We start from the raw sequence: 115,343 nt of genomic DNA on the forward strand, positions 1-115,343 counted from the left end.
GTAAGATAGAGAAGTTGCCTTCGAGTTGATCGCCTTTTTGGGGTGTGAAGCGGGGAGCATCCGATCCTTGAGAACTCAACAGCGTGCACAATGTCAAATGCCAAAAACCTCGTGCAGTTTGATCCGTTTCTAGCGGTGATGATTGTGGGAGATTCCTTTGGAAAACATTTATAACAACAAAGCAAGTCAGTAATGATTTGTTCTGTCAGTTTCAAACTTGTCGTGATGTTCGCCTATTCCGGTGGCGTTGCGGCTAATTGAATGTGCCGGCTGTCTTTGGATGGTCGTGCAATCAAGCATTTATGGAGAGTTTGATCCTGGCTCAGGACGAACGCTGGCGGCGTGCTTAACACATGCAAGTCGAACGGTGAACTTGGGAGCTTGCTCCTGGGGGATCAGTGGCGAACGGGTGAGTAACACGTGAGCAATCTGCCCTTGACTCTGGGATAAGCGTTGGAAACGACGTCTAATACCGGATACGACCATCCCCGGCATCGGGAGGTGGTGGAAAGAATTTTGGTCAAGGATGAGCTCGCGGCCTATCAGCTTGTTGGTGAGGTAATGGCTCACCAAGGCGACGACGGGTAGCCGGCCTGAGAGGGTGACCGGCCACACTGGGACTGAGACACGGCCCAGACTCCTACGGGAGGCAGCAGTGGGGAATATTGCACAATGGGCGCAAGCCTGATGCAGCAACGCCGCGTGAGGGACGACGGCCTTCGGGTTGTAAACCTCTTTTAGCAGGGAAGAAGCGAAAGTGACGGTACCTGCAGAAAAAGCACCGGCTAACTACGTGCCAGCAGCCGCGGTAATACGTAGGGTGCAAGCGTTGTCCGGAATTATTGGGCGTAAAGAGCTCGTAGGCGGTTTGTCGCGTCTGCTGTGAAATCCCGAGGCTCAACCTCGGGCCTGCAGTGGGTACGGGCAGACTAGAGTGCGGTAGGGGAGATTGGAATTCCTGGTGTAGCGGTGGAATGCGCAGATATCAGGAGGAACACCGATGGCGAAGGCAGATCTCTGGGCCGTAACTGACGCTGAGGAGCGAAAGCGTGGGGAGCGAACAGGATTAGATACCCTGGTAGTCCACGCCGTAAACGTTGGGAACTAGATGTGGGGACCATTCCACGGTCTCCGTGTCGCAGCTAACGCATTAAGTTCCCCGCCTGGGGAGTACGGCCGCAAGGCTAAAACTCAAAGGAATTGACGGGGGCCCGCACAAGCGGCGGAGCATGCGGATTAATTCGATGCAACGCGAAGAACCTTACCAAGGCTTGACATATACGAGAACGGGCCAGAAATGGTCAACTCTTTGGACACTCGTAAACAGGTGGTGCATGGTTGTCGTCAGCTCGTGTCGTGAGATGTTGGGTTAAGTCCCGCAACGAGCGCAACCCTCGTCCTATGTTGCCAGCACGTAATGGTGGGAACTCATGGGATACTGCCGGGGTCAACTCGGAGGAAGGTGGGGATGACGTCAAATCATCATGCCCCTTATGTCTTGGGCTTCACGCATGCTACAATGGCCGGTACAAAGGGCTGCAATACCGTAAGGTGGAGCGAATCCCAAAAAGCCGGTCTCAGTTCGGATTGAGGTCTGCAACTCGACCTCATGAAGTCGGAGTCGCTAGTAATCGCAGATCAGCAACGCTGCGGTGAATACGTTCCCGGGCCTTGTACACACCGCCCGTCAAGTCATGAAAGTCGGTAACACCCGAAGCCGGTGGCCCAACCATTTATGGAGGGAGCTGTCGAAGGTGGGATCGGTGATTAGGACTAAGTCGTAACAAGGTAGCCGTACCGGAAGGTGCGGCTGGATCACCTCCTTTCTAAGGAGCATCTGGCCACTTCGGTGGTCCAGGCACGCCAGATCAGGACCGTACGTGTTCTGCTGGCAGCTCATGGGTGGAACATTGACATTGATGCCGATCGGATCGATCGGGACTCAGTACGCCACTTCGGTGGTTGGAAAGGTTCTGGTGGTGAGGGCCGGCATGTTGCACGCTGTTGGGTCCTGAGGGACCGGATGCCACACTTTGCGGTGTGGTGGACGAAACTCAGGGCCTTTTCTGTTCGGCATACATCGCCGGCGGGGAGGGTACCGCCCGTACTTTGAGAACTACACAGTGGACGCGAGCATCTTAGATTGATCCTTCGGGATCAATCACAAAAGATTTTAGGACGAGCTCTTTCGAGGGTTCGTCCGACTAATCATTGGTCAATTTCTAACGAAATCGATTCAAACTCATGTGATTTCAAGATTCTAAGAGCAAACGGTGGATGCCTTGGCATCTGGAGCCGAAGAAGGACGTCGTAATCTGCGATAAGCCTCGGGGAGCTGATAAACGAGCTGTGATCCGAGGATTTCCGAATGGGGAAACCCCGCCAGGCCCTTTGGGTGACCTGGTGACTCCCGCCTGAATATATAGGGCGGGTAGAGGGAACGTGGGGAAGTGAAACATCTCAGTACCCACAGGAAGAGAAAACAACAGTGATTCCGTCAGTAGTGGCGAGCGAACGCGGATCAGGCTAAACCGATCATGTGTGATAGCCGGCAGGCGTTGCATGGTCGGGGTTGTGGGACTTTTCGTGCTGATTCTGCCGAACAGTGAACGTTACAGCGCGATATAGACGAATGGGATTGAAAGCCCAGCCGTAGACGGTGCGAGCCCGGTAGTCGAAATGTCGTTATGGCGTGAGAAGTATCCCAAGTAGCACGGGGCCCGAGAAATCCCGTGTGAATCTGTCAGGACCACCTGATAAGCCTAAATACTCCCAGATGACCGATAGCGGACAAGTACCGTGAGGGAAAGGTGAAAAGTACCCCGGGAGGGGAGTGAAATAGTACCTGAAACCGTTTGCTTACAAACCGTTGGAGCACCCTTGTAGGTGTGACAGCGTGCCTTTTGAAGAATGAGCCTGCGAGTTAGCGATATGTGGCGAGGTTAACCCGTGTGGGGTAGCCGTAGCGAAAGCGAGTCTGAATAGGGCGATTCAGTCGCATGTCCTAGACCCGAAGCGAAGTGATCTATCCATGGCCAGGTTGAAGCGACGGTAAGACGTCGTGGAGGACCGAACCCACTTCAGTTGAAAATGGAGGGGATGAGCTGTGGATAGGGGTGAAAGGCCAATCAAACTTCGTGATAGCTGGTTCTCTCCGAAATGCATTTAGGTGCAGCGTTGCGTGTTTCTTGCCGGAGGTAGAGCTACTGGATGGCCGATGGGCCCCAAAAGGTTACTGACGTCAGCCAAACTCCGAATGCCGGTAAGTGAGAGCGCAGCAGTGAGACGGTGGGGGATAAGCTTCATCGTCGAGAGGGAAACAACCCAGACCACCAACTAAGGTCCCAAAGCGCGTGCTAAGTGGGAAAGGATGTGGAGTTGCACAGACAACCAGGAGGTTGGCTTAGAAGCAGCCACCCTTGAAAGAGTGCGTAATAGCTCACTGGTCAAGTGATTCCGCGCCGACAATGTAACGGGGCTCAAGCACGCCACCGAAGTTGTGGCATTGACATTTATAGGTAGGCCTTCGTGGTCCAGCCGTGTTGATGGGTAGGAGAGCGTCGTGTGGCCAGTGAAGCGGCGGTGTAAACCAGCCGTGGAGGCCACACGAGTGAGAATGCAGGCATGAGTAGCGAAAGACGGGTGAGAAACCCGTCCTCCGGAAGACCAAGGGTTCCAGGGCCAGGCTAATCCGCCCTGGGTAAGTCGGGACCTAAGGCGAGGCCGACAGGCGTAGTCGATGGACAACGGGTTGATATTCCCGTACCGGCGAAGAACCGCCCAAACTAATCCAGTAATGCTAAGTGTCTGAATCCCCTAGACGGATCCCTTCGGGGTGACGCGTGTGGGCCTAGCACACGACCCTATGCTGGTGCGGTTAGCGTATTAACAGGTGTGACGCAGGAAGGTAGCCGAGCCGGGCGATGGTAGTCCCGGTCTAAGGGTGTAGGCCGAGAGATAGGCAAATCCGTCTCTCATATAAGGCTGAGACCCGATGGGTAGACGCAAGTCGAAATCGGTGATCCTATGCTGCCAAGAAAAGCATCGACGCGAGGTTCCAGCCGCCCGTACCCCAAACCGACTCAGGTGGTCAGGTAGAGAATACTAAGGAGATCGAGAGAATCGTGGTTAAGGAACTCGGCAAAATGCCCCCGTAACTTCGGGAGAAGGGGGGCCTGAAGCGTGAATGGACTTGCTCCAGGAAGCGTGGATGGCCGCAGAGACCAGTGGGAAGCGACTGTTTACTAAAAACACAGGTCCGTGCTAAGTCGCAAGACGATGTATACGGACTGACGCCTGCCCGGTGCTGGAAGGTTAAGAGGAACGGTTAGCCGCAAGGCGAAGCTGAGAATTTAAGCCCCAGTAAACGGCGGTGGTAACTATAACCATCCTAAGGTAGCGAAATTCCTTGTCGGGTAAGTTCCGACCTGCACGAATGGCGTAACGACTTCCCAGCTGTCTCAACCGCGAACTCGGCGAAATTGCATTACGAGTAAAGATGCTCGTTACGCGCAGCAGGACGGAAAGACCCCGTGACCTTTACTACAGCTTGGTATTGGTGTTCGGTGTGGCTTGTGTAGGATAGGTGGGAGACGGTGAAGCTTGGACGCTAGTTCAGGTGGAGTCAATGTTGAAATACCACTCTGGTCACTCTGGATATCTAACTTCGAACCGTGATCCGGTTCAGGGACAGTGCCTGGTGGGTAGTTTAACTGGGGCGGTTGCCTCCCAAAAAGTAACGGAGGCGCCCAAAGGTTCCCTCAACCTGGTTGGCAATCAGGTGTCGAGTGTAAGTGCACAAGGGAGCTTGACTGTGAGACTGACAAGTCGAGCAGGGACGAAAGTCGGGACTAGTGATCCGGCAGTGGCTTGTGGAAGCGCTGTCGCTCAACGGATAAAAGGTACCTCGGGGATAACAGGCTGATCTTGCCCAAGAGTCCATATCGACGGCATGGTTTGGCACCTCGATGTCGGCTCGTCGCATCCTGGGGCTGGAGTAGGTCCCAAGGGTTGGGCTGTTCGCCCATTAAAGCGGTACGCGAGCTGGGTTTAGAACGTCGTGAGACAGTTCGGTCCCTATCCGCTGCGCGCGTAGGAAATTTGAGAGGATCTGACCCTAGTACGAGAGGACCGGGTTGGACGAACCTCTGGTGTGTCAGTTGTTCCGCCAGGAGCACCGCTGATTAGCTACGTTCGGGATGGATAACCGCTGAAAGCATCTAAGCGGGAAGCCGGCCTCGAGATGAGATTTCCATACCTTCGGGTGAGAGGCTCCCAGCCAGACGACTGGGTTGATAGGCCGGATGTGGAAGACAGGACGAAAGACTGTCGGAGCTGACCGGTACTAATAAGCCGATATCTTGATAATCACCACTCCCATACATGTTGTAAGGCTGGTATGGGGGGAAACATGAATGCTTGCGTCCACTATGTGGTTCTCGATGTACGGTCGAGAACCCGAACAACACACGCTAACGCGTGGACTGTTCGGAACAACTAGATACATCTCTAGTGTTTCGGCGGCCATAGCGAGAGGGAAACGCCCGGTCACATTCCGAACCCGGAAGCTAAGACTCTCAGCGCCGATGGTACTGCAGGGGAGACCCTGTGGGAGAGTAGGACACCGCCGGACTTAACTTGAAGAGGCCACCCATACCCATGGGTGGCCTTTTCCCATTTAACACAGCAATTCAACAGTGACCCCGCGATAATGGCGAGGCCTGCGGGCCGTGCTGGCACTGCACAGGCTCNTACTGCAGGGGAGACCCTGTGGGAGAGTAGGACACCGCCGGACTTAACTTGAAGAGGCCACCCATACCCATGGGTGGCCTTTTCCCATTTAACACAGCAGAAGGACCATCCCGACGGGGTGGTCCTTCTGTGTTTAACGTCCTGGCACGAGCCGGCCGCATCCGTTCGACACTGTACCTTTGAGGGGTGGATGCCGACGAGACACCGAACGACGACGGGCTGCTGCCGCGCCTGCGCGTGATCGAGGACCAGCCGCTCGAGGAGCGCGCGACGGCCTATGCGCAGCTCCACGACCAGCTGCGCGACCGTCTCGAGGGCGGCGACGTCGCCCGCCCTCGCGGTTGACGATGGCCGACTCCAGGCTCGACGCCGCTCTCGCTGCACGCGGCCTCGCCCGCTCGCGCACCCACGCCGTCTCGCTCATCACGGCGGGGCTGGTGACCGTCGACGGACGGCCCGTCGTCAAGGCGTCGGCCAAGGTGCGGGATGACCAGCTGATCGAGGTCGCTGGAACCGACGACTACGTCAGCCGCGGTGCCCACAAGCTGAACGCCGCTCTCGACGCCTTCGGGATCGCCGTCGACGGACGGATCGTCCTCGACGCCGGGATCTCCACCGGCGGCTTCACCCAGGTGCTGCTCGAACGCGGAGCCTCCCGCGTCATCGGGGTGGACGTGGGGCACGGGCAGTTGTCGCCCCTGCTCGCCACCGAGGACCGCCTCACCCTGGTGGAGGGGTTCAACGTGCGTGACATGTCGCCGTCATCGTTGGCAGGGGCATCCGGCATCTCCGATCGTCCCGACCTCGTGGTCGCGGACCTGTCGTTCATCTCGCTCCCACTCGTGCTTCCGGCGCTCGTCGACACCGCCGTCGACGAGGCCGACTTCGTCCTGCTCATCAAGCCGCAGTTCGAGGTGGGCAAGAGCGGCATCCGCGAGGGCATCGTGAAAGACGCCGGTCGCCGGGCGGATGCGGTCTCCAACGTGCTGTGGGCCGGGTTCGACCTCGGCGTCGGCACAGCGGGGCTGACTCCTTCACCGATCGCCGGCGGCGCCGGGAACCACGAGTATCTGGTCTGGATGAGCCGAAGCCACGGCAGCAATCCGACAGAATGGTTGAGTCTGGTTTCTTCGATGACGGGAGTGTGAGAGTCGTGGCGAATGCCCGCCCCATCCTCGTCGTCGCCCACACCGGCCGCGCGGAATCGCTGTCGGCGGCGCTCGACGCCTGCCGCCAGCTGACAGCGGCGGGAGCGCTCCCCGTCCTTCCCGGCGACCAGTGGGACGACCTGCACGAGTACGCGCCCGAGCTCGACGGGCAGACGGCGCGCCTGGGGGCCGGCATCCGTGCCGACGATCTCGAGCTCGTCGTCGTCCTCGGCGGCGACGGGACCATCCTGCGCGCCGCGGAACTGGTGCGCGATGCCGCGACGCCCATCCTCGGAGTCAACCTCGGCCACGTCGGCTTCCTCGCCGAGAGCGAACGCGACGACCTGGGTGAGGCGATCGGGCGTGGTCTCGCCCGCGACTACGTCGTCGAGGAACGCATGACCCTCGCTGTGCGCGTGAAGCAGGGCGACGTGATCGTCCACGAGGACTGGGCCCTCAACGAGGCCACAGTCGAGAAGGCCAGTCGTGAGCGCATGCTCGAGGTCGCCATCGAGGTCGACCGGCGCCCGCTCTCGACCTTCGGCTGCGACGGCGTCGTGCTGTCGACCCCGACGGGTTCGACGGCGTACGCGTTCTCCGGTGGCGGCCCCGTCGTCTGGCCGACACTGGACGCCATGCTCATGGTGCCGCTCAGCGCCCACGCGCTCTTCGCGCGCCCGATCGTCGTCGGCCCAGACTCAGCTATGGCCGTCGAGCTGCTGCGGCGTACACAGGGCTCCGGCGTGCTCTGGTGCGATGGCCGGCGCTCGTTCGAGCTGGAGCCCGGCGCGCGCGTCGTCGTGCGGCGGTCACCGGTTCCCGTGCGCCTCGCCCGGCTGCATCCCGGACCCTTCACCGACCGGCTGGTGAACAAGTTCCAGCTGCCCGTCACAGGATGGCGAGGGCCCGAGACCAGTGATTGAGGAACTCGGCATCCGTGATCTCGGTGTGATCGCCGATGCGACGCTGCCGCTCGGCCCCGGCTTCACCGCCGTGACCGGTGAGACCGGTGCGGGCAAGACCATGGTCGTGACGGCTCTCGGGCTGTTGCTCGGCGCGCGCTCCGATGCGGGCGCGGTCCGTGCCGGGCAACGCGAGGCTCGAGTCGACGGACGGTGGATCGTCGACGAGCACGGAGCCGTCGCCGACCGGGTACGTGATGCCGGGGGAGACCTCGACGGTCCCGAGCTCCTTCTCGGGCGGTCGGTGTCGAGCGAAGGTCGATCACGCGCCGTCGTGGGCGGCCGCGCCGCTCCGGTCGGGGTGCTCGGCGACCTCGCCGATGAACTCGTCGTCGTGCACGGCCAGTCCGATCAGATCCGGCTGAGGTCGGCCTCCGCCCAACGCGCGGCGCTCGACAGGTACGCCGGGTCCGAGCTGGCTGCAGTGCTCGACGAGTACCGTGCAGTCTTCACGCGCTGGCGGGCCAACGTCGAGGCTCTGGAGACTCTGCAGGGCGATCGCGATCGCCGGGCGCGCGAGGCCGAGCAGCTCCGCGTCGACCTGGCCGAGATCGAGGAGGTCGACCCGCAGCCCGGGGAGGACGTCGAACTCGGCGAACGCGCCGAGAGGCTCGGCAACCTCGAGGAGCTCCGGGTCGCCGCCGCGCAGGCCCGGGAACGCGTCTCGGCCGAGGAGTCTGATGACGCCGGCGACGCCGTCGCCGCCGTCGACTCGGCCCGCCGACAGCTCGAGCGCGTGGTGGAGCACGACGCGAGCCTCGCGCCGATCCTCGAGTCGCTCACCAACGTCAGCTTCCTCGTCGCCGACATCGCCGCCGAGCTCTCCAGCTACCTGGCCGGACTCGACGCCGACGGCGCCCGGGAGCTCGAGGTCGTGCAGGAGCGACGCGCCACCCTCGCCGGCCTGGTGCGCAAGCACGGCACCGACCTCGACGCCGTGCTGCGCTTCGCGGCCGAGGGCGGCATCCGTCTGCTCGACATCGACGAGGACGACGAGCGCATCGCAGCATTGACCGAGGCCATCGCGGCCGACTCCGCCGCCGTCGACGAGCTGGCGGCCCGGATGAGCGGCATCCGCACCGATGCCGCCGGCCGTCTGGCCGCCGCGGTCACCGAGGAACTCGCGGCCCTCGCCATGCCCGATGCGCGGCTGGTCGTCTACGTCGAGCAGCGCGACGAGCTCTCGGCATCCGGACGTGACGTCGTCGCCATCCTGCTCACGCCGCACAACGGTGCCGAACCGCGGCCGCTGGCACGAGGCGCATCCGGTGGCGAGCTCTCCCGCGTCATGCTGGCGATCGAGGTCGTCATCGCCGCGACCGACCCCGTGCCCACCTTCGTGTTCGACGAGGTCGATGCCGGTGTCGGCGGTGCCGCCGCCATCGAGATCGGGCGCCGGCTCGCGCGCCTGGCCGAGTCGTCGCAGGTCATCGTGGTGACGCACCTCGCCCAGGTGGCTGCCTTCGCCACCAACCACCTGCGCGTGGCCAAGGACAGCTCGGGTGCCGTGACAGCTTCCAGCGTCGAGAAGCTCGCCGGGGAGACCCGCATCGCCGAGATGGCGCGACTCCTCTCGGGCCTCGCCGACTCCGAGAGCGGCCTCGCCCATGCGCGGGAGCTTGTCGAGCTCGCCGGCACCGGTGATCACCCGGATCGACATGGTAGGGTGGAAGCCCGTGGCGGACATTAGCGCGGGAATCTCAGACGGCATCACCAAACACATCTTCGTGACCGGTGGTGTCGTTTCTTCATTGGGCAAGGGCCTCACGGCCGCGAGCCTGGGCAACCTTCTGACGGCGCGGGGTTTGCGCGTCGTGATGCAGAAGCTCGACCCCTATCTCAACGTCGATCCGGGAACGATGAACCCGTTCCAGCACGGCGAGGTCTTCGTGACCGACGACGGCGCGGAGACCGACCTCGACATCGGCCACTACGAGCGATTCCTCGACATCAACCTGAGCCAGGCGGCGAACGTCACCACGGGCCAGATCTACTCGAGCGTCATCGCCAAGGAGCGTCGAGGCGAGTACCTCGGCGACACCGTGCAGGTCATCCCGCACATCACCGACGAGATCAAGCGACGGATGCGCCTGCAGGCGTCGGAGTCGCCCCAGCCCGACGTGATCATCACCGAGATCGGCGGCACCGTCGGCGACATCGAGTCGCAGCCGTTCATCGAGTCGGCGCGTCAGGTGCGCCACGAGCTCGGTCGGAAGAACGTGTTCTTCGTGCACGTCTCCCTGGTGCCGTTCATGGGCGCATCCGGTGAGCAGAAGACCAAGCCGACGCAGCACTCCGTCGCCACCCTGCGTTCCATCGGAATCCAGCCCGATGCCCTCGTGCTCCGCAGCGACAGGCCCGTGACCGAGTCGAACAAGCGCAAGATTGCGCTGATGTGCGACGTCGACGAGCAGGCCGTCGTGAACGCGGTCGACGTGCCGTCGATCTACGACATCCCCACGATGCTGCACGACCAGGGGCTCGACTCGTACATCATCGAGACCCTCGGCCTCACGGCTCACGACGTGGACTGGAGCGGCTGGGCGCCGCTGCTCGAGGCCGTGCACGAGCCCAAGCACGAGGTGAACATCGGCCTGGTCGGCAAGTACATCGACCTTCCGGATGCCTACCTCTCGGTGACCGAGGCGCTGCGCGCCGGCGGCTTCGCGCACCAGACGAAGGTGAAGATCCACTGGATCCCGTCCGACGAGTGCCAGACCGAGGAGGGAGCTGCACGCCAGCTCTCCCACCTCGACGCCATCTGCGTTCCCGGCGGCTTCGGCGTGCGCGGCATCGAGGGCAAGCTCGGAGCCCTCAAGTTCGCCCGCGAGAACGGCCTGCCCGCCCTCGGCCTGTGCCTCGGGCTGCAGTGCATGGTCATCGAGTACGCCCGCGACGTCGTCGGCCTCGAGAACGCCTCGTCGAGCGAGTTCGACCCCGAGACCGCCTTCCCCGTCATCGCGACGATGGAGGAGCAGGTCGAGATCATCGCCGGCGGCGACATGGGCGGAACCATGCGCCTCGGCCTCTACCCGGCCGCTCTCGCCGACGGCTCGCTCGTCGCCGAGCTGTACGGCGCTCCCGTCATCTCGGAGCGGCACCGTCACCGCTACGAGGTGAACAACTCCTACCGCGAGCAGATCGCCGAGGCCGGGCTGTGGTTCTCCGGCACCTCGCCCGACCGCCAGCTCGTCGAGTTCGTCGAGCTTCCCCGCGATCAGCACCCGTTCTACGTCGGCACGCAGGCGCACCCCGAGCTGCGCTCGCGTCCGAACGACGCGCACCCGCTGTTCCGCGGCCTCGTCGGCGCGGCCCTCGACCGCCAGCAGGCCAGCCGTCTGTTCGAGGATGCCTGAGTCCGCGTCCCCGGTGGAGAACGGGTCGTCCGCGCTGATCGCGGACGACCCGTTCCATCCCGAGGTCACCGCCACCGACCGCGTGTTCGGCGGCATGGTGTGGGATGTCCGTCGCGACACCTTCGACTTCAACGGGCACGCGATCACCCGTGAGTACGTCGACCACACGGGCGCCGTGGGCGTTCTCGCGATCGACGACGACGATCGCGTGCTCCTCATCCGTCAATACAGGCACCCCGTGCGCCAGCGCGAATGGGAGATCCCGGCCGGCCTGCTTGATATCGCCGACGAGCATCCGTTGGTCGGAGCGAAGCGCGAGTTGGCCGAGGAGGCCGACCTCGGAGCGACGAAGTGGGCTGTGCTGAGCGACTACCAGACCACACCGGGGGGAAGCACCGAGGCCATCCGCGTGTACCTGGCCCGCGGTCTCAGCGCGGTGTCGCACGACTTCGAGCGCGAGGCTGAGGAGGCCGACATGGAGGTGCGCTGGGTGCCGCTCGACGACCTCGTCGATGCCGTGCTCGCTCGGCGGGTGCAGAACTCCCTCACGGTCATCGCCGCCCTCACGGCGCACGCCGCCCGATCCCGGGGCTGGGAGACGCTCGCCCCGGCCGATTCACCGTGGCCACGCCGGCCGCGGAAGGGCGCATCCGCCTAGATGAAGCTGCAGCCGGCGATCGACTCCTACCTGCGTCACGTCTCGGTGGAGCGCGGGCTCGCGAGCAATACCATCGCCGCCTACCGCCGCGACCTCGCGGTGTACGCGGCATGGTGCGAGGCCCAGGGCATCGACGATCCGGCTTCTGTCGACCAGGCCGCCCTGTCGGCCTTCGTGCAGCACCTCGGCACCCGCGAGGAGTCGCCGCTGACGTCGTCGTCGATCGCGCGGGTGCTCTCATCCGTGCGCGGTTTCCATCGCTTCCTCGTCGAGGAGGGCGTGACGACGACGGATGTCGCCCGGGAGACGAAGCCGCCGAAGCTCGGCACCAGGCTGCCCAAGGCCATCTCGATCGAGGACGTCGAAGCCCTGCTCGCCGCCACCGACGGCGAGGGCCTGCAGCAGCTGCGCGACAAGGCGCTGCTCGAGCTGCTCTACGCGACCGGAGCGCGGGTGAGCGAGGCCGTCGCGCTGAACGTCGACGACGTGCTCGAGGAGGGCGTCATCCGGCTGTTCGGCAAGGGCGGCAAGCAGCGCGTCGTTCCCGTCGGCAGCTTCGCCCGTGCGGCCGTGGACGCCTACCTCGTGCGGGCCAGGCCGACGCTGTCGGCACGGGGCGCTGCCACTCCTGCGCTGTTCCTCGGGCTGCGCGGTCAGAGGGTCTCGCGGCAGAACGCCTGGCTCATCATCCGCGCCGCCGCAGAACGTGCCGGCATCACGGCCGAGGTGTCCCCGCACACCCTGCGGCACTCCTTCGCGACGCATCTGCTGGCGGGAGGAGCCGATGTTCGCGTGGTGCAGGAACTGCTCGGACACTCCTCGGTGGCGACCACCCAGATCTACACGATGGTCACCGCCGACACACTCCGGGATATGTACACCAGCGCCCACCCCCGCGCTCGGTAGAATCGTGACGGGCGCACGGGATGTGCGGCCTAGTCGAGGAGAGATGCAGTGACCGGTAAGCAGGACGACTCGGCGACACTGACCTTCCCCGACGACGTGATCCTCGGCCCGACCGGCCGTCCCCTTCGACAGTTCGCCCAGCCGAAACCGCTGAAGTCGCACGGCCCGGCACGCGTGATCGCCCTGTGCAACCAGAAGGGCGGCGTGGGCAAGACCACGACGACCATCAGCCTCGGGGCCGCGCTCGCCGAAGACGGACGCCGGGTGCTCGCCGTCGACTTCGACCCGCAGGGTGCCCTCTCGGCCGGCCTCGGGGTTCCGACCCACGACGTCACCACGATCTACGACCTCCTGCTGTCGCGGTCGAAGGACCCGCTGGAGGCGATCCAGAAGACCGGCGTGCCCGGCCTCGACGTCATCCCCGCGAACATCGACCTCTCGGCGGCCGAGGTGCACCTCGTCAACGAGGTGGCCCGCGAGCAGATCCTCGCCGGGGTGCTGCGCCGACTGTCGGCCGACTACGACGTCATCCTCATCGACTGCCAGCCCTCGCTCGGACTGCTCACCGTGAACGCCCTGACGGCTGCTCACGGCGTGCTGATCCCGCTCGAGTGCGAGTTCTTCGCACTGCGCGGCGTGGCCCTGCTCATCGAGACCATCGACAAGGTGCGCGACAGGCTCAACCCCGCCATCCAACTCGACGGCATCCTGGCCACGATGTACGACTCCCGCACCCTGCACTCCCGCGAGGTCCTCGAGCGCGTCGTCGACGCCTTCGGCGACAAGGTGCTGGAGACCGTGATCGGTCGCACCGTCAAGTTCCCCGATGCCTCGGTGGCCGGCAGCCCGATCACGCAGTTCGCGCCGGAGCACGCCGCGGCGCACGCCTACCGTCAGCTGGCCAGGGAGCTGGTCTTCCGTGGCGCAGTCGCCTGAGGCCGTCGGGCATCCGGAGTCGTCCGGCGCGCTGAGCGTCGCCGAGCCGCCTGCAGCGCTCGAGCCCGAGACCGACGCCACCGGCACGGACGCCGAGGTGGAGCCCGGCTTCAGGGTGAAGCTGGCGAACTTCGCCGGACCGTTCGACCTGCTGCTCTCCCTCATCAGCAAGCATGAGCTGGACATCACCGACATCGCGCTGAGCGCTGTGACCGACGAGTTCCTGTCGTACCTGCGCGGACTCGACACGGCCGAGGAGCTCGACCAGGCGACGGAGTTCCTCGTGGTGGCGGCGACCCTGCTCGACCTGAAGATCGCCGGCCTGCTGCCGCAGGGCGAGCTCGTCGACGCTGAAGACGTCGCCCTGCTCGAGGCCCGCGACCTGCTGTTCGCACGGCTGCTGCAGTACCGGGCGTTCAAGCAGGCGTCGGCCTGGTTCCAGCAGAACCTCGATGCCGAGGCCTCCCGCCACGCCCGCTCGGTGCGGCTCGAGGAGAAGTACCGCCAGCGCACGCCCGAGCTGGTCTGGACCCTGACGGTCGACGACTTCGCGGCGATCGCCCTGCTCGCGCTGGCTCCGCGCGAGGTGCCCGTCGTCGGCCTCGACCACCTGCACGCGCCGCTGGTCAGCATCCGGGAGCAGGCCGCCCTCGTGGTGACCATGCTGCGTCGCGGCGAGGTGCTCTCCTTCCGCGAGCTGGTGGCCGATGCCCCGGTGAAGGGCGTCGTGATCGCGCGGTTCCTCGCCGTGCTCGAGCTGTACCGCCACGGGGCGCTCTCCTTCGAGCAGCTCGAACCTCTCGGCGAGCTCACTGTCAGATGGACCAGTGAGCACTGGTCGGATGAGAACCTCGCGAACCTGGGAGCCGATTACGATGCGTGACGTTGACATTTCCGCCGAAGATTCCCATGCGTCGCTTCGCTCCGGATCGGAATCCGACGATGTCGGCTTCGCCGACCTTCGCTCCGCGGGACTTCTCGAGTCGGCTCGCGAGGCGCCTGCTGACGAGCCGAGCGCTGGGCTGGAGCGACGCCTCGAGGCGATCCTCATGGTGACCGACGAGCCGCAGGGCGTCATCCACCTGGCCACGGCCGTCGGGCGTCCGGTCGCCGAGGTGAAGGCGGCGATCGACACGCTCGTGGCCGACTACGACGGCATCGACGCGAACGGCGAGCCGACAGGCATCCGTCGCGGATTCGAACTGAGAGAGGTCGGCGGCGGCTGGCGCATCTACGTCCGCCCCGAGCACGACGAGCTGGTGACGGACTTCGTGCTCACCCAGAACCCGACGCGGCTGTCGCAGGCCGCCCTCGAGACCCTCGCCGTGATCGCCTACAAGCAGCCGATCACGCGCGGGGCCATCGCCTCGATCCGCGCCGTCAACGTGGACTCCGTCGTGCGCACCCTGCTCAGCCGGGGCCTCGTGACCGAACTGTTCGCCGACGCCGAGACCGGCGCCATCAACTACGGAACGACCGAGCTCCTGCTCACCCAACTCGGTGTGAACGGCCTCGACGAGCTTCCGCACATCTCCCCGCTTCTCGAAGGCGGAAACGAAGGGTTCGACGGTGACATCCGATAACGCAGCAGACGACGGCATCCGATTGCAGAAGGTGCTGGCCAGTGCCGGCGTAGCCTCGCGCCGGGTGTCGGAAGACCTCATCGTGGCGGGTCGGGTGCGGGTCAACGGCACCGTCGTCACCGAACTCGGCCGCCGCATCCACCCCGAGACCGACCTCGTGGCCGTCGACAACATCGCCGTGCAGCTCGACAACACCAAGCTGTACCTCATGCTCAACAAGCCGGCCGGGGTGTACTCCTCCATGCGCGACGAGCGCGGCCGTACCGACCTGAGCTACTGGGCAGAGCAGTACGAGGAGCGCATCTTCAACGTGGGGCGGCTGGATGCCGAGACCACGGGCCTGCTCATCATGACGAACGACGGCGACCTGGCCCACACGCTGGCGCATCCGTCGTTCGGCGTCGCGAAGACCTACATCGCCAAGGTCGAGGGCCGCGTGAGCCCGCAGACCATCGCCCAGCTCACCCGCGGCATCGACCTCGAGGACGGCCCGATCGCCGCCGACAAGGCGCGCCTGATGACGAGCGCCTCGGACTCGACGTCGAGCCTGGTCGAGATCACCCTGCATTCAGGTCGCAACCGCATCGTGCGACGGATGCTGGATGCCGTCGGGCATCCCGTCATCGACCTCGTTCGTCGCCAGTTCGGGCCGCTGCACCTCGGAACGCTTCAGATCGGACAGATCCGTCCGCTCACCTCGGCCGAGCTCGGCCAAGTGCTCACACTGTCGAGAGACGGCGGCGCGGAGCAGGCCGATCCGAAGAAGGCGGCGCCGAGCGCCGAGTCGGGCACCGAGACGAACGACGGAGGTCGCTGAGTGGTCGTGGAGTCCCGCCTCATCGGACCCGTGCGCGTCGTCGGTGCCGGCCTGCTCGGCACCAGCATCGGCCTCGGACTGACCTCCCGGGGCATCGACGTGATCCTTGCCGACGCGTCGCCGACGCACGTCAGCATCGCGGTCGACCTCGGGGCCGGCCGTCGCGCAGCCGCGGGTGACGCGCCCCAGCTCATCGTGGTCGCGACGCCACCCGATGTGACGGCATCCGTCGTCGCTCAGGAGCTCGCGGCGTTCCCCGACGCCATCGTGACGGATGTCGCCAGCGTGAAGCTGGCCGTGCTCGCCGAACTCACCGAGCTCGGCGCCGACCTCAGCCGCTACATCGGCTCGCACCCGATGGCCGGGCGGGAACGGGGCGGCCCCCTCGGCGGCCGTGCCGACCTCTTCGTCGGCCGCCCGTGGGTGGTGGCGGCGCACGACTCCATCAGCTACCAGCGCGCCGGTGCGATCGACGACCTCATCCTCGACCTCGGTGCGACACTCGTCGAGATGACGCCGGAGCAGCACGATGCCGGCGTCGCCCTGATCTCGCACGTGCCGCAGGTGATCTCGAGCCTGATGGCCCGGCGCTTCATCGACGCGCCGAGCGCCGCCGTCAACCTCGCCGGACAGGGCGTGCGCGATGTGACCCGGGTGGCCGCGAGCGACCCCGACCTCTGGGTGCAGATTCTCGGGGCCAACGCATCGCCAGTTCGGGACATCCTCCTGGCCTACCGCGACGACCTCGACCGCTTCATCACGGCCCTCGACGACCCCGAGGCGCCCGGCGCCCGCCGTCGGGTGGCCGAGGAGCTCGCCGGTGGCAACATCGGGGTCGCCAGGCTGCCCGGCAAGCACGGAACCGACAAGCGCTTCACCACCCTGACCGTCATGGTCGACGACAGGCCGGGCCAGCTCGCGCGCCTGCTCGCCGAGATCGGCGAGATCGGCGTGAACCTCGAAGACCTGCGGCTCGAGCACGCGCCCGGCATCCTCGTCGGCCTCGCCGAGATCGCCGTGCTGCCCGAGACCGTCGAACACCTCACCACCGAGCTGGCCGCACGCGGCTGGCGGATTGCCGGATGACCCGAATGAACACCACCCCCTCGTCAGCCCCCGTCGTCGTCGCCATCGACGGCCCAGCCGGCAGCGGCAAGTCCAGCGTGAGCAAGGCCGTCGCCCGGCGCCTCGGCTACGGCTTCCTCGACACCGGCGCGGCGTACCGCGCGTTGGCCTGGCTGGCGCTCGAGAACGGCGCCGACACCGAGAGCGCGGCATCCGTCGTCGAACTGCTCGACGACTTCGACTACGCGATCGGAACCGACCCCGACGGCTACAGCGTTCGGGTGGGGGAGAACGACGTCACCGAGGCCATCCGCGAGCCCCGTGTCGCGGCCGTCGTGAGCGCCGTCGCGCGGGTACCGGAGGTGCGCGCACACCTCGTGGCGATGTTCCGGAGCATCGCCGCAGCTGTGGATCGGCCCGGAATCGTGATCGAAGGCCGCGACATCACCACGATCGTGGCCCCTGACGCCCCCGTTCGCATTCTTCTCACAGCCGATGAGGCCGTTAGAATGGCGAGAAGGTCGGCTGAGCTGACCGATCTCGCCGCGGATTCCGTCGGTCGAGCACTGGCGGAGCGTGACAGGGCGGATGCCCGGGTCGTCGACTTCCTGAACGCCGCTGACGGTGTGACCACCGTCGATTCCACCCATCTGGACTTCAATCGAACTGTCGATGCCGTGATCACGGTCATCGAGGAGGCATCAACATGAGCACCGACGAAAACGACGACTACGAAGACGTCGACGGCGCGCTCGCCTCGCGCCTGGCCGACGTCGACGAGGAGGCCGCGGCACAGCGCGCGGCAGCGCTCCGTCGCGGGCTGGACGCCTACGACCTCGAGGACGACGACTTCGACGTCCTCGACACCGTCACCGAGGACCCCGACGCCATCCGCTACCTGCCGGCCCTGCCGGTCATCGCGATCGTCGGTCGACCGAACGTCGGCAAGTCCGCGCTCGTGAACCGCATCCTCGGCCGCCGCGAGGCCGTCGTCGAGGACACCCCCGGCGTCACCCGCGACCGTGTGAACTACAAGGGCGAGTGGAACGACCGTCGCTTCACCCTCGTCGACACCGGCGGCTGGGAGCCCGACGCCAAGGGCATTGACGCCTCCGTCGCAGCCCAGGCCGAGGTCGCCATCGACCTCTCCGACATCGTCATGTTCGTCGTCGACGCCACAGTCGGCGCCACCTCGACCGACGAGCAGGTCGTGCGCATGCTGCGCAAGGCCAAGAAGCCCGTCTTCCTCGTCGCCAACAAGGTCGACGACGTTCGTCGCGAGCCGGATGCCGCAGCGCTGTGGAACCTCGGGCTCGGCGAGCCCTACCCGGTCTCCGCCCTGCACGGCCGTGGCGTCGCCGATCTGCTCGACACCATGCTGAAGGTCCTTCCGGCCGTGTCGGCCGTCGCGAAGGACGAGGTGGGCGGACCCCGCCGCGTCGCGATCCTCGGTCGCCCGAACGTGGGCAAGTCCAGCCTGCTGAACAAGTCGGCCGGTGAGGAGCGCGTCGTCGTCAACGACCTCGCCGGAACCACCCGCGACCCCGTCGACGAGCAGGTCGAGCTGGGCGGCAAGGTCTGGCGCTTCGTCGACACCGCCGGCATCCGTCGCCGTGTGCACCTCGCCCAGGGCGCCGACTTCTACGCATCGCTCCGCACCAGCGCAGCGCTCGAGAAGGCCGAGGTCGCCGTCGTCATGCTCGACGTCTCGCAGCCCATCAGCGAGCAGGACGTGCGCATCATCGACCTGGTGCTCGAGTCGGGCCGCGCGCTCGTGCTCGCGTTCAACAAGTGGGACCTCCTCGACGACGACCGCCGGCGCTACCTCGAGCGCGAGATCGAACAGGACCTGGCGCACGTCGCCTGGGCTCCGCGCGTGAACATCTCCGCCCGCACCGGCCGTCACATCGAGAAGCTCGTGCCCGCCCTCGAGCTCGCGCTCGAGTCGTGGGACACCCGCATCCCCACGGGCAAGTTCAACGCCTTCCTCGCCGAGCTCACGGCGGCGCATCCGCACCCCGTGCGCGGTGGAAAGCAGCCGCGCATCCTGTTCGGAACGCAGGCCGCGAGCCGTCCGCCGACATTCGTCGTGTTCACGACCGGCTTCCTCGACCCCGGCTACCGTCGCTACATCCAGCGTCGTCTGCGCGAGATCTACGGCTTCGAGGGAACTCCGATCGTGCTCAACATGCGCGTGCGCGAGAAGCGGACGCGCTAGAGCCGGCCCTCCGGCTTCCGCTGCCGCCCTCCGCTTCCGCCTCCGTGTGAAGGCATCAACGGCCCGTCGCCCCCGGATCTCCGGGTAGCGGCGGGCCGTTGCCTTCACACGGCAGCAGGAATGCCTTCACACGGTGGCAGCTGCTGCGATCGGCGCACCGGCTCCGCACACCGCTCAGGGCCCGGCGGTCTCCTCGGCCGGGGCGACGTATTCGAGGTCCCGGGCACTCGCACGCGGCATCGCCAGGGCAGCGATGACAGTCAGCGCCGCGGCGACAGTGACGGCCAGGAAGACGGCGGTGGCGGCATCCGCCACCGCGGTCTTATCCGTCTCGCCACCCGGAGAGGCGGCGATGATGGAGTTGGCGATGGCCCCGAAGACGGCGACGCCGACGGCGCTGCCCGCCGAGCGGGCGAACATGTTCGTTCCCGTGACGACACCGCGCTCGCCCCACGCCACCGATGACTGCGCCGCGATCAGGCTGGGAGCCGCGACCCAGCCGAGGCCGAAGCCGATGACGAAGCACGACAGTGCTATCAGCAGGGTGTTCGGATGGGGTGCCACGAGGGTGACTCCGATGGCGCCGAGCACGGTGATCGTGATGCCGATGAGCACTGTGGAACGGAACCCGATGCGCAGGTAGAGCCGCCCGGCGAGGGCGGCCGAGATCGGCCAGCCGAGGGTCAGCGCTGCCACGGCGAGGCCGGACACTATCGGGACGACGCCCAGAGTGGTCTCGAGGTAGGTGGGGACGTAGGACGTGAGGCCGATGAGGATGGCGCCGACACCCAGCGAGATGAACGTGGTCGTGACGATGAGGCGCCGGGTGAAGATGCCCAGCGGGATGATCGGTTCAGCAGCCCGCTGTTCGATGAGAACGAAGGCGATGAGGGCGACGGCGCCGATGCCGAAGGCGGCGAAGCTGGGGACCGAGTTCCAGGCCCACGCCTGCCCGCCCTCGAGGAGGGCCAGGATGATGGCCGTCAGGGCGATGGTGAGCGTGACGGCGCCGGCGTAGTCGATGCGATGACGGCGCGGCTCGATCTTCTCGTGGAACGAGCGGATGAGCCGCCAGCCGGCGATGACGCACAGCGGGATGTTCACGAAGAAGATCCAGCGCCAGGAGACGAACTGGCTGAAGACGCCGCCCAGCGCCGGTCCGACGACGGAGGAGATGGCCCAGACGCTCGCGATGTAGCCCTGCACCTTGGCGCGCTCGGCGAGCGAGTACAGGTCGCCGACGATGGTGATGGACGTGGGCAGGACCGCGCCGGCACCCAGTCCCTGAACGGCGCGGAAGGCGATGAGGGCCGGCATGCTCCACGCGAAGCCGCAGAGGATCGACCCGAGCAGGAACAGGCCGATGCCCACGAGGATGATCGGCTTGCGGCCGACGGTGTCGGAGAGCTTCGAGTAGATGGGGACGGATACCGCCTGGGCGAGCAGGTAGATCGAGAACAGCCACGGGAACTGGGTGAAGTCGCCGAGGTCGGCCACCACCGAGGGAACGGCCGTGGCGAGGATGGTCGAATCGATCGCGATCAGCCCGGTCGCGAGCATGAGGGCGATGAGGATCGGCCCGCGCTCGGAGCGGAACCCCACCGACAGTGGTGCACTCGTCATTCTGAAGCCAACGCTGAGCGGGCCGGTTCATTCCCGGAAGGACCGTTCCGCAAGCGCGGCACCTCTCAGCGGACCGGGACGACCGGCTCCACCAGGGCGACGTGACTCGACGCGACCCGCTGCGGTACGCCGTCGAAAGCGGCATCCCGCTCGGGCGAGGTCATGTAGGCGGCCTCGGTCTCGGCGAAGCCGGCGGCATCCGTCGGCAGGCTGAGAGCCCAGCTGAACTTGGCCGCGTCACGATCGAGGTAGGCGAACTCGACGACGAAGCCGTGAGCCGTGCGCGCTGGAACGAGGCGGGAGTTCCACCACTCGACGAAGGCGTCGATCTCGGTGGGAACAAGGTCGTACAGGCGCAGTTGCATGGTCGTCGTCATGGCGTCGATCCTATTGTTCGCGCGTCTCCGAACTCACGCTGAGTGGCGTGGCGATGTCCTCCAGCGACTTGTTCTCGGCGTCGACGCCGAGGAAGGCCTCGACGAGGCCGGCGCCGATCATGAGCACGGCGCCGATGAAGTAACCGAACACCACCGCACCGATGCCGTCCTCGATGAACTGCCCGAACAGGATCGGACCGATGATGCCGCCGATCCCGGTGCCCACGGCGTAGAAGAAGGCGATGGCCATGGCGCGGGTCTCCATCGGGAAGATCTCGCTGACGGTGAGGTAGGCGGCGCTCGCACCCGCCGAGGCGAAGAAGAACACCACCATCCAGCAGGCCGTGAGGGTGACGGCATCCAGCACTCCCGATTGGAACAGGATGCCGGTGCCGATGAGGAGCACCCCGGATCCGATGTAACAGCTCGAGATCATCACGCGGCGCCCGATGGTGTCGAAGAAGCGCCCGAGCACTAGTGGGCCCAGGAAGTTTCCGATGGCGATCGGCACGAGGGACCACGGGGCGACGTCATCGGGCACGTCGAGGAGCTTCGTGAGCACGAGGGCGTAGGTGAAGAAGACGGCGTTGTAGAGGAAGGCCTGGCCGATGAAGAGCGAGAGGCCGAGCACGAAGCGCTTCGGATAGCGCGTCAGCCCGACCTTCACGATCTCGCCGAAGCCCGTGCGCTTGCGCTGAGTGACCTCGATGTAATCGTCGACCTCCTCGAGCTTCGAACCCTCGGACTCGACGATCTGCTTCTCGACGTCATCGACGATCTTCTCCGCGCTCTCGAGATCACGATGGATGAACAACCAGCGCGGCGACTCCGGCACGCTCCGCCGCACGAACAGGATGCAGAGGCCGAGCACGGCGCCGAGACCGAAGGCGAGGCGCCAGCCCAGCTCGGGAGGGAAGATCGCCGTGTTGAGCAGGAACACCGACAGGACGGCGCCGAACGCCGTGCCGAGCCAGTACGAGCCGTTGATGGCGAGGTCGACCTTGCCGCGATGGCGGGCCGGGATCAACTCGTCGATGGCCGAGTTGATGGCCGCGTACTCGCCGCCGATGCCGGCTCCGGTGAAGAATCGGCAGACGAAGAAGAACAGCGGCGAGAACGAGAACGCCGTCGCGACAGTCGCCAGCAGGTAGACGCCGAGCGTGATGATGAACAGCTTCTTCCGACCGAAGCGATCGGTGAGGTATCCGAAGAACAGCGCTCCGCTGCAGGCGCCGGCCACGTAGATGGCGGCAGCGAGGCCGATCTGCGCCGTCGTCAGGCCGAGGCCGCTCTCTGGCTCGGTGAGCCGACCGGCGATCGAGCCCACGATCGTCACCTCGAGCCCGTCGAGGATCCACACGGTGCCGAGGCCTATCACCACGACCCAGTGCCAATGCGCCCAGGGCAGCCTGTCCATCCGGGCCGGAATGTTCGTCCGGATGGTCTTCGCGGTCTCCGCCGTCGTCATCTCTGCTCTCCTTCGAACCGTTCCACGGTAAGGAGATGCCGCTGCCGCTTCGACCCCTTGCGCTGGGCCGCGATGAGGAGGACCATCCGCTCCCGGAAGGACTGGTCGCCGTCCGTCGCAAGTTCTCGACGTCGGCCTCGACGTCGTTCTCGATGCTGGTCTCGACGTCGGGAAGCGCGTCGGGAATAGGCTGGACCCCATGATGAGAGACGCCGTCATCGTCGACGTCGTGCGGACCCCGAGCGGGCGTGGCAAGCCCGGCGGGATGCTGTCGCATGTGCACCCCGTCGACCTGCTCGCCGGAGTGCTGCGCGAGCTCGTCGACCGTTCGGGTATCGATCCGGTGCAGATCGACGACGTGATCGGCGGATGCGTCAGCCAGGTGGGGGAGCAGAGCTACAACGTCGTGCGCACGGCCGTCCTGTCGGCGGGATTCCCCGTCAGCGTTCCCGGCACGACGATCGACCGCCAGTGCGGGTCGAGCCAGCAGGCCGCCTCCTTCGCCGCCCAGGGAGTGATCGCCGGGGCCTACGACATCGTGATCGCCTGCGGCGTCGAGTCGATGAGCCGCGTCCCTCTCGGCTCATCGACGCTCGGCCTGTCGCCGTACGGGGTCGGCATCGCCGAGCGCTTTCCCGACGGGCTGGTGAGCCAGGGGATCTCGGCCGAACTGATCGCAGCACGCCACGACTTCGGGCGCGACGAGCTCGACGCCTTCTCGGCCGAGTCGCACCGACGAGCCGCCGCCGCGGCCGAACGCGGAGACTTCGCGCGCGAGATCATCGGAGTGGCCGGGGTGGAATCGCTCGTCGACGAGACCGTCCGCGCCGGAACGACGACGTCAGCGCTCTCGGGACTGGCGCCCGCGTTCCGCACCGACGAGCTCTCGGCGCGATTCCCCGAGATCGACTGGCGGATCACGCCGGGCAATTCCTCGCCGTTGACCGATGGCGCATCGGCCGCCCTCATCATGAGCAGCGCACGGGCGGCCGAACTGGGACTCACACCGCGCGCCCGATTCCATGCCTTCGCCGTGACCGGCAGCGATCCGCTCCTCATGCTCACCGGGGTGGTTCCCGCGACCCGGATGGTGCTCGACCGGGCTGGCCTCGCCGTCGAGGACCTGGACAGCTCCGAGGTGAACGAGGCCTTCGCGCCGGTCCCGCTGCTCTGGCTCAAGGAACTGCACGCCGATCCGGCCACTCTCAATCCGCAGGGCGGTGCGATCGCCCTGGGTCATGCGCTCGGGTCGTCGGGCACACGACTGCTCGCCACGCTCCTGACCTCCCTCGAACGAACCGGCGGCCGCTACGGGCTGCAGACGATGTGCGAGGGCGGCGGCATGGCCAACGCCACCATCATCGAGCGACTGGGCTGAGGGCTCCAGCACGAGAACACCGGCTGGGACGAGCAGCATCAGCCCGAACGACACGAACAACAGAAGGAGAATCCATGCGCATCGACGGACTGTCGGCACTGGTGACAGGCGGGGCCTCGGGGCTCGGTCGGGCGACGGCGACAGCCCTGCACGCGGCCGGGGCGAGCGTGGTGCTCGTCGACCTGCCGTCGTCGCCGGGTGCCGCTGTCGCGGCCGAGTTGGGGGAGCGGGCACGGTTCGCCGCCGCCGACGTGACGAACGAGTCCGAGGTGCAGGCGGCGATCGCACTGGCGCAGCAGCTGGCGCCCCTGCGGGTGGTGGTGAACTGCGCCGGCATCGCGACGGCCGGGCGCACCGTCGGCCGTGAGGGACCGCTCGATCTCGGCGCGTTCGAGCGCACCATCCGGGTGAACCTCATCGGCACCTTCAACGTCGCCAGGCTCGCCGCCGCCGCCATGGCCGCGAGCGAACCGGTCACGGCATCCGCTCTCCCGGGGGTTCCGGAGACGGCCGAGCGCGGTGTGATCATCAACACGGCGTCGGTCGCCGCCTTCGACGGCCAGATCGGGCAGGCGGCGTACTCGGCATCGAAGGGCGGCGTCGCGGCGATGACCCTGCCATTGGCCCGCGACCTGTCGAAGCTGCTCATCCGCGTCGTGACCATAGCGCCGGGCATCTTCGAGACGCCGATGATGGCCGGCATGCCCGACGAGGTGCGGGCATCGCTCGAGGCTCAGATCCCGCATCCGTCGCGCATGGGCACCCCGGCCGAATATGCGGCCCTGGCCCGGCACATCGTGGAGAACCCGATGCTGAACGGCGAGACCATCAGGCTCGATGGCGCCATCAGGATGCAGCCGAAGTAGGGCGCCTCGCCGCCTCGGGCGCTCGGCGCCTCGCCGCTGAGTTCTCAGCGGGCGGAGGCCAGGCGGGGGTGGCGCACTCTGTACGCGTTGTAGAACCCGTCGATGACGTCCCAGACGGCGATGGCGACGAGACTGACGACCACGATGATGCTGGTGATGCGCCACGCCTCGTCGAAGTCGTCGTCGGTCTGCAGTGCGACAGCGTCGACGAAGGCCGGGTTGAGGATGCTCCCCATGAACCAGAGCCACACCGCGGGCACCGCGAAGGCCACGTTCAGGAGCACGTTCACGCCGGCCAGCGCGTAGCTCCAGCCCCGGAAGTAGAGCACCAAGGCGAAGGCGATCTCGGCCACGGTGAGGATCATGAAGAACGGGATCCAGAACGACCAGAGCTCGGGGTTCAGCACGGGAAGCACATCGTCGCTTCCAGCGAGGTAGGGGTTGAACTGCTGCCAGACCAGGGCGACCAGGAGCAGCGTGAGGAACACCACGCTCGCGATGAGCTGGCCGAGGGCGGAATGCTGCGTCGGTGACGGCACCTCCGGGAGCTGCTCGGGGGTCCACTCGATCATGGGAGCGCCCTTCGCGCTCCGATCGAGGATCACGAAGGCGACGGTGGTCCAGAATCCGAGGTTGACCGTGACCTGGATCGCTCCACCGATCATCGATCCGATGATCGCGCCGACGGTGGCGCCGGCGATGAACTGTCCGACGCCGATGCCGAGCGTCGCGATCGGCACGACGATGAGCAGGAGCAGCTTCAGCAGCCGCCACCAGAGCAGGTAGTACGCCGGGCCGATGAGGGTGAGCGGGCGATCGGCGTAGCGGGCGGCGAGTACCAACGGGTCGCCGAGTTCGACGATGGCGTCGCGCTCGGCGGTGGGCGATGCGGCCTCGAGATGGGCGTCCATGGCGTCGGCCACGAGGGCGCGCACCTCCTGCTCGAGCTCGGGTCGCTGGCTCTCGGGTGCTGTGCGCACCACGGCCCAGACGTAACGGTCGGTGAGGGTGGTCATGATCCTTCTCCTCGGATGAGTCGGCGGAGGGAGTCGTCGATGCGACCCCAGTCATCGGTGAGGGCTGACGCCATCTGCTCGCCCTCGGTGCTCGTGCGATAGAACTTGCGCGGGCGGGACTCCTCGGTGTTCCACTCGCTCGTGAGCAGGCCCTGCTTCTCGAGCCGACGGAGCAACGGATACAGCGTGTTGGCGTCGACGCTGAAACCCAACGTGTCGAGGGTCTCGAGCAGCGCATAGCCGTAGTCGGGGGTGCGCAGCCGCAGCAGGCAGGCGAGGACGACGGTTCCGCGGCGCAGTTCCTGCAGGTGTCCCGTGATCAGATCGTCATCGCCCATGCGTCACACCATACTGTGTGACACACACTATTGCAATGGGTCACCTGATGCGGCGTGAGCCTCCAGGAAGGAGTAGACGGCACCGTCGTCGACGCCCGGGAAGGTGCCGGACGGCAGCGGAGACAGGATCTGCGCGTGCAGTCTCGCGCTCGGCCACGCCTGACCGGCCCAGCGGCCGGCGAGCTCGGCCGGAGCGCGACGACAGCACGACTCGTCGGGGCAGGTCGACACGGCCCGCACCGTGGTCTCGCGGCCACGGAACCACTTCGCCTCGCTGAACGGCACTCCGAGGGTGATCGAGTACTCGCCGTCATCCGATCGTCCGGTCTGGGTCGCGCACCAGTAGGTTCCGGCAGGGGTGTCGGTGTACTGGTAGAACTCCGTGGTGCGGTTCGTGTGGGTGAAGGCGTTGCGGGCGCTCCACTTCTTGCACACCCACTGCCCCTCGATGGAGCCTGTCACGTCTGTCGGCAGCGGGATGTCGTCGTTCTCGTAGCCCTTCAGCAGTGCTCCGTCGCCGTTGACGCGCAGGAAGTGCATGGTCATGTCGAGGTGCACCGTGCCGAGGTTGGTGAAGCGCAGGGCCGCTGCCTCGTGCGTGACTCCGAAGGCATCCCTGAAGTCCTCGATGGCCAGGCGCTTCTCCTTCTTCGCCGCCGACAGGAAGGCGACCGACGCCTCCTGCGGCATGAGGCAGCAGGCGGCGAAGTAGTTGATCTCGAGTCGCTGCTGCAGGAACTCCGCGTAACTCGCAGGCCTCTCGTGACCCAGGATGCGGTGGGCCATCGCCTGGAGGGCCATCGAGCGCAGGCCGTGTCCGCCGGGGATGGAGGCCGGAGGCAGGTAGATGCGGCCGTTCGCGATGTCGGTGATGGAACGGGTGGAGTCCGGCAGGTCGTTGACGTAGATGAGCTGGAAGCCGAGCTGCTCGGCCATCACGCTGACCTCGCGGTGGGTGAGGGCGCCGACCCTGTGCCCGGCGGCGCGCACGCGCTCCTCGGCGAGCCTTTCGATCTCGGGCAGGTGATTCTGCTTCTCGCGCATCCGCTCGCGCAGTTCGGTGTTGGCCCGACGGGCCTCCTCCGGGGTTGCGATGGCCTCCGACGCGCGTCGGGCGAGTTCGCGGTGCAACCCGAGCATGGCCTCGAGGGTCTCGTCGGGTGTGCCTCGGGTGGGCTTGACCGCCGGGAGCCCGAGCGAGACGTAGAGCGGATTGCGCTGCGCCTTCGCGAGCTCGATCTCGAGGGCGGCACGGGTGTTCGGCGCCTCAGTGGCCAGAAGCGTCGTGAGATCGACCTCGAGGGCGCCGGCTATGGCCTGCAGGGTGCCGACACGGGCTTCGCGCTTGCCGTTCTCGATGAGGGAGAGCTGGCTGCCCGCGATGCCGACGCGCTCGCCGAGCTGGTCGAGGGTGAGCCCGCGCTCGCCGCGGAAGTGCCTGATGCGATGGCCGAGGGTGGTCAGATCGGAGCCGCGTTGCTTCATGACTTGAGAATAGCGAAAGTTTCCTGTTTCTTAACGGCGGATCTGCGGCATCCGGAGCTCAATACTGCGTGAGTCTTAAATCACCAGCGACCCCCTCCCGCAGGATCAACCGAAAGGCGAGCGCCATGACCATCTCCGACATCGCAACGGGCACGGCATCCGACGGACGTGAGCGGGATGCATCCGGTCCCGTGACGGGTACCACGGATCGGGGCCTGCGCTCCTGGGTCGGCGAGATCGCGACGATCACGAAGCCCGACGCGATCGTCTGGTGCGACGGCTCGATGGCCGAGGCCGATCGGCTCACCAAAGAACTCGTCGCCAGTGGGAGCCTCATCCGCCTGAACCCCGAGTGGCGGCCGAACAGCTACCTGGCGCGTACCGACCCGGGGGACGTCGCCAGGGTCGAGGACCGCACCTTCATCTGCTCGACCTACGAGGAGGACGCAGGGCCGACGAACAACTGGCGCGATCCCCGCGAGATGCGCGAGGAACTCGCCGACGTCTTCGACGGCTCGATGCGCGGCCGCACGATGTACGTCGTGCCGTTCTCGATGGGACCGCTGGGCGGCCCGATCTCGCAGCTCGGCGTCGAGATCACCGACTCGCCCTACGTCGTGCTCAGCATGGGCGTCATGACGCGCATGGGCGACAGGGTCTACAGGATGATCGAGGACGGCGAGCCGTGGGTGCGCACTGTGCACAGCGTCGGCTACCCGCTGCGCGACGAGCGAGGCTTCAAGCGAGCGGATGCCGAGTGGCCGTGCAACCCCGAGAAGTACATCGTGCAGTTCCCCGACACCAGGGAGGTGTGGTCCTTCGGGTCGGGCTACGGCGGCAACGCGCTGCTGGCGAAGAAGTGCTTCGCCCTGAGGATCGCGTCGGTCATGGGCCGGGACGAGGGCTGGATGGCCGAGCACATGCTGCTCATCAAGATCACCTCGCCGGAGGGGCGCGCCTACCACGTGGCGGCAGCGTTCCCCTCGGCGTGCGGGAAGACGAACCTCGCCATGCTGCGCCCGTCGATCCCCGGTTGGACCGTCGAGACCCTCGGAGACGACATCGCGTGGATGCGCCCCGGCGAGGACGGCCGCCTCTGGGCGATCAACCCCGAGGCTGGATTCTTCGGCGTGGCACCCGGCACCGGCGAGACCACCAACCCCACGGCCGTGCAGACGCTCTGGGGGAACACCATCTTCACGAACGTCGCCCTCCGCCCCGACGGCGACGTCTGGTGGGAGGGCCTGACCGAGGCGACGCCGGCTGAGCTCACGGATTGGACCGGCCAGCCGTGGACGCCGGACTCCGGCCGACCGGCGGCGCATCCGAACTCGCGCTTCACCGTCGCAGCGGCCCAGTGCCCGACCATGGCGGACGACTGGGAGTCGTTCGCCGGCGTGCCCATCGACGCGATCCTGTTCGGCGGGCGCCGGGCGACGAACGTGCCGCTGGTGGCGCAGGCGCGCACCTGGAAGCACGGCGTGTTCATGGGCGCGACGATCTCCTCGGAGACGACCGCCGCTGCCGAGGGCACTGTCGGCGAGCTCCGACGTGATCCGTTCGCGATGCTGCCGTTCTGCGGCTACAACATGGCCGACTACTGGGGACACTGGGTGAAGATGGGCCGTACGCTCGGCACCCAGGCGCCGGCGATCTTCCAGGTGAACTGGTTCCGCAAGGGGGAGGACGGCTCGTTCCTCTGGCCCGGCTTCGGCGAGAACGCGCGCGTGCTCGAGTGGATCATCCGTCGACTCGAGGGCACGGCGGATGCCGTCTCCACGCCGATCGGCCTGGTTCCGGCGGAGGGTTCCCTCGACGTCGACGGGCTCGACCTCGAGCCCGGGGTCGTCGACGCCCTATTCGACGTGGATGCGGAGTCCTGGCTCGCCGAGTGCGACCTCACCGAGGAGTACTTCGACCTGTTCGGCAGCCGGGTGCCTGCGGCGCTGCGGGCCGAGCTCGCCAGCATCCGGTACCACCTGGCCCGCTCGGCCTGAGCGACGCGAACACACTCTTCGGCGTCGAGTTGCCCACTTCCGCTAGTCGCGTACTGCTGACACTGGCGGAAGTGGGCAACTCGACGGTCAGGGGCGCCAGCCGCGACGGAGCAGCGCGGCACGGATGCGGGCGACCACCTCGGGCAACGGATGCTCGCTGCCGATGCGCATGCTGTACCAGTCCACATCCTGGATGTCATTGAATCGCGTCAAATCGCGATTCCACTGCGACCGGTCCAGTCTGTGCTGCTCCCCTTCGTAGTCGAGCAGCATCCGATATTCGGGGTAGGCGAGGTCGCCTCGGGCGATGAGTCGTCCCGACGCGTCGCGAAGGTCGAAGTTGAGGTGAGGGCGCGGCAGGCCGTCCGCGATGATGGCCAGGCGTATGAGCGTCTTGCGCGGCGACTCCGAGCGATCGACGAGCTCGGGAAAGGCGGCTGAGAGCAGCCGAGCTCCGCGGCGATGCCCATGGCCGACGATGGCTGCAGACAACCCCGCTCGATCGGCCAGTGGCTCCTTCCAGTAGAGAAGCCGATCACCAGCCATGATGAGCTCGTCAGTGCTCGTGGTGAGCGTAGCGAGATCGCACCACGTGCGACTGGCCGTCGTCATCGGTACGTCATTGATCGAGATGACGTCGTCCGTGCCCATGACCATGCTGTGGCCACGGATTCCGCGGGCATGCTGAGCGCGAGCTGGAGAGGCGACGCTCACGTGGAGATAGGGCTCCTTCTCGAGTCGGGACGGGACTGGGATCCCGTGGAGCAACGCTGAGGTGCTGTGGCTGATCACGGACCCCGCCGGGAGCCTCTGCAGCAGGGTGCGACAGAGATCGTGAAGCGCGAGAGGCCCGTCCGTGTGAGCGCGCGTTCCCCAGAACGGGCGGCTCAGATCGGCAGCACGCAGGCGGTGTTCAGATACGCCGGCCGCACGCCCTGTCGCGAAGGCGAATGCGGAGTGCTGGAGCGGGATGGGCAATGTCGAGCGTCGGGTCACGCCTCAGATTCCCGCCAGCCGACGCTGTGGCCAGGCGCGTGAGCCTTCTCGTCAGTCCGTCCCGTGACGATCGAGGTTGTGGGGGAGCCCGGCCTACGTCCAACTGCCCACTTCCGCTAGTGGTCGGCGCTGAGCACTAGCGGAAGTGGGCAATTGGGCGAACCCGACCCGCCGCGTCGAGTCCGGGGAGGGGAGCGACTACACCAGCAGCTGGTGCTTCGCCAGGTCGCGGTAGAGCGGGGTGCTCTCGACGAGTTCGGAGTGCGTTCCCGTGCCGATCACCCGGCCGTGGTCGAGCACCACGATCTGGTCGGAGTCGACCACCGTCGACAGCCTGTGCGCGATGACGATGAGGGTGCGGTCCTCGGCCACGGCATCGATCGCCGCGCGCATCTTCTGCTCGTTGACGCCGTCGAGGCTCGAGGTCGACTCGTCGAGCAGCAGGATGGGCGACTCCGAGAGCAGCGCCCGTCCGATGGCGAGCCTCTGGCGCTCGCCGCCTGAGAGCATCACGCCGTTCTCGCCGACCTCGGCCGACAGCCCCGCCGGATCCCGGTCGAGGACGTCGAGCAGGTTCACCGCGCCGAGCACGGCGACGCACTGCTCGTCGGTGGCATCGGGCGCCGACAGCACGAGGTTGTCGCGGATCGAGCCGGCGAGCACCGGGGCGTCCTGCTCGACGTAGCCGATCTGCGCGCGCAGGTCGTGTCGGTCGAGGGAACGGATGTCGAGGCCCCCGAGACGCACCTCTCCGCCGGTCGGATCGTAGAAGCGCTCGATGAGGGCGAGGATGGTGCTCTTGCCTGCGCCCGACGGCCCGACGAGGGCCGTGCGCTTGCCGCGCGGGGCGCTGAACGAGACGCCGCCGAGAACGGCCGGGCGCTGGATCGCCGGAGCGTCGGCTCCGGCGTCGGCAACGACATCCGTCACGGCCTCCAGCGAGCCGGTCTGGGAGAGCTCATCGAGTTCCACGAGGGGATTGAGGGTGACTGCAGGCGCCTCGGACGGCTCGACGATGACAGACGTCGCGGGGTAGGAGAACCTCACGTCGCGGAACTCGATCGCCGGCGCATCGGGCAGCACGGCGTCGTTCGCGGCACCGATGATGACGGCGAGCGGAGCCAGGTCGCGGTCGTTCTGCGACTCGGTGGGCAGGTCGATGATCTCCTGGATGCGGCCCAGGGCACCGAGCGCCGAGTTCACCGAGGTGAGGGCGCCGAAGGCCGAACCCAGCGGAGCGATGAGCATGAAGAGGAGCATGATGAAGGCGACGAGGTTGCCGATCTCGATCTCGCCGGAGGCGACCCTGTAGCCGCCAAGCCCGAGGACGACGAGCAGGGAGACCTGCAGGGCGATGCCGGCGACGGGCACGACGAGAGCCGAGATCCTCGCGACCTTGACACCGGCCTCGTAGGCTCCAACGGCGTGCTGCTCTACCGTGGCGATCTCGCGATCGGTGGCGTTGGACGCGCGTACGGTGCGCACGGCGCTGATCGAGCGCTCGACGCCCGACGCCAGCTCGCCCACCTTCGACTGGGTGACATGACTGGCCTCCCGGATGCGGCCGGAGAGCAGTACGACGACGACGATCGAGATGGCGATGACGAGCACCGTCGCGCCGAGGAGCACGGGGTCGATCACCAGCATCGCGATGAGGGCGCCGACGAACAGCAGCACTCCGCCGACGCTGTCGACGAGGCCCTGGGTGAGCACGGCGCGCAACAGCGTGGTGTCGCTGCCCACGCGGGACACGAGGTCGCCCGTGCGGCGGCTGTCGAACTGCGCGATCGGCAGGTGCAGCATCCGCGCGATCAGGCGCTTGCGACTCGCGAGCACCACGGATTCGCCGGTCCGCTGGAGCAGGTAGTGCTGGTAGCCGCTGATGAGGGCGGCTATGACGACGAGGGCGACGAGGACCGTGACGAGATTGCCGAGGTCGTCGCCGGCCTGGACCTGCGTGATCAGGCTGCTCACGAGAAGCGGCTGCGCGAGGCTCGCCGCGGCCCCGAGCACGCTCAGCACGACGACGGCGACGATCACGCCCTTCTGCTCGAAGATGTAGGGCAGCAGCTGGCTGAAGGTCGCCCGGGGTCCGTCCTTGGGGGTGGACCGGCGGCCGAGGCCGCGCGAGCGCGTGGATGTTTCGCTCATGACTTCTCTCTGATTGCTCGGATGCCGTCCGGCGCGTTCCCGCGCCCGCTCGGCTCCCGGTGGAACTGATGACTCAGCTTCGCCCGTACTTCTTGTGAACGGCCTGCTTGCTCACCTCGAGGGCGAGCGCGATGAGCTGCCAGCTCGCGCCGCGCGCCCTGGCGCGACGCACGGCGACGGACTCCACCCTGTCGAGTTCCCGCCGCAGGCGATGGATCGCCCGGAGCGAGTCGATGGGGTCGTCGCCTCCCGCGCTGGCGGCGAGGGTGTGAATCGTGGTGACGTCCATGTCGTCAACTGTAGTTGACGTTTCGGTATTCGTCAATTTCGGTTGACGAATCGGGTCTGTGGAGGTCATCCCTCTATTCTCCCCCCGTTCGCGGGCGGCCCGGTCCGGAGGCCGCAGACGGCCGACGCTTCGCCGGGGTGTCCGGGGGCTTCGCTAGGTTGGACTGGTGCCAGAGCCCGTCATCGTCGCCCGTGATCTCGTCAAGAAGTACCAGGACTTCGTCGCCGTCGGCGGAATCTCGTTCGAGGTCGCCCCGGGTGAGTCCTTCGGGCTCCTGGGTCCGAACGGGGCCGGCAAGTCGACGACCATGCGCATGGTGGGCGCCGTCTCCACCCGCACGAGCGGTGAGCTGAGCATCCTGGGGCTCGATCCCGATGAGCACGGCCCCGAGATCCGGTCTCAGCTGGGGGTTGTCCCGCAGTCCGACAACCTCGACACCGAACTGCGCGTGCGCGAGAACCTGCTGGTCTACGGGCGCTACTTCGGGCTCCCTCGCAAGCTGGTGGCCTCCAGGGCCGACGAGCTCCTCGCGTTCGCCCAGCTCGAGGGCAAGGAGAAGGCGCGCGTCGATGCGCTCTCGGGCGGCATGAAGCGCCGGCTCACCATCGCCCGCGCCCTCATCAACGATCCCCGCATCCTGCTGCTCGACGAACCGACGACGGGCCTCGACCCGCAGGCGCGCCACATCCTCTGGGACCGCCTGTTCCGGCTGAAAGAGGACGGCACGACCCTGCTGCTCACCACCCACTACATGGACGAGGCCGAGCAGCTCTGCGATCGTCTCGTCGTCGTCGACAAGGGCACGATCATGGCCGAGGGTTCGCCGGCCGAGCTCATCCGCGCCTACTCGACCAAGGAGGTGCTCGAGGTGCGCTTCGGCAGCGACCTGAACGCCGACATCGGCGAGCAGCTCGCCCGGGCCCAGGGAACCGACGGCGGACGGGTCGAAGTGCTCCCCGACAGGGTGCTCGTCTACAGCGACAACGGCGAGGCCGAACTCGTGAAGATGACGGATGCCGGGCTTCGGCCGATCACGAGCCTCGTTCGGCGCTCCAGCCTCGAAGACGTCTTCCTGCGGCTCACCGGACGGAGCCTCATCGAATGAGCGTGCTGAGCAACCAGGGCACCGACGCCGCGCGCGCCATCGCGGCGGGGCGCCGGTCGCGCCGCTGGGGAGCCTGGTACGTCACCGAGCACAGGTTGCGCGCCATGCGCACCTACACCGGCACAGTGGTGATCGCCGGCATCGGCAGCCCGCTGCTCTACCTCTACGCCCTCGGTGTCGGTCTCGCGACGATCGTCGACGCCAACATGGGGTCCGATGCCGTCGACGGCGTCAGTTACCTCGTCTTCGTCGCGCCGGCCCTGCTCGCCAGCGCGGCCATCACTGTCGCCAGCGAGGAGTTCACGTACCCGATCATGCTCGGCTACAAGTGGAACCCCACGTTCACCGGCGCCGCAGCATCCCCGATCCGCCCCGCGCAGATCGTCGACGGAGTGGTGTACTCGGTGATCATCCGGATGACGGTGAACCTCGTGCTGTTCTACGCATTGATGCTGGTGTTCGGGGCCTCCCCGTCGCCCATCGGCTTCCTCGGAATCGTCGCGGGACTCCTCGGCGGCCTCGCCTTCGGAACCGTGATCATGGGCTACGCCTCGACGCTCGAGGAGGACACCGGCCAGCTCGCCATGGTGCAGCGCTTCATCGTGCTGCCCATGACGCTGTTCTCCGGCACCTTCTTCCCGCTCTCGGCCTTCCCGGACTACCTGCAGTGGATCGGCTGGATCTCGCCCCTGTGGCACGCCACCGAGCTCGCGCGGGTGTTCTCCTACGGATACGCCGAGCCCATCTGGCTCACCGTCGTGCACGTGGCCTACCTCGTGGCGCTCACCGTCATCGGCTGGGCCTGGTCGCGGCGCATCGCGGTGCGGAGGCTGAACTCGTGACGGGCGCGACGGACTTCGCCCCGAGCAGCATCCGCCCCCGTCCGGTGCGTTCGCTCTACGCGGGCAACGCGCGTGCCGTCATGCTGCGCGGCTGGCGGGCGACGGCGAGCACCAACTGGCTGGTGGTCGTCAGCGGACTGTTCGAGCCGATCTTCTACCTGCTCGCCATGGGGGTCGGGCTCGGCACGCTCATCGGCGACGTGACGTTGCCCAACGGGCAGGAGGTCAGCTATCCGGCGTTCATCGCTCCGGCGCTGCTCGCCGTCGCCGCCATGAACGGCGCCATCTACGACTCGACCTGGAACGTCTTCTTCAAGATGCAGTTCGCGAAGCTCTACGAGGGGATGCTGTCGACCTCGCTCGGGCCTCTCGACGTCGCCCTCGGCGAGATCCTGCTCGCACTCCTGCGCGGCGCGCTGTACGCCGTCGGGTTCCAGTTCGTCATGCAGGTGCTCGGGCTCAACCTGTCGTGGTGGGCGTTGCTCGCGCTGCCGGCCGTGCTGCTCATAGCCTTCGGCTTCGCGAGCGTGGGCATGGCCGTCACGAGCTACATGAAGACGTTCCAGCAGATGGACTGGATCAACTTCATCCTGCTGCCGATGTTCCTGTTCTCGGCCACGTTCTACCCGCTGAGCGTGTACCCGCAGTGGTTGCAGTACGTGATCCAGGCCATGCCGCTGTGGCACGGCGTCGAACTCGTACGCGGCCTGACGACAGGGGACGTGAGCTGGGGGCTGCTGTGGCACGTGCTCTACTACGTCGTGATGATCGCGCTGGGACTGGTGTTCACGACGAAGCGGTTGCGCACTCTGTTCCTGGACTGACGGCCCGGCCTACGCCACGTTGTCGGTGTACGCGACGTCGCCGGTGTCCTTGCTGATGATGAGCGCCACGAGGGTGATGGCTCCGGCGAGGCTCAGGTAGACGCCGACGAACACCGGGCTGCCGCCGGCGTTCTGCCAGAGCGCCACGGCGATGAACGGGGCGAGAGCCGCGCCGAGGATCGACGCCACGTTGTAGCTGATGGCCGAGCCGGTGTAGCGCACGTTCGTCGGGAACAGCTCCGGCAGCACGGCGCCCATCGGGCCGAAGGTGAGGCCCATGAGAGTGAAGCCGATGATGAGGAGCGCCATCACGCCGATGGTGCCGCCGGCGAACAGGGGAACGAAGAGCAACCCGAAGACGATGATGCCGATGGTCGTGATGATGAGAGTGCGTCGGCGGCCGAAGCGCTCGGCGAGCGGACCGGACACGAGCGTGAAGATGCCGAAGAAGACCACGCCGATGATCAGCATGATGAGGAACGACTCCCGGCTGTAGCCCAGGCCCGAGACGGCGGCATCCGTCGGCGTCGTTCCATAGGTGAGCGTGAAGGTCGTCATCAGGTAGAACAGCACGTACGTCGCCAGCATGATGAAGGTGCCGAGGATCAGCGGGCGCCAGCTGGTCTTCACGACCCGTGCCAGCGGGAGCTTGGCGACCTCGCCCTGCTCGACGACCTTGGTGAAAGCCGGGGTCTCGATGAGCTTCAGCCGCACGTACAGGCCGATGGCCACGAGGATGGCGCTGGCGATGAACGGCACGCGCCAGCCCCACGCGAGGAAGGCGTCTGCGTCGATGGTCGCGGACAGCACGAGGAACACACCGTTGGCGAGGATGAAGCCGATGGGGGCTCCGAGCTGCGGGAAGGTGCCCCAGATGGCACGCTTGCCGGCCGGCGCGTTCTCGGTCGCGAGGAGGGCGGCGCCGCTCCACTCGCCGCCGAGGCCGAGGCCCTGCCCGAACCGCATCACCACGAGCAGCGCGGGGGCCAGGATCTCCCAGCCCGGAGTGAGGGCCGTGGGCAGGATGCCGATGATGAACGTCGCGATGCCCATGGTGAGCAGCGAGGCGACGAGAGTCCCCTTGCGCCCGACGCGATCCCCGAAGTGCCCGAAGACGATGGAGCCGATCGGCCGCGCGACGAAGGCGACTCCGAAGACGGCGAAGGACTGCAGCAGTGCCACCGTCGGGTCGGCGTTGACGAAGAACAGCGTCGGGAAGACGAGCACGGCGGCCGTCGCGTAGACGTAGAAGTCGTAGAACTCGATCGAGGTTCCGATGAGGCTCGCGAGGATGACGCGGCCTCGGGTGTTGGCCGGAGCGGCCGGAGTCTCGGCGACGGATGCAGACATGGGAGGAGCGCTTTCGGTGCAGGGGCTGGCGTCAGCGGCACGCGCGCGTCGTCGGTCCGGCGGGAGAGGCGTGCTGCTGGGGATTCGAAAGTCGCTTGTGGCAACCCGTCCACGGTACGCCCCCGTCCCCCATCATGCCGAATCGGGGTACGGATGCTGGCCCTCGGTGCGACGGGACTCCTAGGCTGGCGGCATGAACGAACTCTTCAACGTGCTGCACGTCGTCACGGCCGTGTTCATCGTGGGGCCGCTGGCGATCCTGCCGATGACGGCGCTGCGGGCACTGCGCTCTGGCAACGGCGCCCAGGTGAAGACCCTCGCCACCTCGACGTCGGTGTTCGGCCGGTTGTCGATCCTGGTGGTGCTCCTCGGCTTCGCCGTGATGGGGACAAGCGACCCGAAGTACGGTCTGACGTTCCTCACCCCGTGGATCCTGTGGTCGCTGATCCTCTGGGTCGCGGCAGCCGTCGTCAGCGAGGCCGTCGTGGTGCCGTCGATGCGCAAGGCCGCTGCTGCCCTGGGTGCGACAGCCGGCGGTGGAACGACGGATGCGTCAGGCGCATCGCAGTACTACGGCCGTATCGCAGGCGGCAGCGGCGTGGTCTCGCTTCTGCTCGTGGCCGTCGTGGTGCTCATGGTCTGGAAGCCGTAGACCCGCTTCGACGCGGACTCCGAGCGGAGCGACCGCCCGAAGCGCCGTCAGCGGTCCGCGCGCAGCGCCTGCAGGACCCGCACCGTCGACAGAGCGGCCTCGGCGGCCTCGGTGCCCTTGTCCTCCTTCGAGCCGGGCAGGCCGGCGCGATCGATGCCCTGCTTCTCATCGTCGAGCGTGAGCAGCCCGAAGCCGACGGGCTTGCCGGTGTCGAGGGCAACCCGCGTCAGGCCATCCGTCGCTGCAGCCGAGACGTACTCGAAGTGCGGGGTTCCGCCGCGGATGATCACACCCAGCGCGACCACGGCGTCGGCTCCGGCATCCAGAGCCGCCTTCGCGACCACGGGCAGCTCGAAGCTGCCCGGAACGCGCACGAGGGTGTGCGAGGCTCCGGCGGCGTCGAGGGTGCGCACAGCCCCAGCGATCAGTCCGTCGGTGATCTCGGTGTGCCAATGACCGGCGACGATGACGACGTTCAGTCCGGTTCCGTCGATGTCGAGGGTGGGGGAGCCTGCTCCGCTCATGATGCGTGTCCTTCCAGGAGGGGTTCTGTGCCGGCGGCGGTGAGGCGTACGCTCTCGGCGAGTTGCTGATCGGCGATGGCGTGACCCATGCGGTCGCGCTTGGTCTCGAGGTACGACTCGTTGAACGCGCCAACGCCCACGACGAGCGGAACCCGCTCCGTCACGGTGACGCCGCGCTCCTCGAGCTGCCGTACCTTCTCGGGGTTGTTGGTGAGCAGGCGCACCGAGGTGATGCCCATCTCGTCGAGGATGGCCGTGGCCGCCCCGTAGTCGCGGGCATCCGCAGGCAGGCCCAGGGCGAGGTTGGCGTCGAGGGTGTCGAGCCCGTCCTCCTGCAGCCTGTAGGCGCGCAGCTTGTTGATGAGTCCGATGCCGCGACCCTCGTGGCCGCGGAGGTAGATGACGATGCCGCCGTCGCGCTGGATGGTGTCGAGCGCAGCGTCCAGTTGCGGTCCGCACTCGCACTTGAGGGAGCCGAACGCCTCGCCGGTGAGGCACTCGGAGTGCACACGCACGAGGGCACCGGATGCCGCGGGAGTGCCGGCGACGATGGCCACGTGGTCTGCGCCGGTCTGGCGGTCGCGGTAGGCGCGCACCTTGAACGGGCCGTGCGTCGTCGGCACCGTGGTCTCGACCTCGAAGTCGACGCGCGAGCTCTCGGGGATCGGCGTCGCGACGGGAACATCGGTGTCGCAGTGCCACTCCTGCAGGTAGTCGATGATGGCCGCAACCGTGGTGACGGGCAGGTCCTCGCGCGCGCCGAGCTCGATGAGGCCGGGGAGGCGCATCATCTCTCCGTCGTCGGCCACGATCTCTCCGATGACGCCGACCGGGCTGAGGCCGGCCAGCTTCATGAGGTCGACGGCGGCCTCGGTGTGGCCGCCGCGTTCGCGGACGCCGCCCTCCTTGGCCCGCAACGGCAGCACGTGGCCGGGCCGGATGAGGCTCTCGGGCTGCGACGTCGGGTCGGCGAGCACGCGCAGGGTGTGGGCGCGATCGGCGGCACTGATGCCCGTGCTGACGCGGTCGGAGGCGTCGACGGTGATCGTGTACGCCGTGCCACGCGCATCCTGGCTCTGCGTGGTCATCAGCGGGAGCTCGAGCCTGTCGGCGTACTCGTCGGGCATGGGCGCGCAGAGGAAGCCGGAGGTGTTCCGTACCATCCACGCGATCCACTCCTGGCTGGCGAGTTCCGCAGCCATGATGGCGTCGCCCTCGTTCTCGCGGGCCTCGTCGTCGGCGACGATGACGGGCTTGCCGGCGCGCAGGGCGTCGAGCACTTCGGGGATGGTGGCGAGGCTCATCGTGAGCTCCCAACTGTCGTGGTGGATGTCGTGACGGCTGAGCCGTCGTGAAGCGATGAGGGCAGGCTGTGGTGCACGCCGAGCGACAGCATTCGCTCGACGTGGCGGGCGAGGATGTCGGTCTCGATGTTCACGCTGTCGCCGACGGCTCGCTCGCCCAGGGTGGTCGCCGTGAGGGTCTCGGGGATGAGGGAGACCTCGAACCAGCCGTCGTCGAGGCCGCCGCCCACGGCGCTGACCGTGAGCGAGGTGCCGTCGACGGCGATGGAGCCCTTGTCGACGACGAGGGGAGCGTGCTGCGGGTCGAGGCTGAACCTCACGACCCGCCAGGCGCTTCCGTCGGCGATGGAGAGCACTGTGGCAGTGCCGTCGATGTGCCCCTGCACGATGTGCCCGCCGAGCCTGTCGCCGACGGATGCAGCGCGTTCGAGGTTGACGGTGCGGCCCTCGGTCACTCCGGCCAGGGTGGACATCGCGAGGGTCTGCGCCATGACGTCTGCGGTGAAGGTCTCGGGGGTCGATGCCACGACGGTCAGGCACACGCCGCTCACGGAGATGGAGTCCCCGTGACGCGCGTCAGACACGACCAGTGGCCCGCGCACCGTGATGCGGGCGGCGTCGCCGGTGGTCTCGACGCGCTCGATGCGGCCGATCTCCTCGATGATTCCGGTGAACACTGCTGCCTCCTACGGCTTCTTCTTCAGGGTCGCGACGATCAGGAGATCGTCGCCGAGGGTGCTGGTGCTCTCGATGGAGAGCCTCAACGCGTCGTCGATGGTGCTGATTCCGACGTCGCCGATGGCGGTTCGCGGACCGCCGATGATCGCCGGGGCGAGGTAGACGAGCACCTCGTCGACGAGGCCCGCCCGGATGAAGGCGCTGGCGAGCGTGGGGCCGCCCTCGATGAACAGCGACCGGATGCCCGCGGCGTGGAGCTCGCGCAGCTCGGCGGCGAGGTCGGTGCCCGGGACGAAGATCGGCTCGTGGGGGCCGCGCCGGATGGCGGCATCCGTCGGCGTCGCGCGTGCTCCGAAGACGACCGGGATCGGCTGGTTCTCGTAGGGGCTCCCGTCGGCGTGGCGCGCCGAGAGAGCCGGGTCGTCGGCGAGCACGGTGCCTGTGCCCACGCCGATGGCGTCGGATGCCGCCCGGCGGGCGTGCACGTCGGCTCGCGCCTCGGGTCCGGTGATCCACTGGCTGGTGCCATCGGCGGCCGCCGCTCGGCCGTCGAGGCTGGACGCCCACTTCACGGTCACGACCGGGCGCTTGAGGCGGGCCGCCGGCAACCAGTCGCCGAGGCGAGCCGTGGTCTCGGCGAGCAGCGTGCCGCCCGTCACGTCGATGCCGGCCTCACGCAGCCGGTCGGCCCCGCCGGAGGAGTGGTCGCCGGGGTCGCTCACGCCGTACACGACGCGGCTGACGCCGGCGGAGATCAGCGCCTCGGAGCACGGCCCCGTTCGACCCGTGTGGTTGCACGGCTCCAGCGTGACGACGGCGGTGGCGCCGAGCGCCTCACCGGTCGAGAGCTTCGACAGGGCGTCCACCTCGGCATGGGGCGTGCCCGCGCCGCGGTGCCAGCCCTCGGCGATGGTGATGCCGTCGGCTGCGAGGATGACGCAGCCGACCTGCGGGTTCACGCCGCGGGCGGGGCCGTTCGCGGCGATCTCGACGGCGCGCGTCATCGCACGCTCGATCACGTCGTCGCTCAGCCGCTGGGCCGTCGTGCTGGTCATCCGGTCTCAATCCTGTTGAGCTCCGGGGCTTTTCGGGATCACCCGAAACCGTCGCTCGGCGCGAACGCCGAACGACGCGTGCATCCTCCCATCCGGACTTTAACCGTCGGTCCCGGAATTCCACCAGGTCAACCGCCTGTGATGGCGGGTCGCGGACTATCACCGCCGGTTCGGATTCTCACCGACCCCGGAGCACGTTTCTTGTCTTCGATGATAGATCAACGCGCTGACGCGCGTCCTATTCCCGTGTCGCGATGAGACGCGCACGATCCGAGTGCGACGCGACCAGGAGGCGGGCGGTGCCCTCGTCGACGAACAGATCGGTGATGAGTCGGGCGGCGATGGCACCGCGGATGCTCGCCAGCCGTGCGGCGCCCGAGACGACGCAGATGCGCCGGGGCGTTCGCCGGAGGACGTCGAAGGCGGGTCCGCTGCCGCGCTCGTTCAGCCTGATGCCGTCGGTCGATCCGTCGGCACGGTAGAAGACCGTCGCGACGTCGCCGACGACGCGCTCCTCCTGCAGGCTCGCCAGGTCATCGGAATCGAGGAAGTTGCTCGAGTAGACGTGGCTCGGAACCTCCGCGAACGGCGATCCGACACCGAACAGGGCCACGTCGAGGTGCTCCTGCAGGGCGAGGACGCGCTGCATACTGCGCTCGCGCCAGAGCGCCTGCTTGGTGAGCGGGTCGTCGAAGAACGCCGGCACCGGGAACTGCTGCACCTGTGCGTTGAAGGCCTCGCCGAAGCGCCGGAGGATCTCGCTCGCGTAGACGATCCCCGTGCTGGTGAGGTTCCCGGCGCCGTTCAGCTGCACGATCTGGGTGTCGTGCACGGACCGTGGCACCAGGTGCCGGGAGACGGCGCTCACCGTCGCGCCCCACGCGACTCCGAGGGTGGTGTTCGAGTCGATGTACTCCCCGAGCATCCGTGCAGCCGACAGCGCGACGCGTTCGAGCCTGTCGACGTCGCTGGTGTGATCCGGCACGGGTACGACATGTGCGCTCACCCCGAAGGACTCGAGGATCTGGCGTTCGAGGATGTTCGGCATCTCGCGCGGGGAGCGCACCCGGATGTCGACGAGCCCAGTCTCGCGGGCGTGGCTGAGCAGCCTCGAGACCGAGGAGCGGGACGTGCCGAGTTCGTGGGCTATGGCCTCCATGGTGAGGTCCTGCAGGTAGTAGAGCTGAGATGCGCGCAGGGCGTCACTCGTGCGCGTCGAGACATCGGGGTGATCTGTCGCCATCTGTTCATTCTGCACATATGTGCAGTTCACTTGCAAGAAGGTGCGGGCGTGCTCAGGATGGAGGTGTCGGTTCGACAGCGTGCCGACCAGCGAACAAAGGGATGCACCATGGCGACGTCGTCGACGACTTCCACCTCCTCCTCCGGAGCCGCCGCGCTCCGCCCGGCCGTCGAGGCGCTGCGCGCCCGACCTCACGCCGACGTGCTGGTCATCGGGGCCGGCATCAACGGCATCGCCACCTTCCGTGACCTCGCCCTGCAGGGCGTGGACGTCGTGATCATCGATCGCGACGACTTCGTCTCCGGGGCCTCCGCGGCGTCGTCGCACATGATCCATGGCGGCATCCGCTACCTGGAGAACGGCGAGTTCCGCCTCGTGCGCGAGTCCGTCGAGGAGCGCAACGCCCTCGTCAGAATCGCTCCGCACTATGTGCGTCCGCTGAAGACGACCGTGCCGATCTTCTCCACGTTCAGCGGCATCCTGTCGGCCCCTCTGCGCTTCCTCACGCACAAGGCGGGCAAGCCGACCGAGCGCGGTGCCGCCCTCATCAAGGTGGGACTCACCGCCTACGACTCCTTCTCCCGCGACGGCGGCAGCGTTCCCCGGCACGAGTTCCACGGGCGCAAGCGCTCGCTCGCCGAGCTCCCCGAGCTGAACCCCGGCATCAAGTACACGGCGACCTACTACGACGCCTCGATGCACGATCCGGAGCGCCTGGCGCTCGATGTCCTGCACGACGGCCTCGCCGCCGGACCGAACGCGCGCGCCGTGAACTACGTCGAGGCCGCCGGCGCCGATGGTGACGGCGTCAGGCTGCGCGACACCGTCACGGGCGAGGAGTTCGCGTTCACCGCATCCGTCGTCGTGAACGCATCGGGACCCTGGACCGACCTCACCAACGAGGCTCTCGGCGGGGCGACCCGGTTCATGGGCGGCACCAAGGGCTCGCACATCGTGCTCGACCACCCCGAGCTGCTCGCGGCGACCGACGGCCGGGAGATCTTCTTCGAGCACGAGGACGGTCGCATCGTGCTGATCTACCCGCTGAAGGGTCGCGTGCTGGTCGGCACGACGGATCTCGAGCACGACATGCGCAAGCCCATCCGCACCACGGAGGATGAGATCGACTACTTCTTCGACCTGATCTCCCACGTGTTCCCCGGCATCGCCGTGAACCGCTCGCACATCGTCTACCGCTTCGCCGGCGTTCGCCCGTTGCCTCGGCACGACGAGACCCAGCCCGGCTTCGTCTCCAGGGACTACCGCATCGAGGAGTCCACTGTTCCGGGCAGCGGCGGTGCCGTGCCCCTCCTCAGCCTGGTCGGCGGCAAGTGGACGACCTTCCGTGCTCTCGCCGAGCACTTGAGCGACGAGGTGCTCGCCAAGCTCGGACGCAGCAGGACGGCGAGCACCGAGGGCCTCGCCATCGGTGGTGGCCGAGGCTATCCGACGACGGATGCCGCCCGCACGGTCTGGCTCGCAACTCACGGCGAGCTCGTCGGGCGGGCCAGGGCGGCAGAACTGCTCGAGCGCTACGGAACTCACGCCGAGTCGCTCATCACCGAACTCGCCGAGAGCGGGACCGACGTGGCGCTGCGATCGGCGCCGACGTACAGCGCGGGGGAGATCACGGCCCTGGCGCGCGACGAGCAGGTCGTGCATCTCAGCGACGTGCTGAAGCGGCGCACCAGCCTCGCCTTCACCGGTGCCGTGGACGCCGACGTCCTGGAGGAGCTCGCCGAGATCGTGGGCGACGCCCTGGACTGGAGTGCGCCCCGTCGCGCGGGCGAGATCGAGCACGCGCGCACCGAGTTGCACGACGTGCACGGTGTGGCGATCGAACAGCGCCGGGTCGCGCACGCCTGAGGCGCATCCGCTCATTCTTCGCCGCTCGACCGGCGGGGATCAGGCTCCGAGCGCCCCCACCAGCTGTCCGAGCCCGGTGATCTCGAGCACGCCGAGCTCGCGTGCCTCGGCCGCATCCGTCGGGTCGGGACTGACTCCCGTGCGATTCAGCCACACGCCGGTCATGCCGGCTGCTGCGGCACCGATCGCGTCGGTGCGCAGCCTGTCGCCGACGTACGCTGCGTCGGCGGTGGGCACGCCGAGCCGGGTGCAGGCGTACTCGAAGATCCGCGGATCGGGCTTGGTGACCCCGAGGGAACCCGAGGCCACGATGCCGTCGACCAGTCCCGTCAGCCCGACGGTGTCGAGCTTCGACTGCTGGAACACCGGGTCGCCGTTGGTGATCACGCCGATCCTGATGCCGGGCCGTGCCGCTCGCAACGCCGCAAGGGTCTCGAGGGCGTCGTCATGCAGCATCCAGGCGGCACGATAGTGCTCGAAGTAGTCGTCGAACCAGGCGCCGGCCGCGGCCTCGGCGAGCACGACCCCGTGCGCCGCGGCGAAGTCGCGCGCACGTGCCCGCCGCTGGCCCTGGAAGTCGAGGGTTCCGGCGAGATAGGAGTGATAGTGCCGCTCCTCGAGCGCATGCCAGAAGGCGACGTCACCCGCCCGGTCGGGCGAGGAGTAGCCGACGGCGTCCATCTGCACCTCGATCGCCCGCGCAACCGCACTGCGATGGGCGAACAGGGTGTCATCGAGGTCGAACAGGACGGCGGCCGGGATGCCGCTCACAACAGGGTCTCCTCGGGCCAGCTGGCCTCGGCCTGACTGGCGTCGTGCGATCGCAGCAGCACGCCGTGCCAGGCGGGCACGGGGGAGCCGTCGCGTCCCGGGTGCGACGACGGCGCTGTGCCCGTGAAGGCGAATCCGACGGCACGGGCGACCGCGGCCGATGAGCGGTTGCCGGCGACGGCCTCCCAGGTGACGGCATCCGTCGGCGGGACATCGCCGCTGAAGAGGGCCCACTGCACGACGGCGCCCAGGGCTTCGCGCATGTAGCCCTGGCCGCGTGCGTCGGCGCCGAGCCAGAAGCCGACGTCGCTGCGCGCGGTGCGGTAGCTGATCACGCCGACCAGCGGGCCGCCCTCATAGGTGCGCACGGCCCAGGTCGCCTCGGTGTCGCTCGACCAGCCGAGGGGCACAAGGGTGCCGACGAAGGTCTCGGCATGCTGGAGTCCGTACGGCCAGGGGGTCGTGAGGAACCGTTCGAACAGGGGATCGCCGCAGTAGTCGGCGATGCGCGCGGCGTCGGCCTCCGTCGGCTGGTCGAGAACCAGCCGTTCGGTGCGGAGCACGACGGGTTGCATCAGCGGCGCCTGATGAAGCCGATGCGGTCGTAGACGGTCGCGAGGGTCTTCTCGGCCGTCGCTGAGGCCTTGTCGGCGCCGACGGCGAGCAGTCGATCGAGTTCGGCCGGGTCCTCGAGCAGCTCGAGGGTGCGGGTGCGCACCGGCGCGAGGGTGTCGACGACGACCTCGGCGAGGTCCTTCTTCAGGTCGCCGTAGCCGCGACCGTCGTACTCCTGCTCGAGCGTCGCGATGGAGCGGCCGGTGAGGGAGGAGTAGATGGAGAGCAGGTTGGAGATGCCCGCCTTGTTGGCCTGGTCGAAGCGGACCTCCCGCTCGGCATCCGTCACGGCGCTCTTGATCTTCTTGGCCGTGACCTTCGGGTCGTCCATGATGTTGACGAGGCCGGCCGGGCTGGCGGCCGACTTGCTCATCTTGGCCTCCGGGTTCTGGAGGTCGTAGATCTTGGCCGACTCCTTCGGGATATGCGCCTCCGGCACCACGAAGGTGTCGCCGAAGCGGCTGTTGAAGCGCTGTGCGAGGGTGCGGGTCAGCTCGAGGTGCTGGCGCTGGTCCTCGCCCACGGGCACCTGCTCGGTGCCGTACAACAGGATGTCGGCCGCCATCAGCACGGGGTAGGTGAACAGGCCGACGCTGGTGGCGTCGGAACCCTGCTTGGCCGACTTGTCCTTGAACTGGGTCATGCGGCCGGCCTCGCCGAAGCCGGTGATGCTGCCGAGCACCCAGGCGAGCTCGGCGTGTGCCGGCACCTGCGACTGGATGAAGAGGGTGCACAGCGACGGGTCGATGCCCGCTGCGATGTACTGGGCTGCGGTCTGGCGCGTGTTCGCGCGCAGCTCCTTGGGATCTTGGGCCACGGTGATCGAGTGCAGGTCGACGACGCAGTAGTAGGCGTCGAAGTCGCGCTGCATCGAGACCCAGTTGAGCAGGGCGCCGATGTAGTTGCCCAGGTGCAGCGAGTCGCTCGACGGCTGCATGCCGGAGAAGAGGAGGGGGCGGGTGTCATTCATGTGAGGAGAGGCCTTCGGCTGTGAAGAGGGGAGTAAGAGGGGGCGATCAGATCGCGTAGTCGACGACGACCGGTGCGTGGTCGGACCATCGCTCGGAGTAGCTGGCCGCCCTGTCGACCGTGTAGTCGACGACGGATGCCGCCAGAGCGGGTGTCGCCAGCTGGTAGTCGATGCGCCAGCCGGTGTCGTTGTCGAAGGCCTGGCCGCGGGCGGACCACCAGGTGTACGGACCGTCGACCTCGCCGGCAGCACGGCGCCCGATGTCGACCCAGCCGAGACCCGCTCCGGCGTTGTAGGCGGGATCGCCCTCGGCGCCGATGAAGCGGTCGAAGTAGGCGCGCTCCTCGGGCAGGAAGCCGGCGCGCTTGACGTTGCCCTTCCAGTTCTTGATGTCGAGCGTGCGATGACCGACGTTGAGGTCGCCCATCACGACGCTCAGCTCGTTGTGCGCGGCGAGTTCGGGCAGGCGGGCTTGCATGGCATCGAGGAACTTGTACTTCTCGACCTGCTTGGGGGTGTCGGCCTCGCCGGAGTGCACATAGGCGCTCACGACCGTGACGATGCGACCGCCGACCTCGAAGTCGGCCTCGAGCCAGCGCCCGGCGCTGTCGAAGTCGGGCGCCCCGAGCTCGACCCGGTGGATGGTGGCGGCACCGCGGCTGGCGAGCGCCACTCCGGCGCGCCCCTTGGCCGTCGCCGCGTCGTGCAGCACGCTCCACTCGTCGCCGAGCAGCTCGGTCACGTGTTCGGTCTCGGCCCTGACCTCCTGGATCGCGAGGATGTCGACGCCTCGGGCATCCAGCCATGCACCCATGCCGTTGCGGTAGGCGGCACGGATGCCGTTGACGTTGACGGATGCGATGCGGAGGGGCGTTGCCATGCCTTCGATCCTATGGGAGGCCTCGGACGTCGACGGGTCAGAGCGGGCCGGGACGAGCGGCATCCGTCACCCGTGAACCGGGGCCGGGAGTCGATGACGCGAGCTGCAGGTCGTCGAGCTCCGACTGCAGTCTGGCGATGCGCCGCTTGACCCCGGCGCGACGGATCCAGCCGACCCGGGCGGCCTCATCGCGGGCGCGCCGCAACTCCACCTGGGTCGTCAGGATGCGGGCCTGCCGCTCGCTCTCGCGTCGCTCGGCCTCGAGCTGGGCCGGGGTGACCCGCCGCAACGACTCGTTGCGATCGCTCGCGCTGACGTAGATCCAGGATGCCGCGACCAGCGTCACGATCGAGGTCAGCCTGAACCACAGCAACAGTCCGATGAAGACGGCGAACGTCGCGAGCAGCGGGTTGCTCGTCGCACTGCCGACCAGGAAGCCGGCGCCGATCTGCAGCACGTACATCGCCACTCCACCGAGCACCGACCCGCCCCAGAGCCTTCGCCACCTCACGCTGGCCCCGGAGAGGAAACGGAACATGGAGATGAGCACGCCGGTGTTGATCACGAGCACCACGATGAAGCCGGCACCGCCGATGGCCGCCTGCACCAGCCACGAGTTCTCGCCGAAACCGAACAACGACAGGAGCCAGGTCGTGGCGCTCGTGCTGGCGACGGAGAGGACGGCCCCGAGAAGCAGGACCGCCCCGAACGCCAGAGCCGCGATCAGGTCGCGAGCCTTCAGCAACACGTACGAACGCATGTCCTTCGGCAGGCCGAACAGGCTGCGCACGGCCGTGCGCGAGTACGTGATCCACCCGATGGCCGTCCAGACGAAGCCGGCGAGGGCGACGGCGCCGGTCCAGCCGAACAGGCTCGTCGACGAGTCGGCGGCTTCGGACAGCTGGGCCGGCGTGATGGCGCCGTCGGGGCCGATGAGGCCGGGCACGTAGGTGTTGATGAGGTTGACGATGGCGAGCAGGGTGTCGTCGTTGCCGCTCAGGAAGAGCCCGGCGCCGGCGAAGAGGACGTACACGGCGGCGAACACGGCGAAGATCGCCTGATAGCTCATACCCGATGAGAGCAGGAAGCCGTTGCGGAACAGGAACCAGCGCCAGACGCGCACCGGGAACAGCGCCATGGTCTTCTGCGTGATGGAGGTGACGGTCTGGATGGGCTCCTCGAAGCGCTCGCTGAGGATCCCCACGCGTTCGCGCACCTCGGCCGACATGCGCTCGCCGCGAGTCGGAGGGTCGAGGGGGTCATCCGCCGGCGCCTCCGCCGGTCTCGTCACGCGCGTGCTCACGGTGCCAGCGTAGGGGAGGCCGACTCCGTCAGACGGATGCCGCAGCCGAGCACGCCTCAAGTCGGTCCGTGATCGAATCGTGACCGTCCGCACGCTGGATCTCCCGCGATGCACATCCACATGGCCCTCGAATGCGGGACAAGATGAGCATTACTCGTGTAGCTTGACGAGTGGAAGTTCGATCACCGCCATCCGTACCCGACGGGATGTGGCGGAAGCCAGGTGCACCCCGTGCACCCGTACCCGAAGGCTTGGACATGTTCACCCGAATCACCGGCGTCCCGACAACCCAGAATGACGGTGGGCAGAGACCCGGTTCCCGGCGTCGCAGTCCGTTCGCCGTCCCGGTCGCGATGCTCCTCTCCGCCGCGATCATGCTGATCGGCGTCCCCGCCGTCGCCATCGCAGACGAGGGGGTTCCTGCCGGCGAGACGCCGACGGCATCTCCGACCGACATCGCGACGCCGGCCCCGGAGCCGACCGACGCGGCTGCATCGGACCCTGCGGAACCGGCGCCGACGCCGGAACCCGCTCCCGATGTCGCAGACCCCGCCACCCCGACGCAGAGCGCTCCGCCGTCGGACACGCCAGCGGTCGTTGAGCCCACGCCGACCCCCGAGCCCACGGCCGCGTCCGACGAGTCCGTCGCGCCCGAGCCGACGCAGCCAGCCAAGGTCGCCAAGAAGGCCGTCGCCGCGCTCGTGCCTCCGGCCGTCGGCCCGAGTGCCGTGATCAATGTCAAGGTGCGCTCCCTCAGAACTGGCGGCGCCGGCGACGACGGGGTGCCGCAGCCTCTGGCCGGTGTCACGCTGGAGCTGTGGAGCGCCAGCAGCGCCGCCACGGACTCGCCGGGAGTGAAGGTCTCACCGGCCATCGGTGATCCGCCCGACTGGACCGAGTGCGTCTCGGATGCCGCTGGTGACTGTTCGTTCACGGTCCCGTCGACGCAGGACGGCGGCATCAACCGCGACAGGCGCTTCTGGATCGTGCAGAGGTCGGCGCCCGACGGCTACTACCTCAATCCGACCCTGGTCACCGGCGCCAACATCACAACCGGCCCCAACCGTTTCGCCGCGACGCCCTACGTGTGGAGGACCGGCGCCGAACTGCGCGCCGGGCAGACCTACGACATCCTGCCCGCCCTGAGCACCATGCCCACGACCTCCGTCATCGGTGCTCCGATCAGCGGGACAGGCGCCACGGCCGGCCGGTGGAAGACCGGAGGAGGCATACCCGTCTCGCAGGACAACAACCAGTACCAGCCGACGTGCCAGCCCGGACTCAAGGTGGCCATGCTGCTCGACCTGTCGACGTCGATGACCTCGAACAACAACCAGGGGCTCAACGGTGTGCGCACGGCGGCGAAGAACTTCGTCCGCGCCCTCGCTCAGAGCGATGACCAGGCCGAGGTCGGGCTCTTCACCTTCGCCACGACGGCACCGGCGAGCAACCTCGCGACTGGGCGCAACTGGGCCCCCGAACTCATCACAGCCGGCAACCGCGGTACGGACGCCCAGTTCTCCAACGCCTCGTTGACCGACCAGACGTCGTTCTACGGCCGGATCAACAGCTACGCCGTCGCCGGAGCCTCGACCCAGTACACCAACTGGGACCGCGGATTCTGGCAGTTGGCGAAGGCGACAGACGACTTCGACGTCGCGATCGTCATCACCGACGGCAACCCGACGGTCTGGAGCACGAACCCGGCCGTGCAGGGCGACACCACCTTCCAGCATGTCGAGAACGCGATCTTCTCGGCGAACGCTCTGAAGGATCGAGGCACCCAGGTGCTCGCCTTCGGAGTCGGCCAGGGCATCTCCGGCGTCGAGGGACACAACCTGCGTGCAGTGTCCGGGACGCACAAGTGGGAGGGCGGCTCGGTGGCCGGTGCGGACTACTTCCAGACCGATGACTGGGGTCAGGTCTCCGATCAGCTGGCAGAGCTCGCCGGGAGCATCAGTTGCACGGTGCCGATCACGGTGCACAAGGTCGAGAAGACGGGAGCAGTCGAGGAACCCGGCGACGGCTGGACCTTCACGTCGACGCTCAGCGGTGATGGCGCCCTGAATCAGCCCGGCGCTCAGGTGACGCCGTTGAGTGGAGCCGACCACTGGGACGTCGCCTTCGCGGAGCCCGACGACACCGCCGACGTCGCCGTCGCCGAGACGGCCCAGGACGGCTGGGTGTTCGACAGTGTCGCCTGTACCGACAACGGATCACCGATCGACGTCGAGCAGTCCCCGAACTTCACCCTCGCCGGGCTGGCTGTCGGCGACAGCATCGACTGCGTCGTCACGAATGCCCGTCTGGTGATCACGCACGACAAGACTGTCGTCAGTACGACGCAGAACCCCGATGGCACCTGGGACATCATCTACAAGGTGGTCGTCACGAACGAGACCGAGGGCTCGACGGGCCAGTACAGCCTGACCGACCTGCCGGCCTTCGGGACCGGGATCACCGTGCAGGACGCCTCAGCGACAGGGCCCGGAGGTGCTGTCGTACCGGGTTGGAACGGGACGAGCGGCGGTGACGTCCTCGCCACCGGCGCATCCATCGACTTCGGATCCCCCCAGACCTACGTCATCACTGTGACGGCATCCGTCGCCACCGCGGTGACGGGAACCGAGGCGGCGGACTGCGAGCAGCAGGAGGGCGAGAACGGCACTGGATTCCTCAACCGCTCCTTCCTGACTGTCGACGGGGAGACCACGGAGGCCGACGCCTGCTCCACCCCCTCGCTCCCGACCTTCGAGAAGACGTTCGTCTCGGCGGTCCAGGATGCCGACGACGACTGGGACGTGACCTACACGTTGACGGTGTCGAACCCGTCGACCTCGATCGAGTCGTACTCGCTGAGCGACTCCCCGGCCTTCCCCTCGGGTGTGACCTACAACTCGATCGCGGTGACCAGCGTGGCTCCGGCCCCGGCGCCGATCACGGCTAGCGACGACGCGCCGTTCGCCGATCCGTTCCCCATCGCCGCTGACGAACTCCTCCAGCCCGGGGCGACCCACGTGTACACGGTCGTCGTGAACGCGACGGTCGACCCAGGAGCCGTCTCGGTCGATGACCTGAGGTGCGAGACCGAGCAGCAGCCCGGGGTCGGATTCCTCAACCTGGCGACCCTGACCACGGGGTCCGAGGTGATCGTGCGCGACGACTGCAGCGACATCCCCCTCGTCGACGTCGGCATCGAGAAGAGCTACCTGCTGCCGGACGGCGCCACAGCCGTCGAGGGCGGCATGGAGTTCAGCTACACCCTCGTCGTGACGAACAACGGACCTGACGATGCCACGGGCGTGGTCGTCTCCGACACGCTGGAGGACGAACTCGAGCTGAACGGTGCCATCACGGTGACGCCGGCAGTGCTCGCACCGACCGTCGTCGGAAACCAGATCACCCTCACCGGTGCCGGCCCGTTCGGGCCCGGTGCCATAGCCACGATCACGGTCCCCGTGAAGATGAAGGCGGCCGACCCGCTGTCCTCGGTCTCGGTCGGGCCCGACGATCCGGCTCCTGAGCCGCCGACAGTCGACATGTCCGACATCCCGAATGAGGCGTGTGTCGCCATCACCGAGAACGACGTCGACGCGAGCAACGACTGCGACGACGTCGATGTCCCGACCAAGCGCATCAACCCGAACGTCTATGTGCGTTGCGTCAATGACGTCCCGTGGCTCTACTACGACATCGCGGTGACCCCGTCGGTGCCGGAGGGCCCGATCACCGTCACGTTCACCTCGGCAGACGGGAGCCAGACCGACGTGCGTACGATCCCGTTCGACGCCAAGACCGGCCGCCTGCTGTGGCCGGGTGCCACGGTGGACGAGAACGGCATCGGGATCGGCTATCCCGGGTACAGGCCCGTGACGGCGGCGGATCTCGACTCCCCGCTGCGCTTCGAGGACCTCGTGCTCGATCCGAGCCTGCCCAGCTACGCCTGGCGCGACCAGGTGAACCCGGCGACGATCACCTTCCAGATCAACCCGAGCCAGTCCGTGCTCGCGGTGTACCCGCAGGCCCTTCCCGCCTGTGCCGTCGAGCGCCTGCCCGAGGTGCAGATCGAGAAGACGGCGAGCGTCGAACGCGTCGACGTCGGCGATGACTTCCAGTACACGCTGCAGGTGACGTCGACCGGACTCGGGGCCGCATCGCCGGTCGAGGTCTTCGACGAGATCCCCTCCGACCTCCGCGTGGACGGCATCACCACGGCGCCTGGCCCTGACATCCCCTACTGGGATGACTGCGAGGTCACGGGGAGCGACTCCGACGGCTACGGCGGAACGCTGCACTGCGACCTGGTCGGACTACTGGGCGTGAACTTCCCGACGGCGCCTCCGATCACCCTCGACGTGCACGTCAGCGAGGCCACGACGGCCACGACGATCAGCAACACCGGCGAGGTCTGCTGGCAGCACGACGGCGACACAGCCGGGGAGGTGCTCTGCGACGACGACACGGTCGACGTGCTCGTCAAGCAGGTCGTGCTCACCGGGCAGGCCGTCTGCGTCCGTGACACCCCGCTGTTCAGCTACTCGGTGACGCCGACGAACCTCACGGACGCTCCGCAGGTGCTCCTCATCTGGTGGACGCCGGAGGCCTACGCGGCGCACGACCCGAGCCTGCACGATGCCGATGCGATCCTCGCCGACGGCGCCAGCCAGGTCGATGTCGTCGCCACGGCCGGGAGCTATACGCCGGGCGACACCATCGCCGGTTCCCAGCTGTGGCCCGGGGCTGCGGTCGATGCGGCCGGGAACCCGATCGCCTGGCCGGGATGGACCGAGCTGCCCAACGGGCAGTGGGTCCTCGACCCATCCGCGCCGTTCTACGACCTGCGCGCCTCCGCCGTGGTCGAGATCAGGGTGAACCCGACGACAGCGGCCATCACGTCGTACCCGCCGGCCACGCCGAACTGCGACGCGAGCCCGCCGACCACCCCGACCGCACTCGCGAGCACCGGAATGACCGAGGCCTGGGTCGTCTGGCCGGCCATGGGTGCCATCACGCTCGGCGCGCTCGTGATGGTCGTGCTGTGGCTGCGTCGTCGTCGCACCGAGGAGGCGTGATCGGTCGTTAGACATCCCGCGGGGTAGGGCCCACGGGAAAGCGGAAGGGCCCGGGTCTGATGACCCGGGCCCTTCTCGTTCGTCGCCTGCGGTGACTAGGCGTGACCGCGCATCAGCGCCTGCTTGACCTCGGCGATGGCCTGGGTCACCTGGATGCCGCGAGGGCAGGCATCCGTGCAGTTGAAGGTCGTCCGGCAGCGCCAGACGCCCTCCTTGTCGTTGAGGATGTCGAGGCGCACCTGCGACGCGTCGTCGCGGGAGTCGAAGATGAAGCGGTGCGCGTTGACGATGGCGGCAGGACCGAAGTACTGGCCGTCGGTCCAGAACACGGGGCAGCTCGACGTGCACGCTGCGCACAGGATGCACTTCGTGGTGTCGTCGAACCGAGCCCGCTCGGCGACGGACTGCACGCGCTCCTTGCCGGGCTCGGGCTTCGAGCCGGGGATGAGGAACGGCTGCACCTCGCGGAAGGACGCGAAGAACGGATCCATGTCGACGATGAGGTCCTTCTCCAGCGGAAGGCCCTTGATGGCCTCCACGTAGATGGGCTTCGAGATGTCGAGGTCCTTGATGAGCGTCTTGCAGGCGAGACGGTTGCGGCCGTTGATGCGCATGGCATCCGATCCGCAGATGCCGTGCGCGCAGGAGCGACGGAAGGTCAGCGAGCCGTCCTGCTCCCACTTGATCTTGTGCAGGGCGTCGAGCACACGGTCCGTGGCGTACATCTCGACGTCGAAGTCCTGCCAGCGCGGCTCGGTGTCGGTGTCGGGGTCGAACCGCCGGATGATGAACGTGACGGTGAACGGGATGACCGAGGGGTCGGCGTTGCCGGGGCGGTCTGCGGCGATGGTGGCGGTGGTCACCGTCAGTACTTCCTCTCCATGGGCTGGTAGCGGGTCATGACGACGGGTTTCCAGTCGAGTCGGATGTGGTCTGCCGCGTCGGCGGAGTCCGCCTGGCCCGACAAGTAGGCCATGGTGTGCTTCATGTAGTTCTCGTCGTCGCGCTTCGGGAAGTCGTCGCGCATGTGGCCGCCGCGGCTCTCCTTGCGGTTGCGGGCCGAGTAGACCACGACCTCGGCGAGGTCGAGCAGGAAGCCGAGCTCGACGGCCTCGAGCAGATCGGTGTTGAACCGCTTGCCCTTGTCCTGCACGGCAACGTTCTTGTACCGCTCGCGCAGCGTGTGGATGGTCTCGGTGACCTCGGCGAGCGACTCGTCGGTCCGGAACACCTGGGCGTTCCGGTCCATGTGGTCCTGCAGCTCCTTGCGGAGCACGGCGACGCGCTCGGTGCCGGTCGAGCCCTTGATGTGCTCGAGCAGCCCGCGGACCGCCTTGGCGGGGTCGGCGGGCAACGGGGTGAAGTCGACGTTCTGCACGTAGGCGACGGCGTTGTTGCCGGCACGCTTGCCGAAGACGTTGATGTCGAGCAGCGAGTTCGTGCCGAGGCGGTTCGAGCCGTGCACCGAGACGCAGGCGCACTCGCCGGCGGCATACAGGCCCGGAACGACGGTGTCGTTGTCGCGCAGGACCTCCGCGGAGACGTTGGTGGGGATGCCGCCCATGGCGTAGTGCGCCGTCGGCATGACCGGCACGGGCTCGGTCACGGGGTCGACGCCGAGGTAGGTGCGGGCGAACTCCGTGATGTCGGGCAGCTTGGTCTCGAGCACCTCGGCGCCCAGGTGGGTGCAGTCGAGGTAGACGTAGTCCTTGTTGGGGCCGGCTCCGCGGCCCTCCGCCACCTCCTGCACCATGCAGCGGGCGACGATGTCGCGGGGTGCGAGGTCCTTGATGGTGGGCGCGTAGCGTTCCATGAAGCGCTCGCCGCTCGCGTTGCGGAGGATCGCACCCTCACCGCGAGCACCTTCGGTCAGCAGGATGCCGAGTCCGGCGAGGCCGGTCGGGTGGAACTGGAAGAACTCCATGTCCTCCAGGGGCAGGCCCTTGCGCCAGATGATGCCGACGCCGTCGCCCGTGAGGGTGTGGGCGTTGGACGTGGTCTTGTAGATCTTGCCGAAGCCGCCGGTGGCGAAGATGATCGCCTTCGCCTGGAAGACGTGCAGCTCGCCCGAGGAGAGGTCGATGGCGACGACGCCGGAGGGCTGGTCGACGCCGTCCACGTTCGTCATGACCAGGTCGAGCACGTAGTACTCGTTGAAGAAGTTGATGCCGAGGCGCACGCAGTTCTGGAACAGCGTCTGCAGGATCATGTGGCCGGTGCGGTCTGCGGCGTAGCAGGCCCGGCGAACAGGCGCCTTGCCGTGGTCGCGGGTGTGGCCGCCGAAGCGACGCTGGTCGATCTTGCCCTCAGGGGTGCGGTTGAACGGCAGGCCCATGTTCTCGAGGTCGATGACGGCGTCGATGGCCTCCTTCGCGAGGATCTCGGCAGCATCCTGGTCGACGAGGTAGTCGCCGCCCTTGATGGTGTCGAAGGTGTGCCACTCCCAGCTGTCCTCCTCGACGTTCGCGAGGGCGGCGGCCATGCCGCCCTGCGCCGCTCCGGTGTGGGAGCGCGTCGGGTAGAGCTTCGAGATCACGGCGGTCTTCGCGCCGGGGCCGGCCTCGATGGCCGCACGCATGCCGGCACCGCCGGCGCCCACGATCACGATGTCGAACTGGTGGTAGTGCACGCCGTCGACGACGGTGGACTCGGATTCAGGATTCACAGGTGCCGTACTCATATCTCTTTGTTATCCGACCGGGCAGAAGGAGGGCAGCAGGTCGGCGGGGGATCCGGCCGGGCAGGGCTCGAAGGTGAAGACGACGAGGGTTCCGAGGAGGATGAGCGCCGCGACGGCGACGAAGATGGCGCCCTTCAGGATGCGACGCGTCGACGGCAGCGTGGCGTAGTCGTTGACGATCGTGCGCATGCCGTTACCGCCGTGGATCAGCGCGAGCCAGAGCATCAGCACGTCCCAGACCTGCCAGAACGGAGAGGCGTACTTGCCGCCGACGAAGCCGAAGTCGATGGCGTGGACGCCGTCGCCGACCAGGAGGTTGACGAACAGGTGCCCGAAGATGAGCACGAGGAGCAGCACGCCGGAGACGCGCATGTAGATCCAGCCCCACTTCTCCCAGTTCACGCCACGGTTGCGGGCGGGACGGGAGGGGGAGCGGGGCGGCTCGATGGCCGGGGCGTTGTCGATTGCGGTCACTTCGAGTCCCTCCTAGTGTCCGAAGACGTTCATCAGGTGGCGGGGGGCGAAGCCCAGCATCGTGACGACCCACAGGCCGATCACGACGTAGAACATGGCCTTCTGGTAGCGCACGCCCTTCGACCAGAAGTCGATGAGGATGATGCGGATGCCGTTGAAGGCGTGGAAGACGATCGCTCCGACCAGCGCCACTTCACCGAGCCCCATGATGGGCGTCTGGTAGGTGCTGATCACGGCGTTGTAGGCCTCGGGGCTCACGCGGATCAGAGCCGTGTCCAGGACGTGCACCAGCAGGAAGAAGAAGATGGCGACGCCGGTGATGCGATGAAGAACCCATGACCACATGCCCTCGCGGCCCCGGTACAGGGTTCCTCCCGGACGGGATGCTCGCTTGGTGTCTGCTGTCAGGGTTCCTGCCGTGTCCTGAGGCATGAACAACCCTCCCTGGCTGTGTCTGACGGCCTGGAGATTCACAGGCCGGAACCGCTCGACGAGCGTGAGCCAAGTGTATTCCTTTCGTCTCGCCCAGTTCCCGTAAGGGGAGCCTAAGTATCTCGACGTCGAGAGACTGTTCACGCGCCGGGGGCGGTGACCGACCCGCGCCGGAAACAGGGCGGCCGCTAGTCTGGCGGCATGACTGCGATCGAGCGCTTCTACAGCGTCATCCCGGCCGGCGGCATCGGATCCCGACTCTGGCCGTTGTCGCGCGCCGACGCTCCCAAGTTCCTGCACGACCTCACGGGCTCGGGTCAGACGCTGCTGCGCGACACCTGGGACCGGCTCGCCCCGATCTCCGGCACCGACCGCATCATGGTCGTCACGGGCAGGGCACACCGCGCCGCCGTCGAGGGGCAGCTGCCCGAGCTCGCGGACCACAACGTCGTCCTCGAGAGCGAGCCGCGCGACTCCTCCGCCGCGATCGGCCTCGCCGCCGCGATCCTCGCGCTGCGCGAGCCCGACGTCATCATCGGCTCCTTCGCCGCCGATCACGTCATCAAGGGCACGGTGCTGTTCCGGCACGCCGTCCAGGAGGCCGTCGCCCTCGCCGATGCCGGCTACATCGCGACGATCGGCATCCGTCCCACGGAACCGGCGATCGGATTCGGGTACATCCACACCGGCGGTCCGTTGAAGGTCGCGGGGGCACCGTCGGCCAGCATCGTGGACTCCTTCGTGGAGAAGCCCGACCTCGCCACCGCCGAGCGCTACGTCGCCGGCGGCAAGCACCTGTGGAACGCCGGCATGTTCATCGCCCGCGCCGATCGGCTGCTCGAGGAGCTCGCCCGAAACAAGCCGGAACTGCACGCCGGCCTGGTCGAGCTGGCGGCGGCCTGGGATGACCCGGCCACGCGCGGCCCGGCGGTCGACCGCATCTGGCCGAACCTCGAGAAGATCGCCATCGACTACTCGGTGGCCGAACCGGCCGCCGCCGCCGGCAGGCTCGCCGTGGTGCCGGCCCAGTTCGACTGGGACGACGTCGGCGACTTCGCCTCCATCGCGAAGATCCACTCCGGCGGGCGCAAGCGCGACCTCGCCATCCTCGGCGCCGACGCCCGCGTTCTGGCTGATTCCTCCAGCGGTATCGTCGTGAGCCAGGGCGGGCGCACCATCGCCCTGATCGGCGTGGAGGACATCGTGGTGGTCGACACCCCCGACGCCCTCCTCGTGACCACCAGCGCCAACGCGCAGAAGGTCAAGTCCGTCGTCGACGCGCTGCGACTGTCCGGCCGCGGCGACGTCCTCTGACGCGCCACAGCAGTTCCCCCGTCGCTCCAGCACCCATCCGAGAGGTTCCACTCATGAGCAGCAGAATGCGGGCAGCATCCGTCGTCGCCGTCCTGGCCATCGCGGCCCTGGCCGGCTGCTCGGCGCCGCCGAGTTCGAGCGACTCCTCGACGAGCGCGGCAGGCGACTACTGCGCGCGCATGGTCACGAACTCCGGGGGGCTCGAGGACCGTTCGTTCAACCAGTCGAGCTGGGCCGGGCTTCAGAAGGCGGAGAAGGATGCCGGCATCGACGTGCAGGCCCTCGTCTCGACCGGCGAGACCGATCTCGCCCCCAACGTTCAGCAGGCCGTCGACTCCGGGTGCCAGTTCGTGCTGACCGTCGGCTACGAGCTGGCCGACGCCACAGCGTCGGCCGCGACGGAGAACCCCGACGTGCACTTCTCCATCGTCGACGAGGTCGTCGACGGCCCCAACGTCAAGCCCATCATCTTCGACACGGCCCAGGCGTCCTACCTCGCCGGCTACCTGGCGGCCGGGGTCTCGAAGACGGGAACCGTGGCGACCTTCGGTGGCGGCAACCAGCCGCCCGTGACCCTCTTCATGGACGGCTTCGTCGACGGGGTCGCCGCCTACAACGAGGCTCACGGCACGTCCGTCGTCGCCCTCGGCTGGGACAAGGCCAAGCAGGACGGCAGCTTCACCGGCGACTTCGAGGACATCAACAAGGGCAAGACCCTCACCGAGAGCCTCATCGACCAGGGCGCCGACGTGATCCTGCCCGTGGCCGGACAGGTCGGGGAGGGCTCGGCGGCCGCGGCTCTCGAGAACCCGGGCGTCTCCGTCATCTGGGTCGACAACGACGGCTACGACACCCTTCCGGCGAAGTACCACCCCGTCCTGCTGACCAGCGTGCTGAAGAACACCGAGGACGCCGTGGCGACGATCGTCACCGATGACGCCGCCGGGTCGTTCGATCCCGCGCCCTTCATCGGCACCCTCGAGAACGGCGGGGTCGGGCTCGCGCCGTTCCACGACCTGGCCTCGTCGGTGCCGCAGGAGTTGTCGGACGAGCTCGACGCGCTGAGCGCGAAGATCATCGACGGCTCGGTCGTCGTGACCTCGCCGAGCACGCCGGAATGATGCGATCGAGAGCCGATCTCACGCAGAAATGTTGCGAGTTCGTTTCGTCGGATGCGCGCCGGGTCGCAGATTCATAACCATTCGCGCGAGCACCCACTTTGCTCTTTTGAGCAAGGAAATATTCGGTAACGTGATTGCACATCCCGGCCCATCCATCCCTGTGGGCCTGCAATCTTGGAGGTCATCTTGACGATCACTACCCGCAAGACCGCCATCGGCGGACTTGCCGCGCTCAGCGCAGCGCTCCTGCTGGCCGGCTGCGCCTCGGCGCCCGAAGAGGGCGGCGCTTCGTCGGGTGCGGCAGCAGCATCCGACTTCGTCCCCTGCATGGTCTCCGACTCCGGTGGATTCGACGACAAGTCGTTCAACCAGCTCGGTGCCGAGGGCCTCGACTCGGCCGCCAAGGAGCTCGGCGTGGAGCCGATCAAGGTCCAGTCCGACGCCGAGACCGACTTCGCTCCCAACCTGACGAACCTCGTCGACCAGGGCTGCAACATCATCGTGACCGTCGGCTTCGCGCTCTCGGCAGCGACCATCGAGTCGGCCACCGCCAACCCCGACATCGACTACGCGATCATCGACGATGCGGCTGACGCCGACTTCGACGGCAAGGCCGACGCACCCAACATCAAGCCGATCCTCTTCGACACCGCGCAGGCGGCGTTCCTCGCCGGCTACGCGGCCGCCGACTACTCGAAGACCGGCGTTGTCGGCACCTTCGGTGGAATGAACTTCCCGACGGTCTCCATCTTCATGGACGGCTTCAAGCAGGGCGTCGAGTACCACAACACCGAGAAGGGGACCGCAGTCAAGGTCCTCGGCTGGGACGGCGAGAACGGCCTGTTCACCGGTGGCTTCGAGGCGAACGACACCGCTCGCCAGACAGCACAGGGCCTCATCGACCAGAACGTCGACGTCATCCTGCCCGTCGGTGGTCCGATCTACCAGAGCGCAGCGGCGGCCATCAAGGACGCCGGTCGCGACATCGCCATGATCGGTGTCGACGCCGACTTCACCGTCACTGCGCCCGACGTGGCCGACCTCATGCTGACCTCGATCCTCAAGGGCATCGACGTCGGAACCAACGATGCCGTCGTCGCCGCCGGTAAGGGCGACTTCGACCCGACCCCGTTCATCGGAACGCTCGAGAACGAGGGCGTCGGCATCGCCCCGTTCCACGACTTCGAGGACAAGGTCGCTCCGACCCTGCAGGGTGAGCTCGACAAGATCAAGGCCGGCATCATCGACGGCTCGATCCCCGTCAAGTCCTACCTCGCAGGCTAAGTTCTGACAGACAGCGGGGGAGGCCGGCGAGAGCCGGCCTCCCCTTCTGCATGTCGGCGCTTCTGCGCATCATCTGCAACATCTGAGCATCCGCCCCGAAGGTCGACCCACCTTCGAGCACGCAGGGGCGCGGAATCACGTGAATAACTAGGATCGGGAGCATGAAGCTCGAACTTCGCGGCATCACGAAGACATTCGGTGCCCTGGTCGCCAATGACCACATCGATCTCACCGTCGAACCCGGGGAGATCCACTGTCTCCTCGGTGAGAACGGTGCAGGCAAGTCCACCCTCATGAACGTGCTCTACGGCCTGTACCAGGCCGACGGAGGCGAGATCCTCCTCGACGACGCCGCCCAGCACTTCGAGGGTCCCGGTGACGCGATGGCGGCGGGCATCGGCATGGTGCACCAGCACTTCATGCTCATCCCCGTCTTCACCGTCGCCGAGAACGTCATGCTCGGGCACGAGCAGACCAAGAACGGCGGCATGCTCGACCTCCCGGCCGCACGCGGCCGGGTGAAGGAGATCTCCGAGCGCTTCGGCTTCGATGTCGATCCCGACGCGCTCGTCGATGAGCTCCCCGTCGGCGTGCAGCAGCGCGTCGAGATCATCAAGGCACTCTCGCGGGACGCCCGCGTGCTCGTGTTCGACGAGCCGACGGCCGTGCTCACGCCGCAGGAGACCGATGAGCTCATGCAGATCATGCGGCAGCTGCGCGACGCCGGGACCGCCATCGTCTTCATCACCCACAAGCTCCGCGAGGTGCGCGAGGTCGCCGACCGCATCACCGTGATGCGACTCGGCAAGGTCGTCGGCGAGGCCCAGCCCACGGCGACGAACGCGGAGCTCGCCTCCTTGATGGTCGGCCGCTCGGTCGAGCTCACCGTGCACAAGGATGCCCCGACGCTCGGCGAGGAGGCCCTCATCGTCGAGAACCTCACCGTCGTGGATCCGATCGGCCAGCTCGTCGTGAACGACGTGAGCTTCTCCGTTCGCCGGGGTGAGATCCTGGCCATCGCCGGAGTCCAGGGCAACGGGCAGACCGAACTCACCGAGGCCCTCGTCGGTCTGCAGCCGCGCGTGTCCGGCCGTATCAGCCTCGACGGCCGGGAGCTCACCGGAGCGAGCGTGCGCAAGATCCTCGACGCCGGAGTCGGCTTCGTGCCTGAAGACCGCAACGAGGACGGACTGGTCGGCGAGTTCTCCATCGCCGAGAACCTCATGCTCGACCGATCGACGGGAAAGCCCTTCGTCAGGGCCGCGAACCTGCAGCTCGGCTTCCTCGCCGAGTTCGCCAAGGAGAAGGTCGCCGAGTTCGACGTGCGCACCCCCGGCATCGAGACCAAGGTCGGCCGCCTCTCGGGCGGCAACCAGCAGAAGGTCGTTCTCGCACGCGAGTTGAGCCGCGACCTCACGCTCTTCGTGGCCGCTCAACCCACCCGCGGTGTCGACGTCGGATCGATCGAGTTCATCCACAAGCGCATCGTCGAGACCCGCGACTCCGGCGTTCCCGTGATCGTCGTGTCGACCGAGCTCGACGAGGTCGCGGCCCTCGCCGACCGCATCATGGTCATGTACCGAGGCCGCATCGTCGGCATCGTGCCCGGAGACACTCCCCGCGAGGTCCTCGGCCTCATGATGGCCGGCGAGGCCCCCACCGTAGAAGGAGCCGCCGCATGAGCGACGAGAATCCGAAGAAGCCCGTGGTTCCGGATGCCGCAGCCGACGACGCGGCCACGACGGCCGACGTCGCCCTCGAGGAGACTGCAGCCCCCGGTCGGACGTCGACGCCGGCGCCGGCATCCGTCGCCGGCCCGGCAACACCCAACGAGGCCATCGAACCCCCGTCGCGCTGGACTGTCGCGCTTCGCGAGATCGCGACGGGCAACGCCATCATCTCGGTGCTCGCCGTGCTGCTCGCCCTGCTCGTGGGCGCCATCATGATCGCTTTCACCGACGAGAACGTGCAGAAGACCGCCGTGTACTTCTTCGCCCGTCCCGGCGACACCGTCGTCGCGGTCTGGCAGTCGGTGTCCGGTGCGTACTCGGCGCTTTTCCAGGGGTCGATCTACAACTTCCGCCGCCCCGGCTTCGAGGCCGGCATCAAGCCGCTCACCGAGACCCTCACCTTCGCCACCCCGCTCATCGCGGCCGGACTCGGCGTGGGCCTGGCGTTCAGGGTCGGCATGTTCAACATCGGTGGCCGCGGCCAGATGCTCATCGCGGCATCCGCAGCAGGCTGGGTCGGCTTCGGCTGGGACCTGCCGTGGGGCATCCACATGATCGTGGCCGTTCTCGCGGGCATGCTCGGCGGAGCGCTCTGGGCCGGCATCGCCGGACTCCTCAAGGCCCGCACCGGAGCCCACGAGGTGATCGTGACGATCATGCTCAACTACATCGCCTACTACCTGGTGTCATGGATGCTGCGCACCCCGGGCCTGCTGCAGGCACCGGGCTCGAGCAACCCGAAGACCCCGGCGATGGCAGACACCGCCGTCTTCATCAAGATCCTCGGGCCGCAGTACAACCTGCACTTCGGATTCATCCTGGCCATCGCCGCCACCATCCTGGTGTGGTGGATCCTCAGCCGGTCCAACCTCGGCTTCCAGTTCCGCGCCGTCGGCGAGAACCCCAACGCCGCACGGGTCGCCGGCATCAACGTGAAGTCGATGTACTTCTACGCCATGCTCATCTCGGGTGCGCTCATCGGCCTCGCGGGTGTCGCGCAGGTCCTCGGCACCGTCACCACGGGATTCAGCTCGGGCATCGACGCCGGCATCGGCTTCGACGCGATCACCGTCGCCCTGCTCGGCCGCTCCACCCCGTGGGGCATCTTCGCGGCCGGCATCCTGTTCGGCGCTTTCAAGGCCGGCGGATTCTCGATGCAGGCCGCCGAGGGCGTGCCGGTCGAGATCGTGCTGGTCGTGCAGTCCCTCATCGTGCTGTTCATCGCGGCGCCCCCGCTGGTACGCGCCATCTTCCGCCTGCCGTCGCCGGGTTCGAGGCAGAGACGGTCAGTGCCCAATGTCACGAAGGAGGTGGCGGCGAAGTGAGCACCACCACCGAGAGCACCGCACCAGCACCCACGCCGGCTCCCGTCGTCGTGCTCGCCAAGACCGTCATCACGAGCTGGAAGGCGCCTGTCGCATTCCTCGTCTTCACCCTGGTCATGTTCGCGCTGGCCATCTTCGGCGCGAGGAGCGGCGACACCACCTTCAGGCTGTCCAGCCCGGCTGACGCCATCCAGCTGCCCGAGGTCGTCGTTCCGTCGGCCATCACGGTCTGGATCGTCGCCGTCCTCCTCGCCGTCGTCACCATCGCGAGCGCCGCCATGGTGCGCGCGCAGAAGAAGGTGCCTCTCTGGCTCATCGTGATCTTCGCGGTGCTGTTCATGTTCGGCTTCCTCACCTGGGCGGCCGCCGGCTCATCCCTGCCGATGATCGGCCTGCTGTTCGGTTCGCTCAGCCTGGCCGTCCCGCTCATCTACGGCTCACTCGCCGGCGTCATCGGCGAGCGGGTCGGCGTCGTCAACATCGCGATCGAGAGCCAGTTGCTGGCTGGCGCGTTCACGGCGGCCGTCGTGGCCTCCGTCACCGGACAGCTCTGGCTCGGCGTCATCGCCGCGATGATCGCCGGCGTGCTCGTGGCCATGGTGCTCGCCGCATTCGCGATCAAGTACATGGTCGACCAGGTCATCGTGGGTGTCGTGCTCAACGTGCTCGTCGTGGGCCTGACCAGCTTCTTCTACTCGCAGGTGCTGGTGCCGAACGCCGCGGTCCTGAACGCCCCGCCGCGGTTCGAACGACTGCCCATCCCGCTGCTCGGCGACATCCCGATCATCGGGCCCGTGCTGTTCAAGCAGACGATCATCGTCTACATCATGTACGTGGCCGTGGCCGCCGTGTACATCGGACTGTTCCACACCAAGTGGGGTCTCCGCCTCCGCGCCGTCGGCGAGCACCCGCAGGCCGCCGACACCGTGGGCATCAAGGTCAACAAGACCCGGTTCTGGAACGTCGCGCTGGCCGGTGCCATCGCCGGCCTCGGCGGTACCTTCTTCACCATCGGAACCGGCATCGCCTTCAACAAGGAGATGACGGCCGGAGCCGGCTACATCGCCCTCGCCGCCGTGATCTTCGGCCAGTGGGATCCGATCAAGGCCACGCTCGCCGCGTTGCTGTTCGGCTTCGCGTCGAACCTGCAGAACACCCTCAGCGTCATCGGTTCGCCGGTGCCGAGCGAGTTCATGCTCATGCTGCCGTACGTCGTCACGATCTTCGCCGTGGCCGGTCTCGTCGGCAAGGTGAGACCACCGGCCGCATCAGGAAAGCCGTACGTGAAATCATGACCGAGCCAACAGCATCCGTGCCGGAGATCGACTGGGCAGCCCTGCGCTCAGCGGCCGTCGAGGCCATGGGCAGGGCCTACGTGCCCTACTCGGAGTTCCCCGTCGGTGCGGCGGCCCTCGTCGACGACGGACGCATCGTGTCGGGCTGCAACGTGGAGAACGCCTCGTACGGTGTCACCCTCTGCGCCGAGTGCACGCTCGTCTCCGGACTGTTCATGTCCGGCGGCGGCAGGCTCGTGGCCTTCACCTGCGTCGACGGCCGCGGCAACACCCTCATGCCGTGCGGCCGCTGTCGTCAGCTGCTGTACGAGCACTCCACCGAGGGCATGCTGCTCGAGACGGTCTCGGGCATCCGCACCATCGACGAGGTGCTCCCGGATGCGTTCGGCCCGCGTCAGCTCGCCGAGTACAGGGGCTGACGCGGCACCGACCCGATCCACGCTGCCGAACCGTCATCCGGCACGCGGATGCCGCCCATCGGGCACCGTCGTCCGGCACGACCTCCAGTGAAACGAAAGTAGGACCCCATGGCCGTTGAAGCCTTCGACGTCGTCGACCTCATCCGCACCAAGCGAGACCACGGCACGCTCTCGACAGCCCAGATCGACTGGCTGATCGACGCCTACACGCGCGGCTACGTCGCCGACGAGCAGATGTCGGCCATGACCATGGCGATCTTCCTCAACGGCATGAGCCGCAGCGAGATCCGCGACATGACCATGGCGATGATCGCGAGCGGCGAGCGGATGAGCTTCGACGCCCTGCCGATGCCGACCACGGACAAGCACTCCACCGGCGGCGTCGGCGACAAGATCACCCTGCCGCTGATGCCTCTCGTCGCGGTGTTCGGCGTGGCCGTTCCGCAGCTCTCAGGACGCGGCCTCGGCCACACCGGCGGAACGCTGGACAAGCTCGAATCCATCCCCGGGTGGCGTGCCAACCTGACGAACGAGGAGATGTTCGCCCAGCTGCGCGACCATGGCGGCGTCATCTCGGCGGCGGGCAGCGGCCTGGCCCCGGCCGACGGCAAGCTCTACGCGCTGCGCGACATCACCGGCACGGTCGAGGCGATCCCGCTCATCGCCTCGTCGATCATGTCGAAGAAGATCGCCGAGGGCACCGGCGCCCTGGTGCTCGACGTGAAGTTCGGCTCCGGCGCCTTCCTCAAGGACATCGAGCGTTCGCGCGAGCTCGCCCGCACCATGGTGGAGCTCGGCGAGGACGCCGGTGTGGCGACATCCGCTCTCCTGACCAACATGAACGTGCCACTCGGCCTCGCCATCGGCAACGCCAACGAGGTGCGCGAGAGCGTCGAGGTGCTCGCCGGCGGTGGACCAGCCGACATCGTCGAGCTCACTGTCGCGCTGGCCCGGGAGATGCTCGCGCTCGTCGGGAAGACCGACGTCGACGTCGAGGCGGCACTGCACGACGGTCGCGCCATGGACAAGTGGCGCGACGTGATCCGTGCGCAGGGCGGGGACCCGGATGCCGCCCTCCCCGTCGCGCGCGAGACCCACACCGTCGTCGCCGACCGCGACGGCGTGCTCGTGGAGCAGCAGGCCCTGCCGTTCGGCATCGGCGCCTGGCGTCTCGGCGCCGGGCGCGCCCGCAAACAGGACCCCGTGCAGCACGCGGCCGGCATCGACCTGCACGCCAAGCCCGGCGACGCCGTGACGGCCGGACAGCCGCTCTTCACGCTCTCGGCGGACGAGCCGGAGCGGTTCGCGCGAGCCCTCGAGGCCGTCGACGGCGCCTGGCGCATCGGCGACGCCGACGAGCCCGTGCAGGACGGCGGACCGTTGATCGCCGAGCGCATCGGGCGCTGACGCGCGACTCCCGCCGTGTGAAGGAGATCCCGCCTCCGTCTGAAGGATCGGAGCGTCCGAACCCTCCATCCGCGCGGATCGTCCCGTTCGAGTTCCTTCAGACGGAGGCGCAACAAATCAGCGCCCACGGCGGCCCGGTCGCACCGGTAGATTTGAGGACGTGAACACGATTCCGACGGACTACCTGTTGCCTGGCGGTGGCACGAGCATCAACTCGCTGCCCAAGGTCTCCCTGCACGACCACCTCGACGGCGGCCTGCGTCCGCAGACCATCATCGAACTGGCAGACGCCATCGGCCTCGACGTCCCGGAGACCGATGCCACAGCCCTGGCGAGCTGGTTCGCCGACCAGGCCGACTCCGGGTCGCTCGTCGAGTACCTCAAGACCTTCGACGTCACGACGGCCGTCATGCAGACCACGGAGGGCCTCGAGAGGGTCGCGCGCGAGTTCGTGCAGGACCTGGCGGCCGACGGTGTCATCTACGGCGAGATCCGGTGGGCTCCCGAACAGCACCTCGCTCGGGGCCTCACCCTCGACCAGGCCGTCGAGGCCGTGCAGGCCGGCATCGAGGCCGGAATCGACGATGTCGCATCCGGCACCGGCAACGGCATCCGCATCGGACAGCTGGTCACGGCCATGCGCCACGCCAACCGCGGCCTCGAGATCGCCGAACTCGCCGTGCGTCACCGCTATCGCGGCGTCGTCGGCTTCGACATCGCCGGCGCCGAGCTGGGCTTCCCGGCGCGCAACCACCTGAGCGCGTTCGACTACCTCGCCAAGGAGTACCTGCCCGTCACCGTGCACGCGGGCGAGGCCGACGGCATCGACAGCATCCGCGGCGCGATCTTCGACGGTCGCGCGCTGCGCCTCGGTCACGGCGTTCGTCTCGCCGAGGACATCTCGATCGAGCGCGAGGACGACGACAACACCTACGTGACCCTCGGTCCCGTCGCCCAGTGGGTGCGCGACCGCGAGATCGCCCTCGAGCTGTCGCCGTCGTCGAACCTGCAGACGGGGGCCATCGCGGCGTGGGGCGACGAACTCGTCGACCACCCGTTCGACCTGCTCTACCAGCTCGACTTCCGGGTGACCGTCAACACCGACAACCGACTCATGAGCCGCACCACGATCAGTCGTGAACTCGCACTGCTGGCGGATGCGTTCTCCTACGACCTCGACGACTTCGAGGTCTTCCAGCTCAACGCGGCCTCGGCGGCGTTCCTCCCGTTGGAGGATCGCGACGAGCTCATCGAGCAGATCAGCGCAGGCTTCGACGCGGCCTGACGCGCCGGTTCCGCTCCACCGCTCCACCGAACGACAGAAGGCCACACGTGCTGCCCCCACTGCCCGACCGCGCCATCAGGCTCGGCGTCGACGCGAACGACTGGCACGACGCGGTGCGTGCCTGCGGGGCGGCTCTCCGGGACTCCGGGGCGACGACCGATGCCTACACCGAGCGCATGATCGGGGTCATAGAGGAGTTCGGCGCCTACGTCGTCATAGCGCCGGGGTTCGCCCTCGCGCACGCGAGGCCGGGCAGTGACGTGAAGACCGATGGACTGGCCGTCGTCACTCTCGCCGATCCGGTGCGCTTCGGCCACCCCCACAACGACCCTGTGAGCGTCATCATCGGCCTCGCCGTCACCACGACGGACGAACACGTCGGTGCCGTGGCCGAACTGGCGAACGTGTTCAACGACGCCGCAGTCATCCCCGCGCTGGCAGCGGCCGCCGACGACGAGACCGTGCGGAGACTGCTGGGGTATCCATCATGAAGATCGTCGCCATCTGCGGAGCCGGCATCGGCACGTCGGCCATCCTCAAGCTCAATGCCGAGCGTGCCCTCGAGAGACTCGGTGTCGAGGCGCGCGTCTCGGCCACCGATGTCGCCAGCGTCGGAGTGGCCGCATCCGACGCCCAGGTGATCCTCACCTCGCCGGAGCTGGTGCAGCACATCCCGGCGACGAACGCCGACATCGTCGTGATCGACAACTACTTCGACCTCGACGAGATCACGACGAAGCTCGAGATCGCCGTCGGCTGACCGTACGCCGGGCCGGGTGGCTGCTAGCCGACCAGCTCCCGCATGCCCGCATCGAGGGCGGCGACCGATGCGGCTGCGGCGGCCGTGCGCTCCGCGGCGGTCCCCTCGTCGGACGAGGCGTCGATGTAGACCTTGAGCTTGGGCTCGGTGCCGCTCGGACGCACCATGACGCGTGATCCGTCGGCGAGCTGGATGCGCAGGACGTCGCTCGGCGGAAGACCACCGAAGCCGTCGGCCAGGTCTTCGATGCGGTCGACGCGGATGCCTCCGATCTGCGCCGGCGGCTCCTCGCGCAGACGCTGCATGGTGCTCGCGATGCGTGCGAGATCCGTCACGCGGATCGAGATCTGCGATGAGGCGAACGCCCCGAACGTCTCGGCGAACTCGGTGAGCCTGTCGGCGACGGTGCGCCCGTCGGCCTTGAGTTCGCAGGCGAGCGAGAGGAAGGCAACAGCGGCGGAGATGCCGTCCTTGTCGCGCACGTCGCCTGGGTTGACGAGATAGCCGAGCGCCTCCTCGAAGCCGAACACCAGACCGGGAGCCCGGGAGATCCACTTGAACCCCGTCAGGGTGTTCGAAAAGTGCAGACCGTAGTGGCGCGCCACGGCGGCGAGTCCGGGGGAGGACACGATCGAGCAGGCGAGGGTGCCGTCGCCCGGCGTGCGGCCGTCGGCATTGCGCTCGGCGACCCACCACCCGAGCAGCAGCCCGACCTCGTTGCCGGAGAGCCGCCTGTAGCCGCCGTCGACAGCTGCATCGGGGATGGCGATGGCGAGCCTGTCGGCGTCGGGGTCGTTCGCGATCACGAGCTCGGCCTGCTGCTCCCGGGCCTCCGCCGTCGCGAGGTCCATGGCGCCGGGCTCCTCGGGGTTGGGGAACGCCACCGTCGGGAAGGCGGGGTCGGGCTCGATCTGGGCATGCACGACGTGCGGCTCGTCGAAGCCCGCGGCCGTGACGGCGCGCGCGAACGTCTCCCAGCCGACCCCGTGCATGGCCGTGTACACGGCGTTGATCTGCGCGCGCGGCGCCGGGGCGATGGCCGCCGTCGCGGCGACGTAGGCGTCCACGACCGACTCGTCGGCCGTGTCGTAGTCCGCCCGCGGGAGCTCGAGCACGTTCGCGGAGTGGGCGACGAGGAGGATCTCCTCGGCGATCTCGACATCGGCCGGCGAGACGATCTGGGATCCCCTGTCGCGTCCGCCGAGGTAGACCTTGTAGCCGTTGTCGTTCGGCGGGTTGTGCGACGCCGTGACCATCACCCCGGCATCGACGTCGAGATGGCGCACGGCGAAGGCCAGCACCGGGGTCGGCAGCAGGCGGGGGAGCAGGATGGCGCGGACGCCGGCCCCGGCCATGATCTCCGCGGTGTCGGTGGCGAACACCCGGGAGTTCTTGCGGCCGTCGTAGCCGATCACGACGCTGGGCGCATCGCCGATGGCCGCATGATTCAGCAGGAAGCGGGCGAGTCCCGCCGCCGCCTGTGAGACCAGCACGCGGTTCATGCGGTTCGATCCGGCCGCGATCTCGCCGCGGAGGCCGGCCGTGCCGAACGCGAGCCGCACGTCGAAGCGGGCGTGCAACTCGGTGACGGCCTCGGCCGATCCGGCGTCGGCCTCATCGATGAGAGTGCGCAGCTCGGCCTGGGTCTCGGCGTCGGGATCCTGGGCGAGCCAGGCGCGCGCCTGGTCGAGAACGCGGGCGGCGGCATCCGTGCTCATGACGGCGCTCACAGGGCGTTCGCGATGCGGGCGAGCAGGGCGCTGATGACGGCCTCGGCGTTCTGGCCGGCCTCGATGACCTCGGCGTGGCTGAGCGGCGTCTTCTGGATGCCGGCCGCGAGGTTGGTGATGAGGCTCATGCCGAGGATCTCCATGCCGGCCTGGCGGGCGGCGATGGCCTCGAGGGCGGTCGACATGCCGACGATGTGGCCGCCGATGGTCTTGGCCATCTGCACCTCTGCCGGTGTCTCGTAGTGCGGTCCGCGGAACTGGCAGTAGACGCCCTCGTCGAGGCCGGGGTCGATGGTGAGGGCGAGGTCGCGCAGGCGCTTGGAGTACAGGTCGGTCAGGTCGATGAACGTCGCACCCTCGAGCGGCGAGTCCGCGGTGAGGTTGATGTGGTCGCTGATCAGCACGGGGGTGCCGGGGGTCCAGTGCTCCTTGATGCCGCCGGCGCCGTTGGTGAGGATCATCGTCGTCGCTCCGGCCGCCGCCGCAGTGCGCACGCTGTGCACGACCCGGCGCACGCCGTGGCCCTCGTAGTAATGAGTGCGCGCTCCGATGACGAGGGCGTGCTTGCCGTTGGGCAGCGCGATCGAGCGCAGCATGCCGCCGTGTCCCTCGAGGGCCGGCTTGCTGAAGCCGCTGATCTCGTGGGCCGGGATCACGGCCGTCGTCTCGCCGATCAGGTCGGCGGCCTTGCCCCAGCCGCTGCCCAGGGTGAGGGCGATGTCGTGGCGTTCGACGCCGGTGCGCTCCGCGATCTGCTCGGCGGCCGCCCGGGCCACCTCGAACGGGTCGGTTCCGGGCTCGTCGAGGGGATTCGTCGTCGAATTCGTCATCCGTCCACTCTAGAGCCGGTGCTCTGGCGCGACCCAGTCGGTTGGCAGGGAGCGGATGCCGCTGCGTCGGATGCTGGCGGGCTGCAGCATCCGTTGCTCATCTGCGCACTCCGCCGGCCTGGACGGCCCCGGGCGGACACTCAGCGGATTTCGAGGTTCTGGTGCATCTGCGAGAATGGAGGCATGGCCCATGAGTTCGAAACCACCCAGCGGATCGCAATCCTCGGTGGGGGGCCCGGCGGATACGATGCCGCCCTCGCGGCCGCCCAGTTGGGTGCCGAGGTCACGCTCGTCGAACGCATGGGAGTCGGCGGGTCGGCCGTGCTCACCGATGTCGTCCCGTCGAAGTCGCTCATCGCGACGGCCGAGGCGTCGAACGCCATCAAGGAGGCAGCAGACCTCGGCGTGCAGTTCTACGCCCGTGGTGAGTCCGGCAAGCCGCTGCGGCCCGAGGTGGCCATCAACCTGGCCGCCGTCAACAAGCGCCTGCTGCGGCTCGCCCGTCAGCAGTCGGAGGACATGACGGCGAACCTCGAGAAGGCCGGGGTGCGACTGGTGCAGGGCGAGGGACGCCTCGACGGCGCCGGCGCCATCATCGTCTCGACCGCCCTCGGCGAGGAGGGCACCGACTTCGACCGCATCGAGGCCGACACCATCATCATCTCGGTGGGTGCGAGCCCGCGGATCCTCGATTCAGCCGTTCCCGACGGCGAGCGCATCTTCACGTGGACGCAGCTCTACAACCTGAAGAGTGTTCCCGAGCACCTCATCGTCGTCGGCTCCGGTGTGACCGGAGCCGAGTTCGCCTCGGCCTACCGCGCCCTGGGCAGTGAGGTCACGCTGATCTCCAGCCGCGACCAGGTGCTGCCCGGCGAGGATGCCGATGCCGCCCGCGTGCTCGAGAACGCCTTCCGGCGCAACGGCATGACCGTGCTCTCCAAGTCCCGAGCCGACAAGGTCGAGCGCACGGCGACCGGCGTCAAGGCGACGCTCTCCGACGGCCGCGTCGTCGAGGGCTCCCACGCGCTCATGGCCGTCGGTTCGATCCCGAACACCGCAGGCATCGGCCTGGAGGAGGCCGGGGTGCAGATGACGTCGGGCGGCCACATCCGGGTGAACCGCGTGGCGCGCACCTCGGTGCCCAACATCTACGCCGCCGGCGATTGCACGACCTTCCTGCCGCTGGCCTCCGTGGCCTCCATGCAGGGCCGCACGGCTGTCTTCCACGCCATGGGCGACATCGTGAACCCGCCCGAGGAGCGCAACATCACCTCGAACATCTTCACGCAGCCCGAGATCGCCACCGTCGGCTGGACGCAGAAGCAGATCGAGGACGGCATCGCCCAGGGCGAGATCTACAAGCTGCCCCTCGCCTCGAACCCGCGCGCCAAGATGATGGGCATCAAGGAGGGCTTCGTGAAGATCTTCGCCCGAACGGGATCGGGCACAGTCATCGGCGGCGTGATCGTGGCGCCGAAGGCCAGCGAGCTCATCCTTCCGGTGGCTCTCGCCGTCGTGCACAGGCTGACGGTCGACCAGGTCTCCGAGGCTTTCCCCGTCTACCCGTCGCTGTCGGGTTCCATCTCGGATGCCGCCCGCGCGATGCACATCGTCAACACCTGACGTTCGCCTCGGCCGGCTCGCCGAAGCTCCCGGGAGCGGGTCAGTCCGCGATGCTGAGAAGCAGGTGACCCGACGCCACGGTCGAACCGACTGTCGCGTTGATGTTCTCGATCCGGCCGTCCTTGTGGGCCGTCATCGGCTGCTCCATCTTCATGGCCTCGAGCACGACGATGAGGTCGCCCTTGACGACCTGGTCGCCCTCGGCCACGGCGAGCTTCACGATCGTCGCCTGCATCGGCGCCTTGACGGCGTCTCCCGTCGAGGTGCTCACGGAATGGTGCGTCGCGCGACGACGCGGTGCCGGACCGCCGGTCTTCTCGGCCGAGGGGCTCGGAAGCAGTCGCACAGGCAGGCTCACCTCGATGCGACGACCATCGACCTCGAGGGTGACGGTGTTGCGCTGTTCGGCGGGAGTCGGGGCCTCGGCCTCGCCGCTCCAGGCCTCGATGGTGTTGTCGAAGTCGGTCTCGATCCAGCGCGTGTAGATGGAGAACGGCTCGCCGTCGGCCGGGGCGAACGCGGGGTCGCGCACGATGGCGCGGTGGAACGGCAGCACCGTCGGCAGGCCGGCGACCTCGAACTCGTCCAGGGCACGGCGCGCGCGGTCGAGCGCCTCCTCGCGGTCGGCGCCCGTCACGATCAGCTTCGCCAGCAGCGAGTCGAACGATCCGCTGATCACGTCGCCGGCCTGGATGCCGGTGTCGACCCTGATGCCGGGGCCGCTCGCGGGGCGGAACACGTGCACGGGGCCGGGGGCCGGCATGAAGCCGCGGCCGGCGTCCTCGCCGTTGATGCGGAACTCGAAGGAGTGACCGCGGGGGGCCGGGTCCTCGTAGTCGAGGATGCCGCCCTCGGCGATGCGGAACTGCTCGCGCACCAGGTCGATGCCCGTCACCTCCTCGGAGACGGGGTGCTCGACCTGGAGGCGCGTGTTCACCTCGAGGAACGAGACCGTGCCGTCCTTGCCGATGAGGAACTCGCAGGTGCCGGCACCGAGGTAGCCGACCTCCTTCAGGATGGCCTTCGACGCGCGGTACAGCTCGGTGTTCTGCGCCTCGGTGAGGAACGGGGCCGGAGCCTCCTCGACGAGCTTCTGGTGGCGGCGCTGCAGCGAGCAGTCGCGCGTGGAGACGACGACGACGTTGCCGGCGGCATCCGCGAGGCACTGCGTCTCGACGTGGCGCGGCTCGTCGAGGTACTTCTCCACGAAGCACTCGCCGCGCCCGAAGGCCGTGATCGCCTCGCGGGTCGCCGAGTCGAACAGCTCGGGGATCTCCTCGCGGGTGCGGGCGACCTTGAGGCCGCGACCGCCTCCGCCGTACGCGGCCTTGATAGCGACGGGCAGGCCGTGCACGTCGACGAAGTCGAGCACCTCCGAGGCGTCGGAGACGGGGTTCAGGGTGCCGGGGGCGAGCGGCGCCCCGACCTTCTCGGCCACGTGACGCGCCGAGACCTTGTCGCCGAGGCGCTCGATGGCGTCGGGGGATGGCCCGATCCAGATGAGGCCGGCGCCGATGACGGCGCGGGCGAAGTCGGCGTTCTCGGCGAGGAAGCCGTAGCCGGGGTGCACGGCGTCGGCGCCGGAGCGGCGGGCGACGGAGAGCAGCTTGTCGATCACGAGGTAGGTGTCGGCGCTCGTGGTCCCGTCGAGGCCGTACGCCTCGTCGGCGAGGCGGGAGTGCAGGGCGTCACGGTCCTGGTCGGCGTAGACGGCCACCGAGCGGATGCCGCTGTCGCGGGCAGCCCGGATGACGCGGACGGCGATTTCGCCCCGGTTGGCGATGAGGACCTTGGAGATGCGCGGCATGATTCACCAGCCTATTGCCGCATCCCTCATCCCTTTTAGGCGTCCCCCACAAAAATGCGGGCAGACCCCTTCGGAAAGGTACAAGGTCGGTGCTGGGCGACTCAGGAGCGTTGACGGTTCCACAGCGACGGCCAGTCGACACCGACCTCGCGCACCAGGTCGCGCAGCGTGGAGAGAGACAGTCCGATGACGGTGCTCGGGTCGCCGTCCACGGAGCGGATGAACGGCCCGCCGAGGCTGTCGATCGTGAAGGCTCCGGCGACCTTCAACGGTTCGCCGCTGGCGACGTAGGCGTCGATCTCGGCCTCGTCGACGTCGGCGAAGGTGACGCGGGCCGAGGCCACGGCGCCGACGGCGGCATCCGCCCGTCCGCTGCGGTGGTCGATGAGCCAGTGGCCCGAGAACAGTTCGCCGCTGCGCCCGCTCTGGCGCAGCCAGCGCTCGCGTGCGACCTCGGGCAGGTGCGGCTTGCCGTACACGGCCCCGTCGAAGAGGAACGCCGAATCACCGCCGAGGATGAGACCGTCGATGGGCGCGCCGTCGACGAGGGAGCCGACGACGGCCTCCGCCTTGGCTCGGGCGAGCAGCTCGACCATCTCGGCCGGGGCGAGCGGGGCGCCGCGCTCCGCCTCGACGGCGGCCGCGAGAGCCTCCTCGTCGACCTCGGGGGAGATCGTGAGCGGCTCGATCCCGGCGGCGCGCAGGGTGGCGAGTCTGGCGGGGGAGGTGGAGGCGAGGTAGAGGCGCATGATGCTTTCGTGCAGAGTCGTGTGGAATGCTCGGATGATGGTCAAGAACAGAACCCGCACGCCGTCCGCCGAGCGATCGGGACGCCGCGGGTCCGGCTCGATGACCGAGGTCGAGCTCGACGTCACCAACGTAGCCCACGGCGGTGTCTTCGTCGCCCGTCACGAGGGGCGGGTGGTGTTCGTCAGCGACACCCTTCCGGGAGAGAGGGTGCTCGCCCGGGTCAGCGATGACGCGCATTCGAGCTTCTGGCGTGCCGAGACCGTCGGCGTCGTCACGGCGGCTCCCGAGCGCCGCCCGCACGTGTGGGCGGAATCCTCCGTCGACCGGGCGCCCGACGAGCGCGCCGGCGGTGCCGAGTTCGGCCACATCGACCAGGACTTCCAGCGCGAGCTCAAGCGCCGCGTCATCACGGACTCGTTCTCCCGCATGGCGAAGATCGACACCGACGTCGATGTCGAGGCGATTCCCTCGGCACCGGATGCCGACGCCGACGCCGCGGCCACCGGGACGGGGTGGCGCACCCGCGTGCGGCTCCAGGTCGCCGCCGACGGATCGGTCGGTCCTTACGCAGCGCGCTCCCACCACGTGGTCACCGTCGACTCGCTGCCTCTCGCGACGGCGGCGGTCGCCGACATCGCACCGCTCACGCAGCGCTTCCCCGGTGCCGCCCACGTCGACGTCATCGCACCGAGCGATTCCGTCGCCCGGATCGTGGTCTCGGAGAACGACCGCCGCGGCAAGCCGAAGGCGCCCCCGCATGCCATCGTGCACGAGCTCGTGGGCGGGCGTCGGTTCCGGCTCGAGGCCGGCGGCTTCTGGCAGGTGCACGCCAGCGCCGCCGAGACTCTCACGGCGGCCGTGCAGGAGGCGATCGACGGCGACGAGTTCGATCCGCGGGCAGCCAACCTCGACCTCTACGGGGGTGTCGGCCTGCTCGCCGCGGCCGTCGGTGACCGCTTCGGCTCCACCGTGCGCATCACGACTGTCGAGAGCGACGCGAGGGCCACGGACCATGCGGCCGAGAACCTCTCGGAATGGCTGGGCGCCGCAGCTGTCACGGCCCGCGTCGACAGGTTCCTCAGGGAGCTCGTCGAGGCCCCGGCCGCCGAGCGTCGCCGCCTCGAGGGTGCGACCGTCGTCCTCGACCCGCCGCGGTCCGGCGCGGGACGCGAGGTGATCGACTCGCTGGTCGCTGTGCGCCCCCGTCAGCTCGTCTACGTGGCGTGCGACCCCGTCGCCCTCGCCCGTGACGCCGGGCTGCTGCGTGAGCGCGGCTACGAACTGCAGGCCCTGCGCGCGTTCGACCTGTTCCCGAACACGCACCACGTCGAAGCCGTGGCGCGCTTCACCCGCGCGTCCTGACCGCGAGCAGGCTGACGCCGTAGTCTGGGAGGACGCGGCGAGGTGGGCCGGGCCAGTGGAGGGGACGCACATGACGGAGTCGAACGAGGCAGCGGCATCCGCCATCCAGGTGGCCATAGTCGACGACCACGAGTCTGTGGTGCTCGGACTGAAGGCGGCCTGCGAGGCTGCCGGCTACGACGTGATCTACACGACAGCGCGGGCCCAGGACCTCATCGACAACGTGCTCGGCCGCCCCTGCGACGTCGTCGTGCTCGACCTGTCGCTCGGTGACGGATCGAGCGTGACCGATAACGTCAAGGCGGCCCAGGCCACCGGGGCGGCAGTGCTCGTGCACTCCATCGCCGACCGGGTGGCCAGCGTGCGCGAGGCCCTCGCTGCCGGTGCCGCCGGTGTCATCCCGAAGTCGGCCCCCACGGCCATGGTGCTCGCCGCCATAGCGACAGTGGCCCGCGGCGACGTCCTCAACAACCTCGAGTGGGCGTCGGCCATCGACGCCGACGCCGACTTCGGCAAGGCCCAGCTCGGACGGCGCGAACGCGACGTCCTGCACCTGTACGCCTCCGGACTGCCGCTCAAGACCGTGGCGCTGCAGTTGGGCATCGCGCACTCCACGGCGAGGGAGTACCTCGACCGTGTGCGGGTGAAGTACGTCGAAGTCGGCCGGCCGGCCCCGACCAAGGTCGACCTGCTCCGCCGGGCCGTCGAGGACGGCATCCTGCCCGGCCTCGACCAGGACTCGGCTGGATGACGACGGCCCAGCCGACCCGCACCACACCGAGCGGGGAACGCCTGCTCAGCGCCCTGCCGACGACCTCTGAGCCGCGTGCAGCGCTGAGCGCTCGACGGATCAACCTGGCGCTGGCCCGCGCGACGGCGTTCTTCGGGCTCATCTTCGTGGTGCAGACGGTGCCGGTGATGATCCAGCAGATCCCCGAGCTCATCGCCCCGTGGTCCTACATCGTCGGCGTGACAGTGCTCGGGAGCCTCGTGGCCGTCGCGATCTCGGCCTGGCTGAATCGGGTGCACAAGCTGGTCTTCGGCACGTTCGCCGTCATCTACCTGGCCGCCGTGCTGGTGTGGCCGCTCACCGTCGGCGATCCAGCCGACTTCGCCGATGACACCCCGTGGATCTGGTACCTGGTCACCGTGGCGACGACGAACGCGGCCATAGCGTTCAAGCTGCCCATCGCCGTGCTCTACACCGTCATCACCCCGCTCTGCTACGGCATCATCAGGCTGTCGCCGGCCGGCGGCGACGTCGGTTTCACCCGGGCGAGCCTCGACACCGTCTACGCCATCCTGCTCAGCTCGGCCGCGCTGATCATCTTCACCTCGCTGCGGCAGGCGGCCGAGGCCGTCGACGCCGCCCAGGCCGGAGCCCTCGCCAAGTACGCGCAGGCCGTGCGTCAGCACGCCACGGACGTGGAGCGCGTGCAGGTCGACGCGATCGTGCACGACAGCGTCCTCACCACTCTGCTGTCGGCGGCCGGAGCCGACACTCCCGAGCAGCGGGCTCTCGCCGCGCGGATGGCGCGCACGGCGCTCGAGCACCTCGAGGTGGCGGCGGAGCCGCCGGCAGAGGACGAGCAGGACGTGCCGCTGGATCGGCTGGCCCGCCGCATCCGCTCCTCGGCGTCCGCATTCTCGGCGCCCTTCGTCATCCGTGCCACGCGCGTGGCCGGTCGGGGCGTGCCCGTGCAGGCCGCTGAGGCACTGTACTCGGCATCGGTGCAGGCGATGGTGAACAGCATGCAGCACGCCGGCGGTCCGGCGACGCTGGTGCGTCGACGACTGACCGTGACGGGCCTGGCCGACGGATGCCGCATCACCGTGAGCGATTCCGGACGTGGATTCGATGCGTCGGGGATCCCGCAGGAGCGTCTCGGCATCAGGGTCTCCATCGTCGAACGGATGCTCAGCGTCGGCGGAGCCGCCCGCATCGACTCCGCGCCGGGTTCAGGCACGACGGTCACGCTGATGTGGCCGGCTGACGCAGTCGTCGATCCTGTCGCCGACGACGATCCCGATGCCGTGGGGACGCGCAGCGGGGGCGACAGCGCATGATCACCATTCCCCGTGCCCTGATCGTCGGTCTCGCCGCCGTGTTCTCGGCATACCACGTCGTGCTGGCGCTCACCTCGCTCGGGGTGCCGGACTCACCCGTCGCACCGATCATCGCCATCGCCCTGTACGTGCTCGCGACGACCTTCAGCCTCTGGCCCACCCGCCCGGGTCGGATGCCGCTGTGGGTGGCGGCATTCGACCTCGCCGCGAGCATCGCCATGCCGTTGCTCGTGTGCTCGACCCTCGATGCCGGGGCCGACAACGGCTACGCGACCTGGTACGTGGCGGCCATCGGAACACTCATGACCATCACCGCCGTACGCGGGCGGCTCCTCGTCGCCTGGGCCGGGGTGGCCTTCCTCGTGCTCCAGACGCTCGTCTGGGCCGGGCCGGCCGCACTCGGGTTCATCGGCGTCATCGGCAGCGTGGTCTGGGTGGGGGTCGCGCACTTCGGCGCCCGATCGCTGTCGCGCGCTGCGCGTGAGGCGCGGTCGTACAGCCTCGCCGAGCGGGAGGCCGCCGACTGGCAGGCCGCACAGGATGCCCACCTGCACGAGCGGCAGATGCGGCTGGCCACCACGGACAGGATCGCCGCACCCATGCTGCGTCGCATCTCCGAGGCCGAGGGCGACCTGAGCGATGCCGAACGCCTCGAGTGCCGACAACTCGAGGCCGCCATCCGCGACGAGATCCGGGGGCGGATGCTGCTCGACGACGGCGTGCGTTCCGCCGTGCGCGACGCCAGGCTCCGCGGAGCGACCGTGACGCTGCTCGACGAGGGCGGCATCGACGAACTCGTCGGCGGCGACCGCGACCGCATCCTCACGACCCTGCGCGATGCGATCGTCTCGACTGATGCCGACCGCATCATCGTGCGCACGGTCAGCGACGACGAGGTCGCTGTGACCGTCGTCGGCCTGCGCGGTGGCGATCAGCGCACGGCCGCCCTCGGAGACGGCGGTGCTGGAGGCGCCGTCGACGCCGAGGAGGACGACGACGACGGCGAGGTGCTCGACATCTGGCTCGAGATCCCTCGCTGACGCAGCGCGGTGCATCGGTCGGCCGGAATGGCCGCCCGGACATGACGAAGGGGAGCCGGTCCTGAAGACCAGCTCCCCTTCGTGTATCCGAGTCGCGGCGATAACCCGAATATCGCCCTGACTCGTCCCACTCGCCGCCTGCCGAACGGCTGGCCTGCGAGGGGCGGTGGTCCTTTTCAGGAGCACCTTCGATATCTATAGTGACGCACCCGCAACCACAGGAACAGTCATCATTTCGGGGGACATACGTCAGGACGCCGTGTGAAAGCGTCTTCCCTGACACCGCTCGCAGTCGCCAGCCCCCAGAAGGGGTGATGCGGGTCGGCCTGCGACGAGGGGTACATCCCGAGCGGATGCCGGCCTCAGCCGGCGAATCCCCGCCACTGCCCGGGGCCCGGAGTGAGGGGCTGCCGCAGCGAGCGCTGGGAGCGCTGCCAGGCGTTCTGCCCGCTCGGGGGTGTCGTGCGGGCCCCGGCGGACTCCTCGGCGAGCATCGCCGAGAGCACCGCGGTGACCGCGGCGGCCTCCTCGTCGGAGACCCCCTGCGTGATGAACGTGATGCCGGTCAACGCCTGGGCGTCGTCCGGCAGATCGGTCGCAGCGTGCCTGCCCATCAGAGCGGGATGTTCCCGTGCTTCTTGGCCGGCAGGCTCGCACGCTTGGTGCGGAGGGCGCGCAGGGCCTTCGTGACCGACACCCTGGTGGCGGCAGGCTCGATGATCCCGTCGAGCTCGCCGCGCTCGGCCGCGAGGAAGGGGCTGGCCACGTTGTAGGTGTACTCGTTGGCGAGCTTGGTGCGCACCGCCGCCACGTCCTCGCCAGCCTCCTCGGCCCGCTTGATCTCGCCGCGGTAGAGGATGTTCACGGCACCCTGGCCGCCCATCACGGCGATCTCGGCCGTCGGCCAGGCGAGGTTGATGTCGGCACCGAGCTGCTTGGAGCCCATCACGATGTAGGCGCCGCCGTAGGCCTTGCGGAGGATCACCGTCACCAGGGGCACCGTCGCCTCGGCGTAGGCGTAGAGCAGCTTGGCTCCACGGCGGATCACTCCGGTCCACTCCTGATCGGTGCCGGGCAGGTAGCCGGGAACGTCGACGAGAGTGACGATGGGGATGGAGAACGCGTCGCAGAACCTCACGAAACGGCTCGCCTTCTCGCCGGCGTCGATGTTCAGGGTTCCGGCCATGGCGTTGGGCTGGTTGGCGATGATTCCGACCGAGCGACCCTCCACCCGTCCGAAGCCGATGACGATGTTCGGCGCGAACAGCGGCTGCACCTCGAGGAAGTCGCCGTTGTCGACGACGCCCTCGATGACGGTCTGCACGTCGTAGGGCTGGTTGGGGGAGTCGGGGATGACCGTGTTCAGTCGACGGTCGGCATCCGTGATCTCCAGCTCAGTGTCGGTGTCGTACACCGGAAGCTCTGCGAGGTTGTTGTCGGGAAGGAAGCCGAGAAGGGTGCGGGCGTAGTCGAGCGCGTCCGACTCATCGCTGGCGAGGTAATGCGCGACTCCCGAGACCTTGTTGTGGGTCAGAGCGCCACCGAGTTCCTCCATGCCGACGTCCTCGCCCGTGACGGTCTTGATGACGTCGGGCCCGGTCACGAACATCTGGCTGGACTTGTCGACCATGATGACGAAGTCGGTGAGGGCCGGCGAGTAGACGGCTCCACCGGCTGCCGGACCGCAGATGATCGAGATCTGCGGGATGACTCCGGAGGCGCGGGTGTTGAGGCGGAAGATCTCGCCGTACTTGCCGAGGGCGACGACGCCCTCCTGGATGCGCGCTCCACCGGAGTCGAGGATGCCGATGATGGGAACGCCGGTCTTCAGCGCGAGCTCCATCACCTTGATGATCTTCTCGCCGGCGACCTCGCCGAGGGACCCGCCGAAGACCGTGAAGTCCTGCGAGTACACGGCGACCTGACGGCCGTGGATGGTGCCGACTCCTGTGACGACGGAGTCGCCGTACGGCTTCTTGGCGTCCATGCCGAAGGCGTGGGTGCGGTGCCTGACGTATTCGTCGAGCTCGACGAAGCTGCCGGCGTCCAGCAGCTCGGTGATGCGCTCGCGCGCCGTCATCTTGCCCTTGGCGTGCTGCTTGGCGATGGCGGCCTCGCCGCTCGCCGTCACAGCCTCGTGGAAGCGGTTCTTGAGGTCGGCGAGCTTGCCTGCCGTCGTCATCATGTCGGGGGCCTGCGCAGCGGTGTTCTCGGTCACGCGGTTCAGCCTATCCGGGGCACCTCCCCGGTGCCCGTTGAGGGATGCATACAAAGATGTGCCCGAACCATCGTGATCACCCCCAACCGCTACTCTGAACGCGACGAAGGGAAGCCCGTCATGGAATTCACGCGGAGCGCGGCGCTCGCCGCCCGATTCGAGTACCTCGACGAGGCCGGATCGACGAACGACGAGCTGGTGCAGCGGGCCGTCGGTCCGGATGCATCCGGCTGGCCCGATCTCTCGGTTCTCGTGACAGGGAGCCAGACCAGCGGACGGGGGCGGCTCGGCCGCACCTGGACCGCACCGGCCGGACGCTCACTCGCCATCTCCCTGCTGGTGCGGCCCCGCCTCTCCGATGGATCGCCGCTGCCGGCCGACAGTCTCGGCTGGCTGCCGCTGCTCACGGGGGCCGCGATGACCCGCGCCGTGCGCAGCGTCGTCGCGACCCACGCCGAGGCTGCCGTCGTGACCGTGGACCCGGACACCGACGCCGACCCGCGATCGGTCACGGTCGACCTGAAGTGGCCGAACGACGTCCTGATGGACGGCTACAAGGTGTCGGGCATCCTGGCGGAACTGCTGCCGCCCGCGGCGGGAGAGCAGCCCGGCGGCGTCGTGATCGGAGCCGGGGTCAACCTCGCCCTCGACGAGCACGACCTCCCGACCCTGACCTCGACCTCGATCATGCTGGTCACGGGCCAGACCCCCGACCCCGACGAGGTGCTCTCGCTCTACCTCGCAGCCTTCGGTGAGCTGTACGGCGCCTTCCTCGCAACCGACGGCGACCCGCTGGCCAGCGGGCTCCTCGCCGAGGTCACCGAGCTGTGCAGCACCATCGGCCGCGAGGTGCGCGTGGAGCTGCCGGGAGGCGACGTGCTCATCGGCACGGCCGCATCCATCGACGCCGACGGTCGACTCGTCGTGGACGACCGTGAGACCGGCGAGAGCCGCGCCGTCGCCGCCGGGGACGTCACCCACCTCCGCTACTGACCGGGCGAATCCGGCGACCCCCGCCCGTCGCGACTGGGGCGGGCCGGCTCTGGGGTATCAATGACCTATGAGCATCGCAGGCGGGCCTCCGACCGGAGCGACGGGCCCCACCGTCCCGGCAGAGCGCATCGTCGCGCGGTTGCGCAGGCACGCCAGGGCGTTGTTCCTGCCGTCCCTTCTCCTGATCGTCGCCTGCGGCGTCGCCGGCTACGCCGTACCCCGACTTCCGGAGAGCTGGATGCAGCTCACGGCGTGGATCGTCCTCGGTGCGATTGTGCTTTTCGGCTGGCTGCTGCCGGTGCTCTGGTGGCTCGGGCAGCGCACCACCGTGACGACGCGGCGCATCATCGTGCGCAGCGGGTTCTTCGTCCGAGTGCGGCAGGAGGTGCTGTACTCGCGCATCTATGACGTCAGCGTGCGCACCTCTTGGTTGCAGAGCGCCTTCCGCAGTGGCGACGTGCTGATCAACACCGGAGCCGACAGGCCCGTCGTGCTGCGCGATGTCCCCGGCGCCGCCCTCGTGCAGCGGGCACTGCACGACCTGACCGATGCCGCCCACGGCAGCGGGACGCGCATGCGCTGGCAGGACGAGCCGTCAGCGCTCCCCGACCAGTCCGTCGTCTGGGGCGGCCGGTAACAGGGCCCCCGCCGCCGTGGCGGTGCGGTGCGGCGCGAACACCCACAGGCGATAGGCGACGAATCTGAACGCGGCGCCCAGCGCGAGGCCGATGACGTTCGACGAGATGTTGTCGGCGAGCACCGAGGTGTATCCGAGCACGTAGTGCGAGAGCCAGAGGCAGGCGATGCCGATGACCATGCCGATGATGCTCACCACGAAGAACTCGACGCCCTCGCGGACCGTGCTGGACGAGCGGCGATCCGCGAAGGTCCAGTAGCGGTTGCCCATCCAGTTCACGAAGATCGCGAGAACCGTGGAGATCGCCTTGGCGATCAGCGGCCCGGTGTGCACCTCCTCGGGGGAGAGGACGGTGGCACGGAGCAGATTGAACACGCCGACGTCGACCAGGAACCCGACGGCGCCGACGGCGCCGAATCGAGCCAGCTGCGAGAGGAGTACGCGCCATCCGCCGGTCGTGGTCGATGTCATGACTGCATCCAAGAGGAAAGGGGATGGGCGAAGATAGACGTGCGCAGGCAGTCTAGCCATCGCGCACGAAGCCAATCTGAATGCCGGCTGCGGATGTCATCCGCCGGCCGAGAGCCTGGAGAGACGTGACGATGATCGTTGGTGTGATCGGTGCGGGCCAGCTCGCCCGCATGATGATTCCGGCTGCGGTGGAGCTCGGGATCGAGCTGCGGGTGCTCGCCGAGGCCGACGGAATGTCGGCCGAGCTGGCCGCTGTGGGGGTCGGAGACTACCGCGATCGCGACGCCGTGCTGTCATTCGCCGACACCGTCGACGTCCTCACCTTCGATCACGAACACGTGCCGCAGGAGATCCTGCGGGAACTCGTCGAGCGCGGTGTCGCCGTGCATCCCGGGCCCGACGCCCTGCTCTACGCCCAGGACAAGCTGCTCATGCGCGAGAGGCTCGCCGAGCTGGGCCTGCCGGTGCCGGACTGGGCCCGCGTCGAGGACGCCGACGCCCTCGCCGTCTTCCTCGCCGACCACGGTGGCCGCGCCGTCGTGAAGACCCCGCGCGGCGGTTACGACGGCAAGGGCGTGCGGGTCGTGCGCTCGGCCGCCGAGGTCGACGACTGGTTCGCGAGCCTCGCCGGAGACGGCGACGCGCTCCTCGTCGAGGAGCTCGTGGACTTCAGCCGAGAGCTCGCCCAGCAGGTGGCACGCCGCCCGTCGGGTGAGATCGTGGCCTGGCCGCTCGTCGAGACCGTGCAGGCCGACGGCGTCTGCAGCGAGGTCATCGCGCCGGCGCCGCGCTCCGCCGGGCGTCTGTCCGACGTCGCCGTGCAGATCGCCGTCGCCGTCGCCGAGGGCATCGGCGTGACCGGCGCTCTCGCCGTGGAGCTGTTCGAGACGACGGATGGGCGACTGCTCATCAACGAACTCGCGATGCGCCCGCACAACAGCGGGCACTGGTCGATCGACGGGTCCATCACCAGCCAGTTCGAGCAGCACCTCCGCGCTGTGCTCGACCTCCCGCTCGGCTCGACAGAGCCCCACGCCGAGTGGTCCGTCATGGTGAACATCCTCGGCGGCCCGTCGGAGGGATCCCTCGCCGACCGCTATGCGAGCGCGCTGTCGCAGCATCCGTCCGTCAAGGTCCACAACTACGGCAAGGCGCCCCGCCCCGGCCGCAAGGTCGGGCATGTGACCGCCGTCGGCGACGACCTCGATGACGTGACGTACCAGGCGCGAGCCGCCGCGGCGCACTTCGGGGACTGACCGGGCGCGATTCCCAGCTTTCGGCAGGGAGATCGCCTATCCTCATCTGGGCCACGGGAGCCAGTGCGCTTCCGCCCCGCATTTTCGCCCGTCATCGACGTGCGGAACCCCCACCGCAGAGAGTGAGCACGCGTGTCGAAGACGTCGTCGGCCGATCCGGTCACGCCGCCGCGCCTCGCTGCGCCCATGCGCCTGAGCGGTCTCGACGGCCTGCGCGGCGTTGCGGCCCTGATCGTGGTGATCCACCACAGTCTCCTGCTGTTCCCGACGATGTCGGCGGTCTACCTGACCGGCACGGCTCCGGTCGCAGGGTCGTTGATGTGGTGGATGTCGTACAGCCCGCTCAAGGTGCTCTCGGCCGGCGGTGAGGCCGTCATAGTGTTCTTCGTCCTCAGCGGGCTCGTCCTCACGCTGCTGGTGACGAAGCGCGCCGGATTCGACTGGGTCGCCTACTTCCCGCGACGCGCCGTGCGGATCTGGCTTCCTGTCGCAGCGTCGGTGATCTTCGCGTTCCTGCTCGTGACCCTGGTGCGCCAGCAGCCCTTCCAGCCCGGCACCACCTGGCTCAACCGGTCGAGCATCGTCGAACCCACGTGGGCCACGCTGGTGAATGCGTCAACGCTCTTCGGCGGCAACTTCCAGTTGAACAACCCGCTGTGGTCGTTGCAGTGGGAGATGATCTTCTCGGTCTGTCTCCCGTTGTTCGTGCTGTGCGCCCTGGCGTTCCGCCGATGGTGGATCGCCGGCGTCGCGGTCGCGATTTTGCTCGCCTGGGTCGGTGTCCTCGGAGCCATCCCCGCCCTGCACTATCTTCCAGTCTTCCTCGCTGGCGGGTTCCTCGCGGTCGGACTCCCCGGCATCCAGCGCGTCGCCGCCAGGCTCAACGGCAGCGGTGTCGGTCGCTGGCTGTGGCCGTCGGTCCTCGTCGTCGCTGTCGCCGCGCTGCTCGGCCCATGGCTGATCGGACCGTCGCTGCGCAGCATCGACTGGGCACTGAACCTGGCCACCCTCGTGGTCCCCCTGGCGGCCGTTGCCATCGTGGTCTGCGCCATCGGCTGGCCGCTGCTCGCACGTGTCCTGAGTGCCGGTGTCTTCAAGTTCCTCGGGACGATCTCCTTCAGCCTCTACCTCGTTCACGTGCCCATCCTCGTGTTCGCCTCGTACGCCCTGAAGGGCCTGCCGCAACCTGCGGTCGTGGTGATCGCGGTGCCGTGCAGCATCGTGGTGGCGGCGCTCTTCTATCGCTTCGTCGAGCGCTCGTCGCACGTCTGGTCGCGACGGATCGGGGACTGGGCATCCGCCGTCTTCGCCAGGTCAACGAGCCCGGCTGCCGCCGAGCCGACGGCCGCAGAAACCGTGATCGCGTCGGCGCAGCCTGCAGACCCGTCCGCACATCCTCGGGGACGTGCCGGAGCAGGTGCGAGCCATGCGAGCCCCGTTGCCTAGCATGGAGTGGTGAGAGAGATGACCGAATCAGCCATCGTCGGCATCGTCATGGGATCAGACTCGGACTGGTCCGTCATGAGCGATGCAGCGCAGACCCTCCGCGACTTCGGCGTGCCGTTCGAGGTGCAGGTCGTCTCGGCGCATCGCACGCCGCGCATGATGATCGACTACGGCGCGGATGCCCGAGGCCGCGGTCTCCGGGTGATCATCGCCGGGGCCGGGGGAGCCGCGCACCTCCCCGGCATGCTGGCGGCGGTGACAGTGCTTCCCGTGGTCGGTGTCCCCGTTCCGCTGAGCCGGCTCGACGGCCTCGACTCGCTGCTCTCGATCGTGCAGATGCCGGCCGGAGTCCCCGTCGCCACGGTGTCGATCGGCGGCGCGAAGAACGCCGCACTCCTCGCGCTGCGGATCCTCGCGACGCACGACGACGCCCTCGCCGACAAGCTCGCCGTCTACGCCGACGACCTCGCCACCCTCGTGGAGAAGAAGAACACGGACCTGCAGTCCCAGCTATGAGCACCATGACCTCAGTGGCGAGTCCCATCCGCTACCCCAACACCACGTCAGCCCAGGTGATGACGCGTCGCGCCTGGTGGCTCGTCGTCCTCAACTTCCTGCTGCCCGGCACGCCGCAGGTGCTCGCGGGCAATCGCAGGCTCGGCAGGTTCGGGCTGGTGAGCACCTTCGTCCTCTGGGCCATCATCGCGGTCCTCCTCGGACTGTTCCTGTTCTCGCGCACCACCCTCTACACCCTCTTCAGCACGTCCATCACGTTGTGGGTCGCCGCAGTGGTGCTGGTCTTCTACGCCGTGGTCTGGCTGATCCTCTCGATCGACACCCTGCGCCTCGTGCGACTGGTGCGCACCACGCCGTCGGCGCGCGCCTGGATCGGCGGCCTCACCGCCCTCCTGATGATCTTCCTCAGCAGCGGCGCGCTCTACGGCGCCTACATCGCCACCTCGGCGAGCGGATTCCTCTCGTCGGTGTTCCAAGCGGGCCCGAGCGTTCCGCCGGTCGACGGCAAGTACAACATCCTGCTGCTCGGCGGCGACGCCGGACCCGACCGCGAGGGCATGCGTCCCGACAGCATCTCGGTGGTCAGCATCGACGCCACCACGGGCCAGGCCGTCACGATCGGCCTGCCGCGCAACCTCATGTACGCGCCGTTCTCGCCCGGGCCGATGGCCGACAAGTATCCCAACGGCTACGGCTGGGACGACGAGTGCGAGGTCGACGTCTGCCTGCTCAACTCCATCTACACCGAGGTGGAACTGAAGAGCCCCGAGATGTACCCGGATGCCGAGAAGAACGGCAGCGAGCCGGGGATCGAGGGCATGCGCGACGCCGCTGAAGGCGTCACCGGGCTCACCATCCAGTACTACGTGCTGATCGACATGCAGGGCTTCTCCGACCTCATCGACGCTCTCGGCGGTGTCGACATCACCGTCGACCAGCGCATCCCGATCGGCGGCGACGAGGACCTCAACGGGGTCGAGGGCTGGATCGAGCCCGGGGCGCAGCACCTCGACGGCTTCCACGCCCTCTGGTACGGCCGAGCACGACACGGCACCAGCGACTACGACAGGATGGCGCGCCAGCGCGTACTGCAGGATGCGATCCTCTCGCAGTTCAACCCGGCCAACGTGCTGACGAAGTTCCAGGCCGTCGCCAGCGCCGGTGCCCAGGTCGTGAAGACCGATGTGCCGCAGAGCATGCTCGGATACTTCGTCGACCTCGCGTCGAAGACCAAGGGACTGCCCGTCACGAACGTGGAGCTCGTTCCGGCCAACGGCATCGACCCGTCTGAGCCTGACTTCGACGCCATCCACGCGATGGTGAACGCCGCCGTGTATCCGCCGACGGAGACTCCGGCACCCGTCGGCTAGAGCGCGTCGACCGCGGAGCCGTTCCGGCGTCAGCGCGGGCTGCGCGTCACAGGTCCGCGTGCAGTTGCCAGAGTCGTTCGCCGGCGTCTCGCCAGGTGAAGGCCCTCGCCCGGTCGGAGCTGACGATCCGCAGGCGCGCAGCCCGCTCCTCGTCGCCGGCGATGGCGGCGACAGCGGTGGCGAGGCGTTCGGGATAGCCCGTCGCGTCGGTGCGTTCGACGGCGATGCCGGCATCGCCGACGAGTTCGACCAGCGCTGGGGCGTCCGAGTGCACGACGGGGAGACCGAAGCGCAGCGCGTCGATGATGGGAGCCCCGAAGCCGGCCTCGATGCCCGCGAACACGAACACCGTGGCGCGGTCGAGGACGACAGCGCGATCCTCAGGGCCGAGATCTCCCATCAGGCGTACCCGCCCGGACTCGAGGTCGGCCCGCAGGGGATCACCATCAGGTCCTGACGGCATGTCGTCCACTCCGGTGCCGAGGACGAGCAACGGCAGATCGAGATCGGCCTGGCGGAGCCCGATGATGAGGTCCATCACGCCGTCGGCCGGATCGAGCGTGCCCTCGGCGAGCAGGTAGGTGCCGGGCAGCTCGAGGGCGCGCGCACGGCCGTCGGCATCCGTCGGCACAGTCAATCCGATGCTCCCGGCACCCGCGATGACCCTGATGCGATCGCCGAAGTCGGCGATCTCGGCCAATTGGCCCGCGACGGCGTGGCTCGGCACCACGATGGCGTCGGCGAAGCGTCGTGCACGGCGCAGGAAGGCCTTGCGGACGGTCACGGCGTCACGTCCGATCGCCGCCGGCGATGTCCAGGCCAGGGTGTCGTGCACTGTGACGGAGATCTGGTCCCCACGTTCGCGGTCGTGGGAGCGCAGTGGCGCGCGCAGCCCGGGCGCGTGCACGAGGCCGCTGCCGCTGGAGCCGACGGCACCGAGGCTCCAGGCGATCGCCAGTCCTCGATTGGAGATCGACGTCGGCCTCACGTCGGCGAGGCCGGTCAGTTCGGCGCGGACCCTGGCGACGAGCTCGTCGGACCCGCCCGGAACGATCGACTCGACGTCGCAGCCGTCGGGGGTGGTGGCGATGATCGCCCTGGCGATGGAGACCGAGTAGTCCCCGGGCACGTCGGTGGGCCCGGCGATGAGGTGGTCGGCGATGACGCGCAGGGTGGTCATCGCACAGTCGCCTTCCGCAGCGGAGCGCGGCGCGGCGTGATCCGTCGCTGTGCCGTGTGGTCGCCGTCCATGTGCCCCCGATCGATGCTGTCCTCACCGATTCTCCCGGTTCCTGGCCCCGGATGCGAACGCGCCCGTCACGCGAGCCCGAGCCGCCCACCCCCGGGCGGCATCAGTCACCGGCGGCGCGCACGTCCGGCTCAGGAATTAACGGCAAGATAGAGGTCTATGTCTGCAGCAGCATCACCCCCCGCCGCGTCGGCCGCCGCACGCGTCGTCGCCGTCGTGGTGGCGTACAACCGCAGCGCACTGCTGCGCGAGGCGATCGAGGCGCTGCTCGCACAGGACCGTCCGCTCGATGGCATCGTGATCGTCGACAACGCGTCGACAGACGACACGGTTTCAGTCGTCGCGGCCTTCGGGCCGGCTGTCGACCTGGTCTCGCTCGACCGCAACACCGGCGGCGCCGGCGGATTCGCTGTCGGCATGGCCTGGGCCCTGCGGCACCACGAGCCCGACTGGCTGTGGATCATGGACGACGACACCATCCCCACGTCGGCGGCCCTGGACGCCCTGCTCGCCGCTGTCTCCGGGTCGGACACCGTCGTCGCCGGTTCCCGAGTCGTCTGGACCGACGGCCAGGACCACCCGATGAACACCCCGCGGCGCAAGCCCTTCGTCTCCTCGGCGGAAGCCGCCCGAGCCGAGCAGCGCGGCAACCTGCCTGTGCGCAGCACGTCGTTCGTCTCGATGTTCGTGCGCGCCGACGTGGTGCGGCAGGTGGGCCTCCCCATCGCCGACTATTTTATCTGGAACGACGACTTCGAGTACTCGACGCGCCTGCTGCGCGGCCGGCACGGCGTCTTCGTCCCCTCCAGCGTCGTGGTGCACAAGACGAAGATCCTGGGTTCCACCGACGTCGATCCCGGCCCCCGCTTCTACTACGAGGTGCGCAACAAGCTCTGGATGCTGCGGCACTCGCGCAGCCTCAGCCGAGGGGAGAAGGTCCTGTACGGAGCGTCCAGCGTGCGGCGCTGGATCCGCACGGCCCTGCACTCCAGCGACCGGTCCGTGCTCGGCGACGGCTTCCGCCGCGGCTGGCGCGATGGTTTCAGCACCCGGCCCCGCGCCAACGGCGACGCCCTCGCCGGATTCGAGGCGGCATCCGATGCCGTCGTCGCGATCGAACGCGCTGCAGCATGAGCTCAGAGCACGGCGCCCCCTTCTCGCTCCTCCTCCCCGTCTACAGGGCCGACGATCCGGCGCACTTCACGAAGGCCTTCACCAGCAGCGTGACGGCTCAGTCGCGGCGACCGACGCAGGTCGTCGTGGTGCAGGACGGTCCCGTGCCCGAGGAACTGTCGGCGGCCATCGCCGCCGTCGCGGCCGACAGTCCGGTGCCCGTCGTGCACCACGTGCTCGCCGAGAACGCCGGCCTGGCCGCAGCCCTCACCGCCGGGCTCGCCCGCTGCGACCACGACATCGTGGCGCGGATCGACGCCGACGACATCTCCCTGGCCACGCGCTTCGAGATGCAGTTGCCGCACATCGAGGGCGGCCTCGACCTCGTCGGGTCGGGCATGTACGAGTTCCTCGACGACGTCGGCTCCATCGTGGGGCGCCGCGTGCCGCGCACCGAGCAGAAGGACATCGAGCGCTACGCCAGGTTCCACGATCCGTTCAGCCACCCGACCGTCGTCTACAGGCGGAGCGCGGTCGAAGCCGCGGGCGGCTATCAGCCGATGGGTCTCATGGAGGACTACTGGCTGTTCACCCGGATGATCGCCGCGGGAGCCAGGGTCGGCAACGTCGCCGATCCCCTGGTCATGTACCGGGTCGGTGAGGGTGCCTACGCGCGCCGCGGAGGACGCGAACAGTGGCGCAGCGAGAAGGCCCTCCAGAAGGCCATGCGCTCCATCGGGTTCACGACCCGGTGGGAGCACCTGCGCAACATCATCATCCGAGGTTCGTACCGCTTCGTGCCTGTCACCCTGAGGCGGATGGCCTACCGTCGATTGATCGCCGGGAGCGCCGGGGCACCCTGATGGGGGTCGCCGTGCTGCGGCGGCTCCGGCGTTGCGTCTGGTGCAGGAGTGACTATCGCTCGTACCATGAAAGGACATGTGCGGGAATCGGGTCCTGCCGTGGAAACGGAAGTTGCAGCGTGCCGAGCCGACTGAAGAACATTCTGTCCGGGGTCGTCATCGCCGCCCTCCTCGCATCCGTGATCACCATCGCTCAGTCGACGGTGGCACCGAACGCGCCCGCCGAGGCTGCGCAGGGCAAGGACTTCAACGCCGGCATGATCATGAGCGACGAGGTGTTCTACAACCCGTCGACGATGAGCACGAGCGCAGTGCAGGCGTTCCTCGAGGCCCGCGTTCCGACCTGCCGCTCCGGCTACACCTGCCTCAAGAGCTTCCGCCAGTCGACCACGTCGCAGCCGGCCCGTTCCGAGGGCTGCTCCGCGTTCTCGGGCGCCTCGAACGAGTCCGCCGCAGCGATCATCGTCAAGGTCGCGCAGTCCTGCGGCATCAACCCCCGGGTCATCCTCGTCCTGCTGGAGAAGGAGCAGGGGCTGGTCACTGACACCTGGCCCGGAGCCAACCAGTACCGCAAGGCGACGGGCTACGCCTGCCCAGACACCGCTGATTGCGACGCCGCCTACAACGGCTTCTTCAACCAGGTGTACAACGCCGCCTGGCAGTTCAAGAAGTACCGCGCCCGCCCGGCCGACCGCGGCTACGTCGCCGGTCGCACCAACACGATCCAGTGGAACCCGAACGGTGCCTGCGGCAGCTCCCAGGTCTACATCGAGAACCAGGCCACAGCCGGCCTCTACGTCTACACGCCGTACCGTCCGAATGCCGCGGCGCTGGCCAATATGTACGGGACCGGAGACGGATGCTCCGCCTACGGCAACCGCAACTTCTGGCGCATGTTCACCGACTGGTTCGGTTCCACCACCCAGAAGGAGTACGCGCTCGTCAAGCGCGCCGGCGGTTCCGAGATCTACGTGATCTCGGCCGGCATCAAGTACCACGTCGCCACGCAGGCCGACTACACCGAGTTCACGAAGGCCTTCGGCACCCGCCAGGAGGTCAGCACGATCTACCTGCAGAGCATGCCGACAGGGCCCGACGCGAGCCTGTTCATCACGAACACGCTGACCGGAGCCGTATCGCTCCTCCAGGGCGGCAAGACCCACAAGTTCGCCACCTGCGCCGCTGTCTCTCATTGGGGCGGCAGCTGCAGCTCCGGCCTGATGCCGCTCACCGAGCCGATCTACACCTCCATCGCCGTGGGGCCGGCTATGACGAACTTCGTTGCCAGCGGCGGGAAGACCTACCTCCTGGAGTCATCCAAGCTTTACCCGATGTACAACGCGGCAGCCGCTGCGGCATTCAACCGTGGGAAGGCGCCGTACGCGGCGACTATGACCGCAACGGTTGCCAAGAGATATTCCGTCGGGGCAGTTCGAGTGGCCCCCGCAAGCCTCATGCGCACCTCGGCATCGTCAGCGCTCTGGTACGTCGACGGAACCAACCGGCGCTACAGCGTCACCACCACTGCCATCACGAAAGAATTCGGACTGACCTCGACGACGCCGTCGGTGATTCCGGATGCCGTCTTCGCCGGTTATAAGGACGGTGGGAAGCTCAGCCTTTTCACGCAGTGTGGAACAAAGCTGTACGCGGCGACGCAGGGATCTTTCGCTGCGCTCGCGCAGACTGGAGCGGGCGGATTCACCGTTACGCCGCTCTCAGGCTGGACCTGCAACCTGCTGAAGCTAACGGCTGCGGCTGTTCCGGGTGGGCTCTATCTCAAGGCCGTCGGGGCGCCCGAAGTGTACGTGGCTCTCGCAGGTCAGCTGCGTTACGTCTCCTCGCCGACGGTGCTCAAGGCGCTCAACGGCGGTAGCACGCCGCGCATCGTTAGTGTGGGTCGAACGTCCTTGTCGACACTCAAGCGTGGCCTTCCGGCATTGGGTATCGGCGCCCTCGTCCGCACCGTGACTGACGACGACGTGTACTTGGTGAGCGGCACATCCTTGATCCCAGTGAAGAATCTGAGCGCTCCGAAGGAGTTCGGAATAAGCACGAAGGTGCACATCGTCGACGGGACCCGATTCACCGGCTACAAGACCAGTTCCTCCCCGCTCGGCGTCTTCGCACAGTGCGGCTCGGACGTCCTCTTGTCATCGGCTGGCAAGGCGGTACGTGTGACGAAAGCTGCTTCGGACGGCAATGTGATCACAGGATTGAATTGGCTGATCTGCAATAACCTCGCACGTTCGACCAGCTCTATATCCGGGGCCATCATCGTCGCGTCGGGATCGAAATCGGCGGTGGCCGTGGCAGGTGGATTCGCAGCACTTCCGAACTCGGCTGCGGCGACGGAGGCGAATGGTGGCAAGGCGTCCCAGCTGCAGGCCCTGTCATCCGACTCATTCGCAAACCTGCCTGCCGCGAAGTCGCTGCCGAGCTCGGGGTCGCTCGTACGGGGTTCGACGAATACCGCTGTGTACCTGATCGTCGGATCCACTCGTGTTCCGTTGCCCAACTGGGGCATCGCGGCCGACCTCGGCCTGATTACGCGCTACGCCGTGGTCTCGCCCACCCGCGTGGCTCCGTTTTCGACGTCCGCGAATGGACTCGGTAACTTCGTGCGCTGCGGCAAGATCACGTATTTCGGTGCCGGAGGCGTACTTCGCGCGGTCACCGACGCCGCCGCGACAGGGTTCCCTGTCGTCGCCCTGGATACGGCGGCCTGCGCGACGCTGAAGATCAGCGCCGAACCGACGCTGGCGACGGTCTACGTCGCCGCGCCGACCGGAACAGACGCTTGGTTGGCGAAGGACGGGAAATATACATCCGCCGGGAATGTCAAGGCCGTTCCGGCCGGCTCCGTCGTGTTGCGAATCGACGCCCGCACGCTGGCGTCTCTGCCACGATCCTGAACGCATACAGCTTGCTTGGAGGTCGCCGGAGCACCGTCGGCTAGTATTACTGACGGCCATCACCGTGGTTCTTCAGTGACTCAAGAGTTGAAAGTAGTCGAGTAGCACGTGACCCGTATTGAATCCCGAACGGATCTCAGCGACTTCAAAGTCCCTGGGCGAGGCCGCGGAATCCTCGATGTCTTCCGTTACCACTACCTGCTGCGTCTGCTCATCCGCAAGGGCACCTCGACGCGCTATCGCAACTCGGTACTGGGGTGGACCTGGTCCTATCTGAAGCCCGCCGCGCAGTTCATGGTCTATTACTTCGTCATGGGCGTGATCCTGCAATTCCATAAGGACATCCCGAACTTCGCGATCTTCCTGTTCTCCGGCGTGGTCATCATCAACCTCTTCAACGAGGCCTTCGGCAACGCCACGCACTCGATCGTCGACAACCGAGCCCTGGTCAAGAAGATCTACCTGCCGCGCGAGCTCTTCCCCATAGCGTCGATCATCATCGCCCTCGTTCACTTCCTTCCGCAGGTCGCGATCCTCCTACTCGCGTGTCTGCTCGTCGGCTGGTTGCCGACCTTCGCCTCCCTGGGCTTCTTCGTGCTCGGGGGACTCATCATCCTGTTCTTCTCCCTCGGCCTCGGACTCCTGTTCGGTGCGCTCAACGTCCGCTTCCGGGACGCCCAGAACTTCGTCGAGATCATCCGGATGCTCTCCACCTGGAGTGCCCCGGTGCTGTACTCCTGGGTCATGGTCAAGGACGCCCTGCCGGCTTGGGCCTTCGACATCTACATGCTCAACCCCCTCGCCGTCGCCGTCGAGCTGTTCCATCGCGCGTTCTGGGAGACGACAGTGTCTGCCAGCCAAGTCGGCAATCACGGTTTTCCTCCCGGCATGACCCTCTATGTGATCCAGGCCTTCGTCTTCTGCATCGTCGTGATCGTCATCGGTCAGCTCACCTTCCGCCGCCTCGAGCGCCGATTCGCACAGGACCTTTGATGACAACACTCACCGACACTCGCCCCAGCATCATCGTCGACTCCGTCCGCAAGGACTTCCTTCTGAGGCACACCCATTCGATGAAGGAAGCCTTCATCGGGTGGATGAAGCGCAAGAAGGTCGGCTCGAGCACCTTCCAGGCGCTCGAGGGAGTGAGCTTCGAGGTGCGCGAGGGCGAGTCGCTCGCTGTGCTGGGCTACAACGGTTCGGGCAAGTCCACGCTCCTCAAGGTCATTTCCGGCGTGCTCGAACCCGACAGCGGCAAGGTTCTCACGCGTGGGCGCGTCGCCGGCCTCATCGAGGTCGGGGCCGGCTTCCACCCCGAGCTCTCCGGTCGCGAGAATGTCTACCTGAACGCCGCGATCCTCGGCATGAACGCGGCAGAGACCGATGCGCGCTTCGACGACATTGTGGCGTTCTCCGAGATCGGCGACAAGATCGACCAGGAGGTCAAGCACTACTCCTCCGGCATGTTCATGCGCCTGGCCTTCTCCGTCGCCATCCACGTCGAGCTCGACATCCTTCTCGTCGACGAGATCCTCTCCGTCGGGGACGCGCCGTTCCGGGAGAAGTGCAAGCAGAAGATCGCCGAGCTGACCTCACAGGGCAAGACCATGCTGATCGTGAGCCACAACCTCGGCATGGTCCGTGAGATGTGCGACCGCGGCGTCGTGCTGCGTAAAGGGCACAAGGTCTTCGACGGGCCGATCGAGGAAGCTATCGCGGCTCTTTCTCAATGAGGATCGATGAGCGAGGCCTGTCGATCCTCCGTCACGAGATCGAGGGAGCCGCGACCGTCGACGTGACGTTCGATGGTCAGCGCGTGTGGTCGACCCGAGTGGAGTCCGACGACGATTCCGAGTCGACGGATGCCGTCGATCCCGAGGTCTTCCTCGCCTGGCCGGCTGCGCTCGCGCCGTACCTCGACGGCATCACGTCGGTCGAGGTCCGTGATTCAGCCGATGGCCGGTCGCTGGCCTCCGGAGAGGCGCGACTGGGCGCCGGAAGCTCTCGGATAGCCGTGGTCGACGCGCAGGGCCGACACCTCGCGATGAACAAGTGGGACCGCCTCGGGGTGGTCTTCGAGGGCAATGACAGCGGGGTGAAGGAGCGGCTGCTCGCCAGCGCTGCCGCCGCCGTTGCCGTGCTGGAACGCGCCGGCTATCCCGTCTACATCGTCGGCGGGACGCTGCTCGGCTACATGCGCAACGGGGGACTTCTCCCGCACGATGACGACATCGATCTCGCCTACCTGTGCGAGGAATCCGATCCGACCGATATCGCACTGACGAGCTACCGCATGGAGCGGACGCTGAAGGCGGCCGGATTCGTCGTCGTGCGGCACAGCCTGGCCCACCTGGAGCTCGACTTCTTCGACGAGAACGGTCACGTCGACTACTACATCGACATCTTCACCGGCTACTTCCGGGATGGCGAGTACTGCCAGCCGTTCGCCCTCCGCGGTGATCAGGTCACTCCCGCCGACCTCGTGCCTGTGAAGCGCATCGAGGTCGACGGTGTCGTCCTTCCGGCACCGGCGCGGCCCGAGGCCTGGCTCGAGTACGCCTACGGCCCCGGCTGGCGTATCCCGGACCCCACTTTCCAGTTCGTCACTCCCCGGTCCACCCGCGACCGTTTCGAGACCTGGTTCGGGGTGTACAACCGTGCGCGGGTATTCTGGGACAAGAGCTATGCCAAGCAGGACGGCGTGCAGGGATCGTCGCCCGACGACCAGTGGGTCGAGGACTTCCTGGATCGGCTTCCGGCCGGAGCCAACGTGCTCGACCTCGGTTGCGGTGACGGTGCCGTGACGGAGCGGATGGCCCGTGCCGGCCATCGCGTCGTCGGGGTCGACTACAGCAATGAGGCTCTGAATCTCGCTCGCGCGTCCTCGACCACCGATGCCGACTACAGATTCGTCAACCTCAACGATCGGCACGCCCTGTTCGCGCTCGGTTTCGACCTGATCGAGACCCGAGAGCCCTGGTGGGTGTTCGGGCACGGGCTGCTCCAGGGAATGACGAAGACCAACCGCCGGAACGTGTTCTACTTCCTCAACCTGGTCCTCCGTGGCGACGCCGAGGCCTACATGACGATGGACACCGAACTGCCCGACAGCTATAGGCGCGAGGACCCGACCACCTGGCATCTCCCGGTCGAGTGGCTGCACGACGAGATCGCCGGCTATGGCCTCCGGTACGAGACCCGTTCGCCGGGGCTCTCGGATCGCTACGGCATCAGACGCCGTACGATCGCGGCCACCATCCGGCGGCTCGATGAACTGGCACCCGCGACATCCCAAGGACTGGAGCACCTATGAAGAACCTGATATCCAAGGTGGCCTCGCGTCTCGCCCCGCGCACGTACGAGAACCTCCAGTTGCTCGCTACTGTAGACGTGCAGACCGGGGAGACCGTCGCCACCATGCTGGCGCGCCACCAGGTCGAGGTGAAGGAACTGCGCGCAGAGGTCAACGAACTCCGGCGCGACAACAGGCGCGTGACCGAGCTCTACGATGCCGTCTTCGAGCGCATCCGCTCCGACAACCCGCTGGTCTGATCGACCGGGTGCCGCGAGACGAGGGAACCCGGCAGTCAGCGGTCCGACAGGGTGAAGCCCACCGCTCCGAGCGGAGTCCGTGACACGTCGATCGATCCGCGGGTCAGCCGACCGACGACCGTGGGAGAGGCGCTGCGCACGCCCCGTTGATTCAGTACGCCGAAGAGCTCGGTCCTGGCGTGGAGATCCCAGCGTCCGGCCGCGAGAGGCCGATCGATGGCGACCCGCTGCGGGTCGATGACGGCGACGGACCGGGCCGTGACGTCGGGGTAGTCGGTCGAATCAGCGACGGAGACCTCTGTTGTCGTCGGTGCGAGCCAGGTGATCGCATCGCGCCGGGAACGCACGCCGATCGTCACGCGCGCCGCCAGCACGTCGTCGGTGACGTCGAGGAGGGCGGCCGGAAGGGCCGCTTCGAGCTCCGGTGCCAGGCGTCGAAGCACTCGTCCCGATCGCGGTGACAGGTCGAGGAATCCGTGCTTCGTCGTGAACCAGACCGTCTTCGCCCGTACCTCGATGAGATCATCGACGACCGAGATCCCGGTACAGAAGGCCTTGCCGGTGATGTCGGCGTCGTACCTGCCCAGCATCGTGATCAGGTCGGCTCGCCCGGTGCGGATGAGGTGGGCGCGGGCCTGGAGGTGCTTGGGCAGCTCGGCGTCCCACCCTGCGGGGAGATGCTCGCTGATGATCTCTGCCGCCGTGGTCAGCGCGAACTCCTGATCGCCGCGCGGCCGCGCCCGTAGACCGGCGCCCAACGCGGGCAGCAGTCGCGAGCGGTACTGCTCCATCAGCAGCTGGCGGCGCTGGAACGTGTTGAGGTCCCCGTCCAGACGCTCCTCGACGTACGCGAAGATGCGCCGCAGTGCAGACCACCACTCCACTTGGTCGTCCGCATAGCCTGACGACGACGTCGTCGCCCCTCGCACCCAGTGGTAGAACGGCTCGTCGGCCATCGTGGCGATCCTGACCGCGTGACGGGCGACGTCGATGTTGAAGAACACGTCCTCCCAGATCGCCCGACGACCCTCGGGAAACCTGATGCCGTGCTCGCGCAGGAAGGCCGTCCGGTACAGCTTGTGCGGATTCGTGGGGACGAGCGGATGCACGTCCTCACGTCCGACGGCGTTGTCGAAGTTCGCGGTGTAGGTCGGCAGCGCCCACTTGGATTGATCGGTCCGCGCCTCCTTGCCGTTGACGACGTCGGCGTCGGCCCGCCTGGCCCGCTCGTAGGCGGCGGTGAGGGCATTCGGGTAGAGCTCGTCATCGTGGTCGAGGAAGATCACGTACTCGCCACGGGCGAGGTCGACGCCGAGGTTGCGCGGCGCGCTCGGCCAGCCCGAGTTCTCGATGCGCTCCACCCGCACGTTGGCACGATTCGAGGCGAGCTCCAGCAGGCGTGCATGAGTGTCGTCGGGCGATCCGTCGTCGACGAAGATCACCTCGAACTCGGCAGAGGGGAGGGTCTGACCGTCGAGGGAGGACACGACGCGCGCGAGGGCGTCGCCGGTCGCGTACGTCGGAACGATCACCGTCACCTTGGGGGCGAGGAGGGCGGTGTTCACGAGTCCATTCTGAGGGGCGTGACGCTCACCTGAAGCGAACGACTCATCTCGATCTGCCAGCGCCTCGGTCCCGCCGGCGCGTTGCCACCGGTGATGATGAACCGGTGGACGTCTCCCGGAAGGTCCACGGTGACGGTCGCGCGTCCGCGCGAGGTCGCGACGGATGCCGGCACGGTGCCCTCGCGCGGGCCCTCGGAGCGGCCCAGCGCGACTCCGGCCGTCCTCCTGGCGCGCCCGGCCACACGCCCGACGATGCCCCGAAGCGGGCGCACGTCGAGCGTCGTCTCGGTCGTGCCGTCACCGTGGAGGTGGGCGCCGCCCAGCTCGAGGCTGAGTTCCACGCGGTCCTCGCGCCGGCGAGCCGAGACGGCGACGAGCTCGATGACGTCCGACCCGAGCACGGCCCCCGCCGGTCCGATCGCTACGCTGAGGAAGCCGTCGGCGTTCACGTACGGGATGACGGAACGACCGTTCACGATGGCGGGCTGCAGTGCGGAGGAGTCGGCGGCGGCCAGCCTGGCCTGTTGGCTGGATCCGGCCAGGGTGGCTCGGACGTTGAGGTCCCAGAGCCCGTCGACCAGAGGCGAACCGAACACGGCGCGGTCGACGTCGAGGGTGGCCGTGCCCGATACGTCGAAGACCGCATCCGCTCGATCGATCGCGACAGCCGATGTCGATGGCAGCATCCAGGTCACCCGAGATGAGCGCGAGCGGATGCCGACCTCCGACCTCGCCCCCTCGATCTCGGCCGTGACGTCGAGGAGGTCGGGGCCGGCGGCCGCGGCCAGGGAGGGGGAGAGCCTCTTCAGCAGGCGGCCGCCATCAGCCGCGAGAGCGTGGCGCCTGCCGGATCCGGAGCGCCACGCCGTGTCGACGTCGATGCGCAGGACGCCATCGCTCCACGCCGCCGACGTCAGGCGACCTGCGCCGGGCACGGCCCTGTCCTCATCGCAGGCGAGGAGGAGTCCCGGGAGATCGCCGGCACGCAGGAGTCTGGCCCTGATCTGCTGGGAGCGCGTGAGTGAGGCGTCGAACCGCGTCGGCAGGTGGTTCTCGACCAGAGTCCGGGCGCGGTCGAGGATGAAGCGTTTCTCGACATCGTCGCGTTCGAGGAATGCCGCGTTGAATGATGCGAGAACCCGAGCGCGGTACTGGTGCAGCAGCAGCTGGTCGCGTTCGGCGGGCTTCTCGGCGAGGTCCGTCGTGATGGCCGACAGAACCTCGTCGAGCCAGTTCCACCAGTCCGCGTTCTTGCGAAGGAAGGTCGTCGACCCGCTGCCCGGGTGGGTCACCCAGTGATAGTACGGCGTGCTGGCCAGCGTCGCCACCCTCTCGGCGTGCCGTGCGACGAGCACGTTGAAGAAGATGTCCTCCCAGAGCACCCGGCCGCCCTCGCGGAACCTGATGTCGTGCTCGCGCAGGAAGGCCGACCGGTAGAGCTTGTGGGGATTCGTCGGGGTGAGCGGATGCTGGTCGGCTCGTCCGATCGACTGCGGCAGGTCGCGCCTGTAGGTGTCGATGGCCCACTCGGCATCGTGGGTGCGCGCCTCCTTGCCGTTGACGACGTCGGCGTCGTTGGCGCTGCCGTAGGCGTGGGCTGCACGCAATGCGTCCGGGTACAACAGATCGTCGTGATCCATGAAGGCGGTGTACTCGCCCCGGGCCAGATCGGCGCCGATGTTGCGGGGCCGGCAGGGCCATCCCGAGTTCTCGATGCGCTCGAGCCGGTAGTTCGGTCGCGTCGACGCGATGGCGGTGAGGCGCTGCCAGGTCGTCTCGTCGGGGGACCCGTCGTCGACGATGACGACCTCGAACTCGGCTTGCGGCAGAGACTGGGCGTCGAGGGACGCGACGAGTGCATCGAGTGCCTCGGTCGGCTTGTAGGTCGGGATGACGACGCTGACCTTGATAGGGACGTGGCCGGGTGCGGCCGCCTGCTCGAGCGCCGTCGTCGGGCCTTCAGTCATCTTCTTCGAGGAGGTTGGCGGCGATGAGGCGAGCGGTGCCTAGGTCCTGCGGGGTCGTGATCTTGATGTTGTTCACATGTCCCGGCACGATCTTGACCCTGTGGGAGCAGAACTCGGCGACCAGGTCGGCGTCGTCGCTCACCCGTGCGTAGGCCCCAGCTATGGCCGTGTCGTAGGCGGTGGCCAGGAGGTCGCGCCGGAAGCCCTGGGGGGTCTGTCCGAGCCAGGAGTGCGATCGGTCGAGCGAGCCCTCGACGAAGCCGTCGTCGCCGATGAGCTTGACCTGTACAGTGCTCGGCAGCCCGAGCATGGCGGCACCGTGCTCGACCGCCGCGGCCGAGACCCTGTCGATGAGGTCGGGGGTCACGAAGGGCCTGACTCCGTCGTGTACCAGGATGAGGTCGCCGCTGGTCGCGTCGAGGCCGTTCTTCGCGGACAGATGGCGTTCGGTGCTGCCGACGACGATGGTGACATCGATACCGGCCTCCTCGAGGATGCGCCGGTACGTGGCCTCGTGGTCGGCGCTGACAGTGACGATGATCTCGTCGACGAGCGGGATGTCGAAGCAGCGCACGGTCTTCTCGAGAACCGTCATGCCGTCGATGGTGACGAGCAGCTTGTTTCCGCCGAAGCGGGTGCCCTTGCCGGCACAGGTGATGATGGCCGAGACGCGATACCTGTCGAACATGCCGGCCTCAGCGATCCGCGACCGCAGTGCTGCGGGTGAACTCGGAGATGGCGGCGATGACCTGCTCCTTCGAGGCGAGGTGGGGACCCGAGGCGCCGAAGAGGTCGGCGTGCTCCGTGGTCATGGACCTGGTGTACATCTGCGCGAACGGGTCGACGGGGCCGGGAGGGTTGTTGCCCGTGATGTCGCGGCCGAACACGGTGCGGGCGACCTCGGCGTTGCGGAGCGGCTCCGTCGCGAAGTTCATCGATGACAGTCCGGCGTCGAGGCAGACGGTGATGTCGTTCCAGAGCCGGCGCACGTCGTAGTACTGGAACTCGGTGTCCGGGCGGATGTACTCGACCCTGTAGTCGTTGGCCAGATCGTAGATGAGGCCCTTCTTGAGGGCATCGCCGTAGAGCTGGGGGAGTCGTACGACGAGGGTGTCGAAGGCGGCGCTGAGGCGCCTCTCCTGGTGCAGCCGGTTCTGGCCGTAGGGCGTGAGGTCGTCGTCCGAGAGCGGCGTGGACTCGTTCGGCGCGCCGCCGGCCGGGTAGACGCAGACTGTGGAGACGAGAACGAGCTTGCCGATGCGCGCAGTCTCCAGGTGGTCACCGAGGGCGTCGACCTCGGCGAGGTCGCCGGCCTGATCCCGATTGATCCGGAACGAATCGGCCCGATTGCCCGCTGTCACCACCAGGTCGTACTCACGTCCGGCGATGTCGGCGATGTTGCTCGAGTTGTAGAGCGCATCGAACGGGAAGCGGGAGGCGAGATTCGAGCCGACGAACCCCGTCCAGCCGATCAGGGCAGTCTTCATCTGGCGCGTCCTTCGTCGTGGCGGTCGGTTCGATTCTAAGCGGGGGCCACCTGAGCATCAGCGGGGAGCGTCAGCTGAGGGCGCCCTCGTCGACGGCCGCCTGCAGAGCCTCGCGCCACGGGCGCATCGGCTCCAGACCGGCACGGGCCCAGCCATCGTGTCCGAGCACCGAGTACGCTGGCCGCGGGGCGGGACGCACGAACTGCGAGCTGTCGGTGGGGTGGATGCGCTCGGGGTCGAGGCCCGCACTGGCGAGCACGGCACGGGCGAAACCGAACCAGGTCGTCGAGCCGGAGTTGGTGCCGTGATAGACGCCGGCCGGGGCGTCGGCGTCGAGCAGGCGCACGATCTGGCGCGCCAGGTCACCGGTCCAGGTCGGCTGCCCGGTCTGGTCGTCCACGACGGTCCAGGACGGCTTGGAGCTGGCGAGCGCGAGCATGGTCCTGGCGAAGTTGCCGCCGCCTGCGCCGTAGAGCCACGCCGTGCGCACGATGTAGTGACGCGGATTCGCCGCGGCGACGGCGATCTCGCCGGCGGCCTTGGTGCGGCCGTAGGCGGAGACCGGATTGAGCGGAGAGTCCTCGGGGTACGGGGTGGTGGCTCGCCCGTCGAACACGTAGTCCGTCGAGATCTGGACCATGGTGGCCCCGTTCTCGGCCGCCGCGACAGCGAGGTTCTCTGCTCCGAGCGCGTTGACCGAATTCGCGGCATCCTCATCGGACTCGGCGTCGTCCACCCGCGTGTACGCGGCCGCGTTGATGACGACGTCGTGGCCGGCGACGGCCGCGCGCACGGCCTCGAGGTCCGTGACGTCGAGATCGGTCCGCCCGAGGGCGGTCACCTCGCGGCCCGAGAGGGCGCTCTGCAGGTCCTGGCCGAGCATGCCGGAGGCGCCCGCGATGAGGTAGGAGGTCACCGCGGGTCTCAGCTCAGGGCCGCGCGGGCCTTGAGCGGCTCCCACCAGGAACGGTTGTCGCGGTACCACTGCACGACATCGGCCAGGCCCTGCTCGAAGGGCACCAGCGGCTCGTAGCCGAGCTCGGCGCGGATCTTCGAGATGTCCACCGAGTAGCGCAGGTCGTGGCCGAGACGGTCGGCGACGCGGTCGACGTACGACCAGTCCTTGCCGGTCGCGTCGAGCAGCAGCTGGGTGAGCTCCTTGTTCGTGAGCTCGGTTCCGCCGCCGATGTTGTAGATCTCGCCGGCCCGACCGTTCACGAGCACCATGGCGATGCCTCGGGTGTGGTCGTCGACGTGGAGCCAGTCGCGGATGTTGTTGCCCTCTCCGTAGAGGGGCACGTGCTTGTCGTCAATCAGGTTCGTGACGAAGAGGGGGATGACCTTCTCGGGGAAGTGGAACGGCCCGTAGTTGTTCGAGCAGCGGGTGATCGACACGTTCAGGCCGTGGGTGCGGTGGTAGGAACGCGCCAACAGGTCGCTGCCCGCCTTCGACGCCGAATACGGGGAGTTGGGCTCGAGGGCGCGCTCCTCGTCCCATGAGCCCTCGGCGATCGAGCCGTACACCTCGTCGGTGGAGACGTGCACGAAACGGGGCAGCTTGTTGCGCAGGGCGGCGTCGAGCAGCTGCTGCGTGCCGAGCACGTTCGTCTCGACGAAGATGCTCGCATCCCGAACCGAGCGGTCCACGTGGCTCTCGGCGGCGAAGTGCACGACTGCATCCAGCCCGGGGAAGAGCTCATCGAGGAGCGCGCCGTCGCGGATGTCCCCCTTCACGAAGGTGTAGCGCGGGGACTCCGCCACTGAGGCGAGGTTCTCGAGGTTCCCGGAGTACGTGAGCGCGTCCAGGACGACCACCTCGGCTCCTTCGAGTCCGGGATAGGCGTCCTCGAGGGTGCGACGCACGAAGTTGGAGCCGATGAACCCGGCGCCGCCGGTTACGAGGATCTTCATGGGAGAGGGGTGTCCGTTCGTTTGATTGCCTCGAGGATTCTATCGTCTGGCGCCGCGACCCGCCCTCAGCGGCCTCACTCCGGCGCACGGGATTCTCCTACGATGGTCCCGGGCGACAGCCGTCGCTCGATCGTCTGGTCCAGCTGATGGAGGCTCGTATGACCGGTATCGAACCGAGTGCCCGGCAGGCATGGCTCGACGAGACGAGCTACTGGACGCCGAAGTGGCTGGTCCCGTCGGCCTGGCACGAGCACTCGCCGTTCGCGTTCTGGCTCATCAACGCCCTGCGTCCGCAGACGATCGTCGAACTCGGCACCCACAACGGCTTCTCCTTCTTCGTGTTCTGCGAGGCGCTCAAGCGACTCGGCCTCCGCGCCGAGGTGAACGCGCTCGACACCTGGGAAGGCGACGAGCACGCCGGGCGCTACGACGAGAGCGTCTTCGAGTCGGTGACGCGGATCAGCACGGAGGACTACCCCGAGCTGGCCGTCATGAAGCGCGGCTACTTCGACGACTTCGTCGACGGCACTCCTGACGGGAGCGTCGACCTCCTGCACATCGACGGTCGACACCGTCTGGAGGATGTCTGGCACGACTTCAACTCGTGGCTGCCGAAGGTCTCCGACCGCGGCGTCGTCATCTTCCACGACACCGCCGAGCACAAGAAGGACTTCGGCGTCTGGCAGTTCTGGGCGGAGGTGAGCCGCGACTACCCGTCGTTCCAGTTCGTGCACGGACACGGGCTCGGCGTGCTCGCCGTCGGCACCGAGGTCCCGAGCGCGATCACCGAGTTCATCGCTGCGGCGAACGCCGACCCCGACAGGGTGCGCGCGACCTATCACGAACTCGGCGCGCGGGTGAGTGCCACGGCCGCCGTCCAGCGCAGGCTGGCCACGACGACGCAGGAACGCGACAGGGCACGCCGCGAGGTCGATGACCTGCGCACGAGCACGAGCTGGAGGTTCACGGCCCCGATGCGGGCCGTCACCTCGAAGCTGCGCCGGGCGCCGAAGCCGTGATGTCCCCGATTGACTAGACTTCTCGGGTGCAGATCCGAGAACTGAAGATCCCCGACAGCTACGAGATCACCCCGAAGCAGTTCGGGGACGACCGCGGGGTCTTCCTCGAGTGGTACCGGTTCGACCGTCTCGAGGAGACCATCGGACACCCGCTCTCTCTCGCTCAGGCGAACACCTCGGTCTCGAAGCGCGGCGTCGTGCGAGGCATCCACTTCGCCGACGTCCCACCGAGCCAGGCGAAGTACGTCACGGCGACCCATGGCTCCGTGATCGACTTCGTCATCGACATCCGCGTGGGCTCCCCGACCTTCGGACAGTGGGATTCCGTGCTGCTCGACGATGTCGACCGCCGCGCGATCTACATCTCCGAGGGGCTCGGACACTGCTTCGTGGCGCTCAGCGACGACGCCACGGTCAGCTATCTCGTGACCTCTCCGTTCAATGCCCCGCGGGAACACGGCATCGACCCCCTCGATCCCGAGGTCGCCCTGGACTTCGGCATCGACCGCGAGGCGCTCCTCCTCTCGCCGAAGGACACCGATGCCCCGAGCCTCGCCGAGGCGTCGGCATCCGGCCTGCTCCCCACCTGGGATGAAGCGCGGGCCTACTACGACTCACTGAACAAGGGAAACTGACACGATGCGCGGCATCATCCTCGCCGGGGGATCCGGCACCCGACTGTGGCCCATCACCAAGGGCATCTCGAAGCAGCTCATGCCCATCTTCGACAAGCCGATGATCTACTACCCGCTGTCCACGCTCATGATGGCCGGCATCAACGAGGTGCTGATCATCACCACGCCCGAGTACAACGCCCAGTTCAAGGCCCTGCTCGGCGACGGCACGAGCCTCGGAATGACCATCGAGTACGCCGTCCAGCCGTCACCCGACGGGCTGGCGCAGGCCTTCATCATCGGCGAGGAGTTCATCGGGGACGAGTCCGTGGCGCTGGTGCTCGGTGACAACATCTTCCACGGCGCCGGCCTGGGAACCGCACTGCAGGCCAACACCGACATCGACGGCGCCCGCATCTTCGCGTACCACGTCGCCGATCCGACGGCCTACGGCGTGGTCGAGTTCGACGAGGACTTCTCCGCGCTCTCCATCGAGGAGAAGCCCGCCGCCCCGAAGAGCAACTACGCGGTACCCGGCCTCTACTTCTACGACAACGACATCGTCGGCATCGCCAAGACGATCGAGCCGAGCCCTCGTGGCGAGCTGGAGATCAGCACCGTCAACGAACGCTACCTGCAGCTGGGCAGGCTCAGCGTGCAGGTTCTCGACCGCGGGACGGCCTGGCTCGACACGGGGACATTCGAGTCGATGATGCAGGCGAGCGACTACGTGCGCGTCATCGAGGAGCGACAGGGCTTCAAGATCGGCTGCATCGAGGAGATCGCCTGGCGCGCCGGGTGGATCGACGACGAGCAGCTCGCCGAGCTGGCGGCACCCCTCGTCAAGAGCGGCTACGGCGCCTACCTGCAGCGGCTGCTCGCCGATCGCTGACCGACGGATCCGCGTCCGCGAGTCTCTGAACGACCCGATAGCCGACCGACCGCGTGACGGGCGGCGGATCAGCGGGCTGCCTGCATCCCGAGCTTCAGATCCTCGATCGTCGCGTGGATCCCGGCGGGCAGCGGCATCAGCGATCTGACGTCGAGATCGGGCCAGACCACGCTGCGTACGCGCAGGTCGTGGGCCTGCAGCGCCGAGGCGGCGTTGGAGCCCAGCATGGCGTGCGGCTTGCCCTTGGAGATCAGGCGGAAGTAGCCGAGCAGGTCGGCGATGGTCACGGACTGCCCGGACGCGATGATCTTCGTGGTCACCCCGGGGGTGGTGGCGAGTCTGGCGACGCAGTCGATCACCAGGTCGGCGCAGTCCAGGACGAAGATGTAGTCGCGCAGGGTGTCGAGCGAGACGTAGATCGACGCGGGCTGGGGAGTGAGCTGGGCGCGGGCGAGGTGCGAGATCAGCCCCTGCATCTTGTCGAGGCTCTGTCCCGGTCCGTAGAGGTTCGCGATCCGTCCGATGAGCACGGGAACGCCGGAGCGCTCGCCGAATCCCCGGACGAGCTCCTCGGCCTCGAGCTTGAAGTGCCCGTACGGAGCCAGGGGCCGCGGGGGAGTGTTCTCGTCGAATGGCGGATGCTCGGAGCCGCCGTAGACGCCACCGGCCGACGAGGCATAGAACAGCGCGCCGGATCGCGGATCGAGCCCGCGGGAGCCGGCCGACTCGAGTTCGCGCAGGGCGACGTCGAGCTGGTGGAGTTCGGCGTCGAGCGCTTCGCGGGGCGAGTTCGTGACGGCGGCGCCGGCCGCCCACACGACGGCCCACTCGTCGCCTTCCGGGCCGGCGGCCACAGCGGCTGCGAGCCCATCGAGGGTGGAGGCCACGGCAGCCGCGAACGCGGCCGGATCGCTCCAGGGGAGCGGGCGCGCGTCGGCGACAGACCAGCCCGGCCGAGCCCGCAGGCGCTCGACGACTCCTCGACCGAGAAGTCCCCGGGCGCCGACGACCCAGACGTGTCGGGTCACGGACGACCGGCGGGGCGGCGGCCCAGCGGACCCGCCGCCGGATCGCTGGTGATCAGGTACGGCGGGCGGCCCATCGCCATGTTCACGTTGATCCCGATGTACTCGGCGATCACTCCGAGTGAGAAGAGGATCGCGCCCGAGCTCAACAGGATCACGACCATGGTGGACGCCCAGCCCTCGATGGCGACGTCGCCGAACAGTCGCTGGATCAGCACGACCACGGCGACGAGAGCGCCGAAGGCCGCGAAGATGATGCCGAGGAGGGCGACGAAGCGCAGCCCGCGGGTACCGCTCGAGAGGATCATGCGGAGGAAGTGGGCGAACAGCCGTCGGCCGGTGTATCCGGAGCGGCGTCCGCCCTCCTCGCGCAGTTCGACGGGGGAGGTGGCCACACGTCCGGCCACCCAGCCGAGGGCCACGTCGAGGTAGACGCCGGAACCCGAGTAGGCCGCGACGCTGCGCCCGACGCTGCCGAGCACCAGCCGGAAGCTCTGGTAGTCGGTGGCCCCGGTGGTGCCGGTGAACCACTCGAGGACCTTCTTGGCGCTGCGCGATGCGACGTTGCGCAGCGCTCCGTGCGGGGCCTCGTTCGTCGGCTTCGCATAGACCAGTGATGCCTGCTCGCGCATGGCGGTGTCGAGCAGGCCGCCGATGGCCGCCGGATCGTGCTGGCCGTCCTCGTCGAGGGTGACGATCCAGTCCGAGCCGGCGGAGGCCATGCCCGCGAGTGTCGCCGCGTGCTGGCCGAAGTTGCGCGACAACCAGACCGACCGCACGTAGTCGTACTGCTCGGCCAGTTCGCGCATGACGCGGTCGGAGGCGTCAGGGCCGTTGTCGTAGACGAAGAGCACCTCGGACACGACGAAGCGGTGTCCGTCGGCGGTCTGCTGCGTCGACGTGAGGGGTTCGATCTCCGTCAGCAGGCCGGGAAGAGTGCGTTCCCCGCCGTAGACGGGGATGACGATCGAGACTGTGTGGTCGGCCTGAGGCGCGGGAGTCTGGCCGGTGTTCACGGAACGCGAATCTATCACAGCGCCCCGTCGCGGAATCGGTGCCCGGCCATCAGACGATGCTCTCGCCGGTTCCGGCGTTCGAGCGCGACATGCGCCGTCCGAGGTACACGTAAGTGAGCTGCCTCGCCCTGGCCATCGCTCGCGCCCTCAGGTTCCCGACGCGCCGATCCGACGCCCGGATGACATTGGGATGCTCTGCGGCGAGCCAGTCGTGGAAGGCCATGGTCTGCCCGGCCTGGTCCTTCACCAGGCGGACGCTCCACTGGCTCGCCGACACCCGGAACGCGGCGAGAGGTTCGTCCACCGCGACGAAGTCGCCGGTGAGGAGGACCCGCGTGTAGCTCGCCTGGTCGATGAGGTAGGGGAAGCGCGAGTCCCACCATCCGACGTTCTCGAGGGAGTCCCGCCGCATCAGCACGCAGGCCGGTTCTCCGAAGATGTTGGTCCCGTTGCGCACGCTCTTCCGGATCGCGACGGACCCCGGATGCAGTCCCTTGAGTCCGGCGAGGCCGCGCCCCCTGATGAACGGCTCGCCGTCGGCGTCGACGATGTCGCGTCGTGACGCCGCGAGCACGGCTGACGGGTTCGCTTCGAGGGCGTCGACCTGGCGAGCGATGAGGTCGGGGTAGATGATGTCGTCGCCGCAGACCAGCTTGATGTACGTGCCTGTCGCCGCCTCGCTGACGCGGTTCCAGTTGCGCAGGGCGCCACCACCGGCATCCGTCGACAACAGGGTGACGCGGGGATCGTCGGCGAAGAGTCGCATCACCTCGAGGGTGCGGTCGCTCGAGGCGTGATCGGCGATGATCACCTCGAGCGGAGAGTAGGACTGGCCGAGCACCGAACGGACGGTCTGCTCGAGGTACTCGTCGTTGTTGTAGGCGGGAATGACGACGGAGACGAGTGGCTTCACACCTCAATTGTGACGCATGCCGGTGGACGCGGCGCCCGGCTGCACCGCCGGTCGAGCGCGATGGGCGATAATTCTCTGATGCGATCCCGATTGTGGTGGCCAGTGGCCGCCGTTGCCACGGCCATCCTCGGGGCGATGATTCCGCTCGTCTTCGACCCCCGGTTCTACTTCGTCGACGACACCCAGTCCGGTGCCATGGGCCAGTGGTACGAGATCGGCGCCCGCTTCCTCGCCGGCGACTGGTCGCTCATCGCGCCGACGGTCTGGCAGTCCGGCAACTACCTCGCCGAGGGAGCATGGGGCATCTTCAGCCCGCCGCTGTGGCTGATCGGCGCCGGGATGCACCTGGCCACCGACGCCGTCGTGTACATGACGGCCGTCAAGCTGGTCTTCATCGGCATCGCCGCCTTCGGCGTCTGGCTGCTCGCACGCACCTTCGGGGCGAAGGAGTCGTGGGCGGCCGTCGCGGCCGTTGCAGTGCCCCTCACGGGATTCACGCTCTACATCGATGCCGCATCGTGGGTCAACGGGTTCATGGCCTGGGCCATCTGGCCCCTCGCCTGGGCCCTGACGAGGCGAGCCGTGTTCCAGGCGAAGTCGCCGATCCTCCCGCTCCTGGCCTTCATGGGGCTGATCGGGATCGGCTACGTTCACGCGACCCTGATGCTGGCGGCCGTGCTGGCCGCGACCATCGTCGAGGCGTTCCTCCAGAAGCACCGCCCCACGATCGTCCGCGCCTTCGCCGCCGCGACGCTCGCCGGCCTGTTCGCCGTGATCGTGCACCTGCCCGGTCTGCTCGTCGCGCCGGTCACGGGGCGCGCATCCGGGATCGGCAACTCGGGCCTGCTGACGGTGAGCCTCAACGGACTCGCGGCCTCATCGACGCCGGTCGGAAGCCCGTGGATGAAGTTCTTCAGCGGGCTCGACGCCCCTGGCGCGCCGATCCTCTACATCGCCTGGTTCCTTCCCCTTCTCGCCTTCGTCGACTGGCGCACCCTGGTCGCAGTGCTCCGCTCCCGCGTCAGCATCGTCATCGTGCTGGCGATCGCGCTCCTCGCCGTGCTGCTGCCCAGCGACTTCGGCCCGCTGCGCTTCCCGGTGCGGTTGATGCCGTACCTGTCGGCGTCGATCCTGGTCATCCTGGCCATCGCGCTCTCCCTCGCCCCCGCGCTGAGGCTCGGACGCGCGCGCCTCGGGGCAGCCGCGGCCGTCACGGTCGGATCCGCCTACTTCGCGTTCTCGGCGGCACCGCAGTACTGGAAGTGGATCGCCGTCGTCACGGTGGTGTCGATCGCCATGCTCTACGTGGTCTACCGCCTGCTCGGCGGCGGCCGCCGCAGCGAGAACCCGGCCAGGCGGAACGCACCGGCCCTGGTGGCCGTCGTCGTCATCGGCACGACCGTGGCACTGCTCGTTCCGCAGCACCACATCACTGGGTCCTCTCCGCTCCCCGACTACGGCAACCCGTCGCTGATCGCCGACTACAAGACGCAGTACACCGATGCCGTCGGTGACGTGATCGTCGTCGGCGGCGTGCGCAACGGGGACGAGCATCCGGAGTACTGGGCCGAGACCCTGATGGCGAACATGTTCTACATCAACGACGCCAGCGTGCAGAACGCCTATTCCGCCGTCTACTACCCGGCCTACCAGTCCGGTCTCTGCATGCAGTACAACGGCTCGACCTGCGGCGAGCTGTTCGAGAAGCTGTTCGAGGTGCAGCCCCAGACGGGCAAGACCCTGGTCGACCTCATCGGCGTGAGCACGATCCAGCTGGTGAAGGCGATCGTCCCCGAGGAGACGCGCGACGAGATCCCCGACGGCTGGCATGTCGCCGAGGACACCGAGCTCACCCGACTCCTCGTGCGCGACGAGCCCGTCGCGCCGGCGGGAGGCGTGGTCTGGTCGTCCGACGGCACAACGGTGACCCAGCTCTCCGAGGACGCGATGGGAGCATCCTTCCGCGTGGACAGCGTGGGATCGGACGGCGGCACCGTGGCGCTCAGCCGCATCCCCTGGCCCGGCTATGAGGTCGAGGGCGCGACGCTCACGAAGGACCCGGTCGAACCGTTCCTGCTCGGCGTTCACGTCGAACCCGGGTCGGAGGGCACCGTCGTCCACGTCTCCTATCACGCGCCCGGTTACCCGGTCGAGCTCGCCGCCGGCGCGCTGATCGTGCTGATCGGCGCAGCGTGGGCCGTCCTCCGGCGCCTCCGCCGTCGGGACGCCGCGAACGGTCCGTTCGATCGGCTGGTGGCCGGAACCCGCGCCACGGCCGACTGAGGCGGCATCCGCCGAGCCCATTGAGGCGCCGGGCAGGCGGGGAAGTTAGAGTAGTCAATCGGCCCCGAACTCGTGGCGGCCTTTGCGAGCAGGAGAAGTACTTCATGACAGACGTCGACCTGGTAGTCGTCGGATCCGGATTCTTCGGGCTCACCGTCGCGGAGCGTTGCGCCAACGAACTCGGCCTGCGGGTCCTCGTCATCGACCGACGGGACCACATCGGCGGCAACGCGTACAGCGAGAACGACGAGGCCACCGGCATCGAGGTGCACCGCTACGGCGCCCACCTGTTCCACACCTCGAACAAGACGGTCTGGGACTACGTCAACCGATTCACGACCTTCACCGAGTACGTGCACCGGGTGTACACGAACCACAAGGGCGAGGTCTACCCGCTGCCGATCAACCTCGGCACCATCAACCAGTTCTTCCGCTCCGCTCACGGCCCGGTCGCAGCGCAGGAGCTCGTCGCGTCGCAGGCAGCCGAGCACGACACCCGCGAGGCGGCCAACCTGGAGGAGAAGGGCATCTCCCTGATCGGGCGCCCCCTCTACGAGGCCTTCATCCGCGACTACACCTCGAAGCAGTGGCAGACTCCGGCGACCGAGCTTCCCGCCGAGATCATCAGCCGCCTTCCCGTGCGCTACACCTACGACAATCGCTACTTCAACGACACCTACGAGGGCCTGCCGACCGACGGCTACACCGCGTGGATCGAGCGGATGGCCGACAACCCGCTCATCGAGGTTCGGCTCTCGACCGACTTCTTCGACGAGTCGCAGCCGATCAACAAGAAGGCGATCGCCGGCAGGATCCCGGTGGTCTACACGGGTCCGGTCGACCAGTACTTCGACAACCAGCTCGGCGAGCTCTCCTGGC

The 115,343-nt window shown here is 67.8% G+C and carries 98 protein-coding genes, 3 rRNA genes and 1 riboswitch (1 of these 102 running past the window's edge); of the genes, 60 read left to right on the top strand and 41 right to left on the bottom strand.

Features of this window, described 5'->3' with window-relative positions; all coding sequences use genetic code 11:
* The first annotated feature begins 299 nt into the window (after positions 1–299).
* The 17 genes from ASF30_RS05520 to der all read left to right on the top strand — a co-directional run bounded on the left by ASF30_RS05520 (position 300) and on the right by der (position 19,400).
* A 16S ribosomal RNA gene (locus tag ASF30_RS05520) occupies positions 300–1,826 on the top strand.
* A 424-nt stretch (positions 1,827–2,250) separates the two neighbouring features.
* Positions 2,251–5,368, top strand: a 23S ribosomal RNA gene (locus tag ASF30_RS05525).
* Positions 5,369–5,515: 147 nt separating this feature from the next.
* Positions 5,516–5,632, top strand: a 5S ribosomal RNA gene (gene rrf, locus ASF30_RS05530).
* The 16S, 23S and 5S rRNA genes sit together here, the layout of an rRNA operon.
* Before the next feature lie 305 nt (positions 5,633–5,937).
* Positions 5,938–6,096 carry a hypothetical protein gene (locus ASF30_RS23115; protein ID WP_183060360.1) on the top strand — a complete coding sequence of 53 codons (159 nt, stop codon included), beginning with the start codon at positions 5,938–5,940 and terminating at the stop codon, positions 6,094–6,096.
* Positions 6,097–6,098: 2 nt separating this feature from the next.
* Entirely contained in the window at positions 6,099–6,899 is an 801-nt protein-coding gene (locus ASF30_RS05535) for a TlyA family RNA methyltransferase (RefSeq protein ID WP_055902741.1), read from the top strand.
* Positions 6,863–7,822, top strand: a complete 960-nt coding sequence (locus ASF30_RS05540) for an NAD kinase (protein ID WP_055902746.1) — start codon at positions 6,863–6,865, stop codon at positions 7,820–7,822. The genes ASF30_RS05535 and ASF30_RS05540 overlap by 37 nt, the downstream gene beginning before the upstream one ends.
* Positions 7,815–9,551 carry a DNA repair protein RecN gene (recN, locus tag ASF30_RS05545; RefSeq protein ID WP_055902749.1) on the top strand — a complete coding sequence of 579 codons (1,737 nt, stop codon included), beginning with the start codon at positions 7,815–7,817 and terminating at the stop codon, positions 9,549–9,551. The genes ASF30_RS05540 and recN overlap by 8 nt, the downstream gene beginning before the upstream one ends.
* On the top strand, positions 9,538–11,217 hold the full coding sequence (locus ASF30_RS05550) for a CTP synthase (protein ID WP_327063130.1): 1,680 nt from the start codon (positions 9,538–9,540) through the stop codon (positions 11,215–11,217). The genes recN and ASF30_RS05550 overlap by 14 nt, the downstream gene beginning before the upstream one ends.
* Positions 11,210–11,875, top strand: coding sequence for an NUDIX domain-containing protein (locus ASF30_RS05555; protein WP_055902752.1), 666 nt, complete (start codon positions 11,210–11,212; stop codon positions 11,873–11,875). The genes ASF30_RS05550 and ASF30_RS05555 overlap by 8 nt, the downstream gene beginning before the upstream one ends.
* A complete protein-coding gene (gene xerD / locus ASF30_RS05560; RefSeq protein ID WP_055902755.1) occupies positions 11,876–12,781 on the top strand; it encodes a site-specific tyrosine recombinase XerD in 906 nt (301 codons plus the stop codon).
* Positions 12,782–12,829: 48 nt separating this feature from the next.
* Entirely contained in the window at positions 12,830–13,717 is an 888-nt protein-coding gene (locus ASF30_RS05565; protein WP_055902756.1) for a ParA family protein, read from the top strand.
* A complete protein-coding gene (locus ASF30_RS05570; protein ID WP_235480279.1) occupies positions 13,701–14,600 on the top strand; it encodes a segregation and condensation protein A in 900 nt (299 codons plus the stop codon). Before ASF30_RS05565 ends, ASF30_RS05570 begins: the two co-directional genes overlap by 17 nt.
* A 139-nt stretch (positions 14,601–14,739) precedes the next feature.
* The gene (gene scpB / locus ASF30_RS05575) at positions 14,740–15,300 is read left to right on the top strand and encodes an SMC-Scp complex subunit ScpB (RefSeq protein ID WP_055904661.1); all 561 of its coding nucleotides are present in this window, start codon (positions 14,740–14,742) and stop codon (positions 15,298–15,300) included.
* A complete protein-coding gene (locus ASF30_RS05580) occupies positions 15,287–16,117 on the top strand; it encodes a pseudouridine synthase (protein WP_055902759.1) in 831 nt (276 codons plus the stop codon). Before scpB ends, ASF30_RS05580 begins: the two co-directional genes overlap by 14 nt.
* The gene (locus ASF30_RS05585; protein ID WP_055902762.1) at positions 16,118–17,203 is read left to right on the top strand and encodes a prephenate dehydrogenase; all 1,086 of its coding nucleotides are present in this window, start codon (positions 16,118–16,120) and stop codon (positions 17,201–17,203) included.
* Positions 17,204–17,208: 5 nt separating this feature from the next.
* Positions 17,209–17,892, top strand: a complete 684-nt coding sequence (gene cmk, locus ASF30_RS05590) for a (d)CMP kinase (protein WP_055902766.1) — start codon at positions 17,209–17,211, stop codon at positions 17,890–17,892.
* The gene (der, locus tag ASF30_RS05595; RefSeq protein WP_055902769.1) at positions 17,889–19,400 is read left to right on the top strand and encodes a ribosome biogenesis GTPase Der; all 1,512 of its coding nucleotides are present in this window, start codon (positions 17,889–17,891) and stop codon (positions 19,398–19,400) included. Before cmk ends, der begins: the two co-directional genes overlap by 4 nt.
* Positions 19,401–19,574: 174 nt before the next feature.
* Here der and ASF30_RS05600 read toward each other — a convergent pair whose 3' ends face one another.
* From ASF30_RS05600 to ASF30_RS05610, 3 genes are all read right to left on the bottom strand, one after another.
* Positions 19,575–21,023 (bottom strand): MDR family MFS transporter, encoded by a 1,449-nt coding sequence (locus ASF30_RS05600; protein ID WP_055902771.1) that lies wholly within the window; start codon positions 21,021–21,023, stop codon positions 19,575–19,577.
* A 65-nt stretch (positions 21,024–21,088) separates the two neighbouring features.
* Positions 21,089–21,400: a hypothetical protein gene (locus ASF30_RS05605; RefSeq protein ID WP_055902774.1), complete on the bottom strand. Its 312-nt coding sequence runs from the start codon at positions 21,398–21,400 to the stop codon at positions 21,089–21,091.
* A 10-nt stretch (positions 21,401–21,410) separates the two neighbouring features.
* Positions 21,411–22,817 (bottom strand): MFS transporter, encoded by a 1,407-nt coding sequence (locus tag ASF30_RS05610; RefSeq protein WP_055904663.1) that lies wholly within the window; start codon positions 22,815–22,817, stop codon positions 21,411–21,413.
* 253 nt (positions 22,818–23,070) lie between these two features.
* On the opposite strand from ASF30_RS05610, the gene ASF30_RS05615 reads away from it, so the two are divergent.
* The gene (locus ASF30_RS05615) at positions 23,071–24,246 is read left to right on the top strand and encodes a thiolase family protein (RefSeq protein ID WP_055902776.1); all 1,176 of its coding nucleotides are present in this window, start codon (positions 23,071–23,073) and stop codon (positions 24,244–24,246) included.
* A 74-nt stretch (positions 24,247–24,320) separates the two neighbouring features.
* A complete protein-coding gene (locus ASF30_RS05620) occupies positions 24,321–25,112 on the top strand; it encodes an SDR family NAD(P)-dependent oxidoreductase (protein WP_055902779.1) in 792 nt (263 codons plus the stop codon).
* A 44-nt stretch (positions 25,113–25,156) separates the two neighbouring features.
* Here the strand turns inward: ASF30_RS05620 and ASF30_RS05625 are convergent, their stop codons facing one another.
* From ASF30_RS05625 to ASF30_RS05635, 3 genes are read right to left on the bottom strand one after another with little or no spacing between them, the layout of a single operon-like run.
* A complete protein-coding gene (locus ASF30_RS05625) occupies positions 25,157–26,128 on the bottom strand; it encodes a hypothetical protein (protein ID WP_055902784.1) in 972 nt (323 codons plus the stop codon).
* Positions 26,125–26,466 carry a PadR family transcriptional regulator gene (locus ASF30_RS05630; RefSeq protein WP_055902787.1) on the bottom strand — a complete coding sequence of 114 codons (342 nt, stop codon included), beginning with the start codon at positions 26,464–26,466 and terminating at the stop codon, positions 26,125–26,127. Before ASF30_RS05630 ends, ASF30_RS05625 begins: the two co-directional genes overlap by 4 nt.
* A 27-nt stretch (positions 26,467–26,493) precedes the next feature.
* Positions 26,494–27,951 carry a helix-turn-helix domain-containing protein gene (locus ASF30_RS05635; protein ID WP_055902789.1) on the bottom strand — a complete coding sequence of 486 codons (1,458 nt, stop codon included), beginning with the start codon at positions 27,949–27,951 and terminating at the stop codon, positions 26,494–26,496.
* Between the two features lie 125 nt (positions 27,952–28,076).
* On the opposite strand from ASF30_RS05635, the gene ASF30_RS05640 reads away from it, so the two are divergent.
* A complete protein-coding gene (locus ASF30_RS05640; RefSeq protein WP_055902792.1) occupies positions 28,077–29,948 on the top strand; it encodes a phosphoenolpyruvate carboxykinase (GTP) in 1,872 nt (623 codons plus the stop codon).
* 87 nt (positions 29,949–30,035) lie between these two features.
* Here ASF30_RS05640 and ASF30_RS05645 read toward each other — a convergent pair whose 3' ends face one another.
* From ASF30_RS05645 to ASF30_RS05655, 3 genes are all read right to left on the bottom strand, one after another.
* Positions 30,036–30,599, bottom strand: coding sequence for a hypothetical protein (locus tag ASF30_RS05645; RefSeq protein WP_157497036.1), 564 nt, complete (start codon positions 30,597–30,599; stop codon positions 30,036–30,038).
* Positions 30,600–31,142: 543 nt separating this feature from the next.
* A complete protein-coding gene (locus ASF30_RS05650) occupies positions 31,143–33,095 on the bottom strand; it encodes an ABC transporter ATP-binding protein (RefSeq protein WP_055902798.1) in 1,953 nt (650 codons plus the stop codon).
* A 73-nt stretch (positions 33,096–33,168) separates the two neighbouring features.
* On the bottom strand, positions 33,169–33,384 hold the full coding sequence (locus ASF30_RS05655; protein ID WP_055902800.1) for a hypothetical protein: 216 nt from the start codon (positions 33,382–33,384) through the stop codon (positions 33,169–33,171).
* Positions 33,385–33,550: 166 nt separating this feature from the next.
* Between ASF30_RS05655 and ASF30_RS05660 the strand changes: the two genes are divergently transcribed.
* From ASF30_RS05660 to ASF30_RS05670, 3 genes are read left to right on the top strand one after another with little or no spacing between them, the layout of a single operon-like run.
* Entirely contained in the window at positions 33,551–34,489 is a 939-nt protein-coding gene (locus ASF30_RS05660) for an ABC transporter ATP-binding protein (protein ID WP_055902803.1), read from the top strand.
* Positions 34,486–35,331, top strand: a complete 846-nt coding sequence (locus tag ASF30_RS05665) for an ABC transporter permease (RefSeq protein WP_082467497.1) — start codon at positions 34,486–34,488, stop codon at positions 35,329–35,331. The genes ASF30_RS05660 and ASF30_RS05665 overlap by 4 nt, the downstream gene beginning before the upstream one ends.
* The gene (locus tag ASF30_RS05670) at positions 35,328–36,155 is read left to right on the top strand and encodes an ABC transporter permease (RefSeq protein ID WP_055902807.1); all 828 of its coding nucleotides are present in this window, start codon (positions 35,328–35,330) and stop codon (positions 36,153–36,155) included. Before ASF30_RS05665 ends, ASF30_RS05670 begins: the two co-directional genes overlap by 4 nt.
* A 9-nt stretch (positions 36,156–36,164) precedes the next feature.
* On the opposite strand, the gene ASF30_RS05675 is transcribed toward ASF30_RS05670, so the two are convergent.
* A complete protein-coding gene (locus ASF30_RS05675; protein WP_055902810.1) occupies positions 36,165–37,505 on the bottom strand; it encodes an MFS transporter in 1,341 nt (446 codons plus the stop codon).
* Between the two features lie 193 nt (positions 37,506–37,698).
* Here ASF30_RS05675 and ASF30_RS05680 point away from each other — a divergent pair, with 193 nt between their 5' ends.
* Positions 37,699–38,157 carry a DUF2269 family protein gene (locus tag ASF30_RS05680; RefSeq protein ID WP_055902816.1) on the top strand — a complete coding sequence of 153 codons (459 nt, stop codon included), beginning with the start codon at positions 37,699–37,701 and terminating at the stop codon, positions 38,155–38,157.
* Between the two features lie 47 nt (positions 38,158–38,204).
* Here ASF30_RS05680 and ribH read toward each other — a convergent pair whose 3' ends face one another.
* From ribH to ASF30_RS05705, 5 genes are all read right to left on the bottom strand, one after another.
* Positions 38,205–38,681 carry a 6,7-dimethyl-8-ribityllumazine synthase gene (ribH, locus tag ASF30_RS05685; RefSeq protein ID WP_055902818.1) on the bottom strand — a complete coding sequence of 159 codons (477 nt, stop codon included), beginning with the start codon at positions 38,679–38,681 and terminating at the stop codon, positions 38,205–38,207.
* Positions 38,678–39,985: a bifunctional 3,4-dihydroxy-2-butanone-4-phosphate synthase/GTP cyclohydrolase II gene (locus tag ASF30_RS05690; protein ID WP_055902820.1), complete on the bottom strand. Its 1,308-nt coding sequence runs from the start codon at positions 39,983–39,985 to the stop codon at positions 38,678–38,680. Before ASF30_RS05690 ends, ribH begins: the two co-directional genes overlap by 4 nt.
* Positions 39,982–40,662 carry a riboflavin synthase gene (locus ASF30_RS05695; RefSeq protein ID WP_082467499.1) on the bottom strand — a complete coding sequence of 227 codons (681 nt, stop codon included), beginning with the start codon at positions 40,660–40,662 and terminating at the stop codon, positions 39,982–39,984. Before ASF30_RS05695 ends, ASF30_RS05690 begins: the two co-directional genes overlap by 4 nt.
* Before the next feature lie 9 nt (positions 40,663–40,671).
* Complete coding sequence (gene ribD / locus ASF30_RS05700; RefSeq protein ID WP_055902821.1) at positions 40,672–41,718, bottom strand: bifunctional diaminohydroxyphosphoribosylaminopyrimidine deaminase/5-amino-6-(5-phosphoribosylamino)uracil reductase RibD; 1,047 nt, start codon at positions 41,716–41,718, stop codon at positions 40,672–40,674.
* Positions 41,719–41,793: 75 nt separating this feature from the next.
* Positions 41,794–41,917, bottom strand: a riboswitch (FMN riboswitch).
* Between the two features lie 39 nt (positions 41,918–41,956).
* A complete protein-coding gene (locus ASF30_RS05705; protein ID WP_055902824.1) occupies positions 41,957–42,961 on the bottom strand; it encodes a sugar-binding transcriptional regulator in 1,005 nt (334 codons plus the stop codon).
* A 108-nt stretch (positions 42,962–43,069) separates the two neighbouring features.
* Between ASF30_RS05705 and ASF30_RS05710 the strand changes: the two genes are divergently transcribed.
* On the top strand, positions 43,070–44,827 hold the full coding sequence (locus tag ASF30_RS05710) for a glycerol-3-phosphate dehydrogenase/oxidase (protein ID WP_055902827.1): 1,758 nt from the start codon (positions 43,070–43,072) through the stop codon (positions 44,825–44,827).
* A 39-nt stretch (positions 44,828–44,866) separates the two neighbouring features.
* On the opposite strand, the gene ASF30_RS05715 is transcribed toward ASF30_RS05710, so the two are convergent.
* From ASF30_RS05715 to ASF30_RS05735, 5 genes are read right to left on the bottom strand one after another with little or no spacing between them, the layout of a single operon-like run.
* Positions 44,867–45,598 carry an HAD family hydrolase gene (locus tag ASF30_RS05715; protein WP_055902828.1) on the bottom strand — a complete coding sequence of 244 codons (732 nt, stop codon included), beginning with the start codon at positions 45,596–45,598 and terminating at the stop codon, positions 44,867–44,869.
* Positions 45,595–46,173, bottom strand: coding sequence for a GNAT family N-acetyltransferase (locus ASF30_RS05720; protein ID WP_055902832.1), 579 nt, complete (start codon positions 46,171–46,173; stop codon positions 45,595–45,597). Before ASF30_RS05720 ends, ASF30_RS05715 begins: the two co-directional genes overlap by 4 nt.
* Complete coding sequence (gene trpS, locus ASF30_RS05725; RefSeq protein WP_055902836.1) at positions 46,173–47,183, bottom strand: tryptophan--tRNA ligase; 1,011 nt, start codon at positions 47,181–47,183, stop codon at positions 46,173–46,175. Before trpS ends, ASF30_RS05720 begins: the two co-directional genes overlap by 1 nt.
* A gap of 46 nt (positions 47,184–47,229) precedes the next feature.
* Positions 47,230–48,063: an exodeoxyribonuclease III gene (locus tag ASF30_RS05730; RefSeq protein ID WP_055902837.1), complete on the bottom strand. Its 834-nt coding sequence runs from the start codon at positions 48,061–48,063 to the stop codon at positions 47,230–47,232.
* Between the two features lie 37 nt (positions 48,064–48,100).
* The gene (locus tag ASF30_RS05735) at positions 48,101–49,366 is read right to left on the bottom strand and encodes a YihY/virulence factor BrkB family protein (protein ID WP_235480282.1); all 1,266 of its coding nucleotides are present in this window, start codon (positions 49,364–49,366) and stop codon (positions 48,101–48,103) included.
* Positions 49,367–49,623: 257 nt separating this feature from the next.
* On the opposite strand from ASF30_RS05735, the gene ASF30_RS05740 reads away from it, so the two are divergent.
* Positions 49,624–54,438 carry a prealbumin-like fold domain-containing protein gene (locus tag ASF30_RS05740; protein WP_055902840.1) on the top strand — a complete coding sequence of 1,605 codons (4,815 nt, stop codon included), beginning with the start codon at positions 49,624–49,626 and terminating at the stop codon, positions 54,436–54,438.
* Between the two features lie 95 nt (positions 54,439–54,533).
* Here the strand turns inward: ASF30_RS05740 and ASF30_RS05745 are convergent, their stop codons facing one another.
* The 4 genes from ASF30_RS05745 to sdhC are packed head-to-tail and all read right to left on the bottom strand — an operon-like array spanning position 54,534 to position 58,024.
* Positions 54,534–55,301, bottom strand: a complete 768-nt coding sequence (locus ASF30_RS05745) for a succinate dehydrogenase iron-sulfur subunit (RefSeq protein ID WP_055902843.1) — start codon at positions 55,299–55,301, stop codon at positions 54,534–54,536.
* 2 nt (positions 55,302–55,303) lie between these two features.
* Positions 55,304–57,118, bottom strand: a complete 1,815-nt coding sequence (gene sdhA, locus ASF30_RS05750) for a succinate dehydrogenase flavoprotein subunit (protein WP_055902846.1) — start codon at positions 57,116–57,118, stop codon at positions 55,304–55,306.
* A gap of 9 nt (positions 57,119–57,127) precedes the next feature.
* Positions 57,128–57,592, bottom strand: a complete 465-nt coding sequence (locus ASF30_RS05755) for a succinate dehydrogenase hydrophobic membrane anchor subunit (protein ID WP_055902848.1) — start codon at positions 57,590–57,592, stop codon at positions 57,128–57,130.
* A 12-nt stretch (positions 57,593–57,604) separates the two neighbouring features.
* A complete protein-coding gene (sdhC, locus tag ASF30_RS05760) occupies positions 57,605–58,024 on the bottom strand; it encodes a succinate dehydrogenase, cytochrome b556 subunit (protein WP_082467501.1) in 420 nt (139 codons plus the stop codon).
* A 201-nt stretch (positions 58,025–58,225) separates the two neighbouring features.
* On the opposite strand from sdhC, the gene ASF30_RS05765 reads away from it, so the two are divergent.
* The 11 genes from ASF30_RS05765 (at position 58,226) to ASF30_RS05815 (ending at position 69,964) form a co-directional block, all read left to right on the top strand.
* Positions 58,226–59,338 carry a mannose-1-phosphate guanylyltransferase gene (locus ASF30_RS05765; RefSeq protein WP_055902855.1) on the top strand — a complete coding sequence of 371 codons (1,113 nt, stop codon included), beginning with the start codon at positions 58,226–58,228 and terminating at the stop codon, positions 59,336–59,338.
* Between the two features lie 53 nt (positions 59,339–59,391).
* Positions 59,392–60,459, top strand: coding sequence for a BMP family lipoprotein (locus tag ASF30_RS05770; protein ID WP_055902860.1), 1,068 nt, complete (start codon positions 59,392–59,394; stop codon positions 60,457–60,459).
* 186 nt (positions 60,460–60,645) lie between these two features.
* Complete coding sequence (locus tag ASF30_RS05775) at positions 60,646–61,743, top strand: BMP family lipoprotein (protein ID WP_055902863.1); 1,098 nt, start codon at positions 60,646–60,648, stop codon at positions 61,741–61,743.
* 161 nt (positions 61,744–61,904) lie between these two features.
* Positions 61,905–63,425, top strand: a complete 1,521-nt coding sequence (locus ASF30_RS05780) for an ABC transporter ATP-binding protein (RefSeq protein ID WP_055902865.1) — start codon at positions 61,905–61,907, stop codon at positions 63,423–63,425.
* The gene (locus ASF30_RS05785; protein ID WP_082467503.1) at positions 63,422–64,798 is read left to right on the top strand and encodes an ABC transporter permease; all 1,377 of its coding nucleotides are present in this window, start codon (positions 63,422–63,424) and stop codon (positions 64,796–64,798) included. Before ASF30_RS05780 ends, ASF30_RS05785 begins: the two co-directional genes overlap by 4 nt.
* Complete coding sequence (locus ASF30_RS05790; protein ID WP_055902868.1) at positions 64,795–66,093, top strand: ABC transporter permease; 1,299 nt, start codon at positions 64,795–64,797, stop codon at positions 66,091–66,093. The genes ASF30_RS05785 and ASF30_RS05790 overlap by 4 nt, the downstream gene beginning before the upstream one ends.
* Positions 66,090–66,512: a cytidine deaminase gene (locus ASF30_RS05795; RefSeq protein WP_055902871.1), complete on the top strand. Its 423-nt coding sequence runs from the start codon at positions 66,090–66,092 to the stop codon at positions 66,510–66,512. Before ASF30_RS05790 ends, ASF30_RS05795 begins: the two co-directional genes overlap by 4 nt.
* A 108-nt stretch (positions 66,513–66,620) precedes the next feature.
* Positions 66,621–67,919: a thymidine phosphorylase gene (locus ASF30_RS05800; protein WP_055902874.1), complete on the top strand. Its 1,299-nt coding sequence runs from the start codon at positions 66,621–66,623 to the stop codon at positions 67,917–67,919.
* 169 nt (positions 67,920–68,088) lie between these two features.
* Positions 68,089–69,204 (top strand): adenosine deaminase, encoded by a 1,116-nt coding sequence (locus tag ASF30_RS05805; protein ID WP_055904673.1) that lies wholly within the window; start codon positions 68,089–68,091, stop codon positions 69,202–69,204.
* Positions 69,205–69,251: 47 nt separating this feature from the next.
* Entirely contained in the window at positions 69,252–69,695 is a 444-nt protein-coding gene (locus tag ASF30_RS05810; RefSeq protein ID WP_055902877.1) for a PTS sugar transporter subunit IIA, read from the top strand.
* Entirely contained in the window at positions 69,692–69,964 is a 273-nt protein-coding gene (locus tag ASF30_RS05815) for a PTS sugar transporter subunit IIB (protein WP_055902880.1), read from the top strand. The genes ASF30_RS05810 and ASF30_RS05815 overlap by 4 nt, the downstream gene beginning before the upstream one ends.
* A gap of 23 nt (positions 69,965–69,987) precedes the next feature.
* Here the strand turns inward: ASF30_RS05815 and ASF30_RS05820 are convergent, their stop codons facing one another.
* Complete coding sequence (locus tag ASF30_RS05820) at positions 69,988–71,682, bottom strand: phospho-sugar mutase (RefSeq protein WP_055904676.1); 1,695 nt, start codon at positions 71,680–71,682, stop codon at positions 69,988–69,990.
* A gap of 8 nt (positions 71,683–71,690) precedes the next feature.
* A complete protein-coding gene (locus tag ASF30_RS05825) occupies positions 71,691–72,524 on the bottom strand; it encodes a purine-nucleoside phosphorylase (protein WP_055902883.1) in 834 nt (277 codons plus the stop codon).
* Between the two features lie 183 nt (positions 72,525–72,707).
* On the opposite strand from ASF30_RS05825, the gene ASF30_RS05830 reads away from it, so the two are divergent.
* Entirely contained in the window at positions 72,708–74,147 is a 1,440-nt protein-coding gene (locus ASF30_RS05830; protein ID WP_055902886.1) for an NAD(P)H-quinone dehydrogenase, read from the top strand.
* A 40-nt stretch (positions 74,148–74,187) separates the two neighbouring features.
* Here ASF30_RS05830 and ASF30_RS05835 read toward each other — a convergent pair whose 3' ends face one another.
* Positions 74,188–75,954: an acetyl/propionyl/methylcrotonyl-CoA carboxylase subunit alpha gene (locus ASF30_RS05835; RefSeq protein ID WP_055902892.1), complete on the bottom strand. Its 1,767-nt coding sequence runs from the start codon at positions 75,952–75,954 to the stop codon at positions 74,188–74,190.
* 101 nt (positions 75,955–76,055) lie between these two features.
* The gene (locus ASF30_RS05840) at positions 76,056–76,703 is read right to left on the bottom strand and encodes a Maf family protein (protein WP_055902895.1); all 648 of its coding nucleotides are present in this window, start codon (positions 76,701–76,703) and stop codon (positions 76,056–76,058) included.
* A gap of 100 nt (positions 76,704–76,803) precedes the next feature.
* Here ASF30_RS05840 and ASF30_RS05845 point away from each other — a divergent pair, with 100 nt between their 5' ends.
* The 4 genes from ASF30_RS05845 (at position 76,804) to ASF30_RS05860 (ending at position 81,173) form a co-directional block, all read left to right on the top strand.
* On the top strand, positions 76,804–78,066 hold the full coding sequence (locus tag ASF30_RS05845) for a class I SAM-dependent RNA methyltransferase (protein WP_055904680.1): 1,263 nt from the start codon (positions 76,804–76,806) through the stop codon (positions 78,064–78,066).
* 70 nt (positions 78,067–78,136) lie between these two features.
* Positions 78,137–78,817: a response regulator transcription factor gene (locus tag ASF30_RS05850; protein ID WP_055902898.1), complete on the top strand. Its 681-nt coding sequence runs from the start codon at positions 78,137–78,139 to the stop codon at positions 78,815–78,817.
* Complete coding sequence (locus ASF30_RS05855) at positions 78,814–80,133, top strand: sensor histidine kinase (protein ID WP_055902901.1); 1,320 nt, start codon at positions 78,814–78,816, stop codon at positions 80,131–80,133. The genes ASF30_RS05850 and ASF30_RS05855 overlap by 4 nt, the downstream gene beginning before the upstream one ends.
* Positions 80,130–81,173 carry a hypothetical protein gene (locus ASF30_RS05860; RefSeq protein ID WP_055902904.1) on the top strand — a complete coding sequence of 348 codons (1,044 nt, stop codon included), beginning with the start codon at positions 80,130–80,132 and terminating at the stop codon, positions 81,171–81,173. Before ASF30_RS05855 ends, ASF30_RS05860 begins: the two co-directional genes overlap by 4 nt.
* 362 nt (positions 81,174–81,535) lie before the next feature.
* Here the strand turns inward: ASF30_RS05860 and ASF30_RS05865 are convergent, their stop codons facing one another.
* Both ASF30_RS05865 and ASF30_RS05870 read right to left on the bottom strand, forming a co-directional pair.
* Positions 81,536–81,787: an acyl-CoA carboxylase subunit epsilon gene (locus ASF30_RS05865; RefSeq protein WP_055902907.1), complete on the bottom strand. Its 252-nt coding sequence runs from the start codon at positions 81,785–81,787 to the stop codon at positions 81,536–81,538.
* The gene (locus tag ASF30_RS05870) at positions 81,787–83,358 is read right to left on the bottom strand and encodes an acyl-CoA carboxylase subunit beta (RefSeq protein ID WP_055904683.1); all 1,572 of its coding nucleotides are present in this window, start codon (positions 83,356–83,358) and stop codon (positions 81,787–81,789) included. The genes ASF30_RS05865 and ASF30_RS05870 overlap by 1 nt, the downstream gene beginning before the upstream one ends.
* A gap of 153 nt (positions 83,359–83,511) precedes the next feature.
* On the opposite strand from ASF30_RS05870, the gene ASF30_RS05875 reads away from it, so the two are divergent.
* Positions 83,512–84,384, top strand: a complete 873-nt coding sequence (locus ASF30_RS05875) for a biotin--[acetyl-CoA-carboxylase] ligase (RefSeq protein WP_055904686.1) — start codon at positions 83,512–83,514, stop codon at positions 84,382–84,384.
* A gap of 67 nt (positions 84,385–84,451) precedes the next feature.
* Entirely contained in the window at positions 84,452–85,021 is a 570-nt protein-coding gene (locus ASF30_RS05880) for a PH domain-containing protein (protein ID WP_082467505.1), read from the top strand.
* Here ASF30_RS05880 and ASF30_RS05885 read toward each other — a convergent pair.
* Positions 84,980–85,492, bottom strand: coding sequence for a GtrA family protein (locus tag ASF30_RS05885; protein ID WP_055902910.1), 513 nt, complete (start codon positions 85,490–85,492; stop codon positions 84,980–84,982). The two genes, ASF30_RS05880 and ASF30_RS05885, sit on opposite strands and share 42 nt — an antisense overlap.
* A 125-nt stretch (positions 85,493–85,617) precedes the next feature.
* Between ASF30_RS05885 and ASF30_RS05890 the strand changes: the two genes are divergently transcribed.
* The 4 genes from ASF30_RS05890 (at position 85,618) to ASF30_RS05905 (ending at position 90,080) form a co-directional block, all read left to right on the top strand.
* Positions 85,618–86,748, top strand: coding sequence for a 5-(carboxyamino)imidazole ribonucleotide synthase (locus ASF30_RS05890; protein WP_055902914.1), 1,131 nt, complete (start codon positions 85,618–85,620; stop codon positions 86,746–86,748).
* Positions 86,749–86,880: 132 nt separating this feature from the next.
* Positions 86,881–88,194 (top strand): acyltransferase family protein, encoded by a 1,314-nt coding sequence (locus tag ASF30_RS05895; RefSeq protein ID WP_055902917.1) that lies wholly within the window; start codon positions 86,881–86,883, stop codon positions 88,192–88,194.
* A gap of 18 nt (positions 88,195–88,212) precedes the next feature.
* On the top strand, positions 88,213–88,710 hold the full coding sequence (purE, locus tag ASF30_RS05900; protein ID WP_055902920.1) for a 5-(carboxyamino)imidazole ribonucleotide mutase: 498 nt from the start codon (positions 88,213–88,215) through the stop codon (positions 88,708–88,710).
* On the top strand, positions 88,707–90,080 hold the full coding sequence (locus ASF30_RS05905) for an LCP family protein (protein ID WP_327063131.1): 1,374 nt from the start codon (positions 88,707–88,709) through the stop codon (positions 90,078–90,080). The genes purE and ASF30_RS05905 overlap by 4 nt, the downstream gene beginning before the upstream one ends.
* A gap of 46 nt (positions 90,081–90,126) precedes the next feature.
* Here the strand turns inward: ASF30_RS05905 and ASF30_RS05910 are convergent, their stop codons facing one another.
* Positions 90,127–91,260 carry a glycosyltransferase gene (locus ASF30_RS05910; RefSeq protein ID WP_055902923.1) on the bottom strand — a complete coding sequence of 378 codons (1,134 nt, stop codon included), beginning with the start codon at positions 91,258–91,260 and terminating at the stop codon, positions 90,127–90,129.
* Between the two features lie 228 nt (positions 91,261–91,488).
* Here ASF30_RS05910 and ASF30_RS05915 point away from each other — a divergent pair, with 228 nt between their 5' ends.
* The 7 genes from ASF30_RS05915 (at position 91,489) to ASF30_RS05945 (ending at position 99,772) form a co-directional block, all read left to right on the top strand.
* Positions 91,489–92,463, top strand: coding sequence for a glycosyltransferase family 2 protein (locus ASF30_RS05915; RefSeq protein ID WP_055902926.1), 975 nt, complete (start codon positions 91,489–91,491; stop codon positions 92,461–92,463).
* Positions 92,460–93,305: a glycosyltransferase gene (locus ASF30_RS05920; protein WP_055902929.1), complete on the top strand. Its 846-nt coding sequence runs from the start codon at positions 92,460–92,462 to the stop codon at positions 93,303–93,305. The genes ASF30_RS05915 and ASF30_RS05920 overlap by 4 nt, the downstream gene beginning before the upstream one ends.
* 119 nt (positions 93,306–93,424) lie before the next feature.
* Positions 93,425–96,220: a hypothetical protein gene (locus ASF30_RS05925; protein WP_055902932.1), complete on the top strand. Its 2,796-nt coding sequence runs from the start codon at positions 93,425–93,427 to the stop codon at positions 96,218–96,220.
* 108 nt (positions 96,221–96,328) lie between these two features.
* Entirely contained in the window at positions 96,329–97,213 is an 885-nt protein-coding gene (locus ASF30_RS05930) for an ABC transporter permease (protein WP_055902935.1), read from the top strand.
* Positions 97,213–97,953, top strand: coding sequence for an ABC transporter ATP-binding protein (locus ASF30_RS05935; RefSeq protein ID WP_055902938.1), 741 nt, complete (start codon positions 97,213–97,215; stop codon positions 97,951–97,953). Before ASF30_RS05930 ends, ASF30_RS05935 begins: the two co-directional genes overlap by 1 nt.
* Positions 97,950–99,533: a methyltransferase domain-containing protein gene (locus ASF30_RS05940; RefSeq protein ID WP_055902940.1), complete on the top strand. Its 1,584-nt coding sequence runs from the start codon at positions 97,950–97,952 to the stop codon at positions 99,531–99,533. The genes ASF30_RS05935 and ASF30_RS05940 overlap by 4 nt, the downstream gene beginning before the upstream one ends.
* On the top strand, positions 99,530–99,772 hold the full coding sequence (locus ASF30_RS05945; RefSeq protein WP_055902943.1) for a hypothetical protein: 243 nt from the start codon (positions 99,530–99,532) through the stop codon (positions 99,770–99,772). The genes ASF30_RS05940 and ASF30_RS05945 overlap by 4 nt, the downstream gene beginning before the upstream one ends.
* 35 nt (positions 99,773–99,807) lie before the next feature.
* Here ASF30_RS05945 and ASF30_RS05950 read toward each other — a convergent pair whose 3' ends face one another.
* The 6 genes from ASF30_RS05950 to rfbB all read right to left on the bottom strand — a co-directional run bounded on the left by ASF30_RS05950 (position 99,808) and on the right by rfbB (position 106,702).
* The gene (locus ASF30_RS05950; RefSeq protein ID WP_055902945.1) at positions 99,808–101,337 is read right to left on the bottom strand and encodes a glycosyltransferase family 2 protein; all 1,530 of its coding nucleotides are present in this window, start codon (positions 101,335–101,337) and stop codon (positions 99,808–99,810) included.
* Positions 101,334–103,304: a glycosyltransferase family 2 protein gene (locus tag ASF30_RS05955; RefSeq protein ID WP_055902947.1), complete on the bottom strand. Its 1,971-nt coding sequence runs from the start codon at positions 103,302–103,304 to the stop codon at positions 101,334–101,336. Before ASF30_RS05955 ends, ASF30_RS05950 begins: the two co-directional genes overlap by 4 nt.
* A complete protein-coding gene (locus ASF30_RS05960; RefSeq protein ID WP_055902950.1) occupies positions 103,297–103,992 on the bottom strand; it encodes an IspD/TarI family cytidylyltransferase in 696 nt (231 codons plus the stop codon). The genes ASF30_RS05955 and ASF30_RS05960 overlap by 8 nt, the downstream gene beginning before the upstream one ends.
* A 7-nt stretch (positions 103,993–103,999) precedes the next feature.
* Positions 104,000–104,791: an NAD-dependent epimerase/dehydratase family protein gene (locus tag ASF30_RS05965; protein WP_055902953.1), complete on the bottom strand. Its 792-nt coding sequence runs from the start codon at positions 104,789–104,791 to the stop codon at positions 104,000–104,002.
* A gap of 70 nt (positions 104,792–104,861) precedes the next feature.
* Positions 104,862–105,707 (bottom strand): dTDP-4-dehydrorhamnose reductase, encoded by an 846-nt coding sequence (gene rfbD / locus ASF30_RS05970; protein WP_055902956.1) that lies wholly within the window; start codon positions 105,705–105,707, stop codon positions 104,862–104,864.
* An 8-nt stretch (positions 105,708–105,715) separates the two neighbouring features.
* On the bottom strand, positions 105,716–106,702 hold the full coding sequence (gene rfbB / locus ASF30_RS05975) for a dTDP-glucose 4,6-dehydratase (protein ID WP_055902959.1): 987 nt from the start codon (positions 106,700–106,702) through the stop codon (positions 105,716–105,718).
* 158 nt (positions 106,703–106,860) lie between these two features.
* Here rfbB and ASF30_RS05980 point away from each other — a divergent pair, with 158 nt between their 5' ends.
* From ASF30_RS05980 to rfbA, 3 genes are read left to right on the top strand one after another with little or no spacing between them, the layout of a single operon-like run.
* On the top strand, positions 106,861–107,721 hold the full coding sequence (locus tag ASF30_RS05980) for a class I SAM-dependent methyltransferase (RefSeq protein WP_055902961.1): 861 nt from the start codon (positions 106,861–106,863) through the stop codon (positions 107,719–107,721).
* Positions 107,722–107,747: 26 nt separating this feature from the next.
* Positions 107,748–108,356, top strand: coding sequence for a dTDP-4-dehydrorhamnose 3,5-epimerase family protein (locus ASF30_RS05985; RefSeq protein ID WP_055902964.1), 609 nt, complete (start codon positions 107,748–107,750; stop codon positions 108,354–108,356).
* Between the two features lie 4 nt (positions 108,357–108,360).
* Positions 108,361–109,227: a glucose-1-phosphate thymidylyltransferase RfbA gene (gene rfbA, locus ASF30_RS05990; RefSeq protein WP_055902968.1), complete on the top strand. Its 867-nt coding sequence runs from the start codon at positions 108,361–108,363 to the stop codon at positions 109,225–109,227.
* 68 nt (positions 109,228–109,295) lie between these two features.
* On the opposite strand, the gene ASF30_RS05995 is transcribed toward rfbA, so the two are convergent.
* The 3 genes from ASF30_RS05995 to ASF30_RS06005 are packed head-to-tail and all read right to left on the bottom strand — an operon-like array spanning position 109,296 to position 112,181.
* On the bottom strand, positions 109,296–110,255 hold the full coding sequence (locus ASF30_RS05995) for an NAD-dependent epimerase/dehydratase family protein (protein WP_055903316.1): 960 nt from the start codon (positions 110,253–110,255) through the stop codon (positions 109,296–109,298).
* Entirely contained in the window at positions 110,252–111,268 is a 1,017-nt protein-coding gene (locus tag ASF30_RS06000; protein WP_055903319.1) for a glycosyltransferase, read from the bottom strand. Before ASF30_RS06000 ends, ASF30_RS05995 begins: the two co-directional genes overlap by 4 nt.
* A gap of 49 nt (positions 111,269–111,317) precedes the next feature.
* Positions 111,318–112,181, bottom strand: coding sequence for a glycosyltransferase family 2 protein (locus ASF30_RS06005; protein ID WP_055903329.1), 864 nt, complete (start codon positions 112,179–112,181; stop codon positions 111,318–111,320).
* Between the two features lie 78 nt (positions 112,182–112,259).
* Here ASF30_RS06005 and ASF30_RS06010 point away from each other — a divergent pair, with 78 nt between their 5' ends.
* Together ASF30_RS06010 and glf are read left to right on the top strand one after the other, a co-directional pair.
* Positions 112,260–114,464, top strand: coding sequence for a hypothetical protein (locus tag ASF30_RS06010; protein ID WP_055903331.1), 2,205 nt, complete (start codon positions 112,260–112,262; stop codon positions 114,462–114,464).
* 104 nt (positions 114,465–114,568) lie between these two features.
* Positions 114,569–115,343 carry the 5' portion of a UDP-galactopyranose mutase gene (gene glf, locus ASF30_RS06015; protein ID WP_055903334.1) on the top strand. It continues 380 nt past the right edge of the window, so the window shows 775 of its 1,155 coding nt (coding positions 1–775); the start codon lies at positions 114,569–114,571; its stop codon lies beyond the right edge, outside the window.

It is taken from the genome of Leifsonia sp. Leaf264 (assembly GCF_001422325.1).
Classification (GTDB): Bacteria; Actinomycetota; Actinomycetes; order Actinomycetales; family Microbacteriaceae; genus Orlajensenia.

Bases quoted from the DNA above. Each gene is read 5' to 3' on its own strand.
- ASF30_RS05645 (WP_157497036.1), bottom strand. From the start codon at position 30,599: ATGGGCACGGACGACGTCATCTCGATCAATGACGTACCGATGACGACG.
- ASF30_RS05870 (WP_055904683.1), bottom strand. From the start codon at position 83,358: ATGATGACGACGGCAGGCAAGCTCGCCGACCTCAAGAACCGCTTCCAC.
- ASF30_RS05835 (WP_055902892.1), bottom strand. From the start codon at position 75,954: ATGCCGCGCATCTCCAAGGTCCTCATCGCCAACCGGGGCGAAATCGCC.
- ASF30_RS05640 (WP_055902792.1), top strand. From the start codon at position 28,077: ATGACCATCTCCGACATCGCAACGGGCACGGCATCCGACGGACGTGAG.
- ASF30_RS05860 (WP_055902904.1), top strand. From the start codon at position 80,130: ATGATCACCATTCCCCGTGCCCTGATCGTCGGTCTCGCCGCCGTGTTC.
- purE (WP_055902920.1), top strand. From the start codon at position 88,213: ATGACCGAATCAGCCATCGTCGGCATCGTCATGGGATCAGACTCGGAC.
- ASF30_RS05965 (WP_055902953.1), bottom strand. From the start codon at position 104,791: ATGAAGACTGCCCTGATCGGCTGGACGGGGTTCGTCGGCTCGAATCTC.
- ASF30_RS05615 (WP_055902776.1), top strand. From the start codon at position 23,071: ATGAGAGACGCCGTCATCGTCGACGTCGTGCGGACCCCGAGCGGGCGT.
- rfbB (WP_055902959.1), bottom strand. From the start codon at position 106,702: ATGAAGATCCTCGTAACCGGCGGCGCCGGGTTCATCGGCTCCAACTTC.
- ASF30_RS05555 (WP_055902752.1), top strand. From the start codon at position 11,210: ATGCCTGAGTCCGCGTCCCCGGTGGAGAACGGGTCGTCCGCGCTGATC.
- ASF30_RS05850 (WP_055902898.1), top strand. From the start codon at position 78,137: ATGACGGAGTCGAACGAGGCAGCGGCATCCGCCATCCAGGTGGCCATA.
- ASF30_RS05840 (WP_055902895.1), bottom strand. From the start codon at position 76,703: ATGCGCCTCTACCTCGCCTCCACCTCCCCCGCCAGACTCGCCACCCTG.
- ASF30_RS05915 (WP_055902926.1), top strand. From the start codon at position 91,489: ATGTCTGCAGCAGCATCACCCCCCGCCGCGTCGGCCGCCGCACGCGTC.
- ASF30_RS05960 (WP_055902950.1), bottom strand. From the start codon at position 103,992: ATGTTCGACAGGTATCGCGTCTCGGCCATCATCACCTGTGCCGGCAAG.
- ASF30_RS05800 (WP_055902874.1), top strand. From the start codon at position 66,621: ATGGCCGTTGAAGCCTTCGACGTCGTCGACCTCATCCGCACCAAGCGA.
- ASF30_RS05770 (WP_055902860.1), top strand. From the start codon at position 59,392: ATGAGCAGCAGAATGCGGGCAGCATCCGTCGTCGCCGTCCTGGCCATC.
- sdhC (WP_082467501.1), bottom strand. From the start codon at position 58,024: ATGCCTCAGGACACGGCAGGAACCCTGACAGCAGACACCAAGCGAGCA.
- ASF30_RS05650 (WP_055902798.1), bottom strand. From the start codon at position 33,095: ATGAGCGAAACATCCACGCGCTCGCGCGGCCTCGGCCGCCGGTCCACC.
- ASF30_RS05980 (WP_055902961.1), top strand. From the start codon at position 106,861: ATGACCGGTATCGAACCGAGTGCCCGGCAGGCATGGCTCGACGAGACG.
- ribD (WP_055902821.1), bottom strand. From the start codon at position 41,718: ATGACCAGCACGACGGCCCAGCGGCTGAGCGACGACGTGATCGAGCGT.
- rfbA (WP_055902968.1), top strand. From the start codon at position 108,361: ATGCGCGGCATCATCCTCGCCGGGGGATCCGGCACCCGACTGTGGCCC.
- ASF30_RS05730 (WP_055902837.1), bottom strand. From the start codon at position 48,063: ATGGCAACGCCCCTCCGCATCGCATCCGTCAACGTCAACGGCATCCGT.
- ASF30_RS05630 (WP_055902787.1), bottom strand. From the start codon at position 26,466: ATGGGCGATGACGATCTGATCACGGGACACCTGCAGGAACTGCGCCGC.
- xerD (WP_055902755.1), top strand. From the start codon at position 11,876: ATGAAGCTGCAGCCGGCGATCGACTCCTACCTGCGTCACGTCTCGGTG.
- ASF30_RS05765 (WP_055902855.1), top strand. From the start codon at position 58,226: ATGACTGCGATCGAGCGCTTCTACAGCGTCATCCCGGCCGGCGGCATC.
- ASF30_RS05945 (WP_055902943.1), top strand. From the start codon at position 99,530: ATGAAGAACCTGATATCCAAGGTGGCCTCGCGTCTCGCCCCGCGCACG.
- ASF30_RS05880 (WP_082467505.1), top strand. From the start codon at position 84,452: ATGAGCATCGCAGGCGGGCCTCCGACCGGAGCGACGGGCCCCACCGTC.
- der (WP_055902769.1), top strand. From the start codon at position 17,889: ATGAGCACCGACGAAAACGACGACTACGAAGACGTCGACGGCGCGCTC.
- ASF30_RS05705 (WP_055902824.1), bottom strand. From the start codon at position 42,961: ATGGCGACAGATCACCCCGATGTCTCGACGCGCACGAGTGACGCCCTG.
- ASF30_RS05540 (WP_055902746.1), top strand. From the start codon at position 6,863: ATGGTTGAGTCTGGTTTCTTCGATGACGGGAGTGTGAGAGTCGTGGCG.
- ASF30_RS05680 (WP_055902816.1), top strand. From the start codon at position 37,699: ATGAACGAACTCTTCAACGTGCTGCACGTCGTCACGGCCGTGTTCATC.
- ASF30_RS05815 (WP_055902880.1), top strand. From the start codon at position 69,692: ATGAAGATCGTCGCCATCTGCGGAGCCGGCATCGGCACGTCGGCCATC.
- ASF30_RS05905 (WP_327063131.1), top strand. From the start codon at position 88,707: ATGAGCACCATGACCTCAGTGGCGAGTCCCATCCGCTACCCCAACACC.
- ASF30_RS05825 (WP_055902883.1), bottom strand. From the start codon at position 72,524: ATGACGAATTCGACGACGAATCCCCTCGACGAGCCCGGAACCGACCCG.
- ASF30_RS05865 (WP_055902907.1), bottom strand. From the start codon at position 81,787: ATGGGCAGGCACGCTGCGACCGATCTGCCGGACGACGCCCAGGCGTTG.
- ASF30_RS05720 (WP_055902832.1), bottom strand. From the start codon at position 46,173: ATGCAACCCGTCGTGCTCCGCACCGAACGGCTGGTTCTCGACCAGCCG.
- ASF30_RS05655 (WP_055902800.1), bottom strand. From the start codon at position 33,384: ATGGACGTCACCACGATTCACACCCTCGCCGCCAGCGCGGGAGGCGAC.
- ASF30_RS05955 (WP_055902947.1), bottom strand. From the start codon at position 103,304: ATGACTGAAGGCCCGACGACGGCGCTCGAGCAGGCGGCCGCACCCGGC.
- ASF30_RS05535 (WP_055902741.1), top strand. From the start codon at position 6,099: ATGGCCGACTCCAGGCTCGACGCCGCTCTCGCTGCACGCGGCCTCGCC.
- ASF30_RS05795 (WP_055902871.1), top strand. From the start codon at position 66,090: ATGACCGAGCCAACAGCATCCGTGCCGGAGATCGACTGGGCAGCCCTG.
- ASF30_RS05635 (WP_055902789.1), bottom strand. From the start codon at position 27,951: ATGAAGCAACGCGGCTCCGATCTGACCACCCTCGGCCATCGCATCAGG.
- ASF30_RS05935 (WP_055902938.1), top strand. From the start codon at position 97,213: ATGACAACACTCACCGACACTCGCCCCAGCATCATCGTCGACTCCGTC.
- ASF30_RS05845 (WP_055904680.1), top strand. From the start codon at position 76,804: ATGACCGAGGTCGAGCTCGACGTCACCAACGTAGCCCACGGCGGTGTC.
- sdhA (WP_055902846.1), bottom strand. From the start codon at position 57,118: ATGAGTACGGCACCTGTGAATCCTGAATCCGAGTCCACCGTCGTCGAC.
- ASF30_RS05625 (WP_055902784.1), bottom strand. From the start codon at position 26,128: ATGACCACCCTCACCGACCGTTACGTCTGGGCCGTGGTGCGCACAGCA.
- ASF30_RS05885 (WP_055902910.1), bottom strand. From the start codon at position 85,492: ATGACATCGACCACGACCGGCGGATGGCGCGTACTCCTCTCGCAGCTG.
- ASF30_RS05710 (WP_055902827.1), top strand. From the start codon at position 43,070: ATGGCGACGTCGTCGACGACTTCCACCTCCTCCTCCGGAGCCGCCGCG.
- ASF30_RS05830 (WP_055902886.1), top strand. From the start codon at position 72,708: ATGGCCCATGAGTTCGAAACCACCCAGCGGATCGCAATCCTCGGTGGG.
- ASF30_RS05940 (WP_055902940.1), top strand. From the start codon at position 97,950: ATGAGGATCGATGAGCGAGGCCTGTCGATCCTCCGTCACGAGATCGAG.
- ASF30_RS05855 (WP_055902901.1), top strand. From the start codon at position 78,814: ATGACGACGGCCCAGCCGACCCGCACCACACCGAGCGGGGAACGCCTG.
- ASF30_RS05600 (WP_055902771.1), bottom strand. From the start codon at position 21,023: ATGACGAGTGCACCACTGTCGGTGGGGTTCCGCTCCGAGCGCGGGCCG.
- ASF30_RS05620 (WP_055902779.1), top strand. From the start codon at position 24,321: ATGCGCATCGACGGACTGTCGGCACTGGTGACAGGCGGGGCCTCGGGG.
- trpS (WP_055902836.1), bottom strand. From the start codon at position 47,183: ATGAATGACACCCGCCCCCTCCTCTTCTCCGGCATGCAGCCGTCGAGC.
- ASF30_RS05675 (WP_055902810.1), bottom strand. From the start codon at position 37,505: ATGTCTGCATCCGTCGCCGAGACTCCGGCCGCTCCGGCCAACACCCGA.
- ASF30_RS05780 (WP_055902865.1), top strand. From the start codon at position 61,905: ATGAAGCTCGAACTTCGCGGCATCACGAAGACATTCGGTGCCCTGGTC.
- ASF30_RS05875 (WP_055904686.1), top strand. From the start codon at position 83,512: ATGGAATTCACGCGGAGCGCGGCGCTCGCCGCCCGATTCGAGTACCTC.
- ASF30_RS05610 (WP_055904663.1), bottom strand. From the start codon at position 22,817: ATGGACAGGCTGCCCTGGGCGCATTGGCACTGGGTCGTGGTGATAGGC.
- ASF30_RS05820 (WP_055904676.1), bottom strand. From the start codon at position 71,682: ATGAGCACGGATGCCGCCGCCCGCGTTCTCGACCAGGCGCGCGCCTGG.
- cmk (WP_055902766.1), top strand. From the start codon at position 17,209: ATGAACACCACCCCCTCGTCAGCCCCCGTCGTCGTCGCCATCGACGGC.
- ASF30_RS05910 (WP_055902923.1), bottom strand. From the start codon at position 91,260: ATGACCACCCTGCGCGTCATCGCCGACCACCTCATCGCCGGGCCCACC.
- ASF30_RS05690 (WP_055902820.1), bottom strand. From the start codon at position 39,985: ATGAGCCTCGCCACCATCCCCGAAGTGCTCGACGCCCTGCGCGCCGGC.
- ASF30_RS05740 (WP_055902840.1), top strand. From the start codon at position 49,624: ATGTTCACCCGAATCACCGGCGTCCCGACAACCCAGAATGACGGTGGG.
- ASF30_RS05665 (WP_082467497.1), top strand. From the start codon at position 34,486: ATGAGCGTGCTGAGCAACCAGGGCACCGACGCCGCGCGCGCCATCGCG.
- ASF30_RS06010 (WP_055903331.1), top strand. From the start codon at position 112,260: ATGCGATCCCGATTGTGGTGGCCAGTGGCCGCCGTTGCCACGGCCATC.
- ASF30_RS05785 (WP_082467503.1), top strand. From the start codon at position 63,422: ATGAGCGACGAGAATCCGAAGAAGCCCGTGGTTCCGGATGCCGCAGCC.
- ASF30_RS05920 (WP_055902929.1), top strand. From the start codon at position 92,460: ATGAGCTCAGAGCACGGCGCCCCCTTCTCGCTCCTCCTCCCCGTCTAC.
- ASF30_RS05605 (WP_055902774.1), bottom strand. From the start codon at position 21,400: ATGACGACGACCATGCAACTGCGCCTGTACGACCTTGTTCCCACCGAG.
- ribH (WP_055902818.1), bottom strand. From the start codon at position 38,681: ATGAGCGGAGCAGGCTCCCCCACCCTCGACATCGACGGAACCGGACTG.